Raw genomic sequence first — 115,343 nt, forward strand, 5'->3', positions numbered from 1 at the left:
GAACTGGTCCTGGACCTGCTGGCCCGCGGTCAGCTCATCATGGGCGCCGTTGCCGGCGTAGCTCCAGGCCCCGTTGGCATCGATCGTGAAGTCGCCGTAACTGCCGTGGGCGTTCGATTGCGCCACGACATGGGCTTCGCCGCTGTCGGGATCGACGATCGTCAGCTGCCCGGAGGTGTTCAGTGCGGTCGCGGTGTCGGCCTCGGTCACGGACTTGGAGTCCGAGCTCACCGACGCTACGTCGTTGGTGCCGGTGATGGTCACCGTCACCGTGCCGGTGGCGGTGCCGTCCTGGCTGGTCACCGTGAACTGGTCCTGCACCTGCTGCCCGGCCGTGAGTTCATCGTGGGCGCCGTTGCCGGCGTAGCTCCAGGCCCCGCTGGCATCGATGCTGAAGTCACCATAGCTGCCATGAACATTGCTCTGCGCCACGACATGGGCTTCGCCCGTATCCGGGTCGGTGATGGTCAGCTGCCCGCTGGTGTTCAGTGCCGCGGCAATGTCGCCCTCGGTCACGGACTTCGAGTCCGAGCTCACCGACGCCACGTCGTTGCTGCCGGTGATGGTGATGCTGACCGTGCCGGTGGCGGTGCCGTCCTGGCTGGTCACCGTGAACTGGTCCTGGACCTGCTGGCCCGCGGTCAGCTCATCATGGGCGCCGTTGCCGGCGTAGCTCCAGGCCCCGTTGGCATCGATCGTGAAGTCGCCGTAGCTGCCGTGGGCGTTCGATTGCGCCACGACATGGGCTTCGCCCGTATCCGGGTCGGTGATGGTCAGCTGCCCGGACGTGTTCAGCGCCGTCGCGGTGTCGCCCTCGGTCACCGCCTTGGCCTCGGACGAGACGGTGGCGGCATCGTTGGTGCCGGTGATGGTCACCGTCACTGTCTGCGTTGCAGTCGACCCGTGGCCGTCATTGACGGTCACCACGAAGCTTTCGGTGACGCTCTGGCCTTGGGCGAGGTACTGCGCGGCGGCGTTATTCAATGTGTAGTGCCACTGTACCGACCCGTTTGCGGCATTGGGTGCCTCGCTCACCGGATCCAGCGAGAAGATGCCGAGCGTGGTGGCGTTGCTCGCGGCAGCCGCGAAGCTCGCGCTGTGAGTGTCGCTAAGATCGACATCACTGAAGCTGATAGTGCCGGCGGCCCCCAGCGAATCTGCAGGATCCGACGTCGCCGGCGTGTCCTCCACGACGGTGCCGCTCTGGGCGCCCGATGTAATCGAGACAGCGTCATTGGTGCCGATGATCGTCACCGTCACGGCCTGCGTTGCGGTCGATCCGTGGGCGTCATTGATGGTCACCACGAAGCTTTCGGTGACGCTCTGGCCTTGGGCGAGGTATTGCGCGGCGGCGTTATTCAACGTGTAGTGCCACTGTACCGACCCGTTTGCGGCATTGGCTGCCTCGCTCACCGGATCCAGCGAGAAGGTGCCGAGCGTCGTGGTGTTGCTCGCAGCAGCCGCGAAGCTCGCGGTGTGAGCGTCGCTAAGATCGACATCGCTGAAGCTGATGGTACCGACCGTGCTCAGCGAGTCTGAAGGATCTGGCGTCGCTGGCGCCTCCTCCACGACGGTGCCGCTCTGCGGACTCGAGGTAATATACACTTGGTCGTTTGCGCCGCTAAACTGCAGGGTAACCGTCGCCCAGCTAAGCGTCCCATTCCCCAGCTGGATCGCGTAAGTAAATGTATCGGTCAGCGTCGCGCCGACAGCAAGCGCCTGTAGCTGGGCATTGATGTCGCCCTTGTCGTAATGGACGAAGCCGTCCGATTCGATCCAGATGCGTGCACCGAGCGCGCTATGGTCGCCCGTTCCGGTCATTCCGGCTGTGTCGCTGCTGTAGGCGACATCTTTGACCAGCAAATCCGCCGGTGCATAGGTCTTGGTCGATGCCGAGGCGCTCGATCCATCATCTAGGGAGAACAGCGTCTTTGCTGCGCCACCCAGATCATTTGCCATAACATTCAAAACAAGAATGTTGTTGGCTTCTTCTGTGAACGCAAAGCTGTCATTGTTGGCTTGCGGGGCGTTTCCGAACGAGATCGTGCTACCCCCACCGGTCGTCTGCGTCGCCATGGCTTACGTCCTCACAATCAGAAAATCACAATGAAACAGCTTCATTCCGCTGGGATCGAGCGGATGTAAGAAAGATAACGTCCCGGCAAGCGGATCGCGTTCGGTCACTGTCGACCGGTCGCCACAACGGAGACGGCGGCTCCAACGCCGCCTGATTGCTCAGAGCAGGCGCATTGTTCACCGCGAATACCGCAACATCGACCGATGGACTGAACGATGAGGAAAGAAGAGCGGAGTTCGATTTCCCTTGCAGGCGCCAATCGATGAGCGAGCAGGCGGCTGGCAATCCGGGACTGCGGAAAACATTTACGCCAATCAATATGCACTCCCTCAAACTCTGTTGGCGCAGAGCGGGTGTGACTGCAGTCGAAAACGAATTCACAAAGTGCCGGCGCCTACACCCAAACGGAGCAGGCATGGTCAACAGGCAATTGCCTGTCTTCTATTTGCGCAGCAACCTAATGTGAAAAGATTCCGAACGCCCTCATTCCTGCCCTGTTCTATATTCGGCAATGCACTCCCGCGCACGCCGACCGGCCTTGATGCCCTATCTCCGCCGCCCGGAGTGCCGGCGGACTCTCAAGCCCTTTATTCTAAATTAAATACAAGCTGCTCCAATTTTAATCTACTGTCTATACGCCACCCGCACAAAAATGTTTAATTATTAATAACTTCAGTAAACCGATTCGTCGCGATACTGGGCGCAACTCCCGCAAATATACGGGATTTTCACCGCCGAGCAGGGAGCAATTCCAGAACCAGGAAAATCTAGGCGATTTTCTCTTCCGCCTCAATTAAATCGCATGACTCATTTGCAACTTCGATAAAATGGATCAATCGGTCGGCGGTTGAAAGCCGAGGCGCAGAGCTGCTCGCCACACAAGATCGCGTCGCTGTCGGGCTTGTCTACGGAGCCGGGCACGCACGGTCCGGGGTAGTCCTGCGGGCGCTGTCGGACCAAAACCTGGCCGGGAGGTCTAATGTGCCGGACGGCGTTGCGGCCGAGCTGCCCTGCGCCCGCGCAACATTTGGCTGTTGGATGCAATGAAACGTCGTAAACCGAACCGACACGCACCGCCAAAGCAGAAAAACTGAGAGCGCACCCCAATGCCAGCGCGGTGAAACCCGGCGGTCGTTTAGCTTGCGACCGCCGGGTCTAACTTGCATATCGCCGGGCAACTTAATACTTTCGGCAGATATCTGTCGGCTGGAGAACGCGCAATTATTACTGTGATTCGCTGACCATTGTTTTCACGTCGGAGAATGTTCGTGCGAGCAGTATCCCGCGATGATTTCCGGAGCTTATTCGCCCTCTACGCATTCGCGGACCGACATAATAAGCAGCACGATCGTGCATCTCGGCTGCCGAAGCTATTGACCTCGAGCCGAACCACCTCCGATGACCCCCTCGATCGGTGGCCAGAGCGCGTTGAGGCGCCCGGACCGGAAACTGTCGGCGGCGCGCTCGGTCCACGCGCGCGCGCGGTGGCGGACGACGATGCAAATTATGACCATGCCAGCGCGTTCCTGCACGCCTTGCTCAAAGCGTTGGATCAAACCCAACATTAGGCTTCGTCGACCAGCCTGCTCTGGCCAGTGATTTGGCTGATGACGCTACCGCGCCCAGGCCGCGTCGCTTGATGCGCGGAGGCTTTCGCTTTCGCCGTGCTAACCGCCGCAGCAGCTGCCCTCTTCCGCTTTGGGTATGTCGCTGTCGTTTTCCGCTCTGCCTCGCGCGGCCTGACGCGAAGGTTCTCCAATTCGTAGCGCTGAGAAGCGAGCCATTCTAGGTGCTCATACAGCAGCGCAGTGGCGTCGACCGCTCGAACTCGGTGTTCACGCATGTTGCAGAAGCCTCCGCTCCACGCTTGAAAGCTTGGACCATGGCCGCCGCTGGACCAATCGGAAAATCATGCCCTCGTGAAAGAAGACGAGGTCGCTCCCGCACTTACTTATCTAATCGTTTGTCGCTTTAGCCGAAAGGCGGCTGCGTGCGAATTTCTGGCGCCCGCGGCGACGACAGGCTCCAAGGCCCAGTGTGAATGCAATTTAGCGGCGGCCGCCGCAGCAAATCCAAACCGATTCCCGCTCCGCATCTCGTCTACGCCTGACAAGGGCATCGAATGCGATGACCGCGTCGAGCCGTGATCTTGAGGATCGATTAAGAGCGCGATGTCCGCATCCGTGCGCAGGGATGAGGCGACGGCGGCGCAGCGGCCGTTGACGGAGCTATGCTCAACGCGCGGGCGGATAGGAAGATAAGCCGGCCGCCTAGCTTCTCTCCCGCGTCAGCCGCGCTTCTTCTGAGAGGACGGCTTGAATTCCACGACCTCGTGCCGGTCGCTGGGATCTAATTGCTCCTGTTGTTTCACGATTTGCTCAAGCTCAAGAGCTTCGATGGCGAGCTCATCTGCCAAGCGCTTAAAGAGCGCGCGCTTTTCTAAGTCCGTCGCCAGCTGACTCATATGGGCAACGTCTCTCGCTTGGGCGCGGACCTTCTCCAATCGTGGCCTGAGGTCCTTCATGTTGTTCCGGCTCAGGTTCTAAACTCATCTGCGGCGCAAACAATAACCCTGCTTGTTCGAATGGCGGACGAGTCAATTCCCGAAACAGATATTGGTTCTTTCTTAGCTGCAGATTAGCCGCTTTTCACGGTGCGATATGGAGTCACGTGGCGGCTTAGCCAAATCCGAGACTCTGGACCCAATTCGGACGTCGCGGGCTGAGGATGTCGAGTGGCGTTCGGCCCAGTCATCCCGTCCTGGCCGCCGCCGATCGATCCAGTTGCCCCATGGCTGGCCACGGGCCACTCAGGCTGAGCCATCCCTGTCTGGCCTCGCCGGATGAGTTGGAACACGGCGCCAGGAAGGTGCGTGAATGTTCGAAAGCGCACAGACCCGAGTTTTGCGCCGGACTAGGCTGCGACCAATCCCGCGCGCTCGCCAACGCGCGCGGGGCCTGACGGCCTCGGCATCTTGGTAGGATGGATGTCGAGGCCGTTTTTGCCCGGCTGCGCTAAGGCGGCTCCTGTCGCAACGCGCATCCAGGTAGGGGTAGGAGGCAAGCTTGGCAGGTACTAAACCAACCTATGGTCGTTCCTTGTGCGTACTGTCCTTCTCATTTTCGGGATATGGCTACTGATCAACGTCCTGTTTGTTGTGGTTGTCCTGCCCTCGCGCAGGCCGCGTCCCGCTCCGAGGCCGTCGAAGGGAACGCTATCCCCGGCACCGATCAATAAGACGGCCCGTCGATTGGAAGATGATCAGCCACCATCACTGCGGCACGTTATGATTTCGGTTGTGGTCAGAGTTCTTGTGGTCCTCGTCGTTCCATTCGTTCACGCGTGGGATGCAATTAGGCGTCGCTTCAGAGGACATCATGACTAGGATGGCGTGGGCGCGCTGAAAACCTCGACAAGCGCGACGTCCGGGTGCAGCAGCGACGCCGGATGAGGCAAACTCGTACAGCGGCTGTTGCCGCTGGATCGCCATCGTCAGCGCCGCGCATGCTCGACCTGCCCATGATCCCCATGGCTCAGTCGATGATGGCTGAAGAGATCCATGACGGCCGCGTGCTGAGATCCACGTCCTCTGCTCCCCCCGCGAACGCCCTTTCCGAACCTGATTCCTTGCCAGCCGGTCGGAGCCGCGCCCCAGACATGCGCCGCGCTTGCCGCAGCCAATCTGTCCAAAACCGACCAGAACCGGCTGCCGATTCTTCCTAGGCGCGGGATACTGCGCCCGGCCGATCAAAGCTAACCCGCGCAGATCGAAACGGCCCCAGCACAACCCCAAATGCCGGGACGTAGAATGTGGTTGGCGGTATTCGCCCTGAGCGGTCCACTTTGCGAATCCGAAAACCGTGAGGCCCGAGCGGCAGGTCGGCAGCAATAGCTTGGTTGCCGCTCTCAGCCATCGACGCGTGGCGGTCCACCGAGAAAACCATACAGCCAGCGTGCGAAAGCGAACAGACCTGATGGCCCAATTTGACTAGTCTCGTCGTGGTCCCAATCGCGGGCCATCTGTTCTGGGGCAGTACCATAGAGGGGCATGCAATGGACGCTCGTGCGCGACTGGATGGTTGTCATTTCGCTCTGCGCCAACATTGTGAGGCACTCGCCTCTCAAGTATCCGAACTTGAGACCCTTCGAGACCGAGTAGCCAAGGCCGAGCGCAGAATCGTCCGTGCGGCACGCGAAACTAGAGCTAGGAAGGCGGTTTATGACGGCAGCGCAGTGGGCCCGGCCGGTAACGCGATCATCTGAATCGGCGCAAGAGTCTGGGTTTTGACGACTGACTTAGCTGCTACCCGCCCCAACCGGGGGGCTGGACTTTGGACATTCGTGATTACCGACCGCAATTTGAACAGATGTCCGTCGATGAGTTGTGGGCTCTCTACACGGACGTCGATCAGATTCTCGCCACGAGGATCGTTGCCAAAAAGCAAGAACTCGACAGGCGACTCGAACAACTCCACCATACCAACGGACCGGGCAGTTCATCAGAGCTCAGTGTCCGCGCATCATCATCGGATCGCGACCGGCTCTGAGATCGCGCTTGTCCCAAACCTTGCGGGCGAGCGAGGCTTCTCAGCTAAGGTGATGGGCCATCGATCAATGCTTGCCGGCGGGTCGCTTCGCTTGTGGCTGCACGCATCGTCCTGGCAAACAGAGCAAGAGACCGCGGCCGCGGAACCGGCTGAGGTCCACAACCGGGAGCAATGGCAATGCAACACCACAGCATCGCTGACGTCAGCTGCGTTATTCTTCAATGCTTGGATGCAAATCAAGTCGGAAACGTTGAGCCGCTCGTGTTGAAATGTTTCCCAGATATCGACCGGAACACGCTTTGGCAGGCATACAACGTAGCCTTGATGGCATACACGTCAGGCACAGGCCTTAAACAGCAATCAAAGGAAGCAGCAGCCGCGCAATAAGTGAGTTTGGAAAATGCCCGGCTTGATCGATCGTCATATTAAGGTTCGTTCGGAGACCAAGCTCGCACGTGATCGACGCCAACACCGGCGCGATTGTTGGTACAACCGAAGCGACCGGCGGCCGCTCCAATCGCCGCGTTTGACCCGAAGCGGTCGCAATCGGCCTAGCTTGCGCGGATCGTGCGACTTCGATAACCTTTGCCGTCACGGGGACAGCTACCTTGAGTGACGTCGCCCAATGGCTGACGACTCGGTCTCGGCCAATTCGCGCAGGTGTTCGCGGAGAACGACGTCTGACTGACGATAATCGCAAACAGCTTGGTCTTACTCTTGGCCATCCTGTGAGGCTCAAAGCCGCGATCGAGAGCCTCTCCCCAGACGAACCTTCAACTCAGCCGACCTCGGCTCCAGCGCGCCAGACAAAGCTCGAGCCTCGCGAAGCCGAGCGCCGGCAACTTACCCTAATGTTCTGCGATCTGGTCGGCTCGACGACACTATCGACGCGGCTCGACGCCGAGGACTACCGCGATCTGATCCGCACCTACCACGACGCTTGCGCCGGCGTGGTCGCGCGCTTCGATGGTTTCATCGCAAAGTTCATGGGCGACGGCGTGCCGGTCTATTTCGGCTGGCCACGGCGCGCGGAACACCGAGCCGGTGGTGTCGCCTTGCGACGATGAGCCGAGAACGCCGTCCGCCCGTTCCGGCATCGCCGCGGCCTCGACAGCGCCTGCGGCAGCTTCCAGCAGGGTGTGCGAGGATTCGCACGATTTATGCACAACTGCGCGGCGCCGCGCATCGATCGATTCATTTTCCGTAAAGACGATTCAGGTTGGCTGACGTCTCGGCCACGCCTTGTCCGGAGAGAACCGATGCCGCGACGCGTAAATCCAGCATGCCGACCCACCAGCATGGTCCGACTGGATGGCTACGGACAAGAGGACGATCGCCCCCTCGAGTTGATTTTCCGCTCCGCGGCGGGCTTGAACGACCGCGGTCGCCAAGGATTTTGTCTCAGCGACGCTCAATACAAAGATCTAATCGAGATCTTACCCGAGCTGGAAGGCGTAGACGATCGGGCACGCGCCGAGCTGAATTTCTTTCGCGACCACGTTCTCAGGGACTGCTTGCAAGCCGATCAGCAACCAACTCGGGCGCAAACCCACATCGCATTGACAGAAACCCGCCATCTAGCCCGCGATTTCCTGTACCGGTCGACAGGCATCGGGCCCCTTCCCGTTTGGGCGGCCGACGTGGCCTGCACCGAACCTCTGGGACCGGCGAGCGTTTTCAGCGCGCTTCCCGAACAGCTGTATGGCTTTGCAACTCAAGCTAGACGTCAGGCCAAAGCCAGTCCACAGACTGGCCTGGACGACCTTGCAGCAATGGTCGATCGGCTAGCCACGCATTTGAAATATCTCGACGCTGAGCCACAAAAGACGATCTACGACGCACTGCCGCGAGACGTCTACCGCATGCGCAACTTCGCGGACGCCGTTGCTGTCGTGCGAACGCTCGACGGCGCGATCACAAGCGCGCTCGAGGGGAGCAAGGAGGTCGGCGGCCCCCGGCCGAAAACGACGATCAAGCAAGTGGTGATATGGCTCGGCGATTGGGTCGAACGTTACAACGGCGAATTCACCCACACGCCCCGCGTGAACGGCCACTATGACGGGCGGGTGCACACACCCGCTGCACGCTTCGTTTTCAGATTCCTCAAGATGTGTGACTGCGCAATAACCGAAACAGCCGTGAGCCAATTCATGGCATACGCCATCGAATTCAAGAAAGAACGCCAAGCTGGGGAGACGTCTTCCTGATTGCCAAGACGCGGGTCCTGCCGCTGAATTGGGGCGCAGCGTAGTTGAGAGGGAGGGAAGCTTGCATCGTCAGACTGTCCAGAGCAATGGTTATCCGCTTCGCCATGATCTCACGCCGGTCCATGTGCGGATCGACCAGCTTAAACCGCTGGGCCAGCAGACGCGCCGGCACGCGAAGAGCCAGATCGGCAAGCTCGCGGCGAGCCTGCGGGAGTTCGGATTCGTTCTTCCCATTGTCGTTGATGCCAAGCGCCGGGTGGTGTCGGGCTGGGCGCTGGTCGCAGCCGCCCAGCAGCTCGGTCTCGGCGAGGTGCCGGTCGTCACCTTGCACGATCTGAGCGAGGCGCAGCTCCGGATGCTGCGACTTGCGCTCAACCGCTTGGTTGAGGACGCCACCTGGGACATGCCGGCGTTGCGCGTCGAGCTGACTGAGCTGCTTGCCCTCGAGCCGGACATCGATCTGCAACTGACGGGGTTTTCGATCGGACAAATCGACGTTTTGTTGTCGGACACAGACGATCTAGAGGACGCGCTGCCGCCGCGCGAGGTCGGCCCTGCGGTCAGCAAGCCCGGCGACCTCTGGCTTTTGGATCAGCATCGGCTCATCTGCGCCGATGCGCGACAGGCGGAGAGCTATGGTCGGCTGATGCAGGACGAGCGTGCCCGCATGACCTTCGCCGATCCGCCCTACAACGTCGCGATCGATGGCCACGCCTCCGGGAACGGCAGAACCAGGCACCCTGACTTTGCGATGGCCTCCGGAGAAATGTCTGCGGCCGAGTTCGAGGCGTTCCTGGCCGAGTTCTGTGCGCGGGCCTGTGAGCACGCCGTCGATGGCTCGCTGCATTTCATTTGCATGGATTGGCGCGGCATCGGCCAGCTGCTCAACGCCACCCGTCTGATCTACGATGAACAGCTCAATCTGTGCGTTTGGAACAAGCCACGCGCCGGCATGGGCAGTTTCTACCGATCCAAGCATGAGCTCGTCTTCGTCTTCAAGAAGGGCCGTGCGCCCCACCTCAACAACGTCCAGCTCGGCCGCAACGGGCGGAACCGCTGCAACGTGTGGGACTACCAAAACAGCTGGACCGGCTCGCCGAAATCCAAGCTCGCCCTGCATCCGACCGTCAAGCCGGTCGCGCTCATTGCCGATGCCATCCGCGATGGCACCAACGAGCACGACATTGTGCTCGACCCGTTCGGCGGTGCCGGAACGACTCTGATCGCGGCGGAACGAACCCGGCGCCGGGCCCGGCTGATCGAACTCGAACCCGGCTACGTCGATGTCACGATCCGCCGCTGGCAGCATCTGACCGGCAAGGTGGCGGTCCACGCCGGGACCGGCGAGCCGTTCGGCCAAACCAGCGCGGCCAACATGGAGCAAACGCATGGCCAAGAAATCGGATAAGAACGTTGGCTATGGCAGACCACCGCTGCACAGCCGTTTCAAGCCGGGTCGGTCCGGCAACCCGCGCGGACGCCCGAAGGGCCGCTTGAATTTTGCCACTGACCTGAAAAACACACTTGGGATAAGGGTCACTCTGAACCATGGAGGCAAGCCACGCCGCGTCACCACCCAACAGGCCGCATTGCTTTGTCTCATGGAAAAAGCACTGAAAGCCAAAGACACCAGAGCGCTGGAAAAACTCCTCGGCTTTGCCGCGATGGCGAGCGGCAGCGCCGCGGAGGAGCCCACGAAGAGCCTGTCAGCGGAGGATCAGGCGATTCTTGACGCGTATCGCGCCGAGATTCGGGCCGAAGCCCGCGACGACGAAGACGACGACGGCGGCGCGGGCGACACATGAGACAGATTCTGGACGCGCTCCTGCGACGCGACTTGCGATTCTTTGTCCAAAAGGCGTTCTGCACTGTCTTCCCGGGTAGCGAATATCTTCCGAACTGGCACATCGATGCCATCGTCTACCAGCTCATGCGCGTCAATGCCGGCGAATGCCGCCGTCTCCTCATCAACCAGCCGCCGCGCTCATTGAAATCGCTCTCGGTCTCGGTCGCGTTCGTGGCATGGCTGCTGGGCCACGACCCGGGCTGCCGCATCATCGTCGTCAGCTACGCCAGCGAGCTTTCCGCCGAGCTGCACCGGCAATTCAGAATGGTGATCGAGTCGCGCTGGTACCGGGACCTGTTTCCGGCCATGCGCCGAGCCAAGGATACCGGCACCGAACTGGTGACCACGGCTGGCGGCAGCCGCTACGCAACCACGGTCGGGGGTACGCTAACCGGCCGGGGCGCGGACCTCATCATCATCGACGATCCGCACAAGGCCGAGGAGGCGATGTCGGAGCCCGCGCGCAAGCGCGTCATCGACTGGTTTGGCGGCACCCTGGTCTCGCGATTGAACGATAAGAAGACCGGCCGCATCATCCTGGTGATGCAGCGCCTGCATGAAGACGATCTTGCCGGTCATCTGTTGCAAGCGGGCGGCTGGCATCACCTCGATCTGCCGGCCATCGCCGTCGAGGATAGCATCATCGACGTCGGCAAAGATCGCGTCTTTCGCCGTCGCACCGGCGACCTCTTGCACCCGCAGCGCGAAGGCAAGCCGGTGCTGGAGCGGATCAAGGCCGAAATCGGCAGCCTGCAATTCTCGGCGCAATACCAGCAACGCCCGGTGCCGCTCGAGGGCAATCTGATCAAGCGGGACTGGTTTCGCTGGTACGATCAGCTGCCGGCCGCTGGCGCATCCGGCTATGTCGTGCAGAGCTGGGACACCGCCATGATGACGGGAAAAGCCAACGATTACTCGGTCTGCACCACCTGGCTCATGATCAAGAACGACTATTACCTGCTTGATGTTTACCGGGGCCGACACCAATATCCCGACCTGCGGCGCGCCGTGGCCGCGCTGGTGACAACATATAAGGCGGACGCGGTTTTGGTCGAGCACGCCGGTCCCGGCATAGCGATGTTGCAGGACCTGCAACGCGATCTGCCGGATGGAATGCCGCGCCCGATTGGCATCAAGCCCGAAGGCAGCAAGGCCGATCGCATGGCGGCACAGTCCTTCCGGATCGAGGCCGGACAAGTGCATCTGCCTGCAAATGCCGGCTGGCTGGACGACTACTTACTGGAGCTGCTGGCATTTCCCTACGGCAAACACGATGACCAGGTCGATAGCACGTCGCAATTCCTCAATTGGGCGGCCACGCGTGCAATGTTCAACGATGATGTTGGCTTGGTTTCCGTCAGCATAGACCCGTTCCGATTCTAGGCACTCGCTGCACGGAGCGAGAGCCGAGCCGGATCGCCCCACCACGGCGGTACCGAGCCCACCGGGGCCATCCCGAACCACCGCAGCAACAGGTCGTCCGTAAGAGCAACAATCTTGCTGGAGAAAGCACTGGCATTGCCGCGCCAACGGAGCGTTACTGACTGACCAGGCGCAATCTCGGCGAAGCCCGCGGGGTCCGGCGGTCAAGCCGCGCTCGAACAGCCGATGGCAATGGTGAGCATCTCAGTTGTGGCGTTGACCGCCCCCCGCGCGTCAACACCGAACCGCAGGTCATCGGCAGCTCGGCGCAGTATCGGATCGGGCTCTCTGATCTGAGCGCCGACAGCGATCGTCTGAGCCGCCTTGGTCCCGGAGAGAACGATGGAGCCGCCCTTCGAGTTTGCCCATCTTAGTCCTGCCTGCGATCCGCCGGAGCGCTACCAAGCGGCGGCGGAGCTGCTGACCGAGCTCTGGGCCCGCGTGCGCGCCTTTCGCTCCGATGGCAAAGACGATCGGTTTCTCACTGCTCTGACCGGCCGCCTTGAAGCTCAGCTGGTCGCCGCGGGCCTCGTGCTCGGCATCCAACTCGATCTTGTCTGCCGACGCTAGTTGGCGTTGCCACATCAAGGCGGCGCGCCGATTCAAAGCCGCGAAGCGCCGCCGCTCACCGGGCCAAAAGAGCAAGAATCTTGCTGCACAAAGCACTGGCATTTCCGAGCAAACGGAGCGTTACTGAGTCGGACCGGGCAGCACCAGCCCCGGTATCTCACCTCGCGATGGCGGGGCTTAGGCGGTGCGGCACCAAGCCGCGTCAGACCTAAGGAGATACCGGTGGCCACGATCGCAGCCAACGGCGCCGAGGCGCCGCATCGCCTCATCAAGTTCAATTCCAACGACCGGCGCGCCTTTATCGGCGGCTCGGATGCCCGCATCATCATGGGCAATGATCAGGAGGATCTCACGCGCCTTTGGCGCGAAAAGCGCGGCGAGATTGAGCCGCAAGATTTGTCGCAGAACCTGATCGTCCAGCTCGGCACCGCCACCGAAGACCTCAATCGGACCTGGTACCAGCGCTGCACCGGACAGGCCATCACCGACATTCAGAAGCGGGTGCGGCATCCCGTGCATAGCTGGATGGCCGCAACCCTCGACGGTGTCGTCGAACAAACCGGGGCGGTGTTCGAGGCCAAGTTCATGCTGCCCTGGGCTTTCACGGAAGAAGCCGCGGCCGACAAGCATATGGCCCAGCTGCAGCACAATATGTGGGTGATCGCGGCGCGCGTGGCCGTGCTCTCGATCGTCACCGGCGGCGGCAAATGGGTCGATATCACTGTGCATGCCGACCCGCTGTACCAGCATCTGCTATTGACCGCGGAAAAGAAGTTCTGGCGCTGCGTGCAAAGCGGCGAGCCGCCGGCCCTGTTCAACATCGAGCCGCCGCGGCCGCGATTGGCCGCCGTCAAGGTCGTCGACATGACCGCGTCAAATCTCTGGGCGGACTGTGCGGCGACCTATTTGCGCACCCGTGCGCCCCATGGCGAGCACGAACTGGTCAAGGCCGAGCTCAAAAAGCTCATGCCCGAGGACGCCAAGGAAGCGATCGGCCACGGCATTCGCGGCAAGCGCGCCAAATCCGGCGCGATCAGCTTTGATCCGGTGGAGATGGAGAGCGTCCATGCACCAGGCCAGTGAGCATATCGGCGCGATCGCAGCCGCGCTGGCCCGCGCCCAGGCCGAGCTGACCAACCCGGAAAAGACCTTGACCGCGCTGATCCGCTCGCCGTTTCTGCGCGATGACGATCGGACTTTTCGCTACGCCTCGCTGGCGTCGGGCCTCGACATCGTGCGCAAAACCCTCAGCCAGCAGGAGATCGCCACCATCCAGACCACCCGCGTCGAGACGGCCACCGGCACCATTCACCTCACCACCCTGCTGGCCCACGCCTCCGGCGAGTGGATCTCCTCGGACTGGCCGGTCTGCGCACTCAAGGACGTCGAAGCGCCGCACCGCATGGGGGCGGCGCTGACCTATGCCCGCCGCTATGCCCTGTTCGCGCTAGTCGGGATTGCCGGCGAGGACGATCTCGACGCGCCGGATACGGTCGCTGGTTCAGCGGGCGCGGAGCCCAAAGCGGCGTTCGGCGCCAAAGCCGGGCGCAGCAAGGGCGTCTTGCAGCGCCCGCACCTGCTGGGACCGGCACCATCCGCTGAGTTGCGCGAGCAGCTGTTGGGGCAACTCGCTAATCTGAGCGCGAGCGAGGACTTGCTGGCCTGGGCCAAGGTCAGCCTGCCCATCAAGAACACGCTGCTCGAGGCGGACGCCCGACTGGTCGAGGCCGCCTTCCAAACGGCGCTCGCGCAAGCTCCCGCGACCAGCCCTGCCGAGCCGGCGCGCGCCGCAGACGGCGCGCCAAGCCTGGTCCCTGCACCGGGTCCGGCCGCCGCGGTAACCACGGCACCCGACGCGCCTGCAACACCCGGGCTTGCCTTCCCCAAGGAGCCGCCGCGCAAACGCAGCAAAGACCACCGGCTGTTTGTGCGCGGACAGCCCTGCCTGGTCTGCCAGCAGACTCCGTCCGATCCGCATCACCTGAAGTTCGCGCAACCTCGATCCCTGGGCCGCAAGGTCAGCGACGAGTTCATCGTGCCGCTGTGCCGCGCCCACCACCAGGACCTGCACCGGCACGGCAACGAACGGGCGTGGTGGGCCGACATGCAGATCGCGCCATTGCCGGTCGCGCAGGACTTGTGGGCGGCAAGCCCCGTCCATGGAATTGCCAGCGCAGCAGCGATCGTCGACAGCAACATGTCCGCACACGTCGTCCTGGAGGCGAGACGGCGATGAACGGCTTCTTCCAGACCGCACAGCAGCCCACGGTCAACGCCATGCCGGTTGAGCTCGAAGGGCTGGCGCCGCCTCCCTGCTGTTGCCCCGTGCGAGCCGCGCGCAGTACCAAGCGCTGCGGCAAGCGAACTTCGCCGAAAGATCGCGATCCGCCATCGACTGGCTGCTCGCAATCGATGTCGCCGAAGCGTCGTGGAGATCCAACGCTACCGCGTGCTGCCCCAACAGGCTTTTTGAGCCTATCGCCAAAAGGCGATTGAGGCCGCCTTGCGGCGGGTCGAGATGGTTGGAATCGCCCCCGAGTTCGAGAAGGAGGCCGCGTACCATACGCGGCAAACGGGTTGAGCTGGCGGACCGTCCGATGGCTGCCACCGACCGGGGTGGAGCCACCCGCGTTGATTCATGTCATCTGCCGCTTCTGATCAAAAGCTGGGGCGATGAGGAAATCATCCAGCTTCCGGCCACCTCGAAGTTGCGGCTTAAGCCATCGCGGCACCCTGCCCCGCCCCGACCAGGTCTCCATCGGGTTGTTCGGATTCCGATACTTCGGACGAACGGGCGGGTATTGGCGGCGCTTACGCTCAAACCGAGTGACTTCGTGAGCCATTCCGATCCTTCGCAGCCGTTCCTCCAATCTGGCTTTTTCCGCCAACATTGTGTTGCCAAGCTTGGCGGCCACCTCGTCGTAAATTTTCAAAAGCTCGTCAAGCGAGAGCAACTTCAGATGATCGATGTTCATAGCTCCATCCCCGATTCTAAGAGCATTAATCAATCAGGCCCACGCAGCGGACAAGGAACGGCTTTAAAAATGGTCCCACCATCCACATTTAATTGCGGCAACCAGCGGTATAAAGGCGAGAGAGCGGTAATACCGTGACGAGCGCGAAAACTGTGGGCGCATTTAATTCGCGCATCTGGTCTGCGATCCTTAATTCTACACTGTTGCCTTTTGGCAACCCGGGCATCGCGCTCGGGCGCTGACTGAAGCGACCGTAAATGGCGCCAAACCGGGCAAAAAGCTGTCAGCGTCGGCGAGGGATTAGAGCTGGCACTGAGAGACACGGTCATCAGTCCGTAGAGTGGACGAGCTCAAAGTAGAAAATGGGAATAGACCGTTTCTGCGGGCTAGTTGGAAAGGAGATCTGATCCGCGAAGCAGATCCGTTAATTGCGGTGATGAGCTCGGATGTGGGCAAATTCACAGAACTGTTTAATGGATCGAGGAAGGTGCCCGACAAGCGCTCTGGTCTTCCAGCTCGGGCGGATGACACGAGAGCCTTCGCCATTGGAAAAGCAGGCTGCGGACGCACCCGCGCGGCGACTTCCAGTGGTCCCGATCGGAACGATCTTCGGCAACTCGCACGGGGCCTTCTTTGGCTGCACCGCAACGGGATGGATGCCCTCGTCCCCCGACGAAACACAGATATCACGCGCGACCGCCACCGCCGACGTCATCACCTCGCTCCAGAGCAGAGGGTCGACCTCGCAGATTGAAGCCGGACGATCCTGCCTTCGATGCCCGCCAAGTCAGGTGCTGGATAGATCGCTGCCATGCCCACACATTGTGATTGAGCTTGAGGATGGTCGCTCTCTAAGCAGTCGATGAAGCGGGCCTGTTTGTTGGATATGCGTTGCGGCCTGTCGGATTGGCTTCGATTTAGCCGTTGAGGTTTGCGGCGATCTTGGAATGGGTTCGCGCAGGCGGGGAATGTCGATCTTTGAAAATGCCGCGACCGTCCGCGGCAAAGCGGACACGGACGCCTGTCCGCCTCCACCGCCGGACCATCGAAATTGATGAATCTGCTCGCCGCTGCGCTCACAGACTACAAACCATTCTTGATCCGGCCGAGAACGCGTTTGGCCGAAACGGTGGTTCGTCGCTCGACTTGCGCTTTGGCGTCCAGCACTTTATCGCCAGCTCGCGCAGCGCGCGGGCGGTTCACATCGTCCGAAACACTGGTGCCCTTCCCAAACGTTCCGACCGGACGACCATTTGCTGCGTGACCAACACTGATGTTTGCTTTTGCCTGTGCTGCAGGGGCTGATGTGTTTCGGATGGACGACGGGCCAATGATCAGCTGGTCCTCATTGCTCGTGCCCGTCCCAACCGCGCCGATCGGCAGACCGTTTTGAGCGTGACCGACTCCGGCATTCCTTGCGGCCTGGGCTGCCGCCCGCGACTTCGCCGGCGTGGCGGGCTGAACGTTGGGATTTCTCGGTTGGCCGTTGGTGCCCAGATTTGCGCCCGTGGCGGTGTCTTTCGTCCCCATTCCTGGGGGCGCTGACGGACCAGCATTGCCTGCACGCGTCCCCATCCCAGCAGGCGCCGACGGGCCAGCGTTGGCGCTGCTCGCTCCCGTGCCCGCACCCGCAGACCCCGCATTTGCGCCGCCTGCTTGCGCCAGGACCAACAGAGATGAGCTCGCGACGATCGCGGCGAGAACCAAAGGGATGGCATGGGACATCGGACAATCTCCTTGGCCGAGCCATTAACCATGACGGGGGAACGCGGTTCCTGTTAGCCATTGCTCTTTCGACCGCCACAGTGCAGGGCGAAAGCCAAATGGCGTATCGGTTATCCTTCTGTGGTAGCAGGATACCCAACTTTATCCCCGAGCCAACTGGAGAGCGGGGAAAATCTCGCTGCTGCGGAGCCAAGCCGGTGAGGCCTCCCGATCATAAAGACGGAGAACGTCGAACCTGCCATTCAAGCCTTGCCTCTGCGAGCTTCACATGAAGCTTAAAGAGGCGGAGAAAATTGCGAGGGCAACCCGCGCGTGTGCAGACGCCGGCAGCAGGGCGAGATACTTGGGCGCAACAAATACGTTTCCTCGCAATGAGGGTTGGCCGAGTTCGACCCTCCTTCTTGCAGAAGTCGTTATCCGTTCAACCGGAGAGCATCACCCTCGTGCTGCTGGCACGCGAGGGAAGAGCCATTTTTGTACTGGACAATTTGAGTCCAATCGTCAGCTCGCTGCCGGAGCTATTGGATCGGTATGCTTTGGTGCGTTCGGAGTCAGAAAAGGATCCGCAACGTGGACGCGCGAATTGTCCGCCTTTTGAGGCTAGCTGTTTATGGGGATCAAGCGGCCAAGGCTCGGGCAGATGAAGGTTGCGGGCTCGCCGCGTTCACCGGCTGTTGACTGCGCTTAGCTGATCTTGATCGGTGCGCTCACGACCTTTGATAGTCGTCTCATCCCCGGCTTGACCACGATGCGCTTGACCTGATGGCGCTCGCCATTGTCGACGGGCTCGCCATTGTCGACGGACTGATAGCTGCCCCAGGGCCGGTGCACTTTGAGATGTTCCTCGGTAAGACAATCCAGTGCCTATTCGGGAGACCTCAAAAGTCGTTAATCTAAGCTTGATTTTTTCGTCCGGCCCATCTCCCTATTGAATCGGTTTTCGAGTACGACGGGATATCGAACCAAGAGATTGTTATGGCAAAAAAACGTGCACTAATTACTGGCGTGACGGGTCAAGATGGAGCCTATCTGGCTGAATTGCTCTTGGAGAAAGGGTATGAAGTCCATGGCATCAAGCGCCGGACCTCCCTTTTCAATACGGATCGCATTGACCATCTTTACCTTGACCCCCACGAGCCTGATCCGCCGTTCCGTCTCCACTACGGAGATCTGACGGACTCCTCCAGCCTCATTCGGATCGTTGGCCAAGTGCAGCCAGACGAGATTTATAATCTCGCTGCGCAAAGCCATGTGGCCGTGTCATTTGAGGAGCCAGAATATACCGCGAATTCCGATGCGCTGGGCACGCTGCGGATTCTGGAAGCGATGCGCATAGTGGGGCTCGAGAAGACGGCGCGCTTCTATCAGGCGTCGACTTCCGAATTATACGGCCTGGTTCAGGAAATCCCGCAAAAGGAGACGACCCCCTTTTACCCGCGCTCCCCTTATGCGGTCGCCAAACTGTACGCCTACTGGATCACGGTGAACTATCGCGAAGCGTACGGCATGTACGCCTGCAACGGCATTTTGTTCAATCACGAATCCCCGGTTCGCGGCGAGACCTTCGTTACCCGAAAGATCACGCGAGCACTCGCGCGAATCCATTTGGGTCTGCAGGAGCGCCTGTATTTGGGCAATCTCGATGCACTGCGCGACTGGGGTCATGCCCGCGATTACGTCGAAATGCAGTGGTTAATGCTGCAACAGGAGAAGCCCGAAGATTTCGTCATCGCTACCGGCGTGCAGCACTCCGTGAGAGATTTCGTCAATATTGCAGCGAACGAGGTCGGGATACTGATCCGCTGGGAAGGCAGTGGTGTCGATGAGAAGGGCTATGACACATCTAACGGAAAATGCATCATCTCGGTCGATCCCCGTTATTTCCGCCCCACAGAGGTCTCAACTCTCTTGGGAGATCCATCGAAAGCCAAGCAGAAACTCGGATGGGAGCCAACGACCTCCTTCGAAACTCTGGTTCAGGAAATGATGAAGGAAGACCTCGAATCGGCAAAGCGGGACGAACTGATCAAGCAGCACGGATTCAGATACTTTCCGCGTCACGAGTGATCTCGGGTTACTTCACCCATCACAGCGAGCGCGCAGGACGTAAGCGCTCATCCCGGCGCTCACCTTTGGCTGCTCTCGTTCGTCAGCAGACGTCATCTCTCCGCAGTTGAGGTCAGACGCCTCAGGGCAAGCGAACCGCATCCTCCACTGGAAGTCCAATGTTGTCGTTAGCGCTTATCGGTCTGATACCCTTCGGCCCTGTCGACTTGCGCCCGTCCGCCATGACTTCCGACCACCGACCAACAATTGTTTGTCGGTCCCACCGATCAAGAGCGCGCGTTCTTCCTTCCTCCCCGTAATGCTCGCGGAGGGCGGATGCCTCACTAAGCTGGCAAATTGCGGCTTGAAGGGCGGACGAATCTCCAGGTGGAATCACAAGGCCCGCGCCGGTCACTTCCGCCGCAAGCCCCGTACCCTCTTCGGCCATGGCGATGACGGGCCGAGCGGACGCGAAGATCGCGCCAAGCTTGGAAGGCAACACCAGATCGGCCGCCTCCGCCTTCTGCGGAATCAGGTGGAAATCTGCAGTTGCCAACAACTCGTTGAAGTTTTCCTTGGGCTGAAGCCCGAAAAAATGGATGTTGGGATGCCCGACCGCCATTTGCTCGAGCCTCATCTTATCTGGTCCGTCGCCGGCAAGGATAAAGCGAATATGTGGATGGCTTTGCTCCAACCCGATCGCGGCCTCGATCACGAATTCAAGCCCTTGCTTTTTCGACATCGTTCCGGAGTAGAGCGCAACGATGTCGGTCTCGCCAAGCTTGAGCTGCTCGCGATATTTCGTCATCCGCGAAGCGGGGCAGATCGCCCGGGTATCAATCCAGTTTCTGACCTCAACTGCTTTATTGAGGCCCACGCCTTTGAGGATCAGGCGATCCATCATCGGCTGAGAGATAGTCGAAACATGATCGAAGGATTTGAGAATCGCTGCTTCAGTCCGAAGCATCCATTTGCGCAAGAAACCGTTGCGCAGCAGACCAAGATCGAACGCTGCATCGACCTCGAAATCCTGGATGTGGAGCCACGATTTGGCGCCGACGCGACGAGCAACGAACGAGACGAAGGCAGCCGACATCAGAGACGGGGCTACCGCGATCATGACGTCTGGTCGCCAGGAGAGCGCATTCGCGAGGGCCGGCACTGCGCTCGAGAGTGCGAACGATGCATGATGGATGAGCCGCTTCGCTCCCGACGGATGTCCAGGGACATAGATCGGCGTACGCGTGACCCGAACGCCATCGATATGCCTCGTTCTGAAGTAACAACTACTGAAGCGTGGAGGAATCTTCCAGGCGGGATAATAAGGCGGTGCTGTGATCACTCTGACGTCGTGACCTTCGGCGACGAGGCTTTCGCAGAGCTCGCTGTTGTATTTCGCCACTCCGATCAGATCGGGGGCATAATTGATGCCGACCAAAAGAACACGCATAAAGGCGCAATCCAAGTAAGTTTTTCAGGGGTCAAATTATTATAGGCAGAATAGTTGAGCTTAGCTGGTGGCGCTAACCTCCAGATGACGGCCGTAGCCCTTTAGAAAATCCTGATACGCAGCGGCGAGACCGGCGCGCAGAGGAATATTCGGGTGCCAACCAAGGGCTCGCACCCGCGAGCTATCGAGCAGCTTGCGCGGCGTCCCATCGGGCTTGGACGTGTCGAAGACCAGGTTACCCCGATAGCCAACGACGTCTGCAACCGTTGCCGCGAAATCTCCGATCGACAATTCATCGCCGCTACCGACATTGATCGGCAGGTCGCTTGAATAATTCTTCAGAAGGAAGATACACGCGTCGGCGAAATCGTCGACATTGAGAAACTCGCGAAGCGGCGTCCCCGTGCCCCAGACACTCACGGTCGGCGCTTGCGCGAGCTTTGCTTCATGGAAGCGGCGGATCAGTGCGGCCGGTACGTGACTGTGATCGGGATGATAGTTATCGCCACGGCCGTACAAGTTGGTGGGCATCGCCGAAATGTAATCGTCTCCATATTGGCGACGATAGGCCTGGCACATCTTGAGACCCGCGATTTTCGCGATGGCGTACCATTCGTTGGTCGGCTCAAGCGGCCCGGTGAGCAATTCGCTCTCGGCTATCGGCTGTTTGGCATGCTTGGGATAAATGCAAGACGAGCCCAGAAACAACAGGCGCTGAACGCCGATGGCGTGGCTTGCGCGGATCACGTTGAGTTCGATAGCGAGATTCTCGCAGAGAAAGTCGACGGGGAAGTTGCTGTTAGCAGCGATCCCCCCGACTTTTGCAGCAGCGTGCACCACCGCGTCGGGACGGTTGGACTCCAGCCACCGCAGCGTCGGCTCCTCCTTGGTCAGGTCCAACTCGCGACGATCGGCGGAAAGTACCGTACAATTTTCTGAAGCAAGACGCCGCACGACGGCAGAACCGACCATGCCTCGATGACCGGCGACGAAGATCCGCTTGCCCGAAAGGTCGTAGGTTGAAGTCCCCATCATACGTTACCCCTACTCGGTCTTCCGATTGCGAAAGCCGAAAGCTCAGCCCTTTCCCGTGCCACGGAGTGCCGGCAGCCAGGCTCGTGCGCGCTCCCAATTGCTAACACAATCTTCACTGTTGAGCAGCCTGCTCAGGCGGGCAAGGCCATTAATGGTGAACTGCAACAGGATGCGTAAACTTAAAGCACGCCATTGGCAGTAAAATAGGCGGAGCAGCCGCGCGAGCCGCACGGCTGCCTTCTCTACCAAACATCAGCTGGTCCAGCTGACGCGGGATCAGTAAGCCCGTCGGAGGATCGGTCCCTCGGGCGCGCAGACGCGGTCCAGATACCAGCCGTACGGGGTCTCGACCCGAACCAGCGGGCAGTGACGCGACGGCACATAACGGTACGGATACGGTTGTGCCCAAAAGGTAACCGGCGTTACCTGAGCAGCGCCTGTGAGCAGAGCCGCGCTTGCGGACATCTGCATGGCGGCATTTGCACTGCTCGCTGCCCCCAAGGAAGCGGCCAATGCCAAAAGACTGACCCGCGCAAACGACCTGAACATTCGTAAAGCTCCTTTGCCCCAACAGAATTCACCGGTGAAGCCACTCAGCCCCCGCGGGGACCGTCTCGGCAGCACTGAGACCCATCAACCAACCCTAGAAATCGCCCTAAAATCGTTGGGCTAGATTACCAAGGCCTGACGGAGGAACGCAACCGTTCCGAGGCACCGGATTCAAACTTGGAGCGATATGGTGCAGAACTGTGGCTTCTTGGCCCTAGTTCTCGCCGTTCCAGGCGCCCGGAGCGCCAAGGTCCGGCGAGCGACGGTAAACATCGCGAAGGAATTGATAGTTGACTGCTTGGGCGAGCGGTACCTCCTCCTCGCCCAGCTTCGCGAACATCAGGATGTCCCGAAGGGTCCTCCAGCGGCTTTCGTCGTAGTCGGCGATGCGGCCACCGGTTGGCAAGATGAGGCTCCGCTGCTGCTGTAACTCGGCTTTCAGGCGGTCCGGGCCAAGCCTTTCGGGGGCAAGGCCGGCGAGAACAGGCACGCTCCGTGCATAATCGCTATAGACGAACTGCCAGCCGCGGATAAGGCCTTGGAGCACGTCCGTGATAATGGATGGACGGTCATGAATGAGGTCATTGCTCGCGAAATAGACCAGCCCCGGGACATGAATGCCGTAGTCCTGCGGTTTGATCACGTTCAGCCGGAGGTAACCCGCACCGGACGGACTTGGCTGGTCATCGAGCGCGGCGATGATGGCGTCGACCTCACCGCCACGGAGCGCATCGAAGCTGTCGCGATCGGCCACTTTCGTTACCTGGCTGCGCGGCAGGCCCAACTGCGCCATCATCGCATCGAAGATTACGTCTCCTTCGCTCGCCTTGCGGTAGCCGACGCGTTTGCCGACGAGGTCGGGCGGACGACGCAACCCAGAGCTTTCCAGGGTAAAAATCGCAATCGATGTGTCGAGGAAGCTTGCGGCGAACGCCGTTACGGGAACGCCGCGCCAAGCGGCCAGCAGAAATTTTTGGCCGGTTGTCACGCCTATGGCATGCTCGCGTGCGATCGTTTCAACGAAGTTCGGGTCGTCAGGGTGCGGGCGCAAGGCGATCTGGGAAGTGAAAAAGCCCCGCTTGAGCGCGATCAATTCGCCGGCAAAGCGCGCCGCGTAGGGTCCGTCGAGGAGCAGACTTGCCGCGGCCGCGGGGTTCGATGCCGGCCGCGAAGGCAGCGAAGCGGGGCGCAGTGCGATTATGGCCAAGCCCAGGACGGCAGCGGTCGCAAGACCGATCGCCACATACCGGCTGGAGCGTCGCCTGGATCGAGTCTGAGGCACTGAAGGCATCCTAACGAACTGTGAACTTTGGCATATCGGGTGAGGGCAAATGCGCTACAATCAATCCATTCGGGGTAAGGTTACTTTTTCCTCCGCCTTGTTTTAATTGCGATTCTGCCCGATAGCACGGTGTATTCGGATAGTGATTTGATCCTAAGTGAGCATTAGCGCGATGACACTTTTATCGGCTCGACCTGCTTCCGTCCCTGATTCGGCTGCGGAAATTCGCGTGGTGGAGCCAGTTTCGCCGGCACCTCAAGGTCTTGCGTGGAGTTTTCTTCGCCCACTGGTTGTGGAGCGGCTGGTGATGGTCATCGACGGGCTGCTGGTGGTACTGAGCGGCATCGGCTGCGCGGTCGCCTATCATCTCTACACCCAATCAGCGCTCGGCAAGGCCAATGTCTACGCCGCGGCCAGCGTCCTGGTCGCCATCAACTTCATCCTGCTGACCACGGTCCAGCACGGTTATCGGCTCAAGAACATCACCAGCCTGTCGCGCGCGTTCCGAACCACGGTGACGACGTGGACCGGGCTGTTCGGCGCGCTGCTGGCGATCGCCTTCACCATGAAGGTCAGCGAGGAGTTTTCCCGCGGCACCACGCTCTCGTTCTACCTGGTCGGCCTCACGGTGCTGCTGGCCTGGAAGCTGGCGGCCGGGCGCTGGACCGCGAGGGCGCTCGCGACCGGCGCGTTCGCCAACAGCCGCGCGGTGATGATCGCCGAATTCGGGCTGCCGGCGGCCTCCAACACCATGATGGACCTCGCCCAGCACGGCTATCGCCTGATGCGGATCATGGAGATCCGCTCCGCCGACCTCGCCTCGCCGCTGCTGCTGTCGGCGATCGCGCCGCGCTTTGACGAGCTGATCGCCTATGCGCGCGAGAACCGGGTCGAGCACATCTTCCTGCTGATGAACTGGAGCCGGCAGCACGCGATCGACAGCATCCTGGACGCGCTGAAGATCCTGCCCGTTCCCGTGCATCTGGTGCCCGATGCCCACGCCGCGCGCTTCCTGCGCTATCCGCTGCAATCGACAGGCAACACCTTCACCGCGGAGCTGCGCCGCGCCCCGCTGTCACGGAAGGAACGCGCGCTCAAGCGCACGCTCGACCTTGCCGGCACGGCCCTGGCGCTGATCGTGTTCGCCCCCGTGATGCTGGTGACCGCCGTGCTGATCAAGGCGACCTCGAAGGGGCCGGTGTTCTTCCGCCAGACCCGCAACGGCTTCAACGGCCGCGCCTTCAAGATCTACAAGTTCCGCACCATGCGCGTGCTCGAGGACGGCCCGAAAATCGTGCAGGCGCAGAAGAACGACCCGCGCGTGACCGCCATCGGCAAATGGCTGCGCAAGACCTCGATCGACGAGCTGCCGCAGCTCTTCAACGTGCTCAAGGGCGACATGTCGCTGGTCGGCCCCCGCCCCCACGCGGCCGCCCACAACACCGAATATGAGCAGATCATCGGCAACTACGCCTACCGCCACCACGTCAAGCCCGGCATCACCGGCTGGGCCCAGGTTAATGGTTACCGCGGAGAAACCCGCGCGCTCGAGATGATGGAGAAGCGCGTGGAGCATGATCTGTGGTACATTAATAATTGGAGCTTGTGGTTGGATGCGAGGATTGTGGTAGCAACGGTGATGGTCACCTTCGCTCGCCCCTCGGCGTATTGACCGAACTTTCCTTCCGCTGAGCCTTGCCAAATGAATCTGCTTCTCATCCGCATTCGCAAACTGCTCCACGCAGCAGGCTCATCGTCCGGTCGCCGCGCACTCAAGTTGGGGGTTGCTGCGAGCATCGAACACAGCTCAGCTCTTCGCGATGTCGAATATCGAAGTGTTGTCGACATCGGAGCAAACGTCGGTCAGTTCGCATTGTTTGCACGTGAGCAGTATCCCAAAGCGAACATCTTTAGTTTCGAGCCCCTGGACGATTGCTGGAGTACATACAAGAAGATATTCCAAGATGATGCAAATGTTCACCTCTATCGATGCGGAATTGGATCAGCCGACACTGAAGCAACCATCAACGTAGCGAACGCAAACGACTCCTCCTCGATGCTTGCGCCGGCAGCCACGCAAATTGAAGCGTTCGGAACGCAAGTGAATACGACAAAGAAGGTCGAACTTCGTCGACTGACTACTCTCTTGCAAGAAGATCAGATCGTTTTTCCCGCGCTCCTCAAGATCGATGTTCAGGGCTTCGAACTCGAGGTGCTGCGCGGTTGCGAAGAACTCCTCCCGTCGTTTGATACCCTCTACGTCGAAGCGTCCTACGTGGAACTCTACGAGGGCCAAGCTCTGGTTGGCGAAGTTATCGATTTTCTTAACCATCGTGGCTTTGAGCTCCGAGGCGTCTTCAACCAGCACGTCGATCCAACGAGAGGCCCACTCCAAGCTGACTTTATGTTTAAGCGGGCATTGCCCTCGTGAACTCAAACGACGAATTCATAGTGGCAATCGGTCAGCTACCGCCGCCCGTAACGGGGCTGTCCTATATTACCGGCCGCATGATCGATGCCATCAAAGGCAGTCACGACGTTCGCACCGCGAATATCGCGCCCGACGCTGGGCAGACGGGATTATCAAAGCACATCCATAGAGCGCTTCGGGTACTCACTGCGGGCACCATTCTGCTGAGACATACCTTTAGGACCGGTCGTCGCTGCTACCTCGTCTGCGAAGGTGATCGGGGTTTGGCGTACATTATATTCCTCGCCGCCCTAGCTCGGATCTGCCGCTATCCGACTGCTCTGCACCACCATAGCTTTGCCTACATCGATCGCCCAAGACTACTTCTGCGCCTGCTTCTGGGTGCCGGCGGACCGACCCTTACTCACGTATTCTTGTGCCCTATCATGAGCACAAAATTCGCAATGGCTTATGGGATCGAACCGAGGGCTTGCATCGTTTCAAACTCGGCTTTTGTCGAGCCGGACTGGGATTTCCAAACGCCGACCGGACCACTGACTATCGGACTTCTCAGCAATCTTACGAAAGAGAAGGGACTTCATACGTTCTTGAAGCTGGTAGAGTCAGCTCAGGCGCAAGGTCTTTTGGTGAGAGCAATCCTTGCCGGACCCGTTGCAAGTGAAACCGATCGCAGGTTGGTGGAGAGCGCAACTCACGACTTACGCGATGTCCTTGAGTATCGCGGACCTCTTTACGGATCATCGAAAGATACATTTTATCGGGACATAGATATTTTCGTGTTTCCGACCCAGTACTCGCACGAGGCCGAACCGACGGTTGTATTTGAAGCTTTGTCGGCGGGTAATCTCATCATTGCATTCGATCGCGGATGCATAGCGAGCCAAGTTGGATCGAATGGGCTGATCATTCCGGCAAATTCAAACTTCAACCAGGATGCAGTCGACTATCTCCGAGAAGCCGCGAGGCATTTGACGGAACTCCGCAGCAAACGCCATTCTCGCGTTGACGCATACGGCGCCGTTCATGCGTCCAGTTCTGGAGTCGCCAAGCAGTTGTTCCGCAATCCGACTTGCAACTGAGGCCTATTTAGTTGGCCTTTAGCCATTGGGACGCAATGTAGTCGCCCTCGAATAAACTTGTCTCGGGCGAACCACCATCATCTCCCGTTGCAGTCTGATCCTTCCGACAGCGATTAGGATAGAAGCAGCGATCATCGAGAAGGCCCAGAAGTACACCACCGTCACTCCGCCATCTCGCAAGATAGTTTTGAAATAGATGAGGAATATCCAGAAGAAAGAAAACAAGAACGGGCTGGTCGTCCTTACTGCCGCGTCATAGAGACGACTCTGGACCACTCCTAAGAAGAACATCATAGGGATCAATGAAAGGAACCCGTAGACCATATACACGTCGACATAGAGAGTCGTAGTCATCGACGAGAAATTTCCATACTCGTTGAGATTAACGATTGACGTGAAAACCGGCTTGTCAGGCCACAGCTGTCGGGGGATTGGCCAATATAGTAGCCGAAGATATTGCGTGCCATAGGAATAACCCGCCCGTTCGTCGACAACCATTGCTGCTACGGTCGCGCTATCGAACTCAACGACGTCCATCGAACTTTTGCTACCGCGATCAGCCACGTAGGACGTCCATATTGACGAAATATCGGCATCTCCAAGCACAACCCGACGCACCACGTAGCGATCATGTCCGACGATGTCGAACAACAGGCCGCCGAACAAGACTCCAACGATGATCAAAGCACCTGGATATCGCCTGCGAGCCTCAATGAGCGACACAAAAAATACGCTGACAAGAACGACGACGAACGAAAGCCGCTGTGCACCAATGTACATCCGAAGAGCGACAAAGGCGGCCATGAAGAAAACAGAGAGCGTCCTGATCGACCCCTTGCACAGATACAGCACGATGCAAATGATGGGAAGAAATTCAGCGAGTGCCAGGGTGTATCCAGATATGCCAACGAGACGCTGTCCGCCCTCGGCGTCCCTCGTGACCTGAAACCCATTGACCGACTGGAGCCCCGCGTCGCCGTAGGCTCGGTAGGTGCCGTAAAGCCCCGCCGCGCCCATCACAAAGACCGCGACGTAGAACGCAAGAGGCCGCAGGACAACAAACCGAACGGGAGCGATAGCCGGAATGATGCTTTTGGCACGCTTTGCAAACGCAAACCCAAGGAACGTGGCAACGAGAGCAACATTTGCGATCGCCGTCACTCGGACGATGTCCTCAGAAGTCGGTGTAATTCCGACGCGCAGCCAGATGAATGATTTTCCGTCCAGATAGATCAGAAGCGGCCGAACGATAAATCCGACGAAGTGGTAGAGCAGGTAAATCACGAAGGGATGATAGACCGGAGCATGCCAGACTTTGACAACCACGAAGCCGATCGCGAGCCACACAACGAAATTGAACAGCGCGGCATAGATCAGCGGTGCATCTACGAGATTTTCTACCATTTCAGCGCTTTCGATAAAGTCAAATGCTAACTCTTATTAGAGGTGTTGGGCGGAATGCGCCTAAGGCCCGCGTGTAATGGAGATGTTGGACGTATCATCCAGATTTCCGCGTTGAGATACGAGTCGCGCAAAACGAACCTGTTGCGCGGATTCATCCAACTGAATCTTTATCGTGACGTCCTTGATCAGGTTAGGAACGCTTTCTCCGGCAGTAATGGAGACAACGCAGGGCATGCCTTTTTTGCGACAGCGCGCCGAAATGTTAAGGATCACATCCGATATCCGCGGATAGACCTTCGTCGACAGGGCCAGGAAGCTATCCGTTATATCAATCCGGCCTCTCACCCAGCTCCCAATATATACCGGACCGCAATCGATCACGTTGATATCGAGATCAAGCCACGGAATCTCTCCCGCGGAAAATTGCGTCGGCTCATTTCTGGAGTTGCCAGGTATCTTGCTCGGCCGCGCTATTCCTCCTTGAAGCCCGCCCATCGATCTACAATTTTCGAAAGTACAAGCTATCAATCTTCCATGAGCGCCGGTCCAGCCCTCCCAGCCCTGGTTGCCATCAAAAAAATAGCCCCTTTCGATATCCAAGTTCGTCCCGCACGGATTGAGAATATCCGCGTTAGTTTGCCCCATAACAACGTCCCGGCCGGTGAGCGCCCCATGATGAGCGCCGCCCTGATAGAACACCTCTCCCCTAAAGCGTACGACTTTGGAGCGAACCAGGGTCCAGTCGCCGGTCGCCCGATCGTTTTCGGCCCAAAGGCCCTTATGCGTGAGGTCCCAGCCCTCTCCGGTCGAGACATCGGCCGGATAGCTATAAACGTCGGTCCGATCGCATCCGCCATCTAATTCCATGTTAGTGAGCGTCACCGACGGTAGCTCTGAACGGTCTGAAGGAGGCGATCGCCATCCCTTCAAGAATATACCTGCTCCTCGCCAGACCTTCCCGTTCACCGTTTGCCACTTGGAGTGAAGTTCCTGGCCATCCTGGCTTCGAAACAGGATTCGGGTCTCATCCTCACGTCCGACGAAGGCGATCTGACCTTCGACGACGATCGAGTGACCGTCGTATGCATTGTTGTTGTCAGGATTGCTCGTCCGCTGTGGACACCAGACAGCATAAGCGCGCTGATTGAACCGCACCGTTCCGGCGCCGAATGTCTCTGCATATTTTATGGCACGTTGAATGGCCCCTTGATCATTAGCACGTCCGTCTCCGACGGCGCCGAACGCTTCAACAAAGACCGTTTCAGGACTTAGACGGAAGTTTCGGCCGTCTGCGACAGTGAAGGTTGCCGAAGGGTGAGTAGCCAAGAAAGCCGCATCAATGCGCGGGTCGCATTCGAAGACCAGACTCACGGGAATTGGCCCGTCCCCGAGACATTCTATTCGCGTCACTGACGAGGGTATTTGCGCACCGCGAACCTGACTGATCGGAAGCAATCGCTTGGACCACTCTTCAGAGCACGCTGGTCCAGCCAGCCACACCGTTCCGGAGGCCAGTCCTGCGAGTACAATTCGTCTGTCTACGGGCTTTAGCATGTTTCGCGCTCTTTGCCTCACCTGAATTCATAATGAAACTCTGGACGCTTCAGCCAGGCTAGAACGGTCCATCAAGCAAGGATGCGATCGACGACTGATAATGCGCGAACGTATACTTCTGAGCTTCGCGTTGCGCGTTCGCCTTGAACGAAGCCAGCCTCTCACGATCGGATATCACTTCCATCACCGCTGATTGGAGAGCTTCTTCTGTGAGTTCGGCCAACATTATCCCCGTCTCGGGCGTGACCGCCACGCCGGCATTTTTTGATTGAATAAGCGCCAGTCCGGAAGCCATCGCCTCCAGAAGAACGAGAGCGGAGCCCTCGAAATAACTGGGAAAGATCAGAACGTCTGCATTCCTCATGATGGAAGGAACATCCGCACGAGGGACAGTCGGTCGGTAGGTGAATCGTTCTGAATATTTCGAGAAGATCGCTTTGGGCACAAGCATATCTCCAACGATCTGCACAGTAGCCAGTTCGCGTGGAATCTTTTCGAACACCTTGAGGATGAGATGAATCCCCTTCCGTACACCGGCCTGACCAAGAAACAGGAAGCGAACGGGCCCGGACCGGGGGGTATCGTCAGTCCGGTTGAAATTCCCGAACAAGTGCTCATCAAAGCAATAATTCAAGACGCGTAGCCGGCCACCCACCGAACCGTCGGACGCATGTTTCCTCACCGAATCCGCGGCAAAAGGCGATCCCGTCAGGATCACATTCGCCAGGCTATACTCCTCGTCGTCGCGTTCGATGCGGTCGGTCGGTATTCGGTATGAATTGCTGGAGAAGAATTCCGGATGGGTCTCATATAACTCATCCATTATGAGATTGTGCTCCCTCCCGTCGCCGATGGTCCGATCGAGAATGCAAGCCCTTCCGGCGGCTTTCGCCGTCCGAAACGCTTGGACCGACGAGCTGCTATACCCCCACAAATCAAAGCTCCGGGAGGACTCGATTTCTGATCTTAGTAAGTCTGCAAATCTTGCATTTCCGAACTGATCAATCTTTTTCGAGAGCTGACGAAATCCGGCGCGGTATGCCAATCGCTCTATCCACTCAGAGACTCCAACGGTCTTAACGAGGTCAGTATCAAGAGCTGGATTGCTGAATCGACGAAATTCGTAATGCACCCTTTCTCGGAGAGGCGAAGACATCATCCGTTCAATCCGATACGGCCACCGATCCGGCTGATAGAAGATCGACGTCGCGTAAAATTGAAGCCGTCCAAGCCGCTGCAAGGCGAGCGCAGTCTGCCACGAATGCTGCGTCCCCGGGTGAAAGACAGCGATCTTGTCCGCAAACGAGGATCCGCCAATCACGAGACGGCGTCCTTCAGTTGCGGCTCTCTCTCGGTGTCCAGAACCCGAGCCAGGGCCTCGCCGAAGTGCATCTTTGTACTCCTGTAGCGATTAACGGCTTCATTTATGCGGGCAGATACAGCGTTCTCTTGCTCCAGGCTCTCCGCGACTAAGCGGCTCAAGGCATGGCGGTCCATAGATACAATATCGATCGCCAGATCTTGCAAGCCCAGATCCTTCATGATGAACTCCGTCTTCGGCAGGTACGAGATCGCGGTTAACGGCCGCGCCTCCATCATCGCAAAAATGCAGGAGTGAAATCGTGTTCCGACGAAGATTCGCGCTCGTCCGATTGCCGCTCGAAGGATTTCAGGCTCGGTTTCCGTCTTGTGGACGAGAACATGCGCGCCACAACGGTCCGCGATCCTTTGAGCTAGATCCAGATCACTGGCTACTTGATTGAAGACGATGGTCCTCAGCTTGTGCTCACGATGCAGCTTATCAAAAATATATACCAAGCCGTCCTCGTACTTGGTCCTGTCTTCGGCCGGATTTGCCCTGTGGGGAAATGGCCAATCGACAACAGTTGCGCCGACGAACTGCTCACCTTTTTCTAAACCAATATCCTGCAGAAGCTGCTCGATCTCGGATCTATTCTTGGTTACATGCAGATTCCAGAAAGCGCTATCACCAGTTACCACTACCTTTTCCGGATCAATGCCTAGCTCTGCGATGAGAAACTGCTGAGAGTAGCCTTCTCGCACGCACATCAGCGCACAGGCCGACAGGACAAAGCGCGTCATCGCAGCTCCAAGCTTCGACTTCACCGGTCCAATGCTCTGTGGAGCCAGAACAGTTTTGGCTCCAACCAAAGTTCCAAAATGGATGTGCAGTAGCGCAATGACGTAGGACAAATTGACGTCGTGGATATATCCACCAGGCGCACTGATTACGAAGTCGGCAGCCTGATAAGCCATCACCGTCTGGCGCTGGCTCTGCGGAAGGATTTGCGCGAACCCAAACAAGCCGGTTGCACACGCAATCCAGGCCACAAAAAGGTACACGAGTTGCTCAAGGCGTCCCAAGGGGCCCGAAAATCGCGAGGAATTTCCGATACGGTCACTCCACTCTACGCCTGGATGCGCGGCTTGTGCAGAGGCAACACCTTCGAACAATATGCCCATGATTTTGGCGCCCGGATCGACCGTTCGAATCTGTTCGATGCATTCGTCCAACAGGACCGAATCCCCCCGGTTTGACCGGCCAAATGCATTGACGATTAGGTATTTTCGCCCCATCCCGCTCTCGCTCATGTACCTGAACGTCCCTCGACCAATCTCGCCACTCCAGCACTAAACCGGGGCAGGTCCCATTGATCGATTGTATTGGTTGCCGACAAGGACATTGCATTTCTCAAACTCTTGTCGGAAAGCAGCTGCCGCAACAAACCTGCCGCAATCTCGACCTCGCCAGGAGGGACTACAAATCCCGATTTGCCGTGCTTTACGATTTCGCCAGCAACGCCACACCGGCTGGTTACGATGCAGGGGATCCCCAAGGCCATCGCTTCGTTCACGCAGAGGCCCCATTGATCGTACTCTGATGTCAAGAGCAGGGCCTCGGATCTCCGATAGAAGATCGGCATGATGCTGTTCGGAACGTCTCGAAGGTGACAGATCATTTCGCCGATGCCGAGCTGTCTTGCCGTCTCTGAAATCGCGGCTTCTTCGGGTCCCGCTCCGATGAGCATGAAGCGAACACCGTGCTGTGGAGCGCCGCTCGCCACATATATCCGCAAAGCCACATCAACCCGCTTGCGACCGACGAGCCGGCTGACACAAATGACATATCGTTCGGGCAAGATGCCTTTACGGAGAAGGAACGGAGCTCGCCGTTCCAGTTTGGCACCCCGAGCTCGAAAGAACGCGTTGTCGATTACGTCATAGCCGATTTCAATCGGGCCGCTCATCCCAAGCGATCGAAAGTACGAACGGTGTCTGGCGCCCGCGACGAGCGCGCCATCGAACAGGCGAAGCAAGCCGGCCTTGATCCATTCGGACCAAGTGCTGCGTTCCTGGTCATCCGCTTTGCTGTCCGACATGAAAAATATTGGTAGGCGGTGCACTTTCGCAAACAGTAGCGAGATCAGTGCCAAGTCGTCAGAATATCCGATCGTAAAAACATGGCTTGGTTCAAGTCGCTTTAGGGCACGCCAGAGGGCAAGAGCTCGCTTCCGCTTGCTTGCGATCTCAGGAAGTTTGATACAGCGGATGCCTGCTTTGATGGCTGCAGCTCTTCGCTGCCGGTGGGCATAGAAGGAGGATGATCTGGAAGCCTCAATAGCGACCAACTCGTGGCCAGCCAAATGCAGCTCTTGCTGGCAACGGGAAAGCCTGCTCGCATGATAGTCACCAATGTGCTTGATGACGAAGCAAACTCGATGAAATGCTGGGGGCAAAAGCTGGCCTCGATTGGCTGAAATCAATGCCAGAACCTCAATCGAGTTAGACCGCCTGCCAAATAGCCCGCAATCGCCTGCAATGGATCGTCCGGTCGGTAGAAGAGCGTTTTCGCCTGCTTCACGATGACCACGCACATGATAAAATCAAGAACCACGACTGATAGGGCGGCACCAGCTGGTCCTATTAATCGGGAGCAGACAAAAGTCATCGGTATCGTTGCCGCGCTAAGAAAGAGGAAGGGTAAAGCAAACCCTGCATGGCGGTTGATCGCCAAAATCAAGTTCGATAGTGGACTCCAAAAGCCGCCCAATACTACCGTCAGCGCCATCAGAGCGACCAACTCTCGACCGGGAATGATGAGTTGGCGCGTCCAAAGGGCTATTAACTGCGGACCGAACAGAATGAGTACGATAGCAAACGGCAGCGCGACAGCCAGCGCCACGGACACAGTTAACAGAACGATGAGAAATTCGCTCCGTCGGTCCTTCCTTGCGACGGCTGCTGAAAACTCGGGCATGATCGCGTGTGTGAGCAACTGTGTGAGCTGAATCCCTATTCGCGAGAAGGTTCTTGTCGCGGTGAAAACGGGTACGGCCATGCTGGAGAGAGCGGCTCCGAGAGCGAGGGTTGAGCCCTGAAGGAACGCCGCCTGTCCAAGCGGGACAGCGAGAACCGCTAGAGCTGGCTTGAGGAGACCAAGCGCCTCCGCCCGGTCCGCTTTTTCGAAGCCTATCTTCAGCCAAGGAACATTAATCCTCAGGAGCAGGTTCTGGACCAAAAGCGCGAAAATGCGCGCCGCGACGAGCGTTGCAGCAGCATATTCGGGCCCATAGCCTAGGATGACCACGACGACCATGCACACGTTCTCGAACAGAATCGTATTCGCAGACCAAAACGCGCCCAGCGCAAACAGGCCGGCACACCGGAAGCCAGCCATGAAAATGCTACCTTGAAGAGAAACGACCGCGTACGTGATCAACAGCGAAAGCGTAAGACGCGACGAATAGGGCGTCATTGACGAGAAGCTTGGCCACGCTACAGAAGGAATACTCCAGACGATCAGCAGCGCGCCCAGGACTGCGAAAAGCGATGACGTCAAAATGACTGCCCAAGCACTCTGGAACACGCGAACGGTATCAGCGTGCATTCCGCGTGCGGCAAGCATGGTCATCTGATTTCCTGCAGCAGTCGCAAATCCCAAATCGCTCACTGAAAGGAAACTTGGCACTGCTGCAAGAATGACCCACGCACCATATCCTTCTACCCCCCAGTGCACGGCCAGGACGGGCACGACGAGAAGCTGCACTCCGGCAATAACAAGCTTATCGTAGACGTTTGCGGCCACGCCAACGGTCACACGCTTAAGATTCACCGGCATCCTCCTTCGAAAGGGATAGCGTGCGCAGCACTGCGGCAACACCGATGGAGTTTTCGAGAAGACACATAGCCTCGACAAAACCTCTCACCCGCTCGTGGCTGGTCGAAGCGAATATTAGCTTGGCCGAGGGAAAGGTAGCGTGCAGGACAATGAAAAAGATTGCGATCTCGAGCGCGGTTAGATCCAGACGCGCCGATCTCGCGAGTGGCGCTGCTATTCGGCTCAGTTTCGCGCCAAACGCAGCATCAGACTTCTGCAATGCAAACCCAGCACTGGCAATAGTGTGCAGGAAGTGAGTTTTTGAAAGACCCGTGGCGTCGAGTTGGAGATCAGATGGCCGGGCTGCAAACTGCGGTACAAAACCGGAAGGAAGAAACGCATCAAAGCCGCGATCGAAGTACTGGCCACTTGCGTACCCAATTTCCGTTGCAGCACCCCGCCCCTTCTCCTGCTCGAGAACCTCGATGGCGGGTCGTATCAACTCCAAGGCAGGAGCTTCGTGCAAAAACAAATAGTCCAGCCGATCTCGGCGCAGACGGCCGCGCGTCTGATCTAAGGACTCCTTCATTGCTGCAGGCGAGAAGTCGAATCTATGTTGGTGGGCGAATACTCGTGTAGGCAGTGGAGCTGCGGCCGGACCGGGGAGCTTTAGGCGCGCCGGCATGAAGCTCTTGAGAGCACTCGCGTAAGTGCGGAGAATCGCGTGAATTGGCCGAACTGAACCGACTTTGGCGGAAATGAACACATCACTTACCCCCGAAACGACATCCCCCACAACGGCTTCCGCCGTTCCCATGCCATAGGATGGTGCGGTGTCAAAATGGCGGATACCTACACGCAAGCAATATTCGATTAAGCGAGCTGAGCTTCGAGCATAGGCCCCGCCCTTTAGTCTGGCGCACCCAAAGACGATCTGTCCATCCAACATCAGAGCTGCCCAAGAGATTTTGCCAGCCTCAAACCGAAAGCTATCGCCGTCAACGTGGGATTTGCGAAGCTTCCGGAAGGAAAAGTCGCGGCCCCAGAGACGTAAAGATTGTCCGTGCCGAAAACCTTCAGATTCCGATCCACGACAGCTTCCTCGGCATTTTCGCCCATGCAAGCACCTCCCATATGGTGGTAGGAATCGTGGCAGCTGGTCAAAAAGCTCTGATCCTCATCGAGGATGCGGGGATCAATGTGAATCTCGCCCAAACCGGACGCTCGAAATTCCGCATCGATTGCTTTGCAGACCTCGTTAGCAGCTCGCATTTCCCGGCCGTCAAATGCCCAGTGCAGAGCAATCGGAGCATCATCTGGGTGCTGCGACGCATCGAGCCTCATGTAGCTCGCCGAGGTGGGAATTTGCTCGATTTCGAGGCCGAGGAATGCGCCCTTATCGAGCAAGCTGGTTGAGCGGCGTTCGATCAAATACCGCCACGCAAGCGGGAGCAAAATGCGAGCCATTTTGCTCGCATCGTTCGCTGCGGCCATCGATTGCCGCCATTGCGACAAGTCAACGATCCGCCTCGCCAGCATAAGCCCATCTCGAAGCATCGAACCTGCGCTATTGGGCGTGTTGATCGTGCCGACACAATTCGCAATCATTAGCCTCTCGGAAAACTCATTGGTCGTGCGAATTTTCACGCTGTATTTGTGTCGGTTATAGAAAACGTGATCGAATAGGTCGCGCAGCCGCGTCTGATTCTGCACAGTGATCGCCCCTGCAATCCCGTGCAAATGGTCGATAAAGAATTTTCCGATGTTTCTGTTATTTTGAAGTGGGGATCCTGGAGCTTCGACGGCGCGCAACAGGAGACGAACCGCCTCAAATGTGCCGTTAGCGAGAACCAGCTGCCGGCACGTAAGGCGGCGAGTTTCGCCACCAGCAGTGGCAATTTCAAGTGCGTGAACACGGCCTTTTTCGAACAAAAGGCGCCTTACTTCCGATTTTGTAACGATCCGCGGCCCGTTCGGATCATGCAACCAGCGCCGAAAGAGCTGGCTGAAGTCAGGCTGGGGCAGCCACAGATTCATTCCCAACGTAAGGTCTTTTCCAAATTCAGACGGTCTCTTTGTTACAAGTCGCCAGACTCGTTCCGTGTCCTGTAGCCCCTCTCCGACGCCCAAGATCTTGAAAGCCTCACTGAAAAACGGCTGGATCTCGGTATACGATACTGGCCAGCGTTTCTTACCCTCGTAAGCGCGGCTCTCAAAATCTCTTGCTTCGAACGGGACCAATTGTCCGCCCCAGAGACGAGTTGTGCCGCCCAATGCTTTCATTCTGCCTTGGAGCAGACCCCGATGTTGGAAGCCTTGATTGATCCCTTCATTCAACTGCACGTAGTCAACTCTGGGAGATGTATCGCCTGCCTCCAGGACGACGACAGACTTGCCAAGCTGTGCCAGCCGAATCGCCAAGGTGAGCCCGATGGCTCCGGCGCCGACAATTGTGACATCGCTCTCAAATTGATCAGCATTGCCAAGAAGCTGGGACCCGTCGACGATCATGGCTCAACTCATGACGCCGGCATGATGTTTGCCGAAGTCGGCCATACGAGCACGGAAGATCTGAACACTTCCTCGTTCTCTCCGCGAGACGCCAACATCGTCATACGCGTCCCCGCGGCTGTGGCAAAGCCAAGGTCGCTGGCCGAAAGGAAGCTCGGAATGGTCGATAGTAGGACCCACGTACCGTAAATTTGGATGCCCCAGTGGAGGGCCAAGACCGGCACCAGAAAGAGCTGTATACCCGCGATTACGAGCTTATCGTAAGCGTTCGCCAGTACCCCTAGGCTCAACCGACGGAAGTTCAGGGAACGCTTCATCAATACACTCTCACCGTCTCCACAGGCGATCGTCGCGATCGACGCCAGGAATTGGTACCTTGAACCCGTCGCGCGATAGACGGCGGGCTAAGCTTTCTCGGCTGGCGACATCGGTCTGTTCTAATCCCGCAAGGAGCGGCGCGCGATGTTCCCAGCCGATAGTGGTTAGGTTGGCCGCTGCTGCATCAATGAAGTCTGAGTCAACCAACTCAGAAAATTCGGTAACAACAGCCTTTTGGGTTATATCATTCAACAGCGCAAATACCGCCAGGGCCAGCCGATTGCGCCGAAGCGCAATCCAGCCTTCATGCGGGCCGGCAATATAGGACTTTTCGACAAGCCTGACATACGCAGGATCAAATCCGTTGCGGGCTGTGCCAACTGAATACAGCAACAGCCAAAGGAACGCATCAGATGGGGTGACCGAAAGCGCGGCCCTGAGCCTGCTCTCTGCGTCACTGATCTCGCGATCAAAATCCGAGCCGCTGCCCTGAGCCGCCACTTCGCCGGCACTTACTCCGATTAGCGCCTGGGCTCGATAATACTCCGATTGCACCATGCCGGGACGAGGAGCAGCTTCCATTTGCGAAAGCATCTGCGGCAAGATTTCCGGCTTAAAGCGCTCACCCGCTATGATCCGCGATGCAACGTTGTGTGCTGGCACCGTTAGCCAAAACGATGGCAGGGCAGCGTAAGACCAAATGACGCCTAGCAGACCGCACAGCAGAAATTGGCTGCGAAGGGTCGTTACTGCCAGCCAGTGACCGCTATTCGACATACCCATAACGGGCGTAGTATTTCTGATAGTAGTACCGGCCGTGGTAGGATTCGTACCGCGCCAGCGCCTTGGTGTCGGCCTTGTTCAGGACGACGCCGAGCAGCTTGTCGTGGATCTCCGGCGAGCCGCGCAGATTGTGCTTGACCACGTCGATCTTAGTCCTGCCCCACTCCACCACGAACACGTAGGAATCGACGAAGGACGACGTGACTCGTACGTCCACCACCGGCGCCATCGGTGGCATGTCCAGCACCACGTAGTCGAATTTTGATCGGAGCTCGGTAACCAGCGCATGCATCGCTTTCGAGGCAAGGATCTCGTTGGTGTGCAGCAGCTTTGAGGTCGTGCCGGCCGGCAGGATCGAGAGCTTGGTCTCGGGATCGACGACCAACGCGTCCTCGAGCCGGGCCTTTTGGCCGACCACGTCGACGAGGCCGATCCTGGCATCGGGCACCAGCGCGCGCGACAGGGACGGGTTGCGCAAATCGGCATCGACCAGGATGACACGCGCGCCGCCGTGCGCCATCAACTGAGCGAGATTGGTCGAGAGCGTGCTCTTCCCCTCGTTCGGCAGGGTCGAGGTGGTGGCCAGCACGCGGTTTTCGCGCACAATCGAGTTGAGATCTACCGCTACCTTCACCGAACGCACGGCTTCTGCGAAGCGCGACAGCGGGTTCTCGACGACGTAGCGCAGCAGGTCGGGCTCCGGATTGCCCTTCCGGGCGAGCTTGCCGATGTGCATTTTTTCGCCGAGCCCAAGGGTTGCGGTTGCGCCGAGCGCCGGCAGGATCGCGATGCAGTTCGCGCCCAGCAGTTCCTCGACCTGGCCGGTGGTGCGAAACACCTTGTCGGTGAGCTCGCGCGCCATCGCTGCGCCGAACGCCAGCATTAGGCCACCGAGCAGGCTGCCCGCCAAGACAATCAATGACTTCGGGGCACTCTTCACCAGCGGCGTTGTTGCCGCGCTGATCACCCGCGCCTCGGTGATCGGGAACGACTGCTGCTGCACGCTCTCCATGTAGCGCTGGAGGAAATTGTCATACATCGCCTGATAGGACTGCGCGGTGCTTTCGAGCTCGCGCAGCTGCACCTGCGCCTGGTTGGTGAGCTGGGATTCCGACACGACATTAGCGAGGCTTCCCTTGATGCTCTCCTCGCGGGTCAGCGCGATGTCGTAGTCGCTTTTGTAGGACTCCTGGATGCGCTTGAGCTCGTCCAGGATGTTCTTCTTGATCTCCGCCATCTGCCTACGCAAATTGACGGCCGCCAAGTGATCCGAGCCGTACTTCATCGCCCAGATCGATTCCTTGGAGCTCATGTCGACATATTGGCCGCGCAGCTTGACGATTGTGTCGTTCTTCAGCGCGTCGGCGACCGAGGCATCCGGAATCTCCTGCTTGAAGATATCATTCAAGCGGTCAAGCCGAGCCTTTGCTTCGGCGGTCGCCGCATGCGCCATGATGAGCTGGCTGTTGACCTCGGCGAGCTGCTGCTCGTTTATCAGCCCCTTGCCAGTGGCGATGATGTTGTTGGCGGTCTTGAAATCGACCACCGCCTTCTGGGCGGCGGAGGCTTGGGTGCGCAGCTCCTTGATGCGGTCCTGCAGCCAGACGCTGGCGCGGCGGGTCGCCTGATATTTTGCCTCGAGTTGATCGACGATGTAGGCGTCCGCGATGGCGTTGGCGACCCGCGCGGCCTTGGCCGGGTCCTTCGAGGTGTAGCCGATCTCCATGACATAGGTCAGCCCAAGCCGCTTGATGGTGCGGTTCTTCTCGAACAAGCCGAGCGCCTTACGAGTCTGCTCAAATTCAGACGCGGCAGGCCGATCAGAGAACAGGCCTGAGACGGCACCAATGATTGTGCCGAGCAGGCCGCCGCCCGAGCCGGTGAATTCGGGATCGTCAATGAGATGCAGGTCGCGGATCACCGCGAGGCTGATATTCTCGGATTTCAAAATCTCGACCTGGGTCTCAACCGTCGCCGAATCCACCGCGATATCGCCGAGCACCGATTGTTGCTGGAACAGCTGCACCTTGCGGGTGTCGATCACCATCGATGCGGTGGAGGTGAATTGCGGCGCGGCGGTGAAGAGATAGAGCAGCGCCAGGATCAGGCAGGCCGAGACGATCGCGACGATGGTCGGAAACTGCCGGCGGACGATCTCGACATAGGAGGTGAGCGTTTGCGCCGGCGTATTTTCGGCCTCGGCATAGTCGCGATTGATCTCCGACGAAGGCTTATTCACCTGCAGCATTGTGCAATTCCCAAAAGCAATCCGTTAAATACACAGGGATTGGAAGTCCGGCATCGCGGGCTCAGCGTTTCGCAAAGCGCTCGCACAAGAAAGAGACCGCACGCCAGAATAGCACGGCCTCAATGCAACCAGAACCGAATTGATGCAGCGCAATGCGCCAAGCCCCTGCCAATTCACATGAAGCTTAACGGCCGAAATGCAAAACGGCGCAATGAAGCGCCGCTTTGACTGGATCGCGAATAAGGCAGCCAAGAGGCTTTTGGCCTCCGGGCAAATACGGTCAGCGCGTGCTGATGCGGTTGGCGGCGTTGGTGGTGCCGGCCACGCCGCCCGAGGAGGCGCCGCCATTGACCTGGGTCGCATAGTGCAGGCCGCCGAACGTTGCGAGGGTCCCGCCCGGTCCGCCGTTCGCAAAACCGCCCGCTCCCGTGGGGCCGCCCGCGCCGGAGCCGCCGCCGCCCGCGCCACCGCCGGTCGCCGCGATCGCGACGTCGCCGGTTGCGGCCTGATAGGCTGCGATCACGTCGGGGTTGTTGGTGCCGGCGATCGCGGCCTGAATCTCATTGGCGAAAGCCTGGTCGGCTACCGCGGCCATGCGGGCGAGCTGGGCGAGGCCAGCCGTAATCGCGCGGACCTGGTCCTTGGTGGTCGCGGGATCCTTGAGGAGCGCGATCAGGGTCGGAAGCGTGGTCGGATCAGACGCGCCGAAGTCGCGCACGCGCGAGATCAGCTGCGCACCGGCCGGATATTGCGTCAACAGCGTCCCTGGTGTCGCCTTGAACTCGGAAATGACCTGCGGCGGCAGCTGGCGCTGCGGCGGATAAACGGCGGCGCTTGCGGCGCTCGAAATCGTCGCGGCAAGGGCCGCGGCCGCAGCCATGCGAAGCGCAATCTTGATAACGCTCATAATAAATCTCCAAAAAACGGCTGCCCACTTTACGTCCTCGGCCCGGGCAAATGGCTGTGCAGTGCTGGAACCTAGCGGAAGACCAAACCGCTGTCCACTTATTCTAAAGACTTCGTAAACGGCGCAACTGCTTCAAAACTAGACAGTTTTGTGAAGCTCGCGGGCGCGGCGAAGGCCCCGCGCAGGCCGCGTCCGGCGCCCCTGCTCGTCCGGTGCAGCGATCGCCTCGCCTTGCGCTCGCGCCGCCTCGGTCGAGCGAAACGATTGCGCCAGGCCCGCCCCGAAAAGCGCAAAGAACGGAATGGAATAGCCGGGGATCTGGAGCGTGAAGTCCAGGCAGGAATGCAGCAGCGACAGGCTCGCGGTCGCCGCTGCCGCCAGCGGGATGATGGCGTCCCGCCGCCGGGCGAATACGCCGCGGCTCAGGATGACGAACATGACCGCCCATGCGGCCGCCACCAAAAGCGCCATAGGGATGCCGACGTCGGAGGCGAGCTCCAGCGGCGTGGAATGCGCGATATCCCAGATTCCGCGAATCGAGATGTTGGGGCTGCGGTAGGGCGGGAAGGCCCATTGGAAGGTCCCCATGCCGGTCCCGAACCAGGGATTGTCGGCGATGATATGAAGCGTGGATTTCCAGGCCTCGATGCGGCCCTCGTCGACCAGCCCCTGGCTGTCGAACCTGCTGGAGACGCGGCCGCCGAGCAGCTGCATCAGGCCGAGCGCCACCACCACGCCGGAGCCGAGCGAGATCCAGATTCCGGTTCGCGGCGGCAGGTCCTTGCGCAGGAACACCGTGAAGGAGGCGATCATCGCGAGCAGCGACAGGCTGACGCCGGCGCGCGAGCCGGTCATGAACATCGCCATCAGGCAAATCAACAGCGCTCCGAGATGCGGCAGGATCTGGCGCGGCGGGAGCTCGGCCACGTGGCGCGACACGCGCTTCCACTCGATGTGCCGCTCAGGCAAGCGCCGGCGGACATCCTCCAGGATCAACAGCATCCAGATCACCGCGCAGGAGCCGAAATAGGCCGCGGCCGTGTTGCGGTTGATGAACGTGCCGGTGACGCTGCCCATATAGGCCGTCTTGTCCCGCCACAGGATCATGGTGGGCTCGATCAGGAACGAAGCGACGCCATAAAGTGCGTAAAGGCTGCCGGAGACGGCGATGACCCAAAGCAGACGTCGGGCGCGCTCACGCTGGGCACCGACGGTGATGCCGAGGAGGATCGCCAGAATGTTGGCGAGCGGCGCGCCCAATGCGAAGAACGCCTCGTTCTTGACGATGGACGCCGACGGCGCAATCGGCACGCCCAGCAGGTCGGACGCCTGCTTCCAGATCGGATTGAATGGCGCGATCCAGGGATGATCGGATAGCTGTTCATGCAGCACGAAGGCGTATCCGGCCACGATCACCCCGATGCCCGCGATCATCCAGAAATGGGGGCGGCGCAAGTCGCGCGTGGGCGCCACTATCAAGGCGAGGCCCAGGCACAGGCACCAGAACGCGATCGAGAGGTCGTTGGTCGAGCCGAACGGGAACGGCGCGCCGGCGGCGACGAAGAACAGGATGAAGGTCGCAGGCCAGCTCCACGACCAACGTATATGGGGAAGAAGGCGCATCGTCGGTTAGCCGGCCTTGGCTCTAGCTCTAGAGGAAACAATCGATCGGATAGATCTTCAGATCCACGTTCAAGCGGCTGTTTCGAGTCTGCGCCCGGAAGCCATAGAACAGCCCCAGGTTATCACTCCCCTGATCGAGCTTTATTCCAGGGGTTAATTCGTCGGGCGGCACCAGATTGCCTATGTGACGGTTAATGCCGGATATCTCGATACGCCCCACCCCCTCGCCGAAATGCCCGGCGAGTTGAGTGACCGTCACCTTGGGCAGGCCCCGCCGCTGATGGCAGACCTCCTCCTCCCATAGCTTTGTTTGTTGGACGAGAGGTTTGCCCGCTCCCTCGGGCACAACGATATCCGGAAAGGACGGGTGCAGCATCCCGAAGAACCGGCTCTCCTTGGAATTCGCCGATAGCCGGACTGTGAATGAAACTTCGCCCTTGGCACCCCGAAGGCGCTGAAAGATCGGCGCGTCGGGCTCGGCAGAGACCACTACATCGATCCGGTGGCGTACTCCGAACTCCCCCGTCGCACCGGCAGCGTGATCGAACAGAACAGGCCCCCCGATGATGAGGGTCAGAAAACGCCAGAATGCCTGCCGTCCAAACCGCATTGACGCCCCTCGCAACACTGCGGGGTAACCGATGATCGGCACGCCTTGCTCAGTGGTGCCTTGATCCATAACCCGAACAGGGCCGCCTTGATTGCTAAACGAAAATGGCACCGGGACAAAGCCCCGGTGCCATCGGATGTCGTGGATCAGGTTGGCCCCGCCTACGGCGCCAACTTGATGTTGTTGCGGAAGATCAGCGCATCGTTCGACAGATTCACCGCATCGCTGCCGGTCGCCATGATCACCCTCAGGAAGGTGAGGAATTTGGCAGTTTCGACGTTGCGCGAGTTCGAGACGTAGATCACGTCGCCATTCTTCATCATGACCTTGGTGGCGAGGAAGAAACCACCCGGATCGCGGAAGTTCACGTTGAAGATGACCGGGACCGTCTCAGAGGTGTACTTGCTGACGTCGATGCCAAGCTGGGCAGCAACCTCACGCGGCTCGCGGCGATAGAGAAACACCGCAGCCGGATCGGCTTGACCATCCAAAAGACCGCCGGCCTTGCCGACAGCTTCGCCGAGGTTGATGCGCCAGGCATCGAAGTTAAACTCGCCACTCTGCCCGCTGGCACCGAACGCCAGGAACTTCTGCTGTTCGCGATAGACATAGACGCTGTCGTCCGGACGAACATAGATGTTGTTCTCCGGGCTCATGACCAGGTTTTCGAACGGCACTGTCGCTCGCTTGCCGCTTCGCTCGAGCATGACCCAGGTCTCGAAGCCTTGGCCCTTGATACCGCCTGCGCGCGTAATCGCGTCGAGCACCTTGTCTTTTGCACCCGCGGCGCTCGCCGGATAACGCGCCGGTGCATTGACTTCGCCGAGCACGCTGATGAGTTGGGTTCTCTGCGACGACATGGCAACGACCACCTGCGGCTCGATAGCGCGATTGGCAATCTTCTCGACGATCGCACGTTGGATCGCGACCGCCGTGAGGCCGTTGGCCTTGACCTGACCGGCGTATGGCACCGTGATGAAGCCGTCATTGTCGACAGCCTGGTCCGGGATCGTCACGAAGTTACCCGGACGGACACCTGCTTCGGCCGGGATGAACAGACCACCCGCCGCGGCTTCGAAGATGGTGACGCTGACCACGTCGCCGATCCCGAACACGATGCTGGCCGGGGGGCGCTTGTCCGTGAACGCCCCTGCAAGCCCCTTGGGCTCATGGGTGTGGAGGATCTTCACGGTGGCGGGGTTGAGCGGCACCAACTCGTAGGCCGGCGCATTTTCCGTCTGGATCTTGTTGTTAACGTCATCCGTTAACGGCCCCGAGCCGGGGTTCGTTGAACACGCCCCAAGCGCCAAAGCGACCGCTAGAAACGCCGGCTTAAATAGATAAGTTCTGGCAAAGGAATGCATGAATCGCGCCCTATAGTCCCCAATTACCCTCGATTGGTACGGCGGAGTGGGCGGTGCGGCAAGGGTTCCCAAGTGGTTAACGGTGCGATCGGTCGCCTACTGTTGCGTGCGGGCAACTCTTTGGGGCTTAGTTTAACCCATTGTGACTATTTGTTGTATTTCGTGTGCACGGTCGGCAAGCAAACGCCCAAACGGCGGGCTCAGCGGTCCGAGCGACGGGCTTCTTGACCTTGCCTCCGTCTGCTAAAGCTGGACTCGATTGAGATGGGATTTCCCGTGTCTGGCCTCTTTCTGATCACACTGCTGACAGGTTCGCTCCTTGGTAGGGCGGGCACCGCGCATTGGCCGTCAGCCCCGGCCACTCCTTGCGCCGACAGCGCGCAATCCCCGTGTCAGGGGCCGCCCTTTGTTGAGGTGGCCACACCTGCTCCCTCCTCGGTCTGGAAATTCACCCGGACCCAAGGGACCAAGGAGGGCGAGAGCTTCGCCGCCATCGCCAAGACGGCCGACACTGCCCAATCGGATCCGGATTTTGCCGGCCTGATCGTTCGCTGCGCTCCGAAGGGCAAGGTGGACGTGCTGGTGGCCTTGATCCGGCCTTTCTCGCCAAGGAGCCACCCCAAGGTCACAATCACCACAGCAATGGGTGGCACCCTGACATTCGAGGCCAGCATGGCGGCGGCAGGCGCTGCAGTCCTCTTGCCCGACGAGGTCTCCGCCTTTGCCGCGGGCAAGTGGCAGACGACGCCCTCGCTTTCGGTGGTGGTCAAGGAAAGCGACAGCGAGATCAAGGGTATGGTGGCCCTGAACGGGCTCCGGGAGGCCTATCATTCGCTGCTGACAAATTGCGGCCAATAGGCAGAATTTAGCCATACAGCTTAAGGCTCTTTTTAGGGTGCGGAACCTAAGGTCCGGAGCACGGAGTGTTTCGGATGACCGAGCTTTTGATTTTCAGCTTTCTTACAGGCGCTGTGCTGGGCCAGCGCTTTCGGGTCTTGGTGCTTTTGCCATTGACCTTGGTCATGGGGCTCGCCGCCATCCCGGTTGGATTGATGGTCGATGTCAGCTTGCTTGAAGGCCTGAAGAACCTGGTGCTCGCGGCCGTTGCTCTCCAGGCCGGCTATCTCTTCGGCTCGGCCGCTCGCTTTGCCTTGGCCGCCGCTCGGGCCGGCCGCGTGTTTGCTCGGCCGGTCAACACCGTTCGCTGACCTCTTCGGCGGGACAATCAGGAGCTCGCCTGAGAACCCGCTGGGCAAAGCTTCGTTGCGTGCGAGGCTTTCCGTTCGTCGAGAGCAGACCTCTGTTTGAAAACCGATCGACGGCTTGTATGGTGCCCTGACCGGTTCAGGATTCCTTCGAGCGCGCTGTTTGTCCCTCGCTTATTTTGCCCTCATCGTCGCGATTGTTTCCGCTTCAGCTCTCGAAATTGCCGGCGCCAAATTCGGCGCGCAGCTCGGGATGATGGCTGCGGCGCTGAGCCTATTGGCAGCAGCCTTCAGCGCACGAAAGGCCGACTACGAGCACTATCTGCGTGCCACGGGGTGGGGCCACTGGGGTCTGATCGCCATTCCGCTTTTTATCGCAGCCCAGCTAGCGCCGCTTTGGCTCCGCTGGGCGCATCCGATCTGGGCGAGTGTTCAAGAGGCCTTAGGTGGCCTGCCATTTGGGCCGGTCACAGCCGACATCGGATTGACGCTGAACGCGCTGTTCTTGGCGCTTGCTGCTCTCTCTCTGGTCGGGGTTACGATCGTCGTGGTCCGCGACCGTGGCCGCGCCGAGCTGGTTCTATTTGTCTTGAGCGGAATAGCCACGGTCTGCGCCCTGGCTTTGGGTCTGAATCGGCTCTCGCCGGGACTTGTGGCCGCCGCCCCCTTCGACCTGGCGACAACCTTTGCCGGCCTCGGCACTATGCTGAATTTGGCCGTCATGCAGTTGGCCGCTGAGCGGGCCGAAACGCGTCACTCGCTCGTTCGCTCGATTGCGATCGGCCTTTGCGGTCTCGTGGGCGCTCTCGCAGGAGCTGTTGCGATCTTTGGCTTGTCCGGCACGAACAGCGCGATCGCGGCAAGCTTCGGTGTCGTGCTGATCTTGCTGATCCTTGTCATTCGCCGACTTGACCTGTCGCCCTTGGCTGCAGGCGCGCTGTCCGTTGCCGCATTGATCGGAGCGACCATCGTCCTGACCTTCCTCTTCGAGAAGAATTCCGGCTCCATCCTCTTGCGGCTTGTCCCGGATATAGGTGCTGAAACGAGAGCCGCGCTTGAACGAATGTTGGCCGACACCCGATGGTTCGGTGCGGGCGCAGGGACCTTTTCGGCCGTAGGCAGAATCTACCAGAGCGATTCCGGTGCGACTTTAACGGCGCCGTCAGCCGCGATGGCAATCTTTACGGACACGGGATGGATTGGCCTGGCTGCCGCACTACTGGTAGGCGTGACAGCTCTGGCGCGACTTTTCTTGGGCGCTTTGCAGCGCGGACGCGACTCGTTCTTCCCTGCGACGGCCGCGGCCTGCCTTCTCTTTGCGCTTATTCACGGCTTCGCCGGTCCGGGACTGCTGCGCCCGGCGGCGATCCTGTGCCTTTCGGTGATCGTGGGACTGGGATTGTCGCAGAGCGTCAGTCAGTCCTCACGATAGGCGCTGGTAATTAGACGTCGCGATCACCGAGTGAGGCCCAGTAAGTCGGGTTCTTGGGTGTCTGAATGCGAACCCAGCGATAGGACTTCTTCGACCACGGCAGGATGTGCCCGGTCAGGTTATCGAGCACGAGATCGCCGGAGGAGGTCCGCACCACGACCACGAGATGATGCTCACCCCAAGGCACCACGACCTCGCCGAGCAGCACCGACCGCGCCGGGAAACCCTTGGCGATCAGATCGTGGCGTTTTGTCACAGCGTAATCGTTGCAGTCGCCGCTCGTAGGATGAAGCAGCCATTTCTCTCCGCGCAACCCTTCCAGATTGGGCTCTGGCCGGATCGCGCTGTTGACCTGATGATTGACCTCCTGAAGTTGGGCCATACGCTCCGCCGTGAGTTTCAGACGCCCGCCCCTGAACACGATGTGCTGCGGTCGCGGCTTACACTCGTCCTTGTATTTCAGGCAAAAGATCGTGAACGCCATCGGCGCCAGCGTCGGCTGGTCGAACTTGATGTATTGCAGGGCACCGCGCAGCCCCAACGGCGCACCAACGAAGGCGGCCTTCGCGCTTTGCTGGACCCCAACGGCCACCACAACAGCGGCCACGGCCGCCAGGAACTTTGCAACTTTGCGCATGTCGCGCTCCCCGTTCTTGTTGAGGAGACGCTACGCGAGACGTCTTGAAATACGGCTCAAAGGCCGAGCGACCCTTTAATCAAAACAGCCGCGAGTCTGTTAGAAACAATTAAGAATACCGATATGTGACTTGTTCTGCTAAGAGCGATCACGACGTTCCGCTCGTGACGGCAGATGCGATTCGACCGACCTGATGGGCCTTTCCAAACGCTTTCGTAAAAATATTAAGCCGCGGCTTCCCGATGGCGTTCGTATCTATGCCATCGGAGACGTGCATGGACGGGCCGACTTGCTTCAGTCCCTCTTAACCGTCATCGACGCCGACCTTGCGCGCTCCGCTCCCCAACGAGCCATCCAGGTGTTTCTTGGCGATTACGTCGACCGGGGCCCGGACTCACGCGCCGTGCTTGACCTCCTGATCGAGCGCTCGAAGTCGCACGAGACCGTTTGCCTCAAAGGCAACCACGAGGTCTTCCTGCTCGAGGTCCTCAAGGACCCGGCACGCCTGCAGGAGTGGCGCCACTATGGAGGCCTGCTGACCCTTGTTTCCTACGGCATTAACCCGACGATGAATCCGACGGCTGAGGAGCAAATTGAGTTGATCGAAGGGTTGAGGCGTGCGCTTCCGCCGGAGCATCTTTCATTTCTTCAGCAGCTCCGCACCTCCTTTGTGTGTGGTGATTTCTTTTTTGTTCACGCCGGCGTCAAGCCGGGCATAGCCCTCGATCGTCAAAAGGAAGAGGATCTGCTCTGGATCCGCGAGGAATTTCTCGAGTCCGAGCGACGCTTCGGTAAATATGTCGTCCACGGTCATACCCCGGTCAGCGCTCCCGATATCCGCCCCAACCGGATCAACATCGACACCGGCGCTTATGCGACCGGCAACTTGACGCTCCTCACGATCCAAGGCGATAGTCTGCTGGCAATTTAAGACGATCGTAGAGCTGTCGGCCCACTCGGTCCGCCTCACCCGAATATTTCGAAGTCAATCATGAACCGCATGTTCCTGCTTCGCGTCATCGGCTTCTGCGCCGCAGTGCTCTTGCTGCTTCATGCAGGATTGGGATCCTACGGCGATCTCACGCGACCGAACTTTCGGGCGAGCGATTTATTCTTTGGCGAGATTCCGCCCGACAAGGCCATTGTAGCGACGTCGGCGGTACTGGCGACCTTTTCGTTCGATGGCGACTTGCTCGCGAACTACGCCGCAGCGAAAGCCGCGGACATTCTTCACCATCCCTCAGCCGATGCGAACGGCCGAGCGACCGAGAACAAGGCGGCCCAAGGCGCTGTGGTTGCAGCCTTGAAAGTATCTCCGATCCGTCCCGCGCTATGGCTTACGCTCGGCACGCTGAAAGCTCAATCCGGCGAGCCGGTAACGCCTGCAGTGAAAATGTCTTACCTGGCCGGAGCCGTGCCGATGGCCGTTGCCTTCTCCCGGGTCCAAACCGTAACGTCGAGCGCGGCCGCAGCCGACGACGAGATCAAGCTGCTGGCGCAATCGGACATTCGCTCGGCGCTGGCCCACCGCTCTAGTTACGAGCCGCTCCTGATCGCGGCCTACGTGCAGGCAACGCCACAAGGCAAATCGCTGCTTCTGGAGGCCGCGCAGGTAAACGATCCTAAGTTCAATGAGATCTTGCGGCGGTATTAAATCGAGGGCGCCCTTGCGCGGCTTGGCTTAGGCTGCCAGACGCTCCTCAGCGCACCGATTTCGGATTAACTGGCACAAAATCCTGTTCGCCACGCGGTTGATCCGATCGCCCCTGGTAGACGAACATGCCCTTCTTGGTGGCGATGATGTCGCCTCGCTGCAAGCTCTCGTCGTTGAGGATGCGTTCGGTTGCGACGATCTCCGGATCTTCCGGGACCGGCTTGTACACTTCCGGGTGCTCCCGCCGCTCGCGCGAGACCTCTTTGGCCCGTCGCCGTCCGTCTTCGATCCGCTGCCGCCATTCGTCGCGCGTCAGTTCGAGCTCACTTGGCGGAAGGTAGTCATTGAGTGAGGGCTCCGGCTCTGTCTGAGCAAGACAGGAGTGCGCACAGGTTAGGCAAAGGGCGAATCCACCAGCAATGATGGCCGCTCGAGACAGCGCCACAAACTGCCTTGCGTAAGTCAGTGAGTGGTCACGCCGAACGGCTCGCACCCCAATAACTCCAAAGACCATCTCCTCCCCTGCAGTCTATACCTTTGCCGATTGCAAGACAGCCAATTCACAGGCAACCTTTGTGCTTTAGTTCGCGAGGATTTCAGCCCGTGGTCCGCAGCATTGCTTTCTTGGCTCTCGTCATCTGGTTAGGGACTCAGTCTGCGTCTGCAGGTCCGATCGAATACCCGCAAGTCATCCATACGCAATACGAAGCAGTCGATCAGAAAGCCGGTGGTCACTTCGTTCTGTGGTCCGAGCGTGAAAAGATTTTCTATGGCCTCGACCAGAAGCTTTTCCCGGGAGCCCGGTTTGTCGATATCACCCAGGTTACCCCGAGCGTCGGTTCGATCACGCTAGTGCGGACGGTCAGCAGCACCAGCTCGGACTATTTGTACTTGGCGGGAAATGTCCGCTTCCGCGTCAGCGGAATGACCCTCAAGTCCAGCAACTTCCCCGCCGGCGGCGGGATGACGCCCAGCGGGCAGTAGCCAGCCGGCCGCTCAGGCTGCGTCACAGCGATGATTGCAGGCGTCCGCCGGCGCAGGGTCGATGGCCGTCTGGCAAGTCCTTAGGTCTAAGACCTCATTAGCTCATCGATATTAATCTCGAACACTCCGCTCACGGGGTTGCCGAGAATGTGCCAGAGACCAATGTTGCTGCTGGGTGCCTGCATCGCAGCTTCCTTAATATCCCCCATGGCGGCTCAAGCGAGCCCGCTTTGCGTCAAGGAGCGGACGCGGTTTGCTCTATCAGAGGATACGGTGAAGTGGATGATGACGGTCCAGCCTGGCGCGGACTGCATCCAGGGACTGCGTTGGTCGTATATGCAAATCTCCAACGTGTCGGTCGTGAGCGGACCATCACACGGACAGCTGGCGGTGGTTGGGTCCGGCTTTCGATATTCGGCGAAAGCCGAAACGCCGGGCACCGATAGATTTACCCTTCTGATCTCGGGCAAGAACCGTCATGATGCCGGAACGTCGATGCTGGAGGTCGAGGTAAATCCCCCATAGCCCGGCTTATGCTTCGATTATCGCCGGCTCGACCCGCTGCCCCGGGTCCTGCTCCCGTAATAGGGGCGAGCACGCCCTCCGTTGGTCCGGGGCGCCTGAATCTGGCTCGGAATGTTTGGCGTGGCCGTGCTCGGCGAAGGCTGCGACGGATTGACGATAATCACGTTGCGATTGGGCGTAGACGGATCATTGACCCCCTGGGCCCGGACGCTTGGGGCCCACGTGCTTGCGGTCACAAGAAGGGCAACTGTGGTCAAGACTAATCGTTTCATGAGATATCTCCCGAGCGAGAATGTCGGAGAGGCGATCACCGTTCCTTCACGGTTGCTTGGGTCGTCATTGCCGAGGCACTGCGATCAACTTGCCGTCCCTCCAGACCCCCTGCGCCGCCGTCCCGCTCGGCAGCGTACCCGGCGCCAGGTTCCGGACGGCTGTCGGTCGTGAGGCGCTCTGGGCCGTTTGGGTCTTCTTCGTAGGTGAGGTCACGATGCTGGTGCTCGTCAAATTGGCCTTGTCCTTGGTCCCTTGTGCAAAAGAAGGTTGCACCAGAAGAGCCACAAACGTGAGTGCTATGAGACCGTCGCGCATGATCAAAATACCGGAAAGAGGAACTCGTCGAACTGTCACAGCTTTCTGCCTAAAAGCAAGCCCCCGAAGCTGGTGCGACAAGGGCTCTTGCAAGCTGGCGATCAGAGCGGCTTTCGCAGCGATGGATTTGACGCGGAAAAGCCTAGCGAAACTGCCTATTCCGGGTTACTTGATCGGCCTTGATGACTGACCCCAGCGACACTGCCGCCGGCGCTCCAAATACGCACGCTATCAAGGCCGGGTTTGTGCGTCTACTGTCCGGGCGGATTCGCGACATATCCCGCGACCCGCGGCAGATCCGCGAGATCGTGTACGAGCAGGCCCGCATCAAGCTCCTGGAACAATTCACCCATGGCGACGCACGGGAATCCCGCGAGGTCCAGCAAGTGCTGGAACGCGCCATTCGGGAGGTTGAGCTTTCATTTGAACGCGGCGCTCCTGAGCGCGACGCGCTGTCCGCAATGCCGGAGTCGGCGCTAGACGTCGCTTCGCATCAGTCGCCGCTCAGTCCCCCGACTCCCGTTACGAATCTGGCGCCCGTTCAGAAGCTTGCGGAAACATGGTCCGGTTCTGTCGCACCGCCAAGACCGCCCGACCAGTCCTCGCGAAGCGGCATCATCAACTCCCTCATCCGATTAGCCGCCATCCTGGTCATCATTGCCGGCGCCAGCGCTGCAGTTACTTATTGGCCGCGGTTGAGGACACAATTCGTCGCATTGTGGCAGTCCGCGACGCTGTCCAAGCGCACCTCGACAAGCTCCGAGCCTCAACCCACCGTCGCTGTGACTCCATCTAGCGGTGAGAACGTCGAACGGACACCGGATCAACCGAAGGAGCCGGCGACGGCTGCGCAACCCTCGATGCCGTTGCCGACAACCTTCGGCGTCTACGCCCTGAGCGACGGCCAGCTCCAGGAGCTCAAGCCGGTCCCGGGAAAGATCCCGGACCGCCGTGTCGCGATCTCAGCCGCAATCAACACGCCGAGCGCGACGACGCTGACAAGCGGAGATGTCAGCTTCATTGTGTTCAGGTCCGACGGTGGTGTCGATGCAACCGGGACCGAGGTTCGGGTGGTCGCAAAAGTCTCCCGAGCGATGGGCGTCGATGCAACCGGGAAAGCGGCCATGGTCACCGCCGGCGACACCTGGGTCATTCGCAGCATGTCCTACCCTTACAAAGTAGGTCCGGTCGAGGACCAGCCGAGAATGCTATCGCTGCAGCCGGAGCAGGACGGCTTTACGCTTTCGCCGGGTCGCTACGTCGTGGTGGTCAAAGGTATGGGTTATGACTTCACCGTGGCCGGGACGCCGACTGATCCCAACCAATGCGTCGAACGCATTAATGCAACGAACGGCGCGTTCTACTCACCTTGCCCGCCACGACGTTAAAGCGCGACGGGATTGGATGAATCATCATCGCGTCTCCGTTTATTTATTGGCTTTGTTGTCCTTCGGCGTGTCCGCTGGACCGTCGTCGACCTTGCCATTGTTCGCGACGCATTTGCTGAAATAGTCGCGCCGCTCCTTGGCCGTCCCCTTGCTGCTACCTGCAGCGGGATTGCCGATCTGTTTTGGCGGAAAGGCCTTGATCAATGCAGCATCACATGCGCGCGCCACTTCAACGGTAACGGCCGAAGCCGTTACCGGCGCGGCAAAAGCCAATACAAATGCCAATCCGATCAACTTCTGCAAATTTCCGAGGGGCACCTGGCTCGCTCCTTCAATCCGTCCGAGAACGCTGGTGGGAACCATATCAAAAAGGACAGAGGAGCCAAACATCAAACAGAGCCGATTGGACCCATGCTTGGATTCACTTCCCGGGCCGCAGAGCAGTCGACCTGAGGAATCTGCCCTGGCTTGTTGCCGCCGAGATCCTGAACCGGGGAACGACGCCGTTGCGGAACCACCGGTTGCTAGCTGTTGAGCTGCGGCGGCTTGAAATCAGGAAAGCGAGTGAGCATCGCGGCCTTGACGAATTTCAGGTGCGAGATCGTGCTCGCCAGCTCCTTCAGCCGGCGCTGGCCGTTCGAGATATCCGCGGCAAACAGATCCTGATGGTAGTTGTCGAGCGGCTCCCGCTCCAGATATTCATCGGTGCCGTTGCCGAAGGTGACGGACGCACGCGCCAGCGCATCGTCGACGCGCCGGTTGAGGCCGGCCTGCTCCCTTTCCGCCTCCTGCAGGGCGGCATCGAGCGCTGTTATCACCGCGTCGATCCGCACCCGATCGGTCTCGGCGTCACGCTCGGTGGAGCGGGCCTTGAAGCCCTTGTCCTCGCGGCGGAGGTTGAGAAGATTGTGTGCGCGTGCCCTCAGGAACAGCTGGAACATTTGGGCCATCCCACTTCTGGCTTTCTAAGCCGCTACCATCGGTCAGACGTAGTTAACAAAGGCTGAATTTTCCGCCTGCTCTGCCCGGCTCTGCGCTATCCACACCCGCCAGGCCCCTTCGTGCTTGGAATAAAGCTCAAGCCATCGGATTTCGCCGGTTGCGACGGCCTCTGCGCTCCCACGCTCGATCACCGAATGATCAGCATTCATCGATGGAAGGTCCAGCGCTTCAAATTCCGCCGTCTCGTCGAGCGAAAGGCCGATCAGAACACGATGCCCTTGCCGATCGACAAAATACCTGCGTGGCGCATTGCGCCCTTGATCAATCATTGCGACGGCCCTCACTGAGGATCCAAGGACCTCGAAGATTTTTGAGCCGCCGACTATAGGTACGAACAAAAGCAATCAAGAGCAGGACGCAAATTGTCATGCCCAGCAACGCAATCAGATACGCCATCTACGCCTACCCCGCAAATCGCGGCAGCTGAACTCTCGCAATCAATTGGCCCATTTCTAAGCGACTGCTCCAAAGCTCACAAGGACTGCGACAAATTAACCTAATCGCACATGGTTATTTCGTGCGCCGCAGTGATCGAGACCAAGTCAGATCGATCCATCGCCGGGATATCGCGCCGGTCCTTACCATCACTATGGGCGCTGGCTTCGGCCGACGCCCATCGAGGCCGGAGTATAGGGCGCATACAGGCGATACCGCGCTGATCGCTTGCGGGAGCGCCAGGCCCGCACACCGTAACCACAGCAAAAACCTGCTGCAAAAATCGAAGCCAAAACCAGGATCGCTGCCATTTGGAATATTCCCACGTTTTTCTGGAACGTTCCTCCCTGAGTATTTCAGCTTGTCGTTGTGACGACATCAAGATCGGCGCCGCTGAAAGTTTTGCCAGACGAAGATGAAGTTTGTGCAACGTGTTGCTTGAAGATTGATCGTCACGTGAGAGAAACGGGCTCAGGCCGCGAGGATAGCTGATGTTGCCCGAACTTGATGCAACGATGATGTCAACCCCGGTTCACCTCAGGGAGTCCAATCCGGGACTGCTTTCGCGCATCGCGCCGTCGCCCTGTCTATGCCTTCAGTATAGTGACGGACCATCTGTAGTGGATCGGGTTCATCTGCGATCCGCTGGAAGATATCGCCCGCTACTTACGATCGCGGCTTTGTTAAGCGAAAGCTCCGTGGTTATACGGTGCGGCGCGCGCCGATTTTTATCGCGGTAAGGTTGAGCGGTTAGCTTAACCCGCAGAGTTTGTTGCGAAGTCTCACCAATTGCTTATCCATCGCCTCACCGGGCTCCCCAAGCCCGGCCCCACCCAAGCAAAGCCGCCGAGCGAACATGGGTCCGCTTGGCGGCTTTGTCTTTGTGTCGACGAGAGGATGATTTCGGTTATGGCGCGCAAGCCCTGGTCGTTCAAAGAGGACCGCCGGTTGATGGAGTTGGCTAAGTCTTCGACTTCGCTGGAAGAGGCGGCGAAACAGCTCGGGCGCACGCCTGACGCAGTCAAGCGGATGGCTTTGCGGCTTGGTCTTTCGTTGAAGCCGAAGTCAGGCAAGAAGGTCTAGCCTCGGAAGCAGGCGATGTTCTTTCGACGGGACCGAGCCGACCTCTACGCCTGGCTCCTCGACTACGTCTTCGCGCCAAGTAGCTGGGTGTCCTGTTCCCTTGCTGGTCGCGATCGCTCATTAGCTAATCGTTTAGATTCATCGCCGAGCCGCAAAGTACCGTTAAACCCTATCTTAGCCCGCGCTAGCTAGGATCGAGCCTCTAACCCTCCTGGATTCCGTCTGAACCGGATGAGATTGCAGCGACCGAACCTCCCGTTTGCGGCGCTCGTGCTTGCGAGCACGTTGACGTTTGGGCTGGCGGGCCATTTCGCTGCTGAGGTCGTCATTGGCCACCAGCAAGCGCATCAGCTCAACGAGTTGACCGAGGTCGTTCTGCGGCGCTCCGAAGCTGCGGTCGATTTTGCCGCTGACAGCCTGGACGAGCTCGCGAGGCGGGAGCTTGCCAGCTGCGAATCCGGGGCATTGCAGGCGATCCGGCTCCACGTCTACCAGCGCTCTGCGATCAAGGACGTCCGGCTCGTCAATCCGGATGGCTCGGTGATCTGCTCGGCCTATTCCGAGACGCTAGAGTTCGACAAGGGATGGGTGGATCGCCGCGACATGCTGTCTTCCCGCGATAAGAAGCTCATGCTGTTCCGCGTTGAGCAGTTCGGCGGCGACGCATTGGGAGTGCTCAGGGACATCAAGGGCAGCTCAGCCCTGGTCGCCATTGTCGGCATCAATGCCAGCCTGTTCGACATCATGCCCGCCGAATTGCGCGCGCACAGCGAAGTCGTCCTCGCCTTGAGCAACGGCGAAAAACTCGGCGAATTCCAGACCGACGCCGGCAGCGCCTTGCCGCAACCGATCAGTTTCGAGAGGAATTCCACCCAATTTCCGTTCCATACCACGATCCGGCTCGATCACGCGGTCCTTTCGAGCTGGAACAACGAGGCTTACTGGCCGACCCTCGCTGTTGCGCTCGGACTTGGCGCCATCTTTGGCATCTTGCTGGCACGAAGCCGCCGCATGGAAGGACCTGTCGCCGATCTCGATCGGGCACTGGCAGCTGGCGAATTCACACCATATTATCAGCCGATCTTCGACCTCAGGACCGGTCGGATCAACGGCTGCGAAATCCTGGCTCGCTGGCTGCGCCGAGATGGTTCGGTGGTCCCGCCGATGAACTTTATTCCACTCGCCGAATCCAGTGGACGCATCCAGGCGATGACCTGGCATATCTTGCGATCGGCGCTCGCCGACCTTCAGCCATTGCTGACGGCGGACAAGAATTTCAAGCTGTCCCTGAACGTCGTGCCCAAGCACCTCCTGGATACAGGCTTTGTTGAAACGCTGCGCCGTACGGTCCTGACGGCCAAGGTCTCCGCGCGCCAGATCATGGTCGAAATCACCGAACGCGGCGAGCTTGACGATCTCGCGCGCGCCGCGGCCGTCGTAGCCGAACTGCGGGAGCACGGCTTTCGCGTCGCGATCGACGACGTCGGCGTTGGCCATAGCGGATTGTCCCGACTGAAGGGCCTTGGCGCCAACACGATCAAGATCGACAAGTTCTTCGTGGACACGATCGCCGTGGACGCGTCAACGGCAACGATCGTGGAAATGCTGGTAGCGCTCGCGAGGGACCTCAATATGTCCGTGGTCGCAGAAGGCATCGAGACGGAGGAGCAGCTCCGCGCGCTGGTCTCCGCCGGCGTAGAGGAAGGACAAGGTTATCTCGTTGCGGCGCCCCTACCCTTTGCGAGATTCAGCAACCTGGTCGACTCCCTTCGCGCGGCGCAGGCAGGCGCGACGCTCTCCGACGACGCGGCTATGGTGGCCTGACTGTTGCGGAAGCATTTCTCCTTCCTCGAGATAATGTTTGGCTTCCAAGCGTTTCCTCTAAACATTCCTGCGCCAGCCGCGGCTCGATGGCGGCAGAGAATTTAACGATATTTTCGGCTTTCGAACCAGACGGACGACCAACCTTGTATGTTGGCGTGATGCGCAGGAACCACCTCTTTGCAGCCGCAAGCATCTGCCTTGCGCTCATCGTCTACGCCACCCTGGCGAGGCTCGCGGGAAGACCCGCGCTCATGGGGCATCACGAGGCTTATTGGGTCGTCGTGATCGAGCGCTTCAGCGCCTATGGGCTGCTCGGATTTCTGCTTTCCTTCCTGCTACCGGGCCGGTTCGCTTTGGCCTGCTCTCTGGTTATCACGGTCGCCATGGGGCTGGAGCTCTTGCAAGCGTTCACACCCGACCGGGATCCCGGCTTCCTTGACGTGCTGCAAAAAGCGGCAGGAGGCACCGTCGGGGTTATGCTCGCCCAGATGATCTTGGCGTTCTTGCCCAGACCGCCGTCCTAGCATCGCTCGACCAAGACGACCGGTGAGACGCGCCAGCTGAACTTACTTCGTCATCTGGCCGCGCAACTCGCCGCCCGGGTTCGCCGCCGTGTGGATGTTGGCGTACCACCTTCCGGCCAGCAAATCTGCGGCCTGCGCGTCGGTGAGAGTGGCGCTGCCTTGGATGGGGCTTTGCACCGTCTTGAACGGCAGCACGATGCCGGCGTTCTTGCCCGCCTCCACGGGACCGTGGAAATGAGCTCCCATCGCCGGACCCGTCAGGCCGGCATAGGTGACCGCATAAGTCAGAGTTTTCGCCTCGGTATCGTAGGTCGCTTCTGCCTTGCCCGAGCCGGACGAGGTGTTCGGAGGCACCTCATTGCTGCCTTTGAGATCGGCCTGCAGCTTCACGACCTCTGCATTTGCCGATGTGGCCATCGAGATGACCAGCCCACCCAGCATTGCCGTCCCCAACAGTGTCACGCAGACCCGATAGTTGGCTTTCCTCATCGCCCCCTCCTGCGGGCTCTTTGGCCCGTCGCAGTTGGAACACCGGCCCCAGCCGGAAAGTCCAGATGCAGATTTATGCCTGATTCGAGATAACCATCGCAGGAATCTCGGCTCCCGGTCACATAGCCTATCCTGATAGGGGGCAGTGTCCGGCGGTTCAAGCTGCCCCACGCCTGCCGAGGACCTCGTTCGGCACCAGGAGCTCGGCCATCTGGCGATGCGTGGCCTGGAGCGCCTCAATGGCGCTGTCGAGATCAAAATCGGACTCGCGCACAGACGCGAAGAACTTGGCCGTCAGCGCCAGATCGAGTTTGACGCGTGTTGTGCCATCGCGGCTTTTGCGACGGTCGAGCGACAAATGAATGGCCCGCATTCGGGCTTCGGCGGGCGTGCACCCACTAAGTGCCGCGAGTTCGCTATATGTCATCCATATTTGTGGCATGGTTCCGTCCGTCTTTTTGCACAAGCAACAATCTAGTTTTCGTGCCTAAAAGTAATGTTGCCGCGTTGCGGTCACCGGCCGCATTTCGCAATGATAGAGTCAACGCTAGGCTAAGACGAAGAACGGCAAGAATGCCGAAGCTACCACCGGGTTGCATACAGCGAATATCGCTCTATGCTCATCTGATTGATCCACCATCAAAACGAGGGCCGATGGTATTGGGCCAGATCACTTCGATAGCCCTTCCCTGGGTCACGTCAGTTCCGGGGGAACCACTCGGTATCCTCTGGTCTTCTCCACCACTTTTGGCCGACGACGTATGGGCCGATTTCGCCGGGAGGCCCCGAATGGCTCACAATTGCGCTGCTCGTGCGTTGTGCGGATTCGTTGCTGGCGAGGGTCGTCTGGATGTTGGTTGAGTTCGCTTTGAGGTACCAGGCATGACCGACAGACCGACCATCCTCGTTACAGGAGGCGCGGGCTATATCGGCTCGCATGCTTGCCGCGCACTGACTGCGGCCGGCTATCAACCCGTCGTTTATGACAATCTGTCGACAGGTCATCGCAGCTTCGTTGCCGGCCCAATGGTCATCGGAGACCTGCTCGACGGAGCGGCGCTGGCGCGCGCCTTTGCCGAGCATAAGATCGCGGCAGTGATGCACTTCGCGGCCGCGAGTCTCGTCGGCGAGTCCATGACGGACCCGCAGAAATATTACATCAACAATGTCCAGGGCACGCTGTCGCTGTTGCAGGCTATGCGCAACGCAGGCTGCCGCCGCATCGTGTTCTCCTCGACCGGCGCCGTCTACGGTAACGCAGATTCCAAGGAGCTGCCGGAGGATTTTCCCTGCGCGCCGATCAATCCCTACGGTGCATCGAAATGGATGATCGAGCGCATGCTCGCCGATTACCGGTCGGCTTACGGCTTCGGCGCGTTCTGCCTGCGCTATTTCAACGCCAGCGGCGCCGATCCAGCGGGCGGCATCGGCGAGCTGCGTGACAACGAGACCCATCTCATTCCGCGCGCCATGATGGCGCTCCAGGGCCATGCCGACTTCGCATTGTTCGGCGACGACTACGACACGCCCGACGGCACCGCGATCCGCGACTACATCCACGTTACCGACCTCGCGGCGGCGCATGTCGCGGCGCTGAAGCTGCTGGAAGAAGGGCACGCCGGTAGCAGCTTCAATCTCGGCACCGGGTCCGGATTCTCGGTGCGAGAGATCTTGACTGCGATCAGGCAGGAGACCGGGCGCGAGGTGCCTCACACCGTCAAGCCGCGCCGCGCTGGCGATCCCACCTATCTCGTCGCGGACCCCTCTGCTGCGCGAAAAGTTCTAAACTTCTTGCCGCGTCACTCCGACCTGTCCACCGTGATCCGCACTGCCTGGGCCTGGCACCAAAAGGCCCATCCGCTTAAACAGTCCTGACATGCTTCGGTCGGCCGCCGTCAAAAGCCAGTCGCAGCAGGTGAAAAGGCAATCTACGGACGATTCCGCTCTGGTCCGTGCGATCCCGGCGTGAACGGACGGCGCGGCCGTGAACGGCTGTCGAGGCCCTTGGGCAATTTGTCATTGAGCTTCACGACCGCGCATCGGGCATCGCTAACCGGAGCATCCTCCCGGCTGTAGATCAGCGTCGCCTCGAACGTCACATCGGGCGCTTCTCTGGCCGTTCCCGAGCAGGTCGCCATCGCACCGCTGCACACGCCCGAGAGCTTGAGCTCGACCTCGTCAGGCCCGAACACGGTCGGCGGCCCCTCGGCATGTCGCCGCGTGGTCAGAACCGCCGTGAAGCGCTGCTCCTCAATTCGATAAGAGCCGTCGTAGGTGAAGAAGCTGTCGCTGCCGGAGATTCGTCCCTCCGCCAGATGCACGACACCGGTGCCCTGACCGCGCGGGGTCCTGAACCAAGCAGCGTATTTGCCGTCCTTCAGCATGAAAACATCCGTCCTGAAATTCATTCACCCCTATGTGCGACCAACTCTAGGGCGCGACAATGACCGATGCGGCAAGCATTCCGCCACGGTTAACGCCCTGCAAAGCCAACCGGTCAAATTGCTGCCGACACGCGAAGCGACGCCGGCAGCAAGGTCAAAACAATTCTATGCCGTCATCGGCGGTCTCGACCGCCTCGACCCGGCGCGCAGCGGCGATCGACGCCAACCCGAGCGTTTGAAGGAATTCCCGGTGGACGTCCCGCTCGCGCTCCATCGTGTAGTGCGCGAACAGATCGTCGAGCACAGCCTCGTCCTGTGGCTGCGGCCGCCGTGCGCCCGCGCTCGCAGTCTCGAGGCGCGCGGCGACCGAGGGCAATGCCGCGGAACCTTCGCCGAGCTTGGTCATCAGGGCTTGCGCCGAATTCATCAGCCGCTCGAACTCCGCGCCTTCGTCGACGAGCCGGCTCATCAGCTTGTCGAGCCGTTCGTTGCCGGCCTCGACCTCGCGCAGCGCCTGAAGGATCTGCGGCTCGAGCTTGGAGAGCTGCGTGGGATCGCCCTGCACGCGAAACTTCTTCAACTCCCCGGCCGACCGCTCGATGCCGTCGAGCACGGGGCGCAAGCGCCCTGCGCCCGCCGAGACCTGGTCGGCGGTCGCCTTGAGCTCGTTAGCGATGACAACGAAGGCGCTGCCGCGGCTGCCGAGATGGCTTGCCTTGAGGCCGGCGTTCATTCCGATCAGCGTGATGTCGACGGTCGCCTCGGCGAGACCAGCGATAGCCTGGCGAAATTTTGTCAGCGTGTCCTCGACGATCGCGAGCGCCTCGTCGACCGAACGGCCGGCACCCTCGCAGGTGGCGATCAGGTTCGAGGCGTGCGCCAGCGTCTGCTTGATGCGCGCCAGGAACGACGACGAGCTGCCATCTCCGCCGCCGAACAGCGTGCGGCCGTGGCCGACGACGCTTCCCGCATCGTGCAGGATGGCCGTCAGCGCGCGAACGATCTGGCCGATGTCGCCGCCGAACTCGCGCTGGGCGTCCCTGAGCAGGGCCGCCTGCAACTGGCAGATCGCGCGCGCGCCGTCGTCGCTCGCAGCTGGTTGGGGAACGAGATTCGGGGCGGAGCCCGACACGAGGCCGAGGCCGTGAGAGACGTGCTCGAGACGCTGGCGCGTGCTGTCACCCGCCTGCAGGGAAATGATGGCGCTGCCGACCGCCTCAGCGATCTTTTTGGTGCTGCTGCTGGCAAGAACGGCGAGCTGGCTGCTGTTGCGGCGCTGGTCGCGTAATCCCGAATAGGCCGCTCCGAGCTCGGTGCTCTCCGACACCAATTGATTGCCGTAGCGGCTCTCGAACTCCTTCTGCCGGCCGGACGCGGTGGCGACCGCTTCCGACAGGCGTTGCTGATCCCGCGCGCAGCCTTCGATCGAACGCTGCACGGCCTTGCCGAGATCGTAGGCCTCCTGCGTGAAGGCCAGAAAGCCCTCGCGATCGCCTTCGAGCGAGGCGGCCTCGATCCGTGCACTGCGCGCGATGATGGTGATCATCTGGATGTGCTTGAACAGCGGCTTGAGCAGCGCAGACGCCTCCGCGGTGCTCGTACCGATCGTCGCAAGCAGGGCGCTCTCACCCGGGAGTGCCTGCGCAAGCTCGCTGAGCCGCGCGGCGATCTCCTGTAGCGCCGTCGCCGCCCCCTCGATCTCGGCGCCCGCGAGTTCCTCGGAGAGCGTCGCGAGGCCCTGGTTCAGCTCCTTGAAGATGAGGTGGCCGCGCCCAAGCTCTTGGCCGACCCGCGCAAAGACCTCCTCGATCCGCGACGAGACGTCCTCAATTGCGGCGGTCGCCTCAGCGAGTGTATTGGCCGGAATGGCAGACATTGCAATCAACCTGTCAGCGCCGTATGCCCGGCCTGGTACCAGAGCATGATCTCGCGCGGGATATGGTGCAACGAAACGATTTTCTCGACACCGCCATGGGCGATGGCTTCCTTGGGCATGCCGAACACCACGCAACTCTCTTCATCCTGCGCCCGCGTCGAGGCGCCGAGCTTGCGCATCTCCAGCATTCCCCGCGCGCCGTCGTCGCCCATGCCGGTCATGATCACACCGAGCGCGTTGGCGCCCGCATGCTGGGCGGCCGAGCGAAACAGCACGTCCACCGACGGGCGATGCCGCGACACCGGCGGGCCGTCCTTGATGGCGATCTGGTAGCGCAGACCGATGCGCTGGAGCAGCATGTGACGGGCGCCGGGCGCGATATAGGCGCAGCCCGGCAGCACCGGCTCGCCGTCCTCTGCTTCCTTGACCCGGATCTGGCAGACGCTGTCGAGACGCTTGGCGAAGGCCGCCGTGAAGCCTGCCGGCATGTGCTGGACGATGACGATGGGCGGACAGTGCGGCGGCAGCATCTCCAGGACGTCGTTGAGCGCTTCGGTCCCTCCGGTCGAGGCACCGACGCACACGAGGCGCTCCGTCGTCGGCCGGACCTTGCCCTGCACCGGGGGTGGAATGATGGCGTCGGCGGTGAGCTTCTTCTCGATCATCCGCCGCTCGGAACGAGGGCGCACCCGCGCCTGCGCCGCCGACTTCACGGCCTCGCGCAACCGCGTGGAGCATTCGAGCAGCGCCTGCCGCGTGTCGATCTTCGGCTTGGGCACGATGTCGACCGCGCCTGCCTCGAACGCCTCGAACATCACGTTCGAGCCTTCTTCGGTAAGCGAGGAACAGATGATCACGGGAATCGGACGCTGCGCCATGATCTTGCGCAGGAAGGTCATGCCGTCCATCCGCGGCATTTCCAGGTCGAGGATCATGACATCGGGAATTTCGCTCTGGAGACGTCGCGCCGCAGCGAACGGATCGGATGCCGTCCCCATCACCTCGATATCGGGATCCTCATTGAGGATCGTTTGCAGGATTTGGCGCACCGACGCCGAATCGTCCACGATCAATACGCGAACCTTCTCCCTCGGCATTTTGGTTGCGCTCCGGCTAGACCTTGAAAATGGTTGGCTGAACTTGCTTCAAACCCGGCACTGCACTGTGAATCATCGATTCCGAATGCCCGACCAGCAGATAGCCACCGGGCCGCAAATGGCTGCACAATTGCTCGATCACCTTGCGCTGCGTCTCGCGCTCGAAATAGATCAGGACATTGCGGCAGAAGATGATGTCGACGTCGCGATCGACGGGATAGGACGCATCCATGAGGTTCATCCGCATGAACTGCACCATACGCCGCAGCTCCGGTGCCACCCGCACCTCGTCGCGCGACTTGTCCCGCGACGACAAGAAATATCGCTTCACAAACTGTTCCGGCACCGGGGCAAGCACGTCGCGGGCGTAGATCGCGGCCTTGGCGAGGCGCAACACCGCGGTCGAGATGTCGGTCCCGAGGATGCGGTACTGAAACCGCGAGCCGTTCCGCGTCATGTCATCCAGCACCATGGCGGTGGTGTAGGCTTCCATCCCGGTGGAGCTCGCCGAGCTCCAGACCTTCAGGTTCGCGTTCTTCCGTCCGTGCGATTTGAGCAGGGCCGGGATCGCGACCTCCCGCATGAAGGTAAAGTGCTGCGGCTCGCGGAAGAAGTCGGTCTTGTTGGTCGTCACCACGTCGATGAGATGGGTGAGCTCGGTGTCGAAATGATCCGCCTCGAACAGATTATCGACATACTCGTTGAGGTCGGAAAAGTTCAGCGCGCGCACCCGCTTGTGCAGCCGCCCCTCGAGCATCAGCCGCTTGCCCTGCGGCAGCTTGATGCCGACCTGGCCCTCGATCAATTCGGCGATGGTCCGGAAGTGGCGGTCCGACAGATGGACGGCCGTATTCTGCATGGCGGGCATCATCGCTGCCTGCCCCCATCCGGGAGGGCCATCTGCACTGAATGTCGGGCCGTTCGGGCCATCATGAATCCCACGCGTTCACGCAATCACTGGTGGCGGATCGGCCCACCGGTGAAGGATGGACCGATCTCTTGACGGGTCTCAGCGCTGGAAATCGGCGTCCCTATCGTCATCGCCGTCGTTCATGTCGAAGGCGAAGCCGCCGCCGCCGGCCGCCTTCACGGCGCGCGCCGGCTTGGCCTGCGGCTTCTTGGCCGGACGCTCGACGGCCGCCATCGTGGCCGCCTTGGCGCGCAGCTGGTTGACTGCCCGTTCGATCGGTGCTGGCGCGTGGCCCTTTCCGCCTTGCTCGATACGGAAATAAGCGATGGTGGACTGAAGCTGCTCGGCCTGCGAGGCGAGTTCTTCGGAGGTCGAGGACACCTGCTCGGACGCGCTGGCGTTCTGCTGGCCGACCTTGTCGAGCTGCTGGATCGCCTGGTTGATCTGGGCCGAACCGACGTCCTGCTCGCGGCAGGCGGCGGTGATCTCCTCGACGAGCTCTGCCGTCCTCTTGATGTCAGGCACGAGCTTGGAAAGCATATTGCCGGCTTCCTGCGCCACCTTGACGGTTTCGATCGACAGCGTGCCGATCTCGGCCGCGGCCGCCTGGCTACGTTCGGCGAGCTTGCGCACTTCGGATGCGACCACCGCGAAGCCCTTGCCATGCTCGCCGGCGCGCGCGGCCTCGACTGCCGCGTTGAGAGCCAGCAGATCCGTCTGGCGTGCAATCTCCTGCACGATCGTGATTTTTTCGGCGATAGTCTGCATCGCGTTGACGGCGCGACCGACCGCGGCGCCGCTGGCTTCCGCATCCTTGGCCGACTGCGCGGCGATCTTCTCGGTCTGGTTGGCATTGTCGGCGTTCTGCTTCACGTTCGACGCCATCTCTTCCATCGAGGAGGAAGCTTCCTCGGCGGACGAAGCCTGCTCGGTCGCGCCCTGCGAGAGCTGCTCGGCGCTCGCGGAGAGCTCCTGGCTGCCGGCGGAAACGTTCCGCGCGGCGGTCAGGGCCTCGGACACGATCTGCCGGAGCTTTTCCACCATGCGCTCGAGCGCGAGACCGAGCGTGTCCTTGTCCGACAGCGGCTTGGCTTCGACGGTGAGATTGCCCTGTGCGATCTCGCTAGCCACCGCGGCGGTTGCGCTCAGATTGGTCGTCATCGCATTGAGAGCCGATACAAGGTCGCCGACCTCGTCGTTGCTCGACACTGAAATCTTCTGACTGAGGTCGCCTACCGCCACCGCCTTGGCGAGATCGACCGCCCGGCCGAGTCCGCGGCTGATGTTGAGGGCGATCCAGGTCGCGGAAGCCACCGCGATCAGGAGAGCACCAATGATCATGCTGATCAACAACGTCTTGGCGAGGGCTGCCTCCCTGGCGCCCTCCTCCACGACCTCCGCCATCTGCTTCTCGTTCAGCTTGGCGTACTGTTCGATTGCGCCCAGCGTCTCATTGAAGACCTTGCGGCCTTCGCCGTTTGCGATGGCCGCCGCCTTCATGTTCCCAGCTTCGAGGGCCAGGCGCGTGACGTTATCGACGGCCTTCGCGAGGCGCTCCGACTGCGCATTGATTCCCGCTGCTGCGCCGGCCTGGCCCGCCTGCGCCGCCGCTGCCTTGACGTCATTTAACCGTTGCGTGGCCTCCTTGACGTCCACCTCGAGTTCCTGCGTGCTTGTGGCGGAATAAGCCGTCACGATGGCGCGGGACAGACGCGCAATGTCCGCATGCGCGGTCAACATCGCCGTGACCACCCGCTGGTTTTCGGATGCACCCTTGCTCAGCTCGGCGACAGCGGCGTCGAACATCAGGTCGAGATCCTTGGCCGCGGCCTGACCCTCGTTCTTCCAGAGTTCGGCAGCCTTGTTGTTCGAGTTGAGCAGCGCGAACTTTCCGGTCTGATCCTCGAACTCATTCATGCGCTTCATGGGCCCGGAAGCCTGGTCGAGCATGCGTTTGCCGTTGTCGCTCGCCTGCCCATGCAGGTCGTTGTAGAGCTTGAGCGTCTTCTCGCGACGCACCAGCATTGCGTTGTGATTGTCCTGGGTCTCCTTGTCCGATACTGCCTGGATCATCCGGGTCTCGGCGCGTTGCTGCCCCTGGATCGCGTCCATCACATCCGCGGCGAGCTTGGTACGGGTGGCCTGGCCGACGATCCGTTCCTGCTGCGCGGTCAAGCTGGAGAGACTGTTATAGGCGACACCTCCCGTGATCATCGAGAGAAGAATGACCGCGCCGAATGCCGAGGCCAGCTTAGCTTTTACCGTAAATCTCATTTCAGTCTCGTCGGTTCGAATTGGGGTGCTTACGCCTGATCACGCTCTACTCATGCGGCGCGCGGTGAATCCGCGACCACGCTATGTCCTTCCGAGATCTCGTCGTTCGCCATCAGCTTGGCGAGATCGAAGATCACGACGAATTTTTCGCCCTTGCGGCCGATGCCGGCAGCATAGTTGGACTGCCATTTGCCGCCGACCTGGGGGATCGGCTCGATCCCTTGCTCGTCGATGTCGGTAACCTCGAACACGCAATCGGCAACGAAACCGACGCCGACCAGACGATCCTTCATCGGCACATCGAGGATGATGATGCGGGTCGCCTCGGTCGCCTCCGCGACCGGCAGGCCGAGCTTGGAGCGGAGGTCGACGATCGGATAGCCGCTGCCGCGCACGTCGATCATGCCGAGCAGGAAGTTCGGCGCGTGCGGCAGGCGCGAGATCGGCCGCATGTCAAGGATTTCACGGACATTGCGGATGCTGATGCCGAACGTCTCGCCGGCGAGCCCGAGCGTCAGATATTGCGAGGTTGCGGCCATGATGCAGTCCAGGAATCCCAAGTTTACGAATGAGCACGGTCCGGCACGAGGCCGGACCGATCGATCAGCGTTGGAAATCGGCGTCGCGGTCGTCTTCGCCGTCATGCATGTCGAAGGCGAAGCCGCCGCCGTTCGCCGCCTTCAGTGCACGAACCGGCTTCCGGACCGGAGCGGGCTTCTTCGGGCCACGATCGGCCGCCGCCATGGTTGCGGCCTTGGCACGCAGCTGGCCCACTGCGCGGTCGATCGGCGCGGGCGCGGCTCTTTCATTGCGAATGGCGTGCTCGATCCGGAAGAAGGAGATCGTCGACTGAAGCTGCTCGGCCTGCGAGGCGAGCTCTTCCGATGTGGACGAGACCTGCTCGGAGGCGCTGGCGTTCTGCTGGCCCACCTTGTCGAGCTGCTGGATCGCTTGGTTGATCTGGGCCGAACCGACGTCCTGCTCACGGCAGGCGGCGGTGATCTCCTGCACCAGCTCGGCAGTCTTCTTGATGTCGGGGACGAGCTTCGACAGCATGCCGCCGGCTTCCTGGGCAACTTTCACGCTTTCTGTCGACAGCGTACCGATCTCCGCGGCAGCGGCCTGACTGCGCTCGGCCAGCTTGCGCACCTCGGATGCAACCACTGCAAAGCCCTTGCCGTGCTCACCGGCGCGCGCGGCCTCGACCGCTGCGTTGAGAGCCAGCAGATCCGTCTGCCGCGCGATTTCCTGCACGATGGTGATCTTCTCGGCGATGGTCTGCATCGCATTGACGGCACGGCCCACCGCGACGCCGCTGGCTTCGGCATCCTTGGCCGACTGCGCGGCGATCTTCTCGGTCTGGTTGGCGTTGTCGGCGTTCTGCTTCACGTTCGAGGCCATCTCCTCCATCGAGGACGAAGCTTCTTCGGCGGACGAGGCCTGCTCGGTCGCGCCTTGAGAAAGCTGCTCGGCGCTGGCGGAAAGCTCCTGACTGCCGGCGGAAACGTTCCGCGCGGCCGTGAGCGCCTCGGCGACGATCTGCCGGAGCTTCTCGACCATCACGTTCAGCGACTTCATGAGATCGCCGATCTCGTCATTGCTGGCGGAAGGAATGGTCTGATTGAGATCACCGTCAGCCACGGCACCTGCGAGGCTGACCGCGCGGCCGAGCGAACGGCTGATTGAGATCGAAATCCAGAGGGCCGCGCCGATCGCAACGATCAACGAGATACCGAGGAGCATCATCAGCAGGAACTGCGCCTGGTGTCCCTCTTCCTTCGACTGAACGGCCTGCTCAGTCATTTGTTTTTTGGTGTTCTCGACATAGGCGCCCATAGACTCGAGCGCTTCGTTCACAATCTTGCGGCCCTCGTTGCTCGAGCGTTCGGTCGCCTTGGCCTTGTCGGTCTTCGCGATCCGGATCGTTTCTTCCTGATAAGCATTCATCTTGGCGTAGGACACGTCAAAGCCGTCGAGCAACTTCCTGCCGGCCTGGCTCGCCAACGCGTAGACTTCGTCCTTGGTCTTCAGGGCTGACTCGCGACGCTTGGCAGCGTCGGTCGCAGCCTGCTCGACTTCGCTCTCGTTGCCAATAATGGCGTTCTTTTCCGCGCGAAGCTGGATGAGAATGTCCTTCTCGACTTCAGTCGCCCTTTCCATGCGCTTGGCACGGAGGACCATGCTGTCCGCGGTCGCCATCATGTCGCCGAGCTTCATGTAAGCCACACCGCCCGCAACCCCGGACAGAACGATGATCACGCCGAATGCACTGGCAAGCTTTGCCTTGACGGTAAATCTCATTTCCAGCCCCTACCCCAGTCTCGCCCGAGACTTCTCAATTCAGAATGCGTTCCATGTTCGGAACGATGACGAACTCTTCACGCCATTTGGCGATGAAGCGAATGAACTCCGGCTTCCAGTGCATGCCGACGCGCGGTGTCTGCTGCACGTCGGTCTGCGAAATCTCCGTGACCTCGTAGACCTTGTCGGCGGTGACGCCGACCAGTACCGGCTCGCCATCTAGCTCCAGCTCGATCACGACGATGCGCGTGTCGGCCGAATCCTCCGGCTGCGGCATGCCGAAGCGGATGCGCAGGTCCGCCAGTGGGATGACGTTGCCGCGAACATTGATCACGCTGGGAACGAAGGCCCTCGCGCCTGCCACTTTGGTCACGGGCACGGGATCGATGATCTCGCGCACGAGGCCTGCGTCGAGCGCGAACTTTTCCTCGCCGAGACCGATCATCACAACCTGCATCGCGTCGACCTGATGTTCGCCCGTATGCGTCTCGTTCATCACGCCGCCTCGCTGATATGCTTCTCGACCTTCGACTGCGCCAGCGCGACGAGCTGCGCGACGTCGAGGATCAGCGCCGCCGTACCGTCACCCAAGATCGTCGCGCCCGAGAAGATCGTGACGTCGGAATGCAGCTTGGAGAGCGATTTGATCACGGTCTGGTGGTTGCCGATGATCTGGTCCGCGACAAGACCGACGTGAGTCTCGCCGGTCGAGATGATGATCGTCTTCTGGTGCCGATCGGGCATGCCCGAGGCGGTCATGATCTCGCGCAGCCTGAGGAAGGGCACGAGATTGCCGCGCACATTGAGGAAGTCGCGGCCGCGTGAACGCTCGTCCTCGGCCGTCAGCTCGATGCATTCCTCAACAGCCGACAGCGGAATGATGTAGCGGCCTTCGCCGACGCGGATCAAAAGACCTTCGATGATCGCAAGCGTCAGCGGCAGGCGCAGCGTCACGGCGGTGCCTTGGCCCGGCCTGGTGGACAAATCGATCGTGCCGCGCATGTTCTCGATGGTGCGCTTGACCACGTCCATGCCGACACCGCGGCCGGACAGCGCCGAGATGGTCTGCGCGGTCGAAAAGCCTGGATGGAACAGGAACTGATGGATTTCGTGATCGGTCAGCACAGCGCCGGAAGCGATCAGCCCCTGCTCTTCCGCTTTCGCACGGATGCGCGCGGTGTTGAGGCCGCCGCCATTGTCCTTCACGGTGACGAGCACCTGCGCGCCGGAATGAACGGCGGCGAGCTCGATCCGGCCCTGCTCGGTCTTGCCGTTGGCCGAGCGGGTGACTGTGTCCTCGATGCCGTGATCGATAGCGTTGCGGATCAAATGCACCAAGGGATCGGCAAGGCACTCGATCATGGTCTTGTCGAGCTCGGTATCCTCGCCCGTAGTGACGAACTCGACTGGTTTTGAGAGATCGCGCGACAGGTCATGGATCAGGCGGCGGAAACGGCCAAACAGCGAACCGATCGGCACCATGCGCGCGCCCATCGTGGTGTCGCGCAAGGAAGAGGCAAGGCGTTCGATTTCCTCGGCGATCATCTTGATCGAGAGGTCCGAGCCGGAAGCGGCGAGCTGGGTCAACCGTGCCTGGGCGATGACGAGCTCGCCAACCCGGTCCATCAGTTCGTCGAGACGCTCGGCCTGAACGCGGACGGTGGCGATGCCGCGATCGTCGCGCTTGGCCTCGGACTTCGGCTCCGGCTTCGATTCAGATTTGGGTTCCGTCGTTGCGGCGGGCGGCGCGGCGACGGGCGCAGCAGCCTCGACCACCGGCGCAGGCATTTCGGCCACCTCTGCCGGCTCCTCGTCGAGCAGCTGGAACAGCGGCATCGGCGCGGGCGCCTCGACTTGCTCCAGCGGCGAGAGCGTCAGCTTCATCTCGTCCGAGACGAACATGAAGACGTCGTCGATCGCGTCCTTGTCGCAGGCCGCGTGCAGCTTGACGTCCCACTTCAGATAGCAATCTTCCGGCTCCATCTCGTCGAGGAACGGAATGCCGTCGGTCACAGGCACGACGAAGCAGGGGCCGAGCTTGCAGAGGTCTTCCAGCAGGTCGAGTGGATTGGAGCCGTTGCGCAGGACGTGGGATTCGAATTCCAGATAGAGATGCCAGCATGCCTGCTTGCTCTCGGCCGGTGCCAGCGGCGCCTCGATGATCTCAGCGGCCGCAGTGGCAGCCTGGTCGGGAAACACGTAGCGCTTGAGATCGTCGAGAATGGCTTCGCCGATGACGTCGTCGGTCGACTGCGGGTCCTCGATCAGCGCGCGGATGTAGTCCTTGGCGGCGAGCGCGACCGAGATCAGGTCTTGCGTCGGCTTGATCTCGCCTTTGCGGACGCGGTCGAACGCGGTCTCGAATTCGTGGGTGAAGGAGGCGACCTTGTCGAAGCCGAACATGGCGCCCGAACCCTTGATCGTATGCAGGGCGCGGAAGGCGGAATCGACCAGCTCGCGATCGTCAGGACGCAGGCCGAGATCGAGCAGGGCCCCCTCAAGAACTTCGAAGAGCTCGCTGGCTTCCTGACGAAAGACCTCGGTCGGGTCTATCGCGCTCATGCACGCACCAGCTTGCCGACGACGGCGAGCAACTGCTCGGGCTTGAAGGGCTTGGTGATCCAGCCGGTGGCGCCGGCGCTCTTGGCTTCCTGCTTCACCGCGTCGTTGGATTCGGTCGTCAGGAACACGATAGGCATGCCGACCGCGCTCGGAAGCTTGCGGAGCGCCCGGATCAGCTCCAACCCGTTCATGACGGGCATATTGAGGTCGGTGATGACGAGGTCGAGCTTGCCGGCCTGGGCCTTGGCGAGCCCTTGCGCGCCGTCGCCGGCCTCGATCACGTTATGACCGGCCGGCTCGAGCACGACCTTGATCATCTGCCGGATGCTGGGGGAATCGTCGACCGTGAGAATCGTGGCCATTAGGCGCCATCTTTCTTTTGCGGGAAGTGCTGATCGATCATCGCGTCGCTGGCGAAGCCGGCGCGACGAAGGGTGTTGCGCAGAGACTGGGAGAAGGAGGTCAGGACCACAGGCCGGCCCTGGGCCTCACCGGTCTTGGCGGTGGACAGCAGAAGCTGGATCGAGGTCACATCGGCCTTGTCGACGCTCGAACAGTCGATCTCGAGCCGCTCCTGGCGGCCGAACGCCTCGCGAATGAGGTCATAGACGTTGCGGATCCCAGCGATGCTGCAATCAGCTGGCAGCCGAAGGGACCATTTCGGCTCGGTGACATCAGACGACATTCGTCCCCCAAATTTCCTCAGGATTCGCCGCACGCATGGCGAGAATCCCGCGCGACAACTATTCGCAACGGAGAGTATTCAAACTCCTAATGAGGGTGTCCGTACAACTACGGGTCACAATCCGAAGAACTTCGCGTATGCATGCAGACGTGCATGGCGCGGCCAAATCTCATGCGTCCCGCGCAGTCTCAAGGCAGTTCGTCGCCGTCCTGGCGTTTGCTTCACGTTAAATCGCAGAGCCTATGTGTAGAAGTCACGCCCCGCCATCCGCACGAGCCCCGGCCGCCGATGCTGACCCAAGCGCTCCTGGTTGATGACAGCCGCTCCGTCCTCAACTTCCTGAAACATCACATCGAGGCCGAAGGTCTGGTCGAGGCCACCACCTTCCTCGATCCCGTGGACGCGCTGGTTTGCGCGCGGGAGCGCGTCTTCGACCTCGTGCTGGTCGACTACGAGATGCCGCATATGGACGGCATCAGCTTCATCCGCACCTTCCGCACCCTGCCCGGCTGCTCCGACATCCCGATCGCGATGATCACTTCGCGACAGACCGATGACATCAAGATGGAAGCACTGCAGGCCGGCGCGACCGATTTCCTGCCCAAGCAGCCGCAGAGCGTCGAAATGACGGTGCGCCTGCGGAATTTGATTCAGCTTGGTGCAGCCGGACGCAAGCTCAGCGATCGTGCCGCGCATCTGGCCAGCGAAGTCGCGGCGGCAACACGAAAGCTCGGCGAGCGCGAGGAGGAGATCATCCTGCGGCTCGCGCTTGCAGTCGAGTACCGCGACAACGACACCGGCGAGCACACGTTGCGGGTCGCCCGCTACAGCCGCATCATCGCCGAGCAGCTCGGCCTGCCCGCCCGGCTCTGCCGCGACATTTATCTGGCCGCGCCGCTGCACGATGTCGGCAAGGTCGCCATTCCCGACAACATCCTGCTCAAGCCCGGCAAGCTGACCGACCAGGAGATGGCGGTGATCCGCACCCACGCGACGATCGGCGAGAAAATCCTGGCCGACTCCAGCTGCGAGCTGATCCAGCTCGGTGCGCAAATTGCCGCAGGTCATCATGAGCGCTGGGACGGCGCGGGCTATCCGAACGGCCTCAGGGCGGACGAGATTCCCGTCGCCGCGCGCGTGGTCGCGGTCGCCGACGTCTTCGACGCCCTGACGACGCGGCGGCCATATAAAGAGCCGATGCCGCTGGACGTGGCGCGCAACTATCTGGTCGAGAACCAGGGCCGGCAGTTCGACCCGGCCTGTGTCGAGGCCTTCCTGTCGCGCTGGGACGAGGTCGTGGAGATCGCCGCCGGTCAGCAGACGACGCCGTATCAGAAGACCGAGGCCACGCTGGCTCCCATTATAGAGGCTGCGGCGGAGAGCCATCCGGTCGAGGACCGTTCATTTGAGGCGCTCCCGGCCGCCTGACATTATCCATCCGGCCAACAGCTTGCCTGGGCTCTGCTTTCTCCGGTCGCCGGTTTGAACCGGTTCCTGCTAAAGTGGCACCAATATCTAAGAGTGATTCTGGTCACACTTGCCTGGGCGCTGCGCTGCTAAGCATCGGCCCAGGATGGGACCGGTCATCCATCGGTCGAAGCGAATGAGAATTCCCATGAAAAGCCTGATCGGCGCATTTGTCGGCGCGTTCTGTCTTGCCGCCCCCGCCCTGGCGGAGACCCCCGCCGCCATCGTCGAGGACGTGCAAGGCAAGGTCGACGGCATCGCGTTCATGGACTATGTCGCGCCGGGCAAGATCATCAAGCTCGGGCCGAAGGCGAGCATTACGCTCAGCTATCTCAAATCCTGCCAGCGCGAGACTATCAGCGAAGGCGTCGTCCTGGTCGGCGCCGAGCAGAGCACCGTGCAGCTCGGCGAGGTCAAGCGGGAAAAAGTACCCTGCGATACCAATGCGGCCAAACTGTCCGAGCGCGAGGCGAACCAAAGTGCGGCTACGACCTTCCGCACCATGCGCACGGACGCCAAGGGCGCGCCGGCCAAGCTGCCGACGCTCTACGGCGTCGCGCCGCTGGTGCAGGCCAAGAGCGGCAGCACGCTGGTGATCGAACGCACCGACGGCAAGGAACCCACGATCAACATCCCGCTGAGGAATGACAACATGATCGGCGGCAAATTCTACGACTTCGCCAAGTCCGGAAAGTCGCTGACCCCGGGCGGCAGCTATCTCGCCATTCTCGGCGCCAAGCGCTACGCCTTCCAGGTCGATGCCGGCGCCACGTCGTCGTCGACGCCGATCGTCGGCCGCCTGCTGCGGCTCGAATAGGCAGCTAGCGACGGGGCGATGCGGCGGATCGGCAAGCGGGACATCGTTGCAGCGATCCTGATCGCGCTCGTTGCGGGCGCGGTCTTCACGTCCCCGCCGCTTGGTACGCTGCAAGGCCTTTCACTCGACATCCTCACGGCGCTGCGCGGCAAGCTCGTCGGCGACCACCGCGATCCCGCGACATCGCCGGTCGTCGTCGTGGCGATCGACGGTGAGACCTACGACACGCCGCCGTTCAAGGGCTCGCCGACGCAGACCTGGACGCGCGAGATCGGCCGGGTGCTTGGGAGCATCTCCGACGGCGGCGCCAAGGTGATCGGCTTCGACGTGATCTTTCCAAGCTCGATCGAGCAATCGCAAATCCCGTTTGGCGATGCGCCGCTCGGCACGCGCATGAGGGGTTTTGACCGGGACTACCTGATCGCGCTGCGGCAACTCTCCGACAACGGAAAACTGGTGCTCGGCGAGATCCTGAGCAACGACCATCAGGAAAGGCCCGACCGCGCGCAGCAATTGGCGGTGAGAAACAATATCCGCGCCCTCAACGTCCACACCGACACCGACGACGTGATCCGGCGGATGCCGTTGAGCTTTTCCATCGACAGCAAGCCGGTCGCCACGATGGCGGTCGAGCTCGCCGCGCGCGCGCTCGGCGGAAAGCCCGGGATTGCACCGTCCGGGACGACCGAATTGTCCGGTTATGCAGTTCCGAGCGCGGTTCCGAATACACTGACGCTCAATTTTCGCGGGCTGGGCCGCGACGTTCCGACCTTCTCCTTTGCCGATCTGCGCGCCTGCGTCGAAAAAGGCGACCGCGATTTCTTCCGCCGCGCCTTCGACGGCAAGGTCGTGCTGCTTGGCACCGCCCTGAATTTCGAGGACCGCAAGCTCACCTCGATGCGACTGTCCGGCGGATATGACGGAACGCCCGGGCCACGATGCGCCCTGCCCGCCCCGGCAAGCACCGCACAAAAGGCCCGCAGCGACGTCGCCGGTGTCTTCGTGCATGCTACCGCCGCCCGCAATCTGATCGAGCACGATGCCGTGACAGAACTGGGCTTTCCAGCGCGGACCATTCTCACGATCGCCTTCGCAGCGATCATCGCCTGCGCGGCCTGCATGCTCGCACCGGGTGGCGCCGTGATCGCCTGGATCATTCTCACCGCCGCTTATGCCGTCGTGACCGTCGGCGCGTTCGTTCACGCGCTGGCGCTGCCCTTGACGGAGCCAGCACTCGCGAGCCTTGCCGCGCTCGCGATGATGGTCGGCTACCGTTTCGTGCTGGCCGATCGTGACGAGCGCTTCCTGCGCAAGAGCTTTGCGTTCTATCTCGCCCCTGAAGTGATCGACACCATGGTGACCTCCGGCAAGATGCCGGCACTCGGCGGCGAGATGCGCAACGTCACCATGTTCTTCTCCGACCTCAGCGGCTTCTCCTCCATCGCCGAGACGATGACGCCGGGCGAGCTGGTGACGCTGATGAACGAATATCTCTCCGCCATGACCGACATCATCGAAAGCCATCGCGGCTATGTCGACAAATATATCGGCGATTCCATCGTCGCGATGTTCGGTGCGCCAGCCGACGATCCCGCGCACGCGCGCAACGCCGTCCACGCCGCGCTGAAATGCCACGAAAAGCTGGCAGAGCTCAACGCCGGCAGTGCCGCCTTCGCCGGCCGCGGCCTGTCGCATCGCATCGGCCTCAACAGTGGTGAAGCCGTGGTCGGCAATATCGGCTCCCGCCGCCGCTTCAACTACACCGTGATGAGCGACACCGTGAACGTCGCCTCGCGACTCGAAGGCGCCAACAAATATTACGGCACCGCGATCATGGTCTCGGAAGCGACGGTCACGCAGACCGGCGACAGCTTCGCCTGGCGCGAGCTCGATGCGATCAGGGTGTTAGGGCGCGGTGAGGCGATCAAGGTATTCGAGCCGCTGGCCGATAAGGGCGCGGAGAGCGTCGATCAGACTAAGGCGGCGACGGCGTATGCGGAAGGGCTCGCGTGTTGGCGGGTGCGCGACTTTGCGAAGGCAGTCGAGGCGTTCGAGGACGCGGCAGCGAGCGATCTGGCATCAGCGCTGTTCGCGAAACGCGCCAGAAGGCTCGCGGCAAATCCACCGCCGAACGAGTGGACGCCGGTCAATACGTTAGAAGGGAAGTAGCGGCGTCAGCCAAAGGCACCGGCGCTACTGCGCTGGACCAGGGACTATTTCCCCCGACTTGACCCGCCCTGCGGCTGCCCCGCGACCGGTGCCGGGCGGTGGCCTGCCCCTCCCCAAATCCACTGGTTGCGTCGCCGCAGCCACGCTAGAATTCCGCCATGACAGTGACCGACATTGCGAGCCGGACCTACAATCACAGCTGGCGGCTGGATCCCATCATCCGCAGCCTGCTCGATACCGATTTCTACAAGCTGTTGATGTTACAAATGATTCGGGAATCTTACCCGACTCAGAAGGTAACATTCTCGGTCATCAACCGCTCGCGCCATGTCCGGCTCGCCGAGATCATCGACGAGGGCGAGCTGCGCGCCCAGCTCGACCACGCCCGCACCATCCGCTTCACCAAGAAAGAGTTGATCTGGCTTGCCGGTAACACCTTCTACGGCAAGACCCACATGTTCTCGGCGGACTTCATCCGCTGGCTGGCCGAATTCCGGCTGCCCGAATACGAGCTGCGCAAGGTCGAAGGCCAGTACGAGCTGCATTTCCACGGGCCGTGGAGCCACACCACGATGTGGGAGATTCCCGCGCTCGCCATCCTCAACGAATTGCGCTCGCGCGCGGCGATCAAGGGCCGCGGCCGCTTCGAGCTCGACGTGCTCTATGCCCGCGCCAAGGCCAAGCTGTGGACCAAGGTGGAGCGGCTGCGCAAGCTGGAGAACCTCCGGCTCTCCGATTTCGGCACCCGCCGTCGCCACGGATTCCTCTGGCAGCGCTGGTGCGTGGAGGCGGTGAAGGAAGGCCTGGGCCCGTCCTTCATCGGCACATCCAACGTCCTGCTCGCGATGGACAATGATCTCGAAGCCATCGGCACCAACGCCCATGAGCTGCCGATGGTCGCCGCCGGGCTCGCCAAGGACGACGAGGAATTGCGCTGGGCGCCCTATCGCATCCTCGACCAGTGGCGCCAGACCTATGGCGGCAACCTCCTGATCGCTCTGCCCGACGCCTTCGGCACCAAGGCCTTCCTGCGCGATGCGCCGGAATGGGTCGCCGACTGGACCGGCTTCCGTCCCGACAGCGCGCCGCCGATCGAGGCCGGCGAGGAGATCGTCGCCTGGTGGGAGAAGAAGGGCCGCAATCCCAGGGACAAGTTGCTCGTGTTCTCCGACGCCATGGACGTCGGCTCGATCGAGGAGACCTATCATCACTTCACCGGCCGCGTGCGGCTCTCCTTCGGCTGGGGCACCAACCTCACCAACGATTTCGTCGGCTGCCCGCCGGACGGCTCGTTCAATCTCGATCCGATCTCCCTGGTCTGCAAGGTGTCGTCGGTCGACGGACATCCGGCCGTCAAGCTCTCTGACAATCCCGAGAAAGCGACCGGCCTGCCCTCGGAGATCGAGCGTTATTTGCGGGTTTTCGGCGACGCCGGTCGGGTACGCAAGCCGGTGTTGGTGTAGCGCCAGAGCAAACTCTCTCGATCGAGTAAACCGCGCAAGTCGAATGCAAGACATCGGCTCGTCGATGCCGCGTCAGTTCCGGTTCGACGGCATTTGCAACGATCTGCGAACATCCGTTTCACAACGTCTTCACTCTGCGACGCAGTCTCCCGGCATTTTCAAGTCGAGTTTAGAACCGCTCACGCGTAATCCGCGTTATGAGCGGATCACTCCGCTGGGGTCGTCGAGTGACTTGGGGAACGCAAAGTGTTTCGCAGAACAACGACGTCGACGAAGGGACGCAGTTTCCTTCATGTCATCAAGCTCGTCTCGCCTTTCGTCATGGTCGTCGTGCTGCAGGCCGCGATCGCCGGATTCAGCCTGGAGGTGATGTCCTCGGTCCGCGCTTACGTCGCGGGCGAGGCGATGTGGTCGCGCTCGCAGAAAAACGCCGTCTATTTCCTCAATCTCTATCTGCATTCGGGAGATGCCAGCCAGTTCGCGCAATACCAGACCTCGCTGGCTGTTCCCATCGGCGACGAGTTCGCACGCTGGGCGCTCGAGCGCGATCCGGTCGACGTCGAGGCCGCCCGCATCGGCTTTCTGCAAGGCGACAACGATCCCGATGACGTGCCGGGATTGATCTGGCTGTTCCGCTACTTCAAACAGGTCAGCTTTCTCAAGGAAGCGATCCGCGAGTGGGCCGCCACCGACCCCATGCTGCTGGAGCTGAACGTGTTCGGCGAGGTCATCCGGTCCGAACTGGAGAACGGGCCCGTTCAGGACGGCAGCCGCCTGCAATTATTGTCGTCGCGGCTCTCGGAGCTCAACGCTCAGTTCACGGTGCACGCCAACCGGTTCTCCACCGTCCTCGGCGAAGGCTCCCGCGCCATCAAGATGACGCTGACTTGCGTCAATATCGTCACCGCCTTGACGTTGATCCTGCTCCTGATCTGGCACACGCGGCGATTGGTGCTGCAACGACAGGCGTTCGAGGATGCCTTGCATGCCGAGAAGGAGCGCCTGGCCTGGCAGGCATCACACGACTGGCTGACCGGCTTGTCCAACCGCCGCGCCTTCGAGGCGCACCTGCAAAGCGAGCTCGACAACATCGCGACAGGTTCGCTCGGCCTGATCCTGCTCGACCTCGACCAGTTCAAGAACGTCAACGACAGCTGCGGCCATCTCGCGGGCGACCGCCTGCTCTGCCAGGTCGCACAACTGTTGCGGCAGGAACGGCGGCCGCACGATCTGGTGGCGCGGCTCGGCGGCGATGAATTCGGCCTGATCTTGCCGCAATGCTCGCCTTCTGGCGCCGTCGATATCGCCGAAAGGCTGCGACGATCGCTCGAATTGTTCAGCTTCACCTGGGACGATCGTTGCTTCGCGGTAACCGCGAGCATCGGCGTGACCTGTATTGCCGATCGCTGCACCACGCTCGAAGGCGCGATGCGGCACGCGGATGCGGCCTGCTACCGCGCCAAGGAGAAGGGACGCAACCGGGTTCAGGTCGACAGCGTGCGGCCGGACGTCGTCCTCGTAGCCTCGCGACAACGCGAAGCTGCGCGCGCGTGACGACGGCGCCCGTCAGCGTACGGGCAAAATCCCGAGACCGGCGAGATGTGCGTCGAGGAACTGTTCGACCTGCTGGCGCAGCATCTGCGGCGGCACGGCCACCATGCGCTCTTCCAGGCCAAGCGAGATGATCCCGTGCACGGCGGAAAACAGGGTGCGTGACAGCAACGCGATCTGCACGTCGTCTGCATTCGGAAGCAGCCGCACCAGGGGTGGATGCATCAGCGCGAACGCGTCCATCACCAGCTGAAGGATGTCATCGGGGTAAGGATGATCGTCCTCCATCCGATGCTCGAACAGCGCGCGCAGCAGGTTGGCGTGCTCCGCGAAGAACTCGAGATAGGTCGCGGCAAGCCCATAGAGCTGGCGAACGGGATCTGCGGCCGGAACTCCGCCAAGGCGTACGGTCAGCGCCTGAACGGTCTCCCGATTCACGGTCAAAATGACCCCGTCGAAGTCGCCGAACTCGTTATAGACACTTCCGATCGAGCAGCCGGCGGCTTCGGCAACATCCCGAACCTTTAGTGATCTCAAACCCTTAGTCGCAATAATACGACGGGCGATCTCCAGGATCTGAAACCGTCGGCGACTTTTTTTTTGATCTCGTAGCGATTCGTCTTGAACATTGTTCATTTTCAGGGTACTCATTTGAACAATGTTCACGCTATCTCGGAGACCTGCAAAATGCAAACCCTCGCTGTTGATATCGCCTCCACCTTCATTGATGACGCCACCGCTCTCGTTGCCGGAATTGGCCGGGCGCTCCTGCGGTTCGCGATGGCGCCCATCGATCGCATCGCAAATGCCTGCGACATCGCCGGCGTCCTGACCGAGCGCCGCGCGACCTTCCGGATGTGGCGGGCCAACCGCGCGCGTGCCCGTGATGAGGGCCGCCGCTTCAGCCTGTTCGGCCGCTTCTCGCCCTTTCGCCGCCTCGCCCACCTCACCTGAGGCGGGCGCCGCCGGCACGCCTCCCTGCCGGAGCTTGATAGGGCCGCGACCAAACCATTTGCGAACCAAACGTCACCACGCGGAGACCAACAGGATCGGAAGGCCAAGGCGCAGCGCAGGCCGGGACGATCGTCGTCAACCCGCAATTACCCGTCGCGTCTCCTCCGGTCCCGACGCCCAACCGACAATGAAACAACCTCAGACAGCGTTTCCAAAACAGGACTAGTCATGATCAGGGATTTGATGTCGTCACGCCGCTTTGCGCCCCTGTTCTGGGCGCAATTCTTCTCGGCGCTGAATGACAACGTGCTCAAGAACGCACTCGTCATCATCCTGCTTTACAGTGTCGCGACCGCCAACGGAGATGCGCTAGTGACGGTCGCGGGCGCCGTCTTCATCTTCCCCTATTTCATTCTGTCCGGGCTCGGCGGGCAGCTCGCCGACAAATACGTCAAATCCGTCGTCGCGAGGCGGCTCAAATTCGCCGAGATCTTCGCTGCGGGCTTTGCCGCCGCCGGCTTCTTGCTGCATTCAGTGCCGCTGCTGTTCGCAGCGCTCGCACTGTTTGGCGTCATCGCCGCCCTGTTCGGCCCCGTGAAATATTCGATGCTGCCGGACCAGCTCGCGCTCGGCGAGCTCGCGACGGGCAACGCGCTGGTCGAAGGCGCGACCTTCATGGCGATCCTGCTCGGCACCGTCGCCGGCGGCCAGTTCGTGGCCGGCTCCGCGCATATGGGCTGGGTCGCTTCGGCCGTGGTCGTGCTGGCCCTGCTGTCCTGGGCCGTCGCCTCCCGCATTCCGGCAACAACGCCCTCTGCACCCGATCTGTCCGTCAACGCCAATCCCTGGACCTCGACGCTCGGCCTGTTGAAGACGCTGCGCGCCGACCACCGGCTGTGGGACGGCACCGTGATCGTCTCCTGGTTCTGGCTGGTGGGCGCCATCGTGCTCTCGCTGCTGCCGGCGCTGGTCAAGGACGTCGTCGGTGGCACCGAGGGCGTGGTAACGCTGTGTCTCGCGGTCTTCGCAATCGGCATTGCCATCGGCTCGCTGTTCGCCGCTAGCCTGAGCCACGTTCGCCCGAACCTCGCGCTGGTGCCGATCGGCGCCATCATCATGGGGTTTGCCGGCCTCGATCTCGCCTGGGCGATCGGCGCGACCAGCAAGGGTCAGGACATCGCCGCGGTCGACTTCGCGACGTCGTTCGCCGGCCTGCGCATGTTGATCGACTTCGTCGCCTTCGCATTCGGCGGGGGGCTGTTCGTCGTGCCGTCCTTCGCTGCCGTCCAGGCCTGGTCGGCAGCGTCCGAGCGTGCCCGCATCATCGCCGCCGGCAATGTGCTGCAGGCCGCTTTCATGGTAGCGGGCTCGCTGTTCGTCGCGCTGCTGCAGGCGGCCGGATTGCATGTCGGCTGGATCTTCTTCGGCCTCGGCATCGCAAGCTTCGGCGCAGTCTGGTTCGTGCTGACGAAGTGGGGCAAGGAAGGCGTGCGCGATTTCGGTGGGCTGCTGTTCCGCGCACTGTTCCGCACGGAAGTCCGTGGGCTCGAGAATCTGCCGCCCGCCGGCACGCGCATGCTGATCGCGCCCAACCATGTCAGCCTGATCGACGGCCCGCTGCTGCACGCCGTGCTGCCGATCGACGCGAGCTTCGCGGTCGATACCGGCATCTCCAAGGCCTGGTGGGCCAAGCCGTTCCTGCGCGTGGTCAAGCACTACACCATGGACCCCAGCAAGCCGCTGGCCGCGCGCGACCTGATCAGGCTTGTCGCCGCCGGCGAGCCGGTCGTGATTTTCCCGGAGGGACGCATCACCGTCTCCGGGTCGCTGATGAAGGTCTATGACGGCACCGCGATGATCGCGGACAAGGCCGATGCGGTCGTCGTCCCGATCCGCATCGAAGGCGCGCAACGCTCGCATCTCAGCTATCTCAACGGCAGCCAGATCAAGCGCTCGTGGTTTCCGCGGGTGACCGTCACCATCCTGCCGCCGGTCAAGCTTCCGGTCGATCCGTCGCTGAAGGGCAAGGCGCGCCGCAACGCTGCGGGCGCAGCGCTTCAGGACGTGATGATTGACGCCATGGTGAAGAACGCCATGCTCGATCACACGCTGTTCGAAGCGCTTGGGCATGCCTATCGCGACCGCGACACCGGCAAGGTCATCGTCGAGGACGCGCTCGGCACCAGGCTGACCTATCGCAAGCTGATCCTGGGCGCGCAGGTCTTGAGCCGGAAGCTGGAGAGCGGCACCGCCGTCGGTGAGAATGTCGGCGTGCTGCTGCCGAATTCCGCAGGCGTCGCCGTCGTCTTCATGGCGCTGCAAAACATCGGCCGGGTGCCGGCGATGCTCAACTTCTCCGCGGGCCCGGTCAACGTGCTCGCCGCCATGAAGGCCGCGCAGGTCAAGACGGTGCTGACGTCGAAGGCCTTCATCGAGAAGGGCAAGCTCGACAAGCTGATGGCGGCGATCTCCGCGGAAGTCCGCGTCGTCTATCTCGAGGATGTCCGCGCCTCGATCGGCACGGCCGACAAGATCAAGGGCCTGCTCGCCGGCACCGCGCCGCGCGTCACGCGCCAGGCGAATGATCCAGCCGTCGTGCTGTTCACATCGGGCTCGGAAGGCACGCCCAAGGGCGTGGTGCTGTCCCACCGCAATATTCTTGCCAACGCCGCGCAGGCGCTGGCGCGGGTCGATGCCAACGCCAATGACAAGGTGTTCAACGTGCTGCCGGTGTTCCACTCCTTCGGACTGACCGGCGGAATGATGATGCCGCTGCTCGCGGGCATTCCGATCTACATGTACCCCTCGCCGCTGCACTATCGGATCGTGCCCGAGCTGATCTACCAGACCGGCGCCACGATCCTGTTCGGCACCGACACGTTCCTCACCGGCTACGCGCGCTCGGCGCATGCCTACGACTTCCGTACGCTGCGCCTGGTGATCGCCGGCGCCGAAGCGGTCAAGGATCGGACACGCCAGGTGTTCATGGAGCGGTACGGCATCCGCATCCTCGAAGGCTATGGAGTCACCGAGACCGCGCCGGTGCTGGCGATGAACACGCCGATGGCCAATCGCCCCGGCACCGTCGGCCGCCTGTCGCCGCTGATGGAAAGCCGCCTCGAGCCAGTCCCCGGCATCGAGGAAGGTGGACGCCTCTCGGTGCGCGGACCGAACGTGATGCTTGGATACTTGCGGGCCGAAAATCCCGGCGTGCTCGAACCGCTCGCCGAGGGCTGGCACGACACCGGCGACATCGTGGCGATCGACGCCGCCGGCTTCATCACCATCAATGGCCGCGCCAAGCGCTTTGCCAAGATCGCGGGCGAAATGGTCTCGCTGTCAGCGGTCGAGAGCATCGCGACGACGCTGTGGCCGCAGGCCGCATCGGTTGCCGTGTCGATCCCGGATCCGCGCAAGGGCGAGCGCATCGTGCTGCTAACGACGGAGAAGGGTGCCGAGCGTAGCGCGATGCTGGGTCAGGCAAAGGCGATCAGCGCGTCCGAGCTGACCGTTCCCGCGGCGATCTTGGTGGTCGACAAAGTGCCGCTGCTCGGCACCGGCAAGACCGACTACGTCACCGCAACGACGATGGCCCGCGAGCAGGCATCCGCGCCGGAGCGCGAGGTGGCGTAGAGAGATGCACGAGGCGCCTCAATCAGGCGAGGCGCGATGCCCGGGAGTGGTTCTGCTTCACGGCATCGCGCGAACCTCGGCATCCCTGAAACGACTTGAACGGGCGCTCCAGACGACCGGGTTCGCGACGCTGAACATCGACTACGCCAGCCGCCGCAAATGCTGGGTACGCCAAACGGCGGTAGCGAAGTCGCCGATCTCCTGCGTGGATCTCGGCTCTACCGTGCATTCTACGGCCCCGCCGGGCTCGAGCTCACCACCACGGCTGCGACCGGGTCTGACGCCCTGCCCGCCGTGGACTATCCCGTCGGCGTGATCGCGGGAAACCGCTTCATCGATCCCGCCGCGGGTCTCTTCGTTCTGCCGAAGCCGAATGACGGACGGGTCTCAGTGCAAAGCGCGATGGTGGTCGGAATGGCCGACCATGTCGTCGTCAAGGCGTCCCATGCCGGGCTTCCGCGTCACGCCGCTGCGATCGAACAGACCATTGCCTTCCTGCGCGACGGCCGCTTCCGCACCGTCTGAATCTCAAGAACCGGCTTCGCTGCGCCGCTCCTGCGCATAGCGCACCAGTGCCGCAAAGCGATAGATGCCGTGCACGAACTTGCCATAGGGCATGGTGATGAACAGCGCGAACACTGCGCCCAAATGCAGCGCAAGCAGCGGCCCCATGGCGGCGGTCTCGCGCAGGAGCAGAAGCAGCATGCCGGTGAAGCCGGTCAGGAACAACATGGCGATGAAACCGACATCCATGCCGTAGCGCTGCTCGTCGAGCAACGCCGGATCGCGCCGCATCTTGGCCGCGAACAGGCCGATCGGCCCGATGATGAGACCGATGCCGCCAAGCGTACCAAGCACGACCGGCAGATCCCACCACGGATACGGAGCCTCGCGTCCCCACAAATAATGATAGAGCGTAGCCACCGACGTCGCGGCGAAGCAGAGCAGGAAACCGTAGAAAGTCAGGTGATGATACAGTTTGCGCCAGTCGGTCGGCTTCTCGTCCTCGTTGTAGCAGCCGACGCCGCCGCCGTGGAGATAGCGCAGCTCGCCTGCATCGCGGATCGCCTGGAAGATCGAGCCCCCATCGGCACGGCCGCCGATCGGCGTGCCGATGTCGCGCCAGAACGCACGCACGCTCATGACCAGCGCGAGGATCGCATAGAGGAAGGCGGCGCTGAATAATGCGGCCATCGCATTGTGCGGCATCAGTCTGTAGAACGCGCCGGGACCGGTGTGCACGCCGAACAGCACGCTGCGGTCGTTCAGGACGGCGAAGCCGAGAATGAAGGCGGCCATGCTGAGCGCGGCGATGACACTGATGACGAGGCCGTTGCGCGCGAACGCACCGGACAGCGCCTGTGGCCAGGCATAGGCGGCATAGGATTCGGCGCGCGCGATCGCCAGCGTCTGCGGGACGTTGACGTTGAATTCATGCGGCGGCGAGAACTGGCAGTCGACGTAGCAGGCGCCGCAGGAATGGCAGAGATTGGCGAGATAATTGAGGTCGCCGTCGGAGAAGGCACGGCGCATTTCCATGGCGGGAAACACCGCGCACAGTCCCTCGCAGTAGCGGCAGGAATTGCAGACCGTCATCAGGCGGACGGCTTCGTCGAGAATCCTAGTTCCGTGCATGTTTCGCCGCTTCCCGTCCTGCGATCCGCCCGAACACGCTGCCGATGGTCATGCCCATGCCGGCGGCATAGCCCTTGCCGAGCACGTTGCCGGCCATGATCTCACCGGCTGCGAACATGTTGGCCGACGGCTTGCCGTCAGACATAAGCATCCGCGCCTCCCTGGTCACGCGCGTGCCGAGATAGGTGAAGGTTATGCCGGGCCGCACCGGATAAGCGAGATAAGGCGGCGTCTCGATCCGCCGCGCCCAATGCGTCTTCTGCGGTATGATGCCTTCGGTGCGGCAATCGTCCAGAACAGTATGGTCGAAGGTGCCGGGCCGCACCGCGGCATTGAACTCCGTGATGGTCTTGTCCAGCGCAGCTGGATCGAGCTCGAGCTTGCCGGCGAGCTCAGCCACGGTCTGCCCGGCGATTGGCGGGAACAGTGTCGGCATGAATGAGGTGACGACGGTCGAATCGAAAATGATGTAGGCGATCTGGTCCGGCTGCGCCGCGACCAGCCGGCCCCAGATAGCGTAGCGCTTCGGCCAGATGTCCTCGCCCTCGTCGTAGAAACGCTGGGCGTGCTTGTTGACGACGATGCCGAATACGACCGAGTCGTGACGCGTGATGATGCCGCCGTCGAACTTCGGCGCGCGGGCGTCGATCGCGACCGCATGGCACTGCGTGGGGTCGCCGACCTCCTGCACGCCTTTGTCGAGCAGCATCTTCAGGATCGAACCACGATTATAGGGCGTGCCGCGGATCAGGAAATTGTCGGCGGCCTCGCCCCAATATTGCTTCAGCCATTCGATGTTGGCCTCGAACCCGCCGGCCGCGGCGACCAGTGCCGTCGCGCGGATCTCGGTCTCGCCATTAATCGGCCGCTTGAGGCGCGCGGCGAGAAACATGCCGTCCTCGATCATGAGGTCGGTGACCTCGGCGTCGTATTCGACCTCGACGCCGAGCCGCTCGGCAGTGAGATAGAGCGCGTTGAGCATCGCGCGGCCGCCACCGAGGAAGAAGGAGTTGGTGCGGCCGAGGCTCAGCGTGCCGCCAAGCGAGGGCTGCCAGCGCACGCCCTGCTCCACGATCCAGTTCAAAATGTCCTTGGATTCCCGGATCATGTGACGGGCGAGCACCTCGTCGGTTTGCCCGCCGGTGACGCGCAGCAGATCCTCCCAGAACTCTTCCTCGGTGTAGGGGCCGGTCAGGATGTCGGTGGCGGCGTCATGGGCGCAGCGCATGTTGCGGGTATGGCGGGTGTTGCCGCCGCGATAGAACTTTGGCGCGCCCTCCAGCACGAGGACGGAGGCGCCGCCACGCCGGGCGCTGATCGCCGCACACAGCGCCGCATTGCCGCCGCCGATCACCAGCACGTCGTATTTACTGCTCATGCCGTCTGCCCGATGCCGACGAAGTTAGAGACATTCTGCCCGCCGGCCGCCTCGGTCAATCCCGGCCGCCATTGCGTACCTTTGTATACAAAGATATACATCAGCGTTGCAAGCGGCATCTCTGCATGGGCAGGATGCGCCGCGAGGGAAAACATGGCCAGACGCCCGGCAAAGGCAGGCGGATCGATCGCGCGCGGCGGCGGTGTCGCGCTGGGCGAAGCGGTGTTCCGCTCGCTCTGCGAGGCGCTGCAGGCCGGCAGCTACCGCGCCGGCGACCGCCTGCGCGAAGAGGAGGTCGCCAAGCGGCTGAAGGTCAGCCGCACGCCGGTGCGGGAGGCTCTGGGCCGGCTCGCGGCGCGCGGGTTCGTCGAACCCGCCGGCGGCCGCGGCCTCATCGTGCGCAACCTCGACATCTCCGAGGTGCTCGAACTCTATGCCATGCGCGAGATCATGGAAGGCGCCGCCGCGCGCCTGGCCGCGGAGCACGCCTCAGCGACCGAGGTCGACGCGCTCAGGGATATCGAACAGGCTTTTGTCGAAGCGTCTGCGGCCGACGCCGCCGAGATGGCAGGAGAAATGGCAAGGCTGAACCGCGCGTTCCACGAGGCGATCTGCCGCGCAGCGCGCAACCGCTATCTCGACAACGCGTCAGGCGAATTGCAGGACTGGATCGCACTGCTCGGTCCCACCACCTTCTCCGTATCGGGCCGCCCCTCGACCAGCCACGGCGAGCACCAGGCCATCATCGACGCCATCGCGGCTCGCAACGGCGATAAGTCGGAGCAGCTCGCGCGCGCACATATCCGCGAAGCGCTGCGCTGCCGGCTGAAGCTTTTGCAAAAGCAGTAGCGGCGAGACGCTCAGGCTACCACATCCGCGACGACCGCCTTCAACACGACCCGCGCATCATCCGGTTTGAGCCGCACTTGCAATCCGCGCTGACCGCCATTGATGTAAACCTGATCATGCACGAGCGCACTCTGCTCGATCACGGTGCGCACGGGCTTCCGCTGCCCGAACGGGCTGATGCCACCGACCTTGAAGCTGGTGACTCGCTCGGCTTCGAGCGACTTCATCATTTGCGCCGACTTGCCGCTCGCAGCCGCGGCGAGCTTCTTCATCGAGACTTCGCGGTCGGACGGGACGATGACACAGACCGGCTTGCCGTCGACCAGCGCCATCAGCGTCTTCAGGACGCGCGCGGGGTCCTCGCCGAGCGCCGATGCGGCCTGGAGTCCGATGCGCTCGGCATCGGGATCGTAGTCGTAGGTGTGGACGGTGAAGGCAATGCCGGCGGTTTCAAGCGCGCGCGTGGCTGGGGTGATTTTGGACATAGATCATGCTTACCACCGTCATTGCGAGGAGCGAAGCGACGAAGCAATCCCGAGCGTTCCGGGGAAAGATCCTGGCCTACTTCGCGACGTTCGCAATGACGGTGCGGGTACGCAGAGGCGCCGCACACGCGGCGGAGCTTTACTCCGCCGCGTCGCGCATTTCCGCGCGCTCGGCCCTGGCCGCGCAGAACTTGAACTCCGGGATCTTGCCGAACGGATCGAGCGCCGGGTTGGTCAACAAATTCGCTGCCGCTTCCGCGTAGCAGAACGGCATGAAGACCATGTTCTCGGGAACGTCGCGGTCCGAGCGGACCTTGACCTCGACCGCGCCGCGGCGGGTCTCGAGCCGAATGAAATCGCCGGGCGCAAGCTTCTTCCTGTGCATGTCCTTCGGCGACATGAAGGCCACAGCCTCGGGCTCGATCTGGTCGAGCACCTGCGCGCGGCGGGTCATCGAGCCGGTGTGCCAATGCTCGAGCACACGGCCGGTCGAGAGCACCATCGGGTATTCCGCGTCGGGAAGCTCGTCCGGCGGGATCACCTTGGCCGGCACGATCTTGCCGCGGCCGCTCGCGGTCGGGAAGCCCGTGGTGAAGATGATCTCGTTGCCGGGCTTGTTCGGATCGTCCGCCGGATAGGTGACGGCACCTTCACGCACCAGCCGTTCCCAGCTGATGTTCTTGAGCGACGGCATCAGCTCCGCCATCTCGGTGTAGACGTCGCCGGGACCGGCGTAATTCCAGGGCAGGCCCATGCGCTTGCCGATCTCCTGGATGATCCAGAGATCCTGCCGCGCATCGCCCGGCGGCTTGATCACCTGGCGCGCGAGCTGCACGCGGCGATCGGTGTTGGTGAAGGAGCCGTCCTTCTCCGCGAAGGCCGAGGCCGGCAGGATGACGTCGGCGTGGAAAGCGGTCTCCGTGACGAAGAGATCCTGCACGACGAGATGATCGAGCATCGCGAGTGCTCCGCGCGCATGCTGGAGATCCGGATCGGACATCGCGGGGTTCTCGCCCTCGATATACATGCCCGTGATCTCGCCGGCATGGACCGCGTTCATGATCTCGACCACGGTCAGGCCACGGACGGGATCGATCTCCTTCTGCCAGACCTTCTCGAAATTCACGCGCAGATCGTCACGATCGACCGGCTGATAATCCGGCAGGAACATCGGGATCAGACCGGCGTCGGAGGCACCCTGCACGTTGTTCTGACCGCGCAACGGATGCAGGCCGGTGCCGGGGCGGCCGACCTGGCCGGTGATCAGCGCCAGCGCAATCAGGCAACGCGCATTGTCGGTGCCGTGGACATGCTGGCTGATGCCCATGCCCCAGAAGATGATCGACGATTTCGCTCGCGCATAGGTTCGCGCGACCTCACGCAGGGTCTGCGCAGAGATGCCGCAGATCGCCTCCATCTTCTCCGGCGTGAACTCCTTGATCTTCTCCTTGAGGTCCTCAAAACCCTCAGTGTAGCCGGCGATGTATTGGTCGTCGGTCAGCCCCTCGGTGATGATCGTGTGGATCATCGCGTTCAGCATGGCGACGTCGGAGCCCGGCTTGAACTGCAAATGCTTGGTCGCATGGCGCGACAGCGACTGCCGGCGCGGGTCCATGACGATCAGCTTTGCGCCATTCTGCTTGACCGCATTCTTGATGAAGGTTGCGGCGACCGGATGATTCACAGTCGGATTGGCGCCGATCACGATGATCACCTCGGCGTCCATCGCCGCCGAGAACGGCGCCGACACCGCGCCAGAGCTCAGGCCTTCGAACAGCGCCGCGACCGACGAGGCGTGGCACAGACGCGTGCAATGGTCGACATTGTTCGAACCGAAGCCGGTGCGCACCAGCTTCTGGAACAGATAGGCCTCCTCGTTCGAGCCCTTCGCCGAACCGAAGCCGGCCAGCGCCTTTACGCCCTTCTCGTCGCGGATCTTGACGAGACCCTTGGCCGCGATGTCGAGCGCTTCTTCCCAGCTCGCTTCGCGGAAATGCGTGAAGGGATTGGCCGGATCAACCTGGTCGTTGGAATCCTTCTTCGCGTTCGGCAACCGCACCAGCGGCTTGGTCAGCCGATGCGGATGGTGGATGTAGTCGAAGCCGAAGCGGCCCTTGACGCAAAGACGGTTGCGGTTGGCCGGGCCGTCGCGGCCCTCGGCATAGATCACCTTCTCGTCCTTGACCTCATAGGTCACCTGGCAGCCGACGCCGCAGAACGGGCAGAGCGAATCCACTTTCTTGTCCGCATAGGTGACGCGGGTCTGCTTCTCGTCCAGCATTACGGCCGGCATCAGTGCCCCGGTCGGACAGACCTGCACGCATTCGCCGCAGGCGACGCAAGTGGACTCGCCCATGGGATCGTCGAAGTCGAAGACGATTTTCGAACCATGGTTGCGATAGGCCATGCCGATGACGTCGTTGACCTGGACCTCGCGGCAGGCACGCACGCACAGGCCGCACTGGATGCAGGCATCGAGATTGACGCGCATCGCCGGATGGCTGGCATCGGTCGCCCAACGCTCGGCGGCGGGGAAGCGGCTTTCGGTGACGCCGGTGGCCTCGGCCCAGTGCCAGAATTTGGACTCCGGATCGTGCGAGGTCTCGCGCGCCGGCTGATCGGCGACCAGCAGCTCCATGACCATTCTTTGCGCGGAAACCGCGCGCGCGCTCTCGGTCTTCACCTTCATGCCGACCGATGGCGTGCGCTTGCAGGACGCCGCAAGCACGCGCTCGCCCTCGATCTCGACCATGCAGGCGCGACAATTGCCGTCGGGGCGATAATCCGGTGCCGGCGTATAGCACAGATGCGGAATCTCGCGACCCCCGCGTTTCGCGACCTGCCAGATCGTCTCGCCGGCGTTGGCCTCGACCTGCTTGCCGTCGAGCTCGAACGTAATCTTCGTCATTCGGCCGCTTCCTTGAACTCGTCAGGGAAATATTTGATCACGGTGGACAGCGGATTCGATGCCGCCTGACCGAGACCGCAGATCGAAGCATCGCGCATCGCCTGGCTCAATTCTTCCAGAAGGGCGCGGTTCCAGACCGGTTTCTGCATCAGCTGCACGGCCTTCTGGGTTCCGACGCGGCACGGCGTACACTGGCCGCAGCTCTCGTCCTCGAAGAATTTCATGAGGTTCAACGCGGCCGCGCGCACGCTGTCCTTTTGCGACAGGATCACGATCGCGGCCGAGCCGATGAAGCAGCCGTATTTTTCAAGCGTGCCGAAGTCGAGCGGGATGTCGTCCATCGCCGCCGGCAGGATGCCGCCGGACGCACCGCCCGGCAGGTATGCGTAGAACTGATGGCCGTCGGCCATGCCGCCGCAATATTCGTCGATCAGCTCGCGCACGGTGATGCCAGCAGGCGCGAGCTTCATGCCGGGGTTCTTGACGCGGCCCGACACCGAGAAGCTGCGCAGGCCGTGCCGCTCATGGCGACCGTTGCCCTTCCACCAGTCGGCGCCCTTCTCGACGATGTCGCGCACCCACCACAACGTCTCGATGTTGTTGATCAGCGTCGGCAGGCCGAACAGGCCGACCTGGAACGGGTACGGCGGTTTGTGCCTGGGCAGGCCGCGCTTGCCCTCGATGCTTTCTAGCAGCGAGGATTCCTCACCGCAGATATAGGCGCCGGCGCCGCGGCGAATGTGCAGCGTCGGGCCGCCCGGCGGGAGCTTTGCGATCTCGCGCTCGATGATCTCGCGCGATGCCGGATATTCGTCGCGCAGGTAGATGTAGATATCCGAGGCCTGCACCACATGCGCGCCGATCAGCATGCCCTCGAGGAAGCGATGCGGATCGCTTTCGAGATAGAAGCGGTCCTTGAACGTGCCGGGCTCGCCCTCGTCGCCGTTGATCGCCATCAGTCGCGGGCCGGGCTCGCCGAGGACTGCGCGCCATTTGCGTCCCGTCGGGAAGCCGGCGCCGCCGAGACCGCGCAACGAGGCGTCGTCGAGCGCCTTCAACAGATCGTCTGTCGGCAGTTCGCCCGAGCGCAAGCGGTTGAGCAGCTTGTAGCCGCCGTCCGCAACATAGGCCTCGTAGCCGATATATTTGGGCAGATGCGCGTGGGTGTCGCCGGCCTTCGCGGCCGCCATGACATTGGCGACGGTCGCGTGATCGACGAAGTTGTGGCCGACTTCCGCGGCCGGTGCGGTGTCACAACGGCCGACGCAGGGCGCACGCACCACGCGGATGCCGGGACCCGACGCGTCTTGCAAATCGGCGAGCAGCTTCTCGGCCCCGAGCATCGCGCAGGTCAGCGAATCGCAGACGCGGATCGTCAGCGGCGGGATGTCAGGCTCGCCTTCCTTCACCACGTCGAAATGCGCGTAGAACGTTGCGGTCTCGAACACCTCGGCGAACGCGAGCTTCATCTCGTCGGCGAGCGCGGCGAGATGCGCGGCCGAGATCTGGCGATACTCGTCCTGGATCAGATGCAGATATTCGATCAACAGGTCGCGCCGCCGCGGCTTGTCGCCGAGCAGCTGCTCGATCTCATGGGACGCGGTGGGATCGACCTGCCGTCCCTTGGGCGTGGATTTAGCGCGCTTCCGTCCCTGGCCGGGATGTTCGAACTCGCGAACCTTGTGAACGTCGTCGTTGCTGCTCATGGAGACGTCGCGTTCTCCTCAAATGCGCGATGAGTTTAGGCCAGATCGCCAATGCGATCCGCCTTCATTTCCGACTCGATCAGCGAAACCAGTTCCCGCTGACCAAGCCAAATTCGACGCAACTCTAATCTCTGGTATGCCAGATGCAAGACAATTTAGAGCGTCCCTAGAATGATTTAGGAGGCAGGCGGTCACCCGCCATGCCCCTTTACCCAAGCGCCAGGCGGAACCCGATCTCAGGTCTTGCTCATGCACTCTTCGATGTAGAACCAACGGTCGTCGCCAGCGAGGCCCTTGGACTTTACCTCGGCGCGGCAGGCCTTGAGCTTTGGCTTGTTGGCTGCCCATTTCGCCTTCATGTCTTTCAGCTTCTGCATGCTGAGCTTGATCTTGCCAGGCGGCTTGGCGGTGGTCGTCGCGGCCGGTGCCGCGGTGGCAGGCGTCGTGGCGGTTTGCGCGGACGCGGTATGAAGGCTTGCGGCCAGCAGCATGGCGGCAAGGCAGATACGAGTGCTGAGCATAAAGAATCCCCCTAGATCCCATTCTTGACTTGAAAGACGAGCATCGCGGGATGCTGAGCAGTCAGCATCCCGCGACGATGTGGGTTTGCGATTACAGGATCTTAACCGCGCTCTCGAGCGTCTTGTACACGCCCCACGCCAGCGGAACGCCGACGAACAGCCAGAACATTGCAGCCTTGATATCGAGGCCGCCGGTTCCGATCCCGAACGAGCCCGTCTGAACCGTATTGGCGCCGGCGCCCGCCGCCTGCAGCTTCGCGACTTCGGCTTCGCTCATGTACCATTTCGAGTCGACCGGCTTGATCAGGTAGTTGCAGATGATGCCGGCGATCAGCATCGCACAGAGAATGTACATGGTCGTGTTGTAGAGCTGGTCACGCGGCACGCCCGCTGCGAGCTGGAACTCGCGGATGTAGTTCACGACAACGGGGCCGATGATGCCCGCGGTGGACCACGCCGTCAGCAGCCGGCCGTGGATCGCGCCGACGAACTGAGTGCCGAACATATCGGCCAGATAGGCCGGCACCGTGGAGAAGCCGCCGCCATACATCGACAGGATGATGCCGAAGCCGAGCACGAACAGCATCTTCGAGCCCATCGCCGCAAACGTCGGCGCCAGTGCGTAGAGCACGATGCCGAGGATAAAGAACGTGTAATACGTATTTTTGCGGCCGATATAGTCAGACAACGACGCCCAGACGAAGCGGCCGCCGATGTTGAACAGTGACAGCAGGCCCGCGAAGCCCGCCGCGATGCCCGCGATGACAGTCTTCTGCTCGACCGAGAGCTGACCAAAGGCGAGCTCCGGATGGCCGATCAGCTTGCCGGCGAAGATCTCCTGCAGCATCGGAGAGGCCATGCCGATCACGCCGATGCCGGCCGACACGTTCAGGCACAGCACCCACCAGATCAGCCAGAACTGCGGCGTCTTGTGCGCGTTGTCGAGATGGACGTGATGCTCGGAGATCATTGTTTTCTTCTCGCTCGGCGGCGTCCAGCCGTCAGGCTTCCAGCCGGCCGGCGTCACGCGGTAGGCGAAAGCGCCGATTGTCATGAAGACGAAATAGACGATGCCCATCACGAGGAAGGACTTCCACACGCCGACATCGGTCGGTGTCTTGAAGTAGTTGATCAGGATGTTGGCAAACGGTGCGCCGATCATGGCGCCGCCGCCGAAACCCATGATCGCCATGCCGGTCGCCATGCCGCGGCGATCGGGAAACCATTTGATCAGCGTGGACACAGGCGAGATGTAGCCGAGGCCAAGGCCGATGCCGCCGATCACGCCGGACCCCAGCCACATCAGCCAGAGCTGGTGGGTGTAGATTCCGATCGCACCGAGGAACAGGCCGCCGCACCAGCAGATCGCCGCGACGAAACCGGCCTTGCGCGGACCAGCCCGTTCGAGCCAGCCGCCCCAGACAGCAGCGGCAACGCCGAGCACGACGAAGAACAGGGTGAACATCCAGCCGAGGCTTGCGACCTTCCAGTCGCAACTGGTGGTGAAGAGCTCCTGCCACAGCGACATATCCGGACAGGCTTTCGGCGCCGTGATGCCGATCGCGCGCGACAGCGGCAGCCAGAACACCGAGAAGCCGTAGGCCATGCCGATGCAGAGATGGATGCACAGCGCAGCCGGGGGCACCAGCCAGCGATTGAACCCGGCCTTGGCGATCGTGCGCTCGCGATCAAGAAAACCTGCGCCGGCGCCTGAAATCGTTCCAGCGCTCTCGATTGTCGTCATGCGTTCCTCCCCTGCGGACGCCCTTCTGAGCGGCCCGCCGCTAGATCCTGTTCCTCAGCCCATTGCGGTGCAGCCTGTCCCTGCTGCTCCGCACAATCACACGATGCGCGCCAGGATTGTCACGCACATCCAAACGTTAACCCCTCAACCCCGAGATCTATGCCCTACGCCGCGTTCAGGCTTCATGCGATGTCCCGTTGCTCCGCGTATCGCGGGCAAGACTCGACCTCCGCGTCTCGGCGGAGGAAGTCGATTGGGGCAGAAGTGATGAGCGATGTCGATAGACAAAAGGTAGGTATCAACCGAGTGACCGCTGGCTAAGTGGGCGGCGCACCATTGATTTTTTCTATCGGCCTATCGGCCTTCTCTATCAAAAACACGACGCGCGTGTCGTTGCGCTCGGTGATCTCCACCGTGCCGCCGGTCTCGCGGATCAGGTTCGGGATGTCGATCACCGACAAGGGATCCGTGCAGTACACCTCGAGCTGATCGCCCGGCTGCAAGGGTTTCAACGCCTTGCGCGTCTTCAGAGCGGGCAGCGGGCATTTCAACCCGGTGAGATCGAGCGTCGTTCTGGTCATGGGCGCAACATGGAGGGCTGGGTTGATGGCGTCAACGCCAAGACAACGCCAAGACAACGCCAAGCCTCAGAGCAGATCGGCATAGGATAGGAAACCTACACCCTGCCCCGGCTCGACCTGGGTGATGTCTTCGCCCAGTTCAATGAGACCGTCGGTCTCGACCAGCGACGACAACAGGCCGGCGCCTTCGCGCGGGAACTTGATAGCCTCGAGTGCGCCGTCCTGTCCGCGCCGCAAGGACGCCCGAACATATTCGCGCCGCCCGATCTTTTTCTTGTAGGTGAATGCCGCGCGCACCGGGATCGGCAACAGCGGCTCGGCCAGGCTGCCCGCGAGCGCCAGCACCGTCGGCCGCACCACATGCACGAAAGTCACGAAACTCGCGACGGGATTGCCCGGCAATCCGATCAGCGGCGTGCCCTCGATGATACCCATCGCCACCGGCCGTCCCGGCTTGATCGCCATCCGCCACAACACCAGCGAGCCGATGCTTTCGACCGCCGCCTTGACGTGATCCTCCTCCCCGGTCGAGACGCCGCCGGTGGTGAGGATCAGGTCGTGGCTGCTTGCCACCTGCTTCAAGCCATTTGCGAGCGCGTTGCGCTCGTCGCGCAATATGCCGAGATCGCTGACCTCGCAGCCGAGCCGGCGCAGCATCGCCATCAGCATGAAGCGGTTGGAGTCGAAGAGCTGCGAGGTCGCGCGCGGCTCGCCGGGCGAAGCCAGTTCGTCGCCGGTCGAAAACACCGCGACGCGGATGCGCCTGACGACGTCGAGTCTGACAAGGCCGAACGCCGCGGCGAGCGCGACATGCTGCGGCAGCAACCGCTGGCCTGCGCGCAGCGCGATGTGCCCCTCGGGAATGTCCTCGCCCGCAGGCCGGACATTGGCACCCGGCTTCAGTCCCGGCGGCAGCACAATCCGGCCGGAATCATCGATGCGGACATCTTCCTGCATGAAGACGGTTTCGGCATCCGGCGGCATCGGCGCGCCCGTAAAGATGCGCGCGGTGTGGCCGGCCTTGATCTGCGCCTGTGCAAGGCCGCCGGCCTGGATGCGGCCGTCGAGCGGGAGCGCCCGTTCCGCGCTGTCCGGAACATCTGCGTTGCGCACGGCGTAGCCATCGACGGCCGAGTTGGTGAACGGCGGCAGCGGCAGAGGCGCCGCAATGTCGCGCGCCAGCACACGCCCGTCCGCATCGACCAGCGCCACGGTTTCGAGATCGGCAATCGCGCTGACGCGCGTCGTGATCAGGCCAACGGCCTCGCCGACTGACATCATCGGTCCACCGAAGGCAAAACAATCGTCGGACAATTGCGCCATGGTGCCTCGTCAACGCATCGCAGCGCTTTTCGCGACCGCTTCCTCGACCGGCATCGCCGCGCGGAGCAGCAGCGCCGCAGCAGCCTCGATATCATCGAGATGGACGGTGGGCAGTCGCGTTTCAATGGCGACATCGGCCGCGATCCCGAAAATTCCGGGATCATCGGGAAACAGCAACGGCTTGTCGTTGGCGGCGCGATGCACCTCGATCTTGCGATGCGGCTCGCGCTTGAAGCCTTCGACCACGACGAGATCGACCGCGGACAGCTTGCTCAACAGTTCCGGCAGTCGCGGCTCCGCCGCGCCGCGCAACTCATGCATCAGGACCCAGCGATTCGACGAAGCCACCAGCACCTCGGCCGCGCCGGCCTCGCGATGGCGCCAGGAGTCCTTGCCGGGCACGTCGACATCGAACTGGTGATGCGCATGCTTGATGACCGAGACGCGCAAGCCCTGCGCGTTGAAATGCGGGATCAGCCGCGTCAACAGCGTGGTCTTGCCCGCACCGCTCCAGCCTGCAAGGCCGATGACTTTCATCACAACGTGATCTCCGCCAGCCGTATCTGCGCCCGCAATGACGAGAAGAGACATTTTCGCTTTCCACCGCCATGCTTATATCGGCTTGACCCCAATGTCATGCTAACCTCGCGGCCATGATGAAGATCGACAAAGCCCCGGTGCCCGTGATCGCGCCGAACCCGGACGACCCGCGCCTGACCCAGAGCGTGACCGGGACCGACCAGTCCGGCGTCAGGATCGAGATCAAGGTGCCGATGGAGCGGCCGCTGACGCTCTACCTGAATTCGCAGGAAATCGTCACCATGATGACGATCGGCGACTACCCGGAATATCTGGCGCTGGGCTATTTGCTCAACCAGAACATGCTGAAATATAATGACGAGGTCACCGAGGTCGAATACGACGACGACCTCCAGGTGGTCGTGGTGCGCACCGAACACCACACCAATTTCGAAGCCAAGCTGAAGAAGCGCACGCAGACTTCGGGCTGCGCGCAGGGCACCGCCTTCGGCGACCTTCTCGAAGCGGTCGAGAGCGTTGCGCTGCCGAAGGCCGAGTTGCGCACCTCCTGGCTCTACCAGATGACCCAGACCATCAACACGATGCCCTCGCTTTATCTGGAAGCCGGTGCGATCCATGGCTGCGTGCTGTGCAGGGAGGGCGAACCGCTCTGCTACACCGAGGACGTCGGCCGTCACAACGCCGTCGACAAGATCGCGGGCTGGATGTACCGCCACGGTGTCGATGCATCCGACAAGATCCTCTACACCACGGGACGGCTCACCTCGGAGATGGTGATCAAGACGGTACGCATGGGAATTCCGATCCTGGTGTCGCGCTCCGGCTTCACGGCCTGGGGCGTCGATCTCGCACGCCAGGTCGGGCTGACGCTGGTCGGACGCGCGCGCGGAAAACGCTTCATCGCACTCGCGGGCGAAGAGCGCATCGTCTACGACCAGAACCTCGCTTACATCGAGGAGGAATCGGCCAAGCACAAGCGCAAGGGTGAAGGTGGTGGAGACTAGCTTTCCGACGACGCAAGGCGTGCTGCTCGCCGGCGGCCTGGCGCGGCGCATGGGCGGCGGCGACAAGCCGATGCGGACCATCGGCGGGCGCACCATCCTGGAGCGGGTGATCGCACGCCTTGCGCCCCAATGCAGCGGACTGATCCTGAATGCCAACGGCGATCCCGCCCGCTTTGATTCATTCGGATTGCAGGTCGTCGCCGACGATGTCCCCGGCTTTCCCGGCCCGCTCGCCGGCATCCTTGCCGCGCTCGACTGGACCGCAGCGAACCGGTCTGAGGTGGAGTGGGTGCTCAGCGCCGCCGGCGACTGCCCCTTCCTGCCGCGCGATCTGGTCGCGCGCTTGCATGAAGAGCGCATCGCGGCGAATGCCGAGCTCGCTGTTGCGGCGTCAGGCGACCAGTCGCATCCGGTGATCGGATTGTGGCGCGTTGGCTTGCGCGACGAACTGCGTCATGCGCTGGTGGTCGAAGACCTCCGCAAGATCGACCGCTGGACCGGGCGCTACCCGCTCGCGACGGTGACGTGGCCGACCGAGCCGCTCGATCCGTTCTTCAACGCCAACACGGTCGAGGATATCGCGGAAGCCGAGCGGCTGGCCGCGCTGGATGCGGCGTCTTAATCCAGCTCTACGCTGGCCGGAAACCGGCCCGCTGCAGCGCGGCGCGCGCGTCGTCCGATCCGAGTGCGGCGAGAAAGGCCTGCACCGCCGGCCGCTGCTTGCGCACTGTCACCAGCGCGAAGTCATAATGCTCTTCCGCGAGCGGAATGAAACCGAGGCCGACCGCATGGGCGACCGGCGCAATGGTCATGCCCCAGTCGGCGCGGCGCTGTGCGACGGCCGCGGCCACCGCGTTGTGCGAGCGCGGCTGGTTCCAATACCCTTCCGGGCGCGCACCACCGAGCAGCCGGTCGATCAGGATGCGCGTGCCGGCGCCCTGGTTGCGATTGACCATGATGCAGACGGGATCGGAGAGCGCGGCGGCGACGGCCTGCTTCGCGTCCAGGCCTTCGAAACGCTTGTCGCCCTGGCGAAACACGATGCCCTGCATCCGGCGCCATCCCGGCACAAGCTCGAGTCCTTCGACGAGGTAAGGCGTATTGTAGGTCTCGCTCTTGTCGTCGAACAGATGGATCGGCGCCAGATCGCATTCGCCGCGCCGCGCCGCTGCAAGCCCGCCGAGACTGCCGACCGCGATCGAGCGCACGGTCAGGCCGGCGTGCGCGAGTTGCGCGCTGACGAGATCGAGGCCGGTGCAATGGCTGCCGACGATGACGAGATCGGGCACCCGCACATGCGGCGTAAACAGCGTCACCTCGGCCTCGGTCCCGGCCGGCATCTGCTCGGCGAGCGCGTCGATGCGCAAAAAACCGTCGGCCTGTGCGAACGACGTGATCGCACCGGAGCCCTTGCCGGAGGGATAGGCAATCAAGCCGTCCTTGCCTTCGACCAGCGAGACCATGACGAATTCGGTGCGGCCGAGCTCGGAAGCAATGCGCACCGGCACAGTCGCGTTCACCTTGGCATCGGAGCGTGGTGGCAGCCCGGCCATCTTGCGCAGCACCGGCACGATCATGTCGTGGAAGGTGAACATCGCCGAGGTCGGAAAACCCGGCAGGATCACCACCGGCTTGCCGTCGCAGACCGCAAGGCACAACGGCTTGCCGGGCTTGAGCGCAATACCATGCGCGACGATGCCGGGCTGGCCGAGCCGGCCGATGATGCGATGAGAGAGATCGCCCGCGCCTTTCGACGTGCCGCCGGAGAGCACCAGCATGTCGGCATCCTCAAGCGCGCGGCGCATGGCGGCTTCGAGCCTGGCTTCGTCGTCCGGAATCGCGCCGAGGAAAACCGCATCGCCGCCGTTCTCGTCGATCGCAGCGGTGACGATCGCGCCGTTGGTATCATAAATCGCGGCGGGCGCGAGCACCTCGCCGGGCTGGACCAGCTCGTCGCCGGTGGAGATCACAGCAACCCGCGGTTTGCGCGCGACAGTCACGTCTGCAATGCCGCAGGCTGCCAGCATGCCGATCTCGCGCGAGCCGATGATCGTGCCGGCGCGCAGCAGCGCCTCGCCGCGCGCGATGTCGGATCCCGCATAGGATACGAATTGCCCGGGGGACACCGCACGACGGACGTCGATCGCATCAAGGCCGGCCGGCTGGGTGTGCTCGACCATGACGACGGCATCGGCACCGCGCGGCAGCGGACCGCCGGTGGCAATCGGCGTTGCGGTTCCCGCCGCCACTTGCAGCGCCGGTGCGGTACCGCAGTGGATGATCTCACCATTCAACCCGAGGCGAACCGGTGCGCCTTCGCCGGCCGCTGCAAGGTCCGCCGAGCGCACCGCAAAGCCGTCGACATTGGAACGGTCGAACGGCGGCACGTCGATCGGCGCGGTGATGTCTTCGGCGAGTGCCGCACCGAGCGCATCGGCAAGCTTGCGGCTTTCGCTTGGGATCGCGCGCGGGAACAGCGCGGCCTCGAAGCGTGCCAGCGCCTCCTCGCGGGACAGGATTTTGAGGAACTGCTCCTGTTCGAGGGCGCTGCGGACTTGCGATTGCGGGATCATCGTCATGCCAAAGACCGTATCATTCCCGCATCAGATAGGCATCGACCGGCGCGCCCGCTGCAAATCCCTCGTGGCTGGCGGGAACAAGCAGCCATGTGTCGGCACGGGCAATTGCCTGGAGCGGCCATTCGCCTACCGCAAGCGGCACCCACGCATGATGTTCCTCGGCCAGCAGGCCAATTTCGGCGATGCCGACGCTGGATGCGATTTTTCGCGCGAGCGGCAAGGTTATCTGTCGGCGCGGCAGCCGCGCCGACAGCCGGTCTACGAGCGGCAGAACGAGCGCGAGCCAGACCGCAAGCGCCTGATCGGCCGAGCCGGGCAAGGCGACGACGGGAACCTGTCCGAGCCGCCCGGCCGCCGCGGTGCGTCCGGGCTGGAGCGCAAGACCATGCGCGATCACATCACCACGCCGGGCCAGCGCCGTGACAGCTGCATCCTTGCGACCGACGCCGCTGCCGCCGACCGTCAGCAGGAGATCGCAGGTGGGAGCGCCGAACGCCTCCGCGATCGATGCCACATCTCGCGCACCGGCCTCGTGCGTTTGCACATCCAGCCCTGCGGCGCGTGCGATGTCTGCAATCAGATGCATGGTCCCCGTTGCGCCTGGTACATTGACAATGCGCAGCCGCGGACGGCGCACGCTCAGTCGGTCCAGTCCGGCGGCGCGCGCGAGCAGCAGAGCGGCAGGACCGACCGGATACCCCTCTGCCGCGGCAGGCGTGCGTCCGTCGATGTCACTTCCGGCGCGCCTGATGCCCTGCCCCGGCACGCCCTCCGCCAGCACCTGGGCGAGCGGACCGGACAGTTCGACTGCGTCGGCATCGAGCACACAGTCGCATCCCGCCGGCATCGCGTCCCCCGCATCGACCCAGGCGGGCGCCGTTGCGAGAGGCAGCGGTGAATAGGAGGACGCGCCGACCAGATCATTGGCGCATAATGCCCAGCCGTCCGCGGCAGCGACGTCGCGAGGCGGATGGGCCGCAAGCAGCGGCGTGCCCGCCGCGATACAGCCGGCCGCTTCAGTCAGTGGCAACTGCACCGGCGCGAGCGGATCAAGCCCCTTCAGCAACGCAGCGAGCGCGGTGTCGAGCGGCGTCAGCGATGGCGGCAGGCGCTGGGTCATGCGCCATGATGGACCATGCATCGCCAGGTTTGGCAACCGTTGGCGATACGAACGTCAGCCGCCTGACTTGTCCGCATTGGGGAAGAACAGCTGTTGTCCGTCGACCTTGTATCCGGCGATCGCCGCCTGCCCCTCCGGCGAGGTCAGCCAGTCGATGAAGTCTTGCCCGAGCTCCTTATTCACGTTCGGAAACTTCGCGGGGTTCACCAGCATTGCGCCGTATTGGTTGAGCAGCCGCTTGTCGCCTTCGACGAGGACGTCGAGATCGCCGCGCTCCCGAAATGCGATCCAGCTGCCGCGGTCGGACAGTACATAGGCGTTCGCCGTGCGCGCTGCGTCGAGGGCGGAGGTCATGCCCTGCTTGAACTCGCGATACCAAGCGCCCTTGACGCTCGCGATGTCGATACCGGCGACGATCCAGAGCGCGAGCTCTGCGGCATGCGTGCCCGAGCGGTCGCCGCGCGTCACGAACGGCGCACCCTTGGCCTCGATCGCTTTCAGCGCGGTTGCGATGTCCTTGCCTTTCACGCCGGCGGGATCGCTCTTCGGCCCGATCAGCACATAGTCGTTGTACATCACGTCAAAGCGCTTCACGGCAAAACCGTCCGCGACGAATTTCTCCTCCTGCGGCCGTGCGTGCATCAGCACGACGTCGACTTCGCCCCTCCGCGCCCCGTCGAGCACCTCGTCGGCGCGCCGCGCGATCACCGTCACGTCGATGCCGGTCTTTTCGCGGAAGATCGGCAGCAGATAATCGAGCAGGCCGGACTCCTGCGTCGCCGTGGTCGTGGCCAGCACGATCGCGCGGTCCTCCGCGGATGAGGCCGCAACGCCCGCGGCGAGGCCGCAGAGAAGCGCGAGTGCAACGGACAGGCGGCGGACGGCCATGATCGGGTTCCAATTGGCTATGACGCGAGCATGATGATGATGGATTGCGCCGCACTCGTGACGCGTTTGCTCGTTCCGGCGCCCAATCGCTGCGCGCACGCGGGCTGGAGCGCCTGCAGCGCGACGAGGTGACGGCCGTGGCAGTGCACTGCCTCGATGCCGACGGCAATCTTGCCGCTGCCGCCAGTGCTGCGTGACGCTCCGGACCTACGTGATGCATTGCTGGTCGCGTTCGTGCGCCGCGAGCAGGGTCTCGTGCTGCCGCCGGGCAATCCGAAACGGCTGCGCGGCCTCTCCGACGTGCTCGCGCTCGGTGCCAGAATGGCGATGCGGCAGCGCAGCTATTTCCGCCCCACCATGTAGGCCTTGATCCGGTTCCTCAGCGAAAAACGGTTGCGGCAGCGCGCCGAGGAGCTGACCGGCTACGATCCCTCGCCGGCCGGACAAATCCGCTTCGCGGCCTGACGTTGACGCCCGCCCCCAAATAGTTGCAAAAGAAACCAATTCAGCCGGGCCATACCCGGGAAGCAACACCGGCCAACGCGCCGGATCAGGGGAGGACACGCGTGAAGCCAACGAGATTTGGACTGCCGGTCGCTGCCGGCTTTGCAGCGACGTTCCTGGCGGCAACGCTGCTGCCGGGCGCCGCAATGGCGCAGGTTTCCGACGACATCGTCAAGATCGGCGTGCTCACCGACATGAACGGCCCGGCCTCGGCACCGACCGGCCAGGGTTCGGTGACGGCGGCGCAGATGGCGATCGACGATTTCGGCGGCACCGTGCTCGGCAAGCCGATCAGCATCGTCGTCGGCGACCACCAGCTCAAGGCCGACATCGGCGGCGCCATCGCGCGGCGCTGGTACGACGTCGACCAGGTCGATCTGATCGTCGACGTGCCGGTCTCCGCGGTCGGGCTCGCGGTGCAGAACATGGCCAACGAGAAGAAGCGGCTGTTCATCACCCACTCCACCGGCACCGCCGATTTCCACGGCAAGTTCTGCTCGCCCTACGCGATCCAGTGGGTGTTCGACACCCGCGCGCTCGCGGTCGGCACCGCGGACGCCGTGGTCAAGCGCGGCGGCGACAGCTGGTTCTTCATCACCGACGACTACGCCTTCGGCCATTCGCTGGAGCGCGACGCCTCGGCGGTCGTGACCGCCAACGGCGGCAAGGTGCTGGGCTCGGTGAAGCCGCCGCTGGCAACGCCCGACCTCTCCTCGTTCGTGCTGCAGGCGCAGGCCTCCAAGGCCAAGATCATCGGCATCGCCGCCGGTCCGCCCAACAACATGAACGAGATCAAGACCGGCTCGGAGTTCGGCGTGTTCAAGGGCGGCCAGCAGATGGCGGCATTGCTGGCGCTGATCACCGACATCCACGGCCTGGGCTTGCAGGCTGCCCAAGGGCTGTTGCTGACGACGTCGTTCTATTGGGACATGGACGACAAGACCCGCGAATGGTCGAAGCGCTATTTCGCCAAGATGAACAAGATGCCGTCGATGTGGCAGGCCGGCGTCTATTCGAGCGTGATGCACTATCTCAAGGCCATCAAGGAAACCGGCACCGACGATCCGCTCAAGGTCGCGGCGAAGATGCGGGAAAAGCCGATCGAGGATTTCTTCGCCCGCAACGGCAAACTGCGCGAGGACAATCTGATGGTGCACGACCTCTGGCTGGTGCAGGTGAAGACGCCGGAGGAGAGCAAATATCCGTGGGACTATTACAAGATCCTCGCGACGATCTCCGGCGACAAGGCTTTCGGTCCGCCGGACCCGGCGTGTGCGATGGTGAAGAAGTGACGGTGTAGTGAGAGAGGTCATCATGCCCGGGCTTGTCCCGGCCATCCACGATCTTTCAGACGGCACCAAGAACGTGGATGCCCGGGACAAGCCCGGGCATGACGGCTGTGGGTGTACTGCGCGCCCTATTTCACCACTCCGATCTCGCGAAAATACTTCATCACGCCCGGATGGATCAGCTCCGGCTTCGGCGCGGCCGCGACCGTGTTCGCGGCCGTGGTCTCGCAGGCTTGCGCGAGCTGCTTGCAGAAATTTGCCTCGACGCCGTGCAGCGTCTTCGCCAGCCGGTAGGCGACATCGTCCGGCAGGTCTTCGCGCGTCAGGACAAAACTCCAGGAGCCGAGCGAGGCGATCGGCTCGGATTGTTTTGGATAGCTGCCCGCCGGCACGGTCAGCGGCTTCAGGAACGCATGTTTGGCGCGGATGCGCGCGATCTCTTCGGCACTGGGCGCGATGAAGCGCGCGCCTGACGCGCTCGAGGCCACGGCCGCAAAGCCGGGCCAGCCGATGCCGGCGCCCCAGAGTGCGGCGACACGTCGATCCTCGACCATCGCGGGACCGTCGCCGGCGCGGTCGAGATAAACAGCCTTGAAATCCTCGTCCTGCTTCAGGCCGAGACCATCCAGCACGTAGCGCGCCAGGATCGGCAGGCCCGAGCCTTTCGCGCCGAATGCGACGGGCTGACCGACGAGATCGCGAATCGTCTTGTACGGACTGTCCGCGCGCACCACGAACATGCCGGGGTTGGAATAAATCGCAGAGAGAATCTTCAGCCGGACCGGCCCGCGGCCGATGCCGGCAAAGGCTTCATAGGCCGGCTCGCCCGCGACCAAAGCGAGATCGAGCTCGCCTTTCTCCAAGAGCGGAATGTTCTCGTTGCTGCCCTTGGTGTTGCGCGGGACGATAATGGCTTGCGGATCGGCCGCATTCATCGCTTGCGCGAAAGCGTTGCCATAGAGGGGAAAGCCGCCGCCGGGCGTCGCGGTGCCCAGGCTAATCGTAGAGCTGATTGTCGTGGTCGAAATGGGCTTGCCTCCGGTTTGAGCAGCGGCGGGGCTTGAAAGCAGCGCCGCGCCGAGAACAATGGTGATTGCGAATCTCATGGTCGGTCCCGGCGGGGGCGCGTCAACATCGACTTGCGGCGATGTAGGCAACGCCCTGTTTTTGTGAAAGCATGCAGCCCAACGACAATAGAACAATGGGAGACGTCATGTTGCGAATTTTGCGTAACAGTATTTTCGGGCTGGTTTTCATTTCAACGCTTTTTAGCGCCGCACCTCCCGCCTCCGCAGCCGGATATCCCGATCGTCCCGTGCACTGGATCATCGGCTTCTCCGCCGGCGGCCCGGTCGATATCGTCGCGCGGATCATGGCGCAATGGCTGTCGGACCGTCTCGGCCAGCAGTTCATCGTCGAGAACCGCACCGGCTCGGGCGGCAACATCGCCGCCGCGGCCGCGATCAGCTCGCCGGCGGACGGCTATACGCTGCTGTTCGTCGCGCCCAACAACGCGATCTCGACCTCGCTGTACAAGAAGCTGCCGTTCGACTTCCTGCGCGACACCGTGCCGGTCGCGAGCATCATGCAGCTCACCAACATGCTGGTCGTCTCCAACGCGTTCCCCGCCAAGACGGTTCAGGAGTTCATCGACTACTGCAAGGCCAATCCCGGAAAAATCTCCTTCGCCTCCTCCGGCAACGGCACCTCGGTGCACATGTCGGCCGAGCTGTTCAAGGTGATGACCAAGTGCGACATGGTGCACGTGCCCTATCGCGGATCTGCGATCGCCTTCCCCGACATCATCTCAAACAAGGTGCAGCTGATCTTCGACAACCTTCCGTCGGCGCTGGAGCAGGCCAAGGGCGGCAACGTCCGCGCACTCGGCGTGACCTCGCCGCAGCGCTGGCCGAGCGTGCCCGATGTGCCCGCGATCGCCGAGACCGTGCCGGGCTTCGAAGCGGTCGGCTTCTACGGCATCTCCGCGCCGAAGGGCACGCCGCCGGACGTGATCGATATCCTCAACAAGGCCGTCAACGAAGCGCTGAAGGACCCGAAGCTGATCGCACGTCTCGCCGAGACCGGCGGCATCCCCAAGCCGATGACATCAGCCGAGTTCGGCAAGCTGGTCGCCGACGAGACCGAGAAGTGGCGCAAGGTGGTGGAGTTCGCCGGGGTGTCGGTGGATTAGCGCCGTCTCGCGGCGGGCCTTTAGACCGCCGGCAAGACGTCAGGGGGACCTGCGGGCCCCCTCAAAACAAAAACCGCGAAAACAACCCCATGCACAGTAGAAGAGGTTAGCGATTACAAAGGGTTACGGAAGCGAACAAACGACCCTTCGCTGAGGCGATTTGACTTGTCGGGCAAAACAGGAGCATAAGGGCATTATTGCCAATTTCGGGTATTCGAAAACTTCCTGCGTTGCTCCACCGGCGTTTCCATCCGCCAGGAGCCAGCATTGCACCCCCGCCTCCATCCCTGTAAACGAACCGCGCACCGTTGCCGGCCACGCTTTCTCGCGGCCGTCTCGCGGCGGGGCCTGTAGCTCAATGGTTAGAGCCGGCCGCTCATAACGGTCTGGTTGCAGGTTCGAGTCCTGCCGGGCCCACCAGCCTTCGCTCGCTTCGCGAGCTTCGGCTCGGCAAGCCGGTGTTCCCTCTTAGACTTTTTGACCGAGGACCGCGGGCCTGCGCGCGTAAACTACCCTTGCCCTCGCTCAGCGGCTGCGCTTGCATCGACTCTTTCGGCGGGGGAATTCAGCGTGCGCATTTTAGTCTTGGTGGCGGCTTGCGCCGCGCTGACCGGGTGCATGACGGCGGGCGAAACGGTCTCGTTCAAGGCTTCTAATCCACAACAACAAGCTCTCATGAGGGATGGTCAGCCTGCTCTCGTCTCGCGGCAAAAGAGCTCCCTGGTCCTCGTTCGGCCAGCGTCACGGCAGCTCCAAGCGAACGGCCGGCCCGTGTTCGTGGTCGGCATCAACAATCTCGGCCGCCAACCGGTCGAATTTCGAGTCGGGCAAGTTGAAGCCGTCCAGCACGCCGCGGGATCCGACTTCGAAATGAAGATCGTGACGTACGAGATGCTTGTTCAAGAGGAGAAGAACCGGCAGGTCGCGGCTGCGCTTCTGACCGGGGTCGCCGCCGGCGCCAACGCTTACGGCGCATCGCGAGCTGGATATGGCACCTATACGACCCCAGGCGGTCGCACCGGCACATTCTACAGCCCGACAGCCGCGGCGATCGCGCAAGGCAACGCGGCCGCACAAAACGACGCGATGATTTCGGGGACGATCGAAGCTGGTCAGCGCAACATGGCCGTGCTCGAGCAAGCGGTGATCAAGGACAATACGCTCCTGCCCGGCGAATGGTACGGAGGCCAACTGCACCTCGCGCCGCCCACTGATCAGAACGGCGCGCAAAAGACCTATACTGTGGTGATCACCGTAGGATCGGATCGCCACGTGATCGATGTGGCGCAAGGAGCGCCAGGGGCGTGACAGATCGAGCTTAATCGATATCGCGGGACTACGGTGACCGTGCACTCAATGGTGCCCTTCCGCTTTAATAGGCTACAGACGAGTTAAATGCACTGTCACCGTAATACTGAAGGTTGCGCTCCCGCCCCGCGCTCGCTACAACAATCTCAAGCTTACAGGCAGATTTGTTGTCGTGTTTCGCGACATATGATCCAATGTCTGGGACGATGCTCCCTGAACTGGAGCTCGATGTATCGTTTATGCGCCGTGTCCCCTCGCATCATCCAGATCCCGCTCTCAGGCGGCGACCGAAAGGCCCAGGCCAAAGGCATCCAAACGCGCTGAAAAGCTGCAAGCCAAAGCAAAACGATCGACTTCAAGGAATTGCTCCGGATGGAGCCCGACGGCGGCACGACCAACATCCGCAACGTGAACAGCAAGCACTGAACGCGCTGGCTGGGTCCGCAGCACCGCTGCGTGGTGCCGTTCAACAGCTTGCGCGAATTCAACAAGGCCGAGGGCGGGGACGTCTGGTTCGCGATGCGAGAGCGATCCGGCGGGCAACCTGCAAACCTGGAAGACGAAAATCTGCCTTCTAATTCCCTTTGGGCCCGGGCGGTCCGATCGGGCCTGCAGGTCCGGCCGGACCTGGGGGACCCGCCGGTCCGGGGAGGCCGCAGTTCTGTATCACCACGTCTCTCGTATCCGGTCCGGACGTGATCTTTACGATACAAGTGGACGGAAACTCCGGTCCGATCCACCGAAACCCTCCGGTCGAAGTGCTCTCGACTTTCACGGTTTTGCTTGGACTGATCCTGATCTCCACGCTGGGCTCGCGGGGTCGTCTTACTCTTCCGACGATGACCAGCTCGCCCTGCGATATGGCGGCGGTTGTTATGAATATTTCCGCATGCGCGCTTTCAGTCCACGCAATCGCAAAGCCAGCTATAAAAGCTCCAACGGTGCCAAAAGGCTTTGCGAGCATCATAGGCCTCCGTGCTTCCCTCACCGCTTCGCATGCGTCGCGCACCGACGGTTAAGAGACCAGCTTGGTGCGAAGGCGCCCGTACTCGATATCGGTTATGGATCCCGATTGTTTGAGCTGATCGAGCTTGGAAAGCTCGTCGGCGACACTAAAGCCGACGACGTGCCGTAATTCCTCGCGCGCCCGCTGAGCCTGCTCGGCGCTGCGTTCCGCCATCCCCCTGCCTTGGGTGATGAGGTAGGCAAAGATGCCCAGATAGGAGGTTAGAACCAGCGCGAGCACCCACAGTGCCTTGCCCCATCCGGAAATGTCGTGGCGCCTGAACAGGTCGCCATAGATGACGATGAGCAGCCAGAACCAGACGACAAATGCGAATACGGCAATCATATCCATCAGAAAATTTCGATATGTGAATCCTTCCTGAGCGAAGAACATTGCGATCCCCTATTGAGTTGCCGTTCTCGATCTTTGCCGCACGCCAGTCGCGCGACCCACTCCGCGCTGGCTCAACGGCAGTATCGATGCGACACACGGTGCGACCTTCCGCTGGTCGAGCGATGCCAGCAGCTGCCGTTCCTCCAATAATATCGATGCCAATGCTGATGTCGCCGGTGGGCGCCAGCGATGGCTCCGGCCGTAGCTCCTATGGCAGCACCGCGGCGACCACCGACAGCACCACCAATGACGGCACCTCGAAGCGCACTCTGAGCAAATGATTCGCTGGAAGGAACCATTCCTGCGAACGAGAGCAGGATGACGAACAGTGCAAGTTTTCGCATCGGGGGTTTTCCTTGATTGACCGCTTCTGCCATGCGGTAGCGCCGAATGGCTTAGCTCCGAGCGGTTATTAGCGTCGCCGCGAAGCGGCATAGCGCGGATTGATGCCGCAATATGCGTTCGTGCCAGAAGCGGCAGCCAGGCATTGCGAGCGGGTGGCGAACTGACAATTGCCCGGAAAGCCCCAATTGCGACCTCGCAGGCAGTATCGATCTGCCTCGGCAGCCCGGACCGGCTCCAAGAAAGCAAGAGATATAGCGGTGGTGAGTAACGCCAGCATCGGAACGACGCGATGCATCTCGACCTCCATGGATAGATGAAGATGAATATACCGGCGACGCGAGGGCAATCCAGCCAGTAAAACCCCTTGCCAGACGCTGGGGCGTTTATTGATGCTGCCTGGCGCGAAAAGTGCTCGGGGCGACGGCGGCCGGCGAATTGACGCGCCTGGACGATGCAAAGCGCATGATGGCGGCGCTAGCGAAGTTGAGCCTGTAAGGTTTCAATAACAGTTCAGGCACGGCCTCGCCGGCGCAAACCAAAGAAAACGCGCGTGGACCCACGGCGCGTATCGGACCATATTGGCCAGGCACCACTTTGTTCGACGAGCAAGGGAGCCACCAAATGTACGCCAACATTCTCTTGAGCACGGATGGATCGGACGTCGCGAGAAAGGGCGTTGAGCATGGCATCACCCTGGCGAAGGCCTTGAACGCCAGGCTGACGATCATCACCGTGACGGAAGCGCTGCCGGTCGACTATGGCGGCGGGCACGACTCGGGGTGGATTCCGAGCCAGGACGAGATCGATAGCTTTGACGCTGCCTGCAAGGCCCGTGCGGGCAAGGTGCTCGACGAAGCCCGCGCCATGTCGGAGCAGATCGGCACGCCTGCAGAACTCTTGCATGTTCCCAATGCGCACCCGGCGACTGCGATCATTGAAACGGCTAAATCCAGAGGCTGCGACTTGATCGTCATGGCCTCCCATGGGCGTCGCGGCCTCAGGAAGCTGTTTTTGGGCAGCCAGACATCCGAAGTCCTGGTGGACGGAAGCGTACCGGTGCTGGTGGTGCCGAAGCCGGCATGAGTGTAGGGCTTATCCGAGCCCGCTCAGCTGTCCGCTGAACGGCCGCACAACACCGCCCTCTGGCGGCAGGAGAATTTCATGACGAGTGAAAAAGGCCCGAACATCAAGAAGAAGCAGAAATGCAAAAATTGCGAGGGCAAAGGCTTGCTCAAGAAGGGCGACAAGGTGGTGAAGTGCCAGCGCTGCAAGGGCACGGGGGTGCGGTGATGTTGAGTTGCTGGCCTGTACTGTCGAGGTGAGGTCGATTGACCAATAGCCTGGGCTCCCAGGCCGGGCTCTCTCGAAATGCTGCGGCTGGTCCTGCGCCGGGCGGGCGCCATCTGCACGGGAGATTTGAAGCTGGCGCTCGTGTGCCGAAACTCAATATCCTCGTCATGTCCGGCAGCCTCACCGGTCCCCTGCCCGCCCATGCGACGTTCCTGCACAAGCGGTTTTCTCCGGTCTCCATTCTCCAGGCCGTGCGGAAACTGCGCCTCGCGACCGTGCTGAGTACGGGACAGCGTGTGTATCAGTGCGTCGAATGCGATCATGTTGAAGTGGATTGACGCCGACCCTCGCGCAAGCTCCTCACCCTTCCAGCCGCCACAGCCTCCACCGCTCCGGCACGCCCTTGAGCTGGTGCACGCCGTGATCCCTGAAGCGGATCTCGGGCTGCGACACCAGGAGCTCCTTGACCGCGCTCGACACCAGCACCTCCCCGGCGCGCGCCTGGGCGGCGACGCGGGTGCCGATGTGGAAGGCGAGGCCGACCGCCTCAGTGCCGCTCACCGTGTATTCGCCGGCATGCAGACCAACCCTGATCTCGAGGCCGAGCGTGCGCACGGCCTTCCGGATCGCGGTCGCGCAAGAGATGCCAGCGGCGGGCTTCTTGAAGGTCGCCAGCACGCCGTCGCCCGTCGTCACGACTTCCTTGCCGCGCGAACTCTTCAGCTCCTTGCGGACCGCCGCGTAATAATGGCCCATCACCTTGGTCCAGCGGATATCGCCGAGCTTTGCCGCTTTTGCGGTGGAACCGACGATATCGACGATCAGGATTGTGGCGAGGGCTTGCTTGAGTTCGGTGTTGCCCCCCGCGGGTCGGCGCCGGAGCACGATCGCGCCAACCAGCGGCTCATAGCGATGGTTGCGGCGCCGCGCGATCGCGGCCTTTGCATAATCCTGGGCACGCTGCGCGCTGCCGCAGCGAATTGTTTTCTCCTGCGGCAGACGCGTCCAGTAGACCTTCCGGCCGTCGCCCGCGCCCTGGACCTCGACGGCGCCCCATTTCAGGAAGATTGCCGTGCCCACGCGCCGGACACACCACGCCTTCGACGTGTATCCGGATATGTTCGACTGATGGAGTCCGATGCGAAGGAATTTTGGCATGAACGTGCGGCCGATCGATCAAACGCTTGGGCGGGCCTGGCGCCAAGCGTAGTCACACAATCCTGCGTTGGCAACAGGACGCGCTTGACGCGTGCGGCGAGACCAGCAAATCTTGCCGCATGATTGGCGCGGTGGTGCCGGATGAAAACAGTGATCGTCGCATATGGCTTCCCGCGATTGGGGACACCTGCGTGGCCGCGGGCATCCCGCCTCAGCCGTGATACGCAAACAGCTCGATCGGCTCACTGAAGCCGCGCACCCCGTGCTCGCCCAAGCGCTCCAGATCGAACTGGCGATCGACCAGATCGGCGAAGTCGCGCGACAGCAGCACCGTCTTTCCCAATTGCTTGGTCAAAGCTTCGAGCCGCGAGGCCATGTTGACGGCGGGGCCGATCACGGTGAAGTCGAGCCGGGTGCTCGATCCGATATTGCCGTACATGACGTCGCCGACATGGACGCCGATGCCGTAGTTCAGCGGTGCGCGGCCGGTGCCGTTGTTGCGTTCGTTCAGGACGACCATGGCGCGACGGGCTTCGGTCACGGCATGCAGCAGGTTTGCGCAGGCGTTGGGCTCGCTGAGCGGGAAGATGGCGAGCAGGCCGTCGCCGATGAATTTCAGGATCTCGCCGCCGTGCCGCGCGATCGGCTCGGACATCGCGTCGAAATAGTCGTTGAGCAGATCGATGACGTCGTCGCGCGGCCAGTTGTCGGAGATTTTCGTGAACTCGCGCAGATCGCAGATCATGATCGCGGCGCGTACCGTCGTGCCGGTGCCGCGCCTGGTAGCGCCGGCCAGGATGAGCTCGCCGGCGTGGGAGCCGACATAGGTCTCGAGCAGCGTCCGCGCCAGGCGGTTTTTGATACGGATTTCGCTGACCAGCGACAGCACCGGCAATATGTTCTTGAGGGCGGCGATATGCGCGGCGTCGAAGCCGCCGGGCCGGTCGGTCGCGAAGGTGACGAGATGGCGCTTGCCGAGCGTGTGATAGAGCGGCCAGGCCAC

At 61.6% G+C, this 115,343-nt stretch carries 100 protein-coding genes, 1 tRNA gene and 3 pseudogenes (1 of these 104 running past the window's edge); 43 read left to right on the forward strand and 61 right to left on the reverse strand.

What is annotated here, in order from left to right; genetic code table 11:
- A partial coding sequence (locus tag IVB27_RS01885) for a VCBS domain-containing protein (protein WP_247440942.1) occupies positions 1-2,076 on the reverse strand: 2,076 nt, incomplete at its 3' end.
- 2,288 nt (positions 2,077-4,364) lie between these two features.
- Positions 4,365-4,601 carry a hypothetical protein gene (locus IVB27_RS01890; protein ID WP_247440944.1) on the reverse strand — a complete coding sequence of 79 codons (237 nt, stop codon included), beginning with the start codon at positions 4,599-4,601 and terminating at the stop codon, positions 4,365-4,367.
- Between the two features lie 2,874 nt (positions 4,602-7,475).
- Between IVB27_RS01890 and IVB27_RS43515 the strand changes: the two genes are divergently transcribed.
- From IVB27_RS43515 to IVB27_RS01930, 8 genes are all read left to right on the forward strand, one after another.
- Complete coding sequence (locus IVB27_RS43515; protein ID WP_247440946.1) at positions 7,476-7,691, forward strand: adenylate/guanylate cyclase domain-containing protein; 216 nt, start codon at positions 7,476-7,478, stop codon at positions 7,689-7,691.
- Between the two features lie 231 nt (positions 7,692-7,922).
- Positions 7,923-8,831 carry a hypothetical protein gene (locus IVB27_RS01900; RefSeq protein WP_247440948.1) on the forward strand — a complete coding sequence of 303 codons (909 nt, stop codon included), beginning with the start codon at positions 7,923-7,925 and terminating at the stop codon, positions 8,829-8,831.
- A gap of 61 nt (positions 8,832-8,892) precedes the next feature.
- The gene (locus tag IVB27_RS01905) at positions 8,893-10,239 is read left to right on the forward strand and encodes a site-specific DNA-methyltransferase (RefSeq protein WP_247440950.1); all 1,347 of its coding nucleotides are present in this window, start codon (positions 8,893-8,895) and stop codon (positions 10,237-10,239) included.
- The gene (locus IVB27_RS01910; RefSeq protein WP_247440952.1) at positions 10,220-10,636 is read left to right on the forward strand and encodes a DUF5681 domain-containing protein; all 417 of its coding nucleotides are present in this window, start codon (positions 10,220-10,222) and stop codon (positions 10,634-10,636) included. The genes IVB27_RS01905 and IVB27_RS01910 overlap by 20 nt, the downstream gene beginning before the upstream one ends.
- Positions 10,633-12,060 carry a phage terminase large subunit gene (gene terL, locus IVB27_RS01915; protein WP_247440954.1) on the forward strand — a complete coding sequence of 476 codons (1,428 nt, stop codon included), beginning with the start codon at positions 10,633-10,635 and terminating at the stop codon, positions 12,058-12,060. Before IVB27_RS01910 ends, terL begins: the two co-directional genes overlap by 4 nt.
- Positions 12,061-12,441: 381 nt before the next feature.
- The gene (locus tag IVB27_RS01920; protein WP_247440956.1) at positions 12,442-12,669 is read left to right on the forward strand and encodes a hypothetical protein; all 228 of its coding nucleotides are present in this window, start codon (positions 12,442-12,444) and stop codon (positions 12,667-12,669) included.
- Positions 12,670-12,891: 222 nt separating this feature from the next.
- Positions 12,892-13,752, forward strand: coding sequence for a YqaJ viral recombinase family protein (locus IVB27_RS01925; protein WP_247440959.1), 861 nt, complete (start codon positions 12,892-12,894; stop codon positions 13,750-13,752).
- On the forward strand, positions 13,736-14,905 hold the full coding sequence (locus IVB27_RS01930) for an ERF family protein (RefSeq protein ID WP_247440961.1): 1,170 nt from the start codon (positions 13,736-13,738) through the stop codon (positions 14,903-14,905). The genes IVB27_RS01925 and IVB27_RS01930 overlap by 17 nt, the downstream gene beginning before the upstream one ends.
- Positions 14,906-15,305: 400 nt before the next feature.
- Here IVB27_RS01930 and IVB27_RS01935 read toward each other — a convergent pair whose 3' ends face one another.
- From IVB27_RS01935 to IVB27_RS01945, 3 genes and pseudogenes are all read right to left on the reverse strand, one after another.
- Positions 15,306-15,644, reverse strand: a complete 339-nt coding sequence (locus tag IVB27_RS01935) for an H-NS histone family protein (RefSeq protein ID WP_247440963.1) — start codon at positions 15,642-15,644, stop codon at positions 15,306-15,308.
- Positions 15,645-16,727: 1,083 nt separating this feature from the next.
- Positions 16,728-17,174: a hypothetical protein gene (locus IVB27_RS01940; RefSeq protein ID WP_247440965.1), complete on the reverse strand. Its 447-nt coding sequence runs from the start codon at positions 17,172-17,174 to the stop codon at positions 16,728-16,730.
- 921 nt (positions 17,175-18,095) lie between these two features.
- A pseudogene (locus IVB27_RS01945) lies at positions 18,096-18,221 on the reverse strand (hypothetical protein); the annotation flags it as partial.
- 123 nt (positions 18,222-18,344) lie between these two features.
- Here IVB27_RS01945 and gmd point away from each other — a divergent pair.
- Positions 18,345-19,436 (forward strand): GDP-mannose 4,6-dehydratase, encoded by a 1,092-nt coding sequence (gmd, locus tag IVB27_RS01950; RefSeq protein WP_247440967.1) that lies wholly within the window; start codon positions 18,345-18,347, stop codon positions 19,434-19,436.
- A gap of 121 nt (positions 19,437-19,557) precedes the next feature.
- On the opposite strand, the gene IVB27_RS01955 is transcribed toward gmd, so the two are convergent.
- The 3 genes from IVB27_RS01955 to IVB27_RS01965 all read right to left on the reverse strand — a co-directional run bounded on the left by IVB27_RS01955 (position 19,558) and on the right by IVB27_RS01965 (position 23,692).
- A complete protein-coding gene (locus IVB27_RS01955) occupies positions 19,558-20,865 on the reverse strand; it encodes a WcaI family glycosyltransferase (protein ID WP_247440969.1) in 1,308 nt (435 codons plus the stop codon).
- Between the two features lie 60 nt (positions 20,866-20,925).
- Positions 20,926-21,900, reverse strand: coding sequence for a GDP-L-fucose synthase family protein (locus tag IVB27_RS01960; RefSeq protein ID WP_247440970.1), 975 nt, complete (start codon positions 21,898-21,900; stop codon positions 20,926-20,928).
- Between the two features lie 763 nt (positions 21,901-22,663).
- Entirely contained in the window at positions 22,664-23,692 is a 1,029-nt protein-coding gene (locus IVB27_RS01965; protein WP_247440972.1) for an ABC transporter substrate-binding protein, read from the reverse strand.
- Positions 23,693-24,038: 346 nt separating this feature from the next.
- Between IVB27_RS01965 and IVB27_RS01970 the strand changes: the two genes are divergently transcribed.
- From IVB27_RS01970 to IVB27_RS01980, 3 genes are all read left to right on the forward strand, one after another.
- Positions 24,039-25,403, forward strand: coding sequence for an undecaprenyl-phosphate glucose phosphotransferase (locus tag IVB27_RS01970; RefSeq protein WP_247441180.1), 1,365 nt, complete (start codon positions 24,039-24,041; stop codon positions 25,401-25,403).
- Between the two features lie 30 nt (positions 25,404-25,433).
- Entirely contained in the window at positions 25,434-26,162 is a 729-nt protein-coding gene (locus IVB27_RS01975) for an FkbM family methyltransferase (RefSeq protein ID WP_247440974.1), read from the forward strand.
- A 425-nt stretch (positions 26,163-26,587) separates the two neighbouring features.
- The gene (locus IVB27_RS01980) at positions 26,588-27,241 is read left to right on the forward strand and encodes a glycosyltransferase (RefSeq protein ID WP_247440976.1); all 654 of its coding nucleotides are present in this window, start codon (positions 26,588-26,590) and stop codon (positions 27,239-27,241) included.
- 18 nt (positions 27,242-27,259) lie between these two features.
- Here IVB27_RS01980 and IVB27_RS01985 read toward each other — a convergent pair whose 3' ends face one another.
- From IVB27_RS01985 to IVB27_RS02050, 14 genes are all read right to left on the reverse strand, one after another.
- Positions 27,260-28,645, reverse strand: a complete 1,386-nt coding sequence (locus tag IVB27_RS01985) for a hypothetical protein (protein ID WP_247440978.1) — start codon at positions 28,643-28,645, stop codon at positions 27,260-27,262.
- 60 nt (positions 28,646-28,705) lie between these two features.
- A complete protein-coding gene (locus IVB27_RS01990) occupies positions 28,706-30,016 on the reverse strand; it encodes a hypothetical protein (RefSeq protein WP_247440980.1) in 1,311 nt (436 codons plus the stop codon).
- Positions 30,017-30,257: 241 nt separating this feature from the next.
- Positions 30,258-31,520: a glycosyltransferase family 4 protein gene (locus IVB27_RS43165; protein ID WP_247440982.1), complete on the reverse strand. Its 1,263-nt coding sequence runs from the start codon at positions 31,518-31,520 to the stop codon at positions 30,258-30,260.
- Complete coding sequence (locus IVB27_RS02000) at positions 31,517-32,812, reverse strand: polysaccharide pyruvyl transferase family protein (protein ID WP_247440984.1); 1,296 nt, start codon at positions 32,810-32,812, stop codon at positions 31,517-31,519. The genes IVB27_RS43165 and IVB27_RS02000 overlap by 4 nt, the downstream gene beginning before the upstream one ends.
- Positions 32,809-33,984, reverse strand: a complete 1,176-nt coding sequence (locus IVB27_RS02005; RefSeq protein WP_247440986.1) for a glycosyltransferase — start codon at positions 33,982-33,984, stop codon at positions 32,809-32,811. The genes IVB27_RS02000 and IVB27_RS02005 overlap by 4 nt, the downstream gene beginning before the upstream one ends.
- Positions 33,981-35,333, reverse strand: a complete 1,353-nt coding sequence (locus IVB27_RS02010; protein ID WP_247440988.1) for a lipopolysaccharide biosynthesis protein — start codon at positions 35,331-35,333, stop codon at positions 33,981-33,983. The genes IVB27_RS02005 and IVB27_RS02010 overlap by 4 nt, the downstream gene beginning before the upstream one ends.
- The gene (locus IVB27_RS02015; RefSeq protein WP_247440990.1) at positions 35,323-36,267 is read right to left on the reverse strand and encodes an aldo/keto reductase; all 945 of its coding nucleotides are present in this window, start codon (positions 36,265-36,267) and stop codon (positions 35,323-35,325) included. Before IVB27_RS02015 ends, IVB27_RS02010 begins: the two co-directional genes overlap by 11 nt.
- Complete coding sequence (locus IVB27_RS02020; RefSeq protein ID WP_247440992.1) at positions 36,267-37,829, reverse strand: FAD-dependent oxidoreductase; 1,563 nt, start codon at positions 37,827-37,829, stop codon at positions 36,267-36,269. The genes IVB27_RS02015 and IVB27_RS02020 overlap by 1 nt, the downstream gene beginning before the upstream one ends.
- Before the next feature lie 327 nt (positions 37,830-38,156).
- A complete protein-coding gene (locus IVB27_RS02025) occupies positions 38,157-38,924 on the reverse strand; it encodes a hypothetical protein (protein WP_247440994.1) in 768 nt (255 codons plus the stop codon).
- Positions 38,914-41,178: a succinoglycan biosynthesis protein ExoP gene (locus IVB27_RS02030; protein ID WP_247440996.1), complete on the reverse strand. Its 2,265-nt coding sequence runs from the start codon at positions 41,176-41,178 to the stop codon at positions 38,914-38,916. The genes IVB27_RS02025 and IVB27_RS02030 overlap by 11 nt, the downstream gene beginning before the upstream one ends.
- A gap of 280 nt (positions 41,179-41,458) precedes the next feature.
- Positions 41,459-42,085 (reverse strand): hypothetical protein, encoded by a 627-nt coding sequence (locus tag IVB27_RS02035; RefSeq protein WP_247440998.1) that lies wholly within the window; start codon positions 42,083-42,085, stop codon positions 41,459-41,461.
- A gap of 138 nt (positions 42,086-42,223) precedes the next feature.
- Complete coding sequence (locus IVB27_RS02040; protein ID WP_247441000.1) at positions 42,224-43,708, reverse strand: O-antigen ligase family protein; 1,485 nt, start codon at positions 43,706-43,708, stop codon at positions 42,224-42,226.
- Positions 43,709-43,736: 28 nt separating this feature from the next.
- Positions 43,737-44,387, reverse strand: a complete 651-nt coding sequence (locus IVB27_RS02045) for a hypothetical protein (RefSeq protein WP_247441002.1) — start codon at positions 44,385-44,387, stop codon at positions 43,737-43,739.
- Positions 44,388-44,479: 92 nt separating this feature from the next.
- On the reverse strand, positions 44,480-45,682 hold the full coding sequence (locus tag IVB27_RS02050; protein ID WP_247441004.1) for a polysaccharide biosynthesis/export family protein: 1,203 nt from the start codon (positions 45,680-45,682) through the stop codon (positions 44,480-44,482).
- Positions 45,683-45,946: 264 nt separating this feature from the next.
- Between IVB27_RS02050 and IVB27_RS02055 the strand changes: the two genes are divergently transcribed.
- The 3 genes from IVB27_RS02055 to IVB27_RS02065 all read left to right on the forward strand — a co-directional run bounded on the left by IVB27_RS02055 (position 45,947) and on the right by IVB27_RS02065 (position 48,319).
- Positions 45,947-46,540, forward strand: coding sequence for a hypothetical protein (locus IVB27_RS02055; protein WP_247441005.1), 594 nt, complete (start codon positions 45,947-45,949; stop codon positions 46,538-46,540).
- Between the two features lie 74 nt (positions 46,541-46,614).
- Positions 46,615-46,890 carry a hypothetical protein gene (locus IVB27_RS02060; RefSeq protein WP_247441007.1) on the forward strand — a complete coding sequence of 92 codons (276 nt, stop codon included), beginning with the start codon at positions 46,615-46,617 and terminating at the stop codon, positions 46,888-46,890.
- A gap of 160 nt (positions 46,891-47,050) precedes the next feature.
- Positions 47,051-48,319 (forward strand): hypothetical protein, encoded by a 1,269-nt coding sequence (locus IVB27_RS02065; RefSeq protein WP_247441009.1) that lies wholly within the window; start codon positions 47,051-47,053, stop codon positions 48,317-48,319.
- Positions 48,320-48,329: 10 nt separating this feature from the next.
- Here IVB27_RS02065 and IVB27_RS02070 read toward each other — a convergent pair whose 3' ends face one another.
- Positions 48,330-48,956 carry a transglutaminase-like cysteine peptidase gene (locus IVB27_RS02070; protein WP_247441011.1) on the reverse strand — a complete coding sequence of 209 codons (627 nt, stop codon included), beginning with the start codon at positions 48,954-48,956 and terminating at the stop codon, positions 48,330-48,332.
- Positions 48,957-49,149: 193 nt separating this feature from the next.
- Here IVB27_RS02070 and IVB27_RS02075 point away from each other — a divergent pair, with 193 nt between their 5' ends.
- A complete protein-coding gene (locus IVB27_RS02075; RefSeq protein WP_247441013.1) occupies positions 49,150-49,887 on the forward strand; it encodes a metallophosphoesterase family protein in 738 nt (245 codons plus the stop codon).
- A gap of 60 nt (positions 49,888-49,947) precedes the next feature.
- Entirely contained in the window at positions 49,948-50,610 is a 663-nt protein-coding gene (locus tag IVB27_RS02080; protein WP_247441015.1) for a hypothetical protein, read from the forward strand.
- A gap of 46 nt (positions 50,611-50,656) precedes the next feature.
- Here IVB27_RS02080 and IVB27_RS02085 read toward each other — a convergent pair whose 3' ends face one another.
- On the reverse strand, positions 50,657-51,124 hold the full coding sequence (locus IVB27_RS02085; RefSeq protein ID WP_247441016.1) for a hypothetical protein: 468 nt from the start codon (positions 51,122-51,124) through the stop codon (positions 50,657-50,659).
- Between the two features lie 89 nt (positions 51,125-51,213).
- Between IVB27_RS02085 and IVB27_RS02090 the strand changes: the two genes are divergently transcribed.
- From IVB27_RS02090 to IVB27_RS02100, 3 genes are all read left to right on the forward strand, one after another.
- Positions 51,214-51,594, forward strand: coding sequence for a hypothetical protein (locus IVB27_RS02090; RefSeq protein WP_247441018.1), 381 nt, complete (start codon positions 51,214-51,216; stop codon positions 51,592-51,594).
- Between the two features lie 162 nt (positions 51,595-51,756).
- Positions 51,757-52,119, forward strand: a complete 363-nt coding sequence (locus IVB27_RS02095; RefSeq protein ID WP_247441020.1) for an Ig-like domain-containing protein — start codon at positions 51,757-51,759, stop codon at positions 52,117-52,119.
- Between the two features lie 770 nt (positions 52,120-52,889).
- Entirely contained in the window at positions 52,890-54,095 is a 1,206-nt protein-coding gene (locus tag IVB27_RS02100) for a hypothetical protein (RefSeq protein WP_247441022.1), read from the forward strand.
- A 39-nt stretch (positions 54,096-54,134) separates the two neighbouring features.
- Here IVB27_RS02100 and IVB27_RS02105 read toward each other — a convergent pair whose 3' ends face one another.
- The 3 genes from IVB27_RS02105 to IVB27_RS02115 all read right to left on the reverse strand — a co-directional run bounded on the left by IVB27_RS02105 (position 54,135) and on the right by IVB27_RS02115 (position 55,366).
- Entirely contained in the window at positions 54,135-54,413 is a 279-nt protein-coding gene (locus tag IVB27_RS02105; RefSeq protein ID WP_247441024.1) for a hypothetical protein, read from the reverse strand.
- A 206-nt stretch (positions 54,414-54,619) separates the two neighbouring features.
- The gene (locus IVB27_RS02110; RefSeq protein WP_247441026.1) at positions 54,620-55,036 is read right to left on the reverse strand and encodes a hypothetical protein; all 417 of its coding nucleotides are present in this window, start codon (positions 55,034-55,036) and stop codon (positions 54,620-54,622) included.
- A gap of 42 nt (positions 55,037-55,078) precedes the next feature.
- Complete coding sequence (locus IVB27_RS02115; protein ID WP_247441028.1) at positions 55,079-55,366, reverse strand: hypothetical protein; 288 nt, start codon at positions 55,364-55,366, stop codon at positions 55,079-55,081.
- A gap of 1,075 nt (positions 55,367-56,441) precedes the next feature.
- Here IVB27_RS02115 and IVB27_RS02120 point away from each other — a divergent pair.
- The 3 genes from IVB27_RS02120 (at position 56,442) to IVB27_RS02130 (ending at position 58,963) form a co-directional block, all read left to right on the forward strand.
- On the forward strand, positions 56,442-56,615 hold the full coding sequence (locus IVB27_RS02120; protein WP_247441029.1) for a hypothetical protein: 174 nt from the start codon (positions 56,442-56,444) through the stop codon (positions 56,613-56,615).
- 231 nt (positions 56,616-56,846) lie between these two features.
- Positions 56,847-58,439: an EAL domain-containing protein gene (locus IVB27_RS02125; protein WP_247441031.1), complete on the forward strand. Its 1,593-nt coding sequence runs from the start codon at positions 56,847-56,849 to the stop codon at positions 58,437-58,439.
- Between the two features lie 158 nt (positions 58,440-58,597).
- On the forward strand, positions 58,598-58,963 hold the full coding sequence (locus IVB27_RS02130; RefSeq protein ID WP_345946813.1) for a VanZ family protein: 366 nt from the start codon (positions 58,598-58,600) through the stop codon (positions 58,961-58,963).
- A 42-nt stretch (positions 58,964-59,005) separates the two neighbouring features.
- Here the strand turns inward: IVB27_RS02130 and IVB27_RS02135 are convergent, their stop codons facing one another.
- A complete protein-coding gene (locus tag IVB27_RS02135) occupies positions 59,006-59,452 on the reverse strand; it encodes a CHRD domain-containing protein (RefSeq protein WP_247441035.1) in 447 nt (148 codons plus the stop codon).
- 157 nt (positions 59,453-59,609) lie between these two features.
- Complete coding sequence (locus tag IVB27_RS02140; protein WP_247347300.1) at positions 59,610-59,825, reverse strand: hypothetical protein; 216 nt, start codon at positions 59,823-59,825, stop codon at positions 59,610-59,612.
- Between the two features lie 509 nt (positions 59,826-60,334).
- Here IVB27_RS02140 and galE point away from each other — a divergent pair.
- Positions 60,335-61,327: a UDP-glucose 4-epimerase GalE gene (galE, locus tag IVB27_RS02145; RefSeq protein WP_247441037.1), complete on the forward strand. Its 993-nt coding sequence runs from the start codon at positions 60,335-60,337 to the stop codon at positions 61,325-61,327.
- 53 nt (positions 61,328-61,380) lie between these two features.
- Here the strand turns inward: galE and IVB27_RS02150 are convergent, their stop codons facing one another.
- From IVB27_RS02150 to IVB27_RS02200, 11 genes are all read right to left on the reverse strand, one after another.
- On the reverse strand, positions 61,381-61,836 hold the full coding sequence (locus tag IVB27_RS02150) for a hypothetical protein (protein ID WP_247441039.1): 456 nt from the start codon (positions 61,834-61,836) through the stop codon (positions 61,381-61,383).
- Positions 61,837-61,990: 154 nt separating this feature from the next.
- On the reverse strand, positions 61,991-63,712 hold the full coding sequence (locus IVB27_RS02155; protein ID WP_247441040.1) for a chemotaxis protein: 1,722 nt from the start codon (positions 63,710-63,712) through the stop codon (positions 61,991-61,993).
- 5 nt (positions 63,713-63,717) lie between these two features.
- A complete protein-coding gene (cheB, locus tag IVB27_RS02160) occupies positions 63,718-64,809 on the reverse strand; it encodes a protein-glutamate methylesterase/protein-glutamine glutaminase (protein WP_247441042.1) in 1,092 nt (363 codons plus the stop codon).
- Between the two features lie 16 nt (positions 64,810-64,825).
- Positions 64,826-65,680 (reverse strand): CheR family methyltransferase, encoded by an 855-nt coding sequence (locus IVB27_RS02165; RefSeq protein WP_247441044.1) that lies wholly within the window; start codon positions 65,678-65,680, stop codon positions 64,826-64,828.
- 138 nt (positions 65,681-65,818) lie between these two features.
- A complete protein-coding gene (locus IVB27_RS02170; protein WP_247441046.1) occupies positions 65,819-67,993 on the reverse strand; it encodes a methyl-accepting chemotaxis protein in 2,175 nt (724 codons plus the stop codon).
- A 50-nt stretch (positions 67,994-68,043) separates the two neighbouring features.
- The gene (locus tag IVB27_RS02175; protein WP_247441048.1) at positions 68,044-68,532 is read right to left on the reverse strand and encodes a chemotaxis protein CheW; all 489 of its coding nucleotides are present in this window, start codon (positions 68,530-68,532) and stop codon (positions 68,044-68,046) included.
- Between the two features lie 64 nt (positions 68,533-68,596).
- Entirely contained in the window at positions 68,597-70,294 is a 1,698-nt protein-coding gene (locus IVB27_RS02180; protein ID WP_247441050.1) for a methyl-accepting chemotaxis protein, read from the reverse strand.
- 34 nt (positions 70,295-70,328) lie between these two features.
- Positions 70,329-70,790: a chemotaxis protein CheW gene (locus IVB27_RS02185; RefSeq protein ID WP_247441051.1), complete on the reverse strand. Its 462-nt coding sequence runs from the start codon at positions 70,788-70,790 to the stop codon at positions 70,329-70,331.
- Positions 70,790-72,856: a chemotaxis protein CheA gene (locus IVB27_RS02190; protein ID WP_247441053.1), complete on the reverse strand. Its 2,067-nt coding sequence runs from the start codon at positions 72,854-72,856 to the stop codon at positions 70,790-70,792. Before IVB27_RS02190 ends, IVB27_RS02185 begins: the two co-directional genes overlap by 1 nt.
- On the reverse strand, positions 72,853-73,218 hold the full coding sequence (locus tag IVB27_RS02195) for a response regulator (protein ID WP_027562191.1): 366 nt from the start codon (positions 73,216-73,218) through the stop codon (positions 72,853-72,855). The genes IVB27_RS02190 and IVB27_RS02195 overlap by 4 nt, the downstream gene beginning before the upstream one ends.
- The gene (locus IVB27_RS02200) at positions 73,218-73,541 is read right to left on the reverse strand and encodes an STAS domain-containing protein (protein WP_247441055.1); all 324 of its coding nucleotides are present in this window, start codon (positions 73,539-73,541) and stop codon (positions 73,218-73,220) included. Before IVB27_RS02200 ends, IVB27_RS02195 begins: the two co-directional genes overlap by 1 nt.
- Positions 73,542-73,829: 288 nt before the next feature.
- Between IVB27_RS02200 and IVB27_RS02205 the strand changes: the two genes are divergently transcribed.
- The 5 genes from IVB27_RS02205 to IVB27_RS02225 all read left to right on the forward strand — a co-directional run bounded on the left by IVB27_RS02205 (position 73,830) and on the right by IVB27_RS02225 (position 81,011).
- On the forward strand, positions 73,830-74,969 hold the full coding sequence (locus IVB27_RS02205) for a response regulator (protein ID WP_247441057.1): 1,140 nt from the start codon (positions 73,830-73,832) through the stop codon (positions 74,967-74,969).
- A 187-nt stretch (positions 74,970-75,156) separates the two neighbouring features.
- Positions 75,157-75,825, forward strand: coding sequence for a hypothetical protein (locus tag IVB27_RS02210; RefSeq protein WP_247441059.1), 669 nt, complete (start codon positions 75,157-75,159; stop codon positions 75,823-75,825).
- Between the two features lie 18 nt (positions 75,826-75,843).
- Positions 75,844-77,994, forward strand: coding sequence for an adenylate/guanylate cyclase domain-containing protein (locus IVB27_RS02215; RefSeq protein WP_247441060.1), 2,151 nt, complete (start codon positions 75,844-75,846; stop codon positions 77,992-77,994).
- Positions 77,995-78,152: 158 nt separating this feature from the next.
- Positions 78,153-79,457 carry a nicotinate phosphoribosyltransferase gene (pncB, locus tag IVB27_RS02220; protein WP_247441063.1) on the forward strand — a complete coding sequence of 435 codons (1,305 nt, stop codon included), beginning with the start codon at positions 78,153-78,155 and terminating at the stop codon, positions 79,455-79,457.
- Between the two features lie 246 nt (positions 79,458-79,703).
- Positions 79,704-81,011, forward strand: a complete 1,308-nt coding sequence (locus IVB27_RS02225) for a GGDEF domain-containing protein (protein ID WP_247441065.1) — start codon at positions 79,704-79,706, stop codon at positions 81,009-81,011.
- A 12-nt stretch (positions 81,012-81,023) separates the two neighbouring features.
- Here IVB27_RS02225 and IVB27_RS02230 read toward each other — a convergent pair whose 3' ends face one another.
- Positions 81,024-81,644: a TetR/AcrR family transcriptional regulator gene (locus tag IVB27_RS02230; protein WP_247441182.1), complete on the reverse strand. Its 621-nt coding sequence runs from the start codon at positions 81,642-81,644 to the stop codon at positions 81,024-81,026.
- 546 nt (positions 81,645-82,190) lie between these two features.
- Between IVB27_RS02230 and IVB27_RS02235 the strand changes: the two genes are divergently transcribed.
- Both IVB27_RS02235 and IVB27_RS02240 read left to right on the forward strand, forming a co-directional pair.
- Entirely contained in the window at positions 82,191-85,595 is a 3,405-nt protein-coding gene (locus tag IVB27_RS02235; protein ID WP_247441066.1) for an acyl-[ACP]--phospholipid O-acyltransferase, read from the forward strand.
- 4 nt (positions 85,596-85,599) lie between these two features.
- A pseudogene (locus IVB27_RS02240) lies at positions 85,600-86,120 on the forward strand (alpha/beta hydrolase).
- 3 nt (positions 86,121-86,123) lie between these two features.
- On the opposite strand, the gene tcuB reads toward IVB27_RS02240, so the two are convergent.
- Genes tcuB through IVB27_RS02255 form a run of 3 tightly spaced genes read right to left on the reverse strand, consistent with a single transcriptional unit; the run spans position 86,124 to position 88,763 of the window.
- Positions 86,124-87,230: a tricarballylate utilization 4Fe-4S protein TcuB gene (gene tcuB, locus IVB27_RS02245; RefSeq protein WP_247441067.1), complete on the reverse strand. Its 1,107-nt coding sequence runs from the start codon at positions 87,228-87,230 to the stop codon at positions 86,124-86,126.
- Positions 87,217-88,608, reverse strand: a complete 1,392-nt coding sequence (gene tcuA / locus IVB27_RS02250; protein WP_247441069.1) for an FAD-dependent tricarballylate dehydrogenase TcuA — start codon at positions 88,606-88,608, stop codon at positions 87,217-87,219. Before tcuA ends, tcuB begins: the two co-directional genes overlap by 14 nt.
- Positions 88,605-88,763, reverse strand: coding sequence for a hypothetical protein (locus IVB27_RS02255; RefSeq protein ID WP_247441071.1), 159 nt, complete (start codon positions 88,761-88,763; stop codon positions 88,605-88,607). The genes tcuA and IVB27_RS02255 overlap by 4 nt, the downstream gene beginning before the upstream one ends.
- Between IVB27_RS02255 and IVB27_RS02260 the strand changes: the two genes are divergently transcribed.
- On the forward strand, positions 88,762-89,457 hold the full coding sequence (locus tag IVB27_RS02260; protein WP_247441073.1) for a GntR family transcriptional regulator: 696 nt from the start codon (positions 88,762-88,764) through the stop codon (positions 89,455-89,457). The genes IVB27_RS02255 and IVB27_RS02260 overlap by 2 nt on opposite strands.
- Before the next feature lie 11 nt (positions 89,458-89,468).
- Here the strand turns inward: IVB27_RS02260 and ybaK are convergent, their stop codons facing one another.
- The 8 genes from ybaK to mobB all read right to left on the reverse strand — a co-directional run bounded on the left by ybaK (position 89,469) and on the right by mobB (position 99,262).
- On the reverse strand, positions 89,469-89,942 hold the full coding sequence (gene ybaK / locus IVB27_RS02265; RefSeq protein WP_247441075.1) for a Cys-tRNA(Pro) deacylase: 474 nt from the start codon (positions 89,940-89,942) through the stop codon (positions 89,469-89,471).
- A 139-nt stretch (positions 89,943-90,081) separates the two neighbouring features.
- Positions 90,082-92,850, reverse strand: coding sequence for a formate dehydrogenase subunit alpha (gene fdhF / locus IVB27_RS02270; RefSeq protein ID WP_247441077.1), 2,769 nt, complete (start codon positions 92,848-92,850; stop codon positions 90,082-90,084).
- Positions 92,847-94,556 (reverse strand): NADH-ubiquinone oxidoreductase-F iron-sulfur binding region domain-containing protein, encoded by a 1,710-nt coding sequence (locus tag IVB27_RS02275; protein ID WP_247441078.1) that lies wholly within the window; start codon positions 94,554-94,556, stop codon positions 92,847-92,849. Before IVB27_RS02275 ends, fdhF begins: the two co-directional genes overlap by 4 nt.
- Positions 94,557-94,792: 236 nt before the next feature.
- Complete coding sequence (locus tag IVB27_RS02280) at positions 94,793-95,077, reverse strand: hypothetical protein (RefSeq protein ID WP_247441081.1); 285 nt, start codon at positions 95,075-95,077, stop codon at positions 94,793-94,795.
- 91 nt (positions 95,078-95,168) lie between these two features.
- Entirely contained in the window at positions 95,169-96,821 is a 1,653-nt protein-coding gene (locus IVB27_RS02285; RefSeq protein ID WP_247441083.1) for an OFA family MFS transporter, read from the reverse strand.
- 317 nt (positions 96,822-97,138) lie between these two features.
- Positions 97,139-97,402, reverse strand: coding sequence for a sulfurtransferase TusA family protein (locus tag IVB27_RS02290; RefSeq protein WP_247441085.1), 264 nt, complete (start codon positions 97,400-97,402; stop codon positions 97,139-97,141).
- A 66-nt stretch (positions 97,403-97,468) separates the two neighbouring features.
- Positions 97,469-98,725 carry a molybdopterin molybdotransferase MoeA gene (locus IVB27_RS02295; RefSeq protein ID WP_247441087.1) on the reverse strand — a complete coding sequence of 419 codons (1,257 nt, stop codon included), beginning with the start codon at positions 98,723-98,725 and terminating at the stop codon, positions 97,469-97,471.
- A 9-nt stretch (positions 98,726-98,734) separates the two neighbouring features.
- The gene (mobB, locus tag IVB27_RS02300; protein ID WP_247347475.1) at positions 98,735-99,262 is read right to left on the reverse strand and encodes a molybdopterin-guanine dinucleotide biosynthesis protein B; all 528 of its coding nucleotides are present in this window, start codon (positions 99,260-99,262) and stop codon (positions 98,735-98,737) included.
- A 116-nt stretch (positions 99,263-99,378) separates the two neighbouring features.
- On the opposite strand from mobB, the gene fdhD reads away from it, so the two are divergent.
- Together fdhD and mobA are read left to right on the forward strand one after the other, a co-directional pair.
- Positions 99,379-100,269 (forward strand): formate dehydrogenase accessory sulfurtransferase FdhD, encoded by an 891-nt coding sequence (gene fdhD, locus IVB27_RS02305; protein WP_247441089.1) that lies wholly within the window; start codon positions 99,379-99,381, stop codon positions 100,267-100,269.
- Complete coding sequence (gene mobA, locus IVB27_RS02310) at positions 100,256-100,891, forward strand: molybdenum cofactor guanylyltransferase MobA (protein ID WP_247441091.1); 636 nt, start codon at positions 100,256-100,258, stop codon at positions 100,889-100,891. The genes fdhD and mobA overlap by 14 nt, the downstream gene beginning before the upstream one ends.
- Positions 100,892-100,898: 7 nt before the next feature.
- Here mobA and IVB27_RS02315 read toward each other — a convergent pair whose 3' ends face one another.
- The 3 genes from IVB27_RS02315 to IVB27_RS02325 are packed head-to-tail and all read right to left on the reverse strand — an operon-like array spanning position 100,899 to position 104,856.
- Positions 100,899-102,848: a molybdopterin biosynthesis protein gene (locus IVB27_RS02315; protein WP_247441093.1), complete on the reverse strand. Its 1,950-nt coding sequence runs from the start codon at positions 102,846-102,848 to the stop codon at positions 100,899-100,901.
- A 13-nt stretch (positions 102,849-102,861) separates the two neighbouring features.
- Positions 102,862-103,968, reverse strand: coding sequence for a molybdopterin-binding protein (locus IVB27_RS02320; RefSeq protein WP_247441096.1), 1,107 nt, complete (start codon positions 103,966-103,968; stop codon positions 102,862-102,864).
- A gap of 54 nt (positions 103,969-104,022) precedes the next feature.
- Entirely contained in the window at positions 104,023-104,856 is an 834-nt protein-coding gene (locus tag IVB27_RS02325) for an ABC transporter substrate-binding protein (RefSeq protein ID WP_247347360.1), read from the reverse strand.
- A gap of 156 nt (positions 104,857-105,012) precedes the next feature.
- Between IVB27_RS02325 and IVB27_RS43520 the strand changes: the two genes are divergently transcribed.
- Positions 105,013-105,219 carry a substrate-binding domain-containing protein gene (locus IVB27_RS43520; protein WP_247347362.1) on the forward strand — a complete coding sequence of 69 codons (207 nt, stop codon included), beginning with the start codon at positions 105,013-105,015 and terminating at the stop codon, positions 105,217-105,219.
- A 203-nt stretch (positions 105,220-105,422) separates the two neighbouring features.
- Entirely contained in the window at positions 105,423-106,652 is a 1,230-nt protein-coding gene (locus IVB27_RS02335; RefSeq protein ID WP_247441098.1) for an ABC transporter substrate-binding protein, read from the forward strand.
- 125 nt (positions 106,653-106,777) lie between these two features.
- Here the strand turns inward: IVB27_RS02335 and IVB27_RS02340 are convergent, their stop codons facing one another.
- A complete protein-coding gene (locus tag IVB27_RS02340) occupies positions 106,778-107,755 on the reverse strand; it encodes a TAXI family TRAP transporter solute-binding subunit (protein WP_247441100.1) in 978 nt (325 codons plus the stop codon).
- Between the two features lie 107 nt (positions 107,756-107,862).
- Here IVB27_RS02340 and IVB27_RS02345 point away from each other — a divergent pair, with 107 nt between their 5' ends.
- The 4 genes and pseudogenes from IVB27_RS02345 to IVB27_RS02360 form a co-directional block, all read left to right on the forward strand.
- Positions 107,863-108,840 carry a Bug family tripartite tricarboxylate transporter substrate binding protein gene (locus IVB27_RS02345; protein WP_247441102.1) on the forward strand — a complete coding sequence of 326 codons (978 nt, stop codon included), beginning with the start codon at positions 107,863-107,865 and terminating at the stop codon, positions 108,838-108,840.
- A gap of 344 nt (positions 108,841-109,184) precedes the next feature.
- Positions 109,185-109,260 (forward strand) — tRNA-Ile (locus tag IVB27_RS02350).
- A 150-nt stretch (positions 109,261-109,410) separates the two neighbouring features.
- Positions 109,411-110,148, forward strand: coding sequence for a hypothetical protein (locus IVB27_RS02355; RefSeq protein ID WP_247441103.1), 738 nt, complete (start codon positions 109,411-109,413; stop codon positions 110,146-110,148).
- A gap of 310 nt (positions 110,149-110,458) precedes the next feature.
- Positions 110,459-110,676: pseudogene (locus IVB27_RS02360) on the forward strand (SOS response-associated peptidase); the annotation flags it as partial.
- 487 nt (positions 110,677-111,163) lie between these two features.
- Here the strand turns inward: IVB27_RS02360 and IVB27_RS02365 are convergent.
- The 3 genes from IVB27_RS02365 to IVB27_RS02370 all read right to left on the reverse strand — a co-directional run bounded on the left by IVB27_RS02365 (position 111,164) and on the right by IVB27_RS02370 (position 112,169).
- Positions 111,164-111,547, reverse strand: a complete 384-nt coding sequence (locus IVB27_RS02365; protein WP_247441105.1) for a PLDc N-terminal domain-containing protein — start codon at positions 111,545-111,547, stop codon at positions 111,164-111,166.
- A gap of 71 nt (positions 111,548-111,618) precedes the next feature.
- Positions 111,619-111,924, reverse strand: coding sequence for a glycine zipper domain-containing protein (locus IVB27_RS43525; RefSeq protein WP_502916532.1), 306 nt, complete (start codon positions 111,922-111,924; stop codon positions 111,619-111,621).
- A gap of 35 nt (positions 111,925-111,959) precedes the next feature.
- Positions 111,960-112,169, reverse strand: a complete 210-nt coding sequence (locus IVB27_RS02370; RefSeq protein WP_502917901.1) for a DUF3551 domain-containing protein — start codon at positions 112,167-112,169, stop codon at positions 111,960-111,962.
- A 344-nt stretch (positions 112,170-112,513) separates the two neighbouring features.
- Here IVB27_RS02370 and IVB27_RS02375 point away from each other — a divergent pair, with 344 nt between their 5' ends.
- From IVB27_RS02375 to IVB27_RS02380, 3 genes are all read left to right on the forward strand, one after another.
- A complete protein-coding gene (locus IVB27_RS02375; protein ID WP_247441107.1) occupies positions 112,514-112,975 on the forward strand; it encodes a universal stress protein in 462 nt (153 codons plus the stop codon).
- A 78-nt stretch (positions 112,976-113,053) separates the two neighbouring features.
- Positions 113,054-113,182 (forward strand): hypothetical protein, encoded by a 129-nt coding sequence (locus tag IVB27_RS42940; protein ID WP_007600646.1) that lies wholly within the window; start codon positions 113,054-113,056, stop codon positions 113,180-113,182.
- Between the two features lie 38 nt (positions 113,183-113,220).
- Positions 113,221-113,520 (forward strand): hypothetical protein, encoded by a 300-nt coding sequence (locus tag IVB27_RS02380; RefSeq protein ID WP_247441109.1) that lies wholly within the window; start codon positions 113,221-113,223, stop codon positions 113,518-113,520.
- A 22-nt stretch (positions 113,521-113,542) separates the two neighbouring features.
- Here the strand turns inward: IVB27_RS02380 and IVB27_RS02385 are convergent, their stop codons facing one another.
- Positions 113,543-114,340, reverse strand: coding sequence for an adenylate/guanylate cyclase domain-containing protein (locus IVB27_RS02385; RefSeq protein WP_247441111.1), 798 nt, complete (start codon positions 114,338-114,340; stop codon positions 113,543-113,545).
- 211 nt (positions 114,341-114,551) lie between these two features.
- Positions 114,552-115,343 carry the 3' portion of an adenylate/guanylate cyclase domain-containing protein gene (locus IVB27_RS02390; RefSeq protein ID WP_247441113.1) on the reverse strand. The gene runs 399 nt beyond the window's last position, so 792 of the gene's 1,191 nt are visible here — the last part of the coding sequence; the start codon falls outside the window, past its right edge; its stop codon occupies positions 114,552-114,554.

This window comes from Bradyrhizobium sp. 197 (genome assembly GCF_023073375.1).
Lineage (GTDB): Bacteria > Pseudomonadota > Alphaproteobacteria > Rhizobiales > Xanthobacteraceae > Bradyrhizobium.

Excerpts from the sequence above, each read along its gene's own strand:
- IVB27_RS02235 (WP_247441066.1), top strand. The coding sequence starts at position 82,191 with ATGATCAGGGATTTGATGTCGTCACGCCGCTTTGCGCCCCTGTTCTGG.
- IVB27_RS02195 (WP_027562191.1), bottom strand. The coding sequence starts at position 73,218 with ATGGCCACGATTCTCACGGTCGACGATTCCCCCAGCATCCGGCAGATG.
- cheB (WP_247441042.1), bottom strand. The coding sequence starts at position 64,809 with ATGCCGAGGGAGAAGGTTCGCGTATTGATCGTGGACGATTCGGCGTCG.
- IVB27_RS02255 (WP_247441071.1), bottom strand. The coding sequence starts at position 88,763 with ATGTTTTCCCTCGCGGCGCATCCTGCCCATGCAGAGATGCCGCTTGCA.
- terL (WP_247440954.1), top strand. The coding sequence starts at position 10,633 with ATGAGACAGATTCTGGACGCGCTCCTGCGACGCGACTTGCGATTCTTT.
- gmd (WP_247440967.1), top strand. The coding sequence starts at position 18,345 with ATGGCAAAAAAACGTGCACTAATTACTGGCGTGACGGGTCAAGATGGA.
- IVB27_RS43520 (WP_247347362.1), top strand. The coding sequence starts at position 105,013 with ATGCCGACGGCAATCTTGCCGCTGCCGCCAGTGCTGCGTGACGCTCCG.
- IVB27_RS42940 (WP_007600646.1), top strand. The coding sequence starts at position 113,054 with ATGACGAGTGAAAAAGGCCCGAACATCAAGAAGAAGCAGAAATGCAAA.
- IVB27_RS02035 (WP_247440998.1), bottom strand. The coding sequence starts at position 42,085 with ATGAGCGTTATCAAGATTGCGCTTCGCATGGCTGCGGCCGCGGCCCTT.
- IVB27_RS02100 (WP_247441022.1), top strand. The coding sequence starts at position 52,890 with ATGACTGACCCCAGCGACACTGCCGCCGGCGCTCCAAATACGCACGCT.
- IVB27_RS01955 (WP_247440969.1), bottom strand. The coding sequence starts at position 20,865 with ATGCGTGTTCTTTTGGTCGGCATCAATTATGCCCCCGATCTGATCGGA.
- IVB27_RS02155 (WP_247441040.1), bottom strand. The coding sequence starts at position 63,712 with ATGTCTGCCATTCCGGCCAATACACTCGCTGAGGCGACCGCCGCAATT.
- IVB27_RS02080 (WP_247441015.1), top strand. The coding sequence starts at position 49,948 with ATGAACCGCATGTTCCTGCTTCGCGTCATCGGCTTCTGCGCCGCAGTG.
- IVB27_RS02020 (WP_247440992.1), bottom strand. The coding sequence starts at position 37,829 with ATGATCGTCGACGGGTCCCAGCTTCTTGGCAATGCTGATCAATTTGAG.
- IVB27_RS43515 (WP_247440946.1), top strand. The coding sequence starts at position 7,476 with ATGTTCTGCGATCTGGTCGGCTCGACGACACTATCGACGCGGCTCGAC.
- IVB27_RS02285 (WP_247441083.1), bottom strand. The coding sequence starts at position 96,821 with ATGACGACAATCGAGAGCGCTGGAACGATTTCAGGCGCCGGCGCAGGT.
- IVB27_RS01935 (WP_247440963.1), bottom strand. The coding sequence starts at position 15,644 with ATGAACATCGATCATCTGAAGTTGCTCTCGCTTGACGAGCTTTTGAAA.
- IVB27_RS02315 (WP_247441093.1), bottom strand. The coding sequence starts at position 102,848 with ATGACGATGATCCCGCAATCGCAAGTCCGCAGCGCCCTCGAACAGGAG.
- IVB27_RS02150 (WP_247441039.1), bottom strand. The coding sequence starts at position 61,836 with ATGCTGAAGGACGGCAAATACGCTGCTTGGTTCAGGACCCCGCGCGGT.
- IVB27_RS01940 (WP_247440965.1), bottom strand. The coding sequence starts at position 17,174 with ATGGGGACGAAAGACACCGCCACGGGCGCAAATCTGGGCACCAACGGC.
- IVB27_RS02280 (WP_247441081.1), bottom strand. The coding sequence starts at position 95,077 with ATGCTCAGCACTCGTATCTGCCTTGCCGCCATGCTGCTGGCCGCAAGC.
- IVB27_RS02055 (WP_247441005.1), top strand. The coding sequence starts at position 45,947 with ATGGGATTTCCCGTGTCTGGCCTCTTTCTGATCACACTGCTGACAGGT.
- IVB27_RS02115 (WP_247441028.1), bottom strand. The coding sequence starts at position 55,366 with ATGATTGATCAAGGGCGCAATGCGCCACGCAGGTATTTTGTCGATCGG.
- IVB27_RS02370 (WP_502917901.1), bottom strand. The coding sequence starts at position 112,169 with ATGCTGGCGTTACTCACCACCGCTATATCTCTTGCTTTCTTGGAGCCG.
- IVB27_RS02325 (WP_247347360.1), bottom strand. The coding sequence starts at position 104,856 with ATGGCCGTCCGCCGCCTGTCCGTTGCACTCGCGCTTCTCTGCGGCCTC.
- IVB27_RS02060 (WP_247441007.1), top strand. The coding sequence starts at position 46,615 with ATGACCGAGCTTTTGATTTTCAGCTTTCTTACAGGCGCTGTGCTGGGC.
- IVB27_RS01980 (WP_247440976.1), top strand. The coding sequence starts at position 26,588 with ATGAGCACAAAATTCGCAATGGCTTATGGGATCGAACCGAGGGCTTGC.
- IVB27_RS01910 (WP_247440952.1), top strand. The coding sequence starts at position 10,220 with ATGGCCAAGAAATCGGATAAGAACGTTGGCTATGGCAGACCACCGCTG.
- tcuB (WP_247441067.1), bottom strand. The coding sequence starts at position 87,230 with ATGCACGGAACTAGGATTCTCGACGAAGCCGTCCGCCTGATGACGGTC.
- IVB27_RS02320 (WP_247441096.1), bottom strand. The coding sequence starts at position 103,968 with ATGACCCAGCGCCTGCCGCCATCGCTGACGCCGCTCGACACCGCGCTC.
- IVB27_RS02375 (WP_247441107.1), top strand. The coding sequence starts at position 112,514 with ATGTACGCCAACATTCTCTTGAGCACGGATGGATCGGACGTCGCGAGA.
- IVB27_RS02125 (WP_247441031.1), top strand. The coding sequence starts at position 56,847 with ATGAGATTGCAGCGACCGAACCTCCCGTTTGCGGCGCTCGTGCTTGCG.
- galE (WP_247441037.1), top strand. The coding sequence starts at position 60,335 with ATGACCGACAGACCGACCATCCTCGTTACAGGAGGCGCGGGCTATATC.
- IVB27_RS02230 (WP_247441182.1), bottom strand. The coding sequence starts at position 81,644 with ATGAACAATGTTCAAGACGAATCGCTACGAGATCAAAAAAAAAGTCGC.
- IVB27_RS01975 (WP_247440974.1), top strand. The coding sequence starts at position 25,434 with ATGAATCTGCTTCTCATCCGCATTCGCAAACTGCTCCACGCAGCAGGC.
- IVB27_RS01920 (WP_247440956.1), top strand. The coding sequence starts at position 12,442 with ATGGAGCCGCCCTTCGAGTTTGCCCATCTTAGTCCTGCCTGCGATCCG.
- IVB27_RS02180 (WP_247441050.1), bottom strand. The coding sequence starts at position 70,294 with ATGAGATTTACCGTCAAGGCAAAGCTTGCCAGTGCATTCGGCGTGATC.
- IVB27_RS02290 (WP_247441085.1), bottom strand. The coding sequence starts at position 97,402 with ATGACCAGAACGACGCTCGATCTCACCGGGTTGAAATGCCCGCTGCCC.
- IVB27_RS02000 (WP_247440984.1), bottom strand. The coding sequence starts at position 32,812 with ATGAGCGAGAGCGGGATGGGGCGAAAATACCTAATCGTCAATGCATTT.
- IVB27_RS02085 (WP_247441016.1), bottom strand. The coding sequence starts at position 51,124 with ATGGTCTTTGGAGTTATTGGGGTGCGAGCCGTTCGGCGTGACCACTCA.
- IVB27_RS02095 (WP_247441020.1), top strand. The coding sequence starts at position 51,757 with ATGTTGCTGCTGGGTGCCTGCATCGCAGCTTCCTTAATATCCCCCATG.
- IVB27_RS02135 (WP_247441035.1), bottom strand. The coding sequence starts at position 59,452 with ATGAGGAAAGCCAACTATCGGGTCTGCGTGACACTGTTGGGGACGGCA.
- IVB27_RS02260 (WP_247441073.1), top strand. The coding sequence starts at position 88,762 with ATGGCCAGACGCCCGGCAAAGGCAGGCGGATCGATCGCGCGCGGCGGC.
- IVB27_RS01970 (WP_247441180.1), top strand. The coding sequence starts at position 24,039 with ATGGTCATCGACGGGCTGCTGGTGGTACTGAGCGGCATCGGCTGCGCG.
- IVB27_RS02190 (WP_247441053.1), bottom strand. The coding sequence starts at position 72,856 with ATGAGCGCGATAGACCCGACCGAGGTCTTTCGTCAGGAAGCCAGCGAG.
- IVB27_RS02015 (WP_247440990.1), bottom strand. The coding sequence starts at position 36,267 with ATGTTGGATGGACAGATCGTCTTTGGGTGCGCCAGACTAAAGGGCGGG.
- IVB27_RS02365 (WP_247441105.1), bottom strand. The coding sequence starts at position 111,547 with ATGTTCTTCGCTCAGGAAGGATTCACATATCGAAATTTTCTGATGGAT.
- pncB (WP_247441063.1), top strand. The coding sequence starts at position 78,153 with ATGACAGTGACCGACATTGCGAGCCGGACCTACAATCACAGCTGGCGG.
- IVB27_RS02385 (WP_247441111.1), bottom strand. The coding sequence starts at position 114,340 with ATGCCAAAATTCCTTCGCATCGGACTCCATCAGTCGAACATATCCGGA.
- IVB27_RS02295 (WP_247441087.1), bottom strand. The coding sequence starts at position 98,725 with ATGGCGCAATTGTCCGACGATTGTTTTGCCTTCGGTGGACCGATGATG.
- IVB27_RS02075 (WP_247441013.1), top strand. The coding sequence starts at position 49,150 with ATGGGCCTTTCCAAACGCTTTCGTAAAAATATTAAGCCGCGGCTTCCC.
- IVB27_RS02040 (WP_247441000.1), bottom strand. The coding sequence starts at position 43,708 with ATGCGCCTTCTTCCCCATATACGTTGGTCGTGGAGCTGGCCTGCGACC.
- IVB27_RS02045 (WP_247441002.1), bottom strand. The coding sequence starts at position 44,387 with ATGGATCAAGGCACCACTGAGCAAGGCGTGCCGATCATCGGTTACCCC.
- fdhF (WP_247441077.1), bottom strand. The coding sequence starts at position 92,850 with ATGACGAAGATTACGTTCGAGCTCGACGGCAAGCAGGTCGAGGCCAAC.
- IVB27_RS02130 (WP_345946813.1), top strand. The coding sequence starts at position 58,598 with ATGCGCAGGAACCACCTCTTTGCAGCCGCAAGCATCTGCCTTGCGCTC.
- IVB27_RS02275 (WP_247441078.1), bottom strand. The coding sequence starts at position 94,556 with ATGAGCAGCAACGACGACGTTCACAAGGTTCGCGAGTTCGAACATCCC.
- IVB27_RS02205 (WP_247441057.1), top strand. The coding sequence starts at position 73,830 with ATGCTGACCCAAGCGCTCCTGGTTGATGACAGCCGCTCCGTCCTCAAC.
- IVB27_RS02165 (WP_247441044.1), bottom strand. The coding sequence starts at position 65,680 with ATGATGCCCGCCATGCAGAATACGGCCGTCCATCTGTCGGACCGCCAC.
- IVB27_RS01930 (WP_247440961.1), top strand. The coding sequence starts at position 13,736 with ATGCACCAGGCCAGTGAGCATATCGGCGCGATCGCAGCCGCGCTGGCC.
- IVB27_RS01960 (WP_247440970.1), bottom strand. The coding sequence starts at position 21,900 with ATGATGGGGACTTCAACCTACGACCTTTCGGGCAAGCGGATCTTCGTC.
- IVB27_RS02030 (WP_247440996.1), bottom strand. The coding sequence starts at position 41,178 with ATGCTGCAGGTGAATAAGCCTTCGTCGGAGATCAATCGCGACTATGCC.
- tcuA (WP_247441069.1), bottom strand. The coding sequence starts at position 88,608 with ATGAGCAGTAAATACGACGTGCTGGTGATCGGCGGCGGCAATGCGGCG.
- IVB27_RS43525 (WP_502916532.1), bottom strand. The coding sequence starts at position 111,924 with ATGGCAGAAGCGGTCAATCAAGGAAAACCCCCGATGCGAAAACTTGCA.
- IVB27_RS02140 (WP_247347300.1), bottom strand. The coding sequence starts at position 59,825 with ATGCGGGCCATTCATTTGTCGCTCGACCGTCGCAAAAGCCGCGATGGC.
- IVB27_RS02340 (WP_247441100.1), bottom strand. The coding sequence starts at position 107,755 with ATGAGATTCGCAATCACCATTGTTCTCGGCGCGGCGCTGCTTTCAAGC.
- IVB27_RS01985 (WP_247440978.1), bottom strand. The coding sequence starts at position 28,645 with ATGGTAGAAAATCTCGTAGATGCACCGCTGATCTATGCCGCGCTGTTC.
- IVB27_RS02050 (WP_247441004.1), bottom strand. The coding sequence starts at position 45,682 with ATGCATTCCTTTGCCAGAACTTATCTATTTAAGCCGGCGTTTCTAGCG.
- mobB (WP_247347475.1), bottom strand. The coding sequence starts at position 99,262 with ATGAAAGTCATCGGCCTTGCAGGCTGGAGCGGTGCGGGCAAGACCACG.
- IVB27_RS01900 (WP_247440948.1), top strand. The coding sequence starts at position 7,923 with ATGGTCCGACTGGATGGCTACGGACAAGAGGACGATCGCCCCCTCGAG.
- IVB27_RS02170 (WP_247441046.1), bottom strand. The coding sequence starts at position 67,993 with ATGAGATTTACGGTAAAAGCTAAGCTGGCCTCGGCATTCGGCGCGGTC.
- IVB27_RS02175 (WP_247441048.1), bottom strand. The coding sequence starts at position 68,532 with ATGGCCGCAACCTCGCAATATCTGACGCTCGGGCTCGCCGGCGAGACG.
- IVB27_RS02185 (WP_247441051.1), bottom strand. The coding sequence starts at position 70,790 with ATGAACGAGACGCATACGGGCGAACATCAGGTCGACGCGATGCAGGTT.
- IVB27_RS02120 (WP_247441029.1), top strand. The coding sequence starts at position 56,442 with ATGGCGCGCAAGCCCTGGTCGTTCAAAGAGGACCGCCGGTTGATGGAG.
- IVB27_RS01890 (WP_247440944.1), bottom strand. The coding sequence starts at position 4,601 with ATGAAGGACCTCAGGCCACGATTGGAGAAGGTCCGCGCCCAAGCGAGA.
- IVB27_RS02200 (WP_247441055.1), bottom strand. The coding sequence starts at position 73,541 with ATGTCGTCTGATGTCACCGAGCCGAAATGGTCCCTTCGGCTGCCAGCT.
- ybaK (WP_247441075.1), bottom strand. The coding sequence starts at position 89,942 with ATGTCCAAAATCACCCCAGCCACGCGCGCGCTTGAAACCGCCGGCATT.
- IVB27_RS02215 (WP_247441060.1), top strand. The coding sequence starts at position 75,844 with ATGCGGCGGATCGGCAAGCGGGACATCGTTGCAGCGATCCTGATCGCG.
- IVB27_RS02025 (WP_247440994.1), bottom strand. The coding sequence starts at position 38,924 with ATGTCGAATAGCGGTCACTGGCTGGCAGTAACGACCCTTCGCAGCCAA.
- IVB27_RS02110 (WP_247441026.1), bottom strand. The coding sequence starts at position 55,036 with ATGTTCCAGCTGTTCCTGAGGGCACGCGCACACAATCTTCTCAACCTC.
- IVB27_RS02345 (WP_247441102.1), top strand. The coding sequence starts at position 107,863 with ATGTTGCGAATTTTGCGTAACAGTATTTTCGGGCTGGTTTTCATTTCA.
- IVB27_RS02070 (WP_247441011.1), bottom strand. The coding sequence starts at position 48,956 with ATGCGCAAAGTTGCAAAGTTCCTGGCGGCCGTGGCCGCTGTTGTGGTG.
- IVB27_RS02210 (WP_247441059.1), top strand. The coding sequence starts at position 75,157 with ATGAAAAGCCTGATCGGCGCATTTGTCGGCGCGTTCTGTCTTGCCGCC.
- fdhD (WP_247441089.1), top strand. The coding sequence starts at position 99,379 with ATGATGAAGATCGACAAAGCCCCGGTGCCCGTGATCGCGCCGAACCCG.